93 protein-coding genes, 1 riboswitch and 2 other annotated features (2 of these 96 cut by a window edge) are annotated in these 115,343 nt (G+C 53.0%); of the genes, 52 read left to right on the top strand and 41 right to left on the bottom strand.

Going from position 1 to position 115,343, the window contains the following annotated elements; genetic code table 11:
• On the top strand, positions 1-657 hold the 3' end of the coding sequence (locus ACI1P1_RS22675; protein ID WP_416218723.1) for a glycosyl hydrolase family 28-related protein. 801 nt of this gene lie to the left of the window's left edge; only the last 657 of its 1,458 coding nucleotides appear in the window; its start codon lies off the left edge, out of view; its stop codon occupies positions 655-657.
• A 91-nt stretch (positions 658-748) separates the two neighbouring features.
• Here ACI1P1_RS22675 and ACI1P1_RS22670 read toward each other — a convergent pair whose 3' ends face one another.
• Complete coding sequence (locus tag ACI1P1_RS22670; protein ID WP_416218722.1) at positions 749-2,224, bottom strand: carboxylesterase/lipase family protein; 1,476 nt, start codon at positions 2,222-2,224, stop codon at positions 749-751.
• A 29-nt stretch (positions 2,225-2,253) separates the two neighbouring features.
• Positions 2,254-3,009, bottom strand: coding sequence for a sulfite exporter TauE/SafE family protein (locus ACI1P1_RS22665; protein WP_416218721.1), 756 nt, complete (start codon positions 3,007-3,009; stop codon positions 2,254-2,256).
• 150 nt (positions 3,010-3,159) lie between these two features.
• Between ACI1P1_RS22665 and ACI1P1_RS22660 the strand changes: the two genes are divergently transcribed.
• The 11 genes from ACI1P1_RS22660 to ACI1P1_RS22610 all read left to right on the top strand — a co-directional run bounded on the left by ACI1P1_RS22660 (position 3,160) and on the right by ACI1P1_RS22610 (position 14,210).
• Positions 3,160-4,071, top strand: a complete 912-nt coding sequence (locus ACI1P1_RS22660; protein WP_416218720.1) for a LysR family transcriptional regulator — start codon at positions 3,160-3,162, stop codon at positions 4,069-4,071.
• A gap of 645 nt (positions 4,072-4,716) precedes the next feature.
• Complete coding sequence (gene nikR / locus ACI1P1_RS22655) at positions 4,717-5,211, top strand: nickel-responsive transcriptional regulator NikR (protein ID WP_416218719.1); 495 nt, start codon at positions 4,717-4,719, stop codon at positions 5,209-5,211.
• On the top strand, positions 5,208-6,818 hold the full coding sequence (locus ACI1P1_RS22650) for an ABC transporter substrate-binding protein (protein ID WP_416218718.1): 1,611 nt from the start codon (positions 5,208-5,210) through the stop codon (positions 6,816-6,818). The genes nikR and ACI1P1_RS22650 overlap by 4 nt, the downstream gene beginning before the upstream one ends.
• A complete protein-coding gene (locus tag ACI1P1_RS22645) occupies positions 6,806-7,834 on the top strand; it encodes an ABC transporter permease (RefSeq protein WP_416218717.1) in 1,029 nt (342 codons plus the stop codon). Before ACI1P1_RS22650 ends, ACI1P1_RS22645 begins: the two co-directional genes overlap by 13 nt.
• The gene (locus ACI1P1_RS22640) at positions 7,831-8,661 is read left to right on the top strand and encodes an ABC transporter permease (RefSeq protein ID WP_416218716.1); all 831 of its coding nucleotides are present in this window, start codon (positions 7,831-7,833) and stop codon (positions 8,659-8,661) included. Before ACI1P1_RS22645 ends, ACI1P1_RS22640 begins: the two co-directional genes overlap by 4 nt.
• Positions 8,662-8,686: 25 nt before the next feature.
• Positions 8,687-9,604 carry an oligopeptide/dipeptide ABC transporter ATP-binding protein gene (locus ACI1P1_RS22635; protein WP_416218715.1) on the top strand — a complete coding sequence of 306 codons (918 nt, stop codon included), beginning with the start codon at positions 8,687-8,689 and terminating at the stop codon, positions 9,602-9,604.
• Positions 9,594-10,208, top strand: a complete 615-nt coding sequence (locus ACI1P1_RS22630; RefSeq protein WP_416218714.1) for an ABC transporter ATP-binding protein — start codon at positions 9,594-9,596, stop codon at positions 10,206-10,208. The genes ACI1P1_RS22635 and ACI1P1_RS22630 overlap by 11 nt, the downstream gene beginning before the upstream one ends.
• Positions 10,209-10,233: 25 nt before the next feature.
• On the top strand, positions 10,234-10,965 hold the full coding sequence (locus ACI1P1_RS22625) for an HAD family hydrolase (RefSeq protein ID WP_416218713.1): 732 nt from the start codon (positions 10,234-10,236) through the stop codon (positions 10,963-10,965).
• A gap of 130 nt (positions 10,966-11,095) precedes the next feature.
• A riboswitch (Lysine riboswitch) is annotated at positions 11,096-11,313 on the top strand.
• Between the two features lie 153 nt (positions 11,314-11,466).
• Positions 11,467-12,951 (top strand): amino acid permease, encoded by a 1,485-nt coding sequence (locus ACI1P1_RS22620; protein ID WP_416218712.1) that lies wholly within the window; start codon positions 11,467-11,469, stop codon positions 12,949-12,951.
• Between the two features lie 151 nt (positions 12,952-13,102).
• Positions 13,103-13,645, top strand: a complete 543-nt coding sequence (locus ACI1P1_RS22615) for a GNAT family N-acetyltransferase (RefSeq protein ID WP_416218711.1) — start codon at positions 13,103-13,105, stop codon at positions 13,643-13,645.
• A 115-nt stretch (positions 13,646-13,760) separates the two neighbouring features.
• Positions 13,761-14,210, top strand: coding sequence for a DinB family protein (locus ACI1P1_RS22610; protein WP_416218772.1), 450 nt, complete (start codon positions 13,761-13,763; stop codon positions 14,208-14,210).
• A gap of 60 nt (positions 14,211-14,270) precedes the next feature.
• On the opposite strand, the gene ACI1P1_RS22605 is transcribed toward ACI1P1_RS22610, so the two are convergent.
• A complete protein-coding gene (locus ACI1P1_RS22605; RefSeq protein ID WP_416218771.1) occupies positions 14,271-15,734 on the bottom strand; it encodes a SulP family inorganic anion transporter in 1,464 nt (487 codons plus the stop codon).
• Between the two features lie 207 nt (positions 15,735-15,941).
• On the opposite strand from ACI1P1_RS22605, the gene ACI1P1_RS22600 reads away from it, so the two are divergent.
• The 6 genes from ACI1P1_RS22600 to ACI1P1_RS22575 all read left to right on the top strand — a co-directional run bounded on the left by ACI1P1_RS22600 (position 15,942) and on the right by ACI1P1_RS22575 (position 21,800).
• A complete protein-coding gene (locus tag ACI1P1_RS22600) occupies positions 15,942-16,421 on the top strand; it encodes a recombinase family protein (protein WP_416218710.1) in 480 nt (159 codons plus the stop codon).
• 165 nt (positions 16,422-16,586) lie between these two features.
• A complete protein-coding gene (locus ACI1P1_RS22595; RefSeq protein ID WP_416218770.1) occupies positions 16,587-17,483 on the top strand; it encodes an EamA family transporter in 897 nt (298 codons plus the stop codon).
• Positions 17,484-17,657: 174 nt separating this feature from the next.
• Positions 17,658-19,664 carry a serine hydrolase gene (locus ACI1P1_RS22590; protein WP_416218709.1) on the top strand — a complete coding sequence of 669 codons (2,007 nt, stop codon included), beginning with the start codon at positions 17,658-17,660 and terminating at the stop codon, positions 19,662-19,664.
• 65 nt (positions 19,665-19,729) lie between these two features.
• Positions 19,730-20,428, top strand: a complete 699-nt coding sequence (locus ACI1P1_RS22585; protein ID WP_416218708.1) for a response regulator transcription factor — start codon at positions 19,730-19,732, stop codon at positions 20,426-20,428.
• Positions 20,415-21,527, top strand: coding sequence for a histidine kinase dimerization/phospho-acceptor domain-containing protein (locus ACI1P1_RS22580; RefSeq protein WP_416218707.1), 1,113 nt, complete (start codon positions 20,415-20,417; stop codon positions 21,525-21,527). The genes ACI1P1_RS22585 and ACI1P1_RS22580 overlap by 14 nt, the downstream gene beginning before the upstream one ends.
• A 12-nt stretch (positions 21,528-21,539) precedes the next feature.
• A complete protein-coding gene (locus tag ACI1P1_RS22575; protein ID WP_416218769.1) occupies positions 21,540-21,800 on the top strand; it encodes an ATP-binding protein in 261 nt (86 codons plus the stop codon).
• Between the two features lie 90 nt (positions 21,801-21,890).
• Here ACI1P1_RS22575 and wrbA read toward each other — a convergent pair whose 3' ends face one another.
• On the bottom strand, positions 21,891-22,511 hold the full coding sequence (wrbA, locus tag ACI1P1_RS22570; protein ID WP_416218706.1) for an NAD(P)H:quinone oxidoreductase: 621 nt from the start codon (positions 22,509-22,511) through the stop codon (positions 21,891-21,893).
• A gap of 175 nt (positions 22,512-22,686) precedes the next feature.
• On the opposite strand from wrbA, the gene ACI1P1_RS22565 reads away from it, so the two are divergent.
• Positions 22,687-23,310: a VanZ family protein gene (locus ACI1P1_RS22565; protein ID WP_416218705.1), complete on the top strand. Its 624-nt coding sequence runs from the start codon at positions 22,687-22,689 to the stop codon at positions 23,308-23,310.
• On the opposite strand, the gene ACI1P1_RS22560 is transcribed toward ACI1P1_RS22565, so the two are convergent.
• A complete protein-coding gene (locus tag ACI1P1_RS22560) occupies positions 23,292-24,281 on the bottom strand; it encodes a tyrosine-type recombinase/integrase (protein WP_416218704.1) in 990 nt (329 codons plus the stop codon). The two genes, ACI1P1_RS22565 and ACI1P1_RS22560, sit on opposite strands and share 19 nt — an antisense overlap.
• Positions 24,282-24,632: 351 nt before the next feature.
• Here ACI1P1_RS22560 and ACI1P1_RS22555 point away from each other — a divergent pair, with 351 nt between their 5' ends.
• Positions 24,633-25,610: a hypothetical protein gene (locus ACI1P1_RS22555; RefSeq protein ID WP_416218703.1), complete on the top strand. Its 978-nt coding sequence runs from the start codon at positions 24,633-24,635 to the stop codon at positions 25,608-25,610.
• Between the two features lie 52 nt (positions 25,611-25,662).
• Here ACI1P1_RS22555 and ACI1P1_RS22550 read toward each other — a convergent pair whose 3' ends face one another.
• Positions 25,663-26,148 carry a prolyl-tRNA synthetase associated domain-containing protein gene (locus ACI1P1_RS22550; RefSeq protein WP_416218768.1) on the bottom strand — a complete coding sequence of 162 codons (486 nt, stop codon included), beginning with the start codon at positions 26,146-26,148 and terminating at the stop codon, positions 25,663-25,665.
• 183 nt (positions 26,149-26,331) lie between these two features.
• Between ACI1P1_RS22550 and ACI1P1_RS22545 the strand changes: the two genes are divergently transcribed.
• The 6 genes from ACI1P1_RS22545 (at position 26,332) to ACI1P1_RS22520 (ending at position 35,663) form a co-directional block, all read left to right on the top strand.
• Entirely contained in the window at positions 26,332-27,219 is an 888-nt protein-coding gene (locus tag ACI1P1_RS22545; protein WP_416218702.1) for a fructose bisphosphate aldolase, read from the top strand.
• A gap of 62 nt (positions 27,220-27,281) precedes the next feature.
• Positions 27,282-27,521, top strand: a binding site (T-box leader).
• 49 nt (positions 27,522-27,570) lie between these two features.
• Positions 27,571-29,235, top strand: coding sequence for a glutamate--tRNA ligase (gltX, locus tag ACI1P1_RS22540; protein WP_416218701.1), 1,665 nt, complete (start codon positions 27,571-27,573; stop codon positions 29,233-29,235).
• Positions 29,236-29,320: 85 nt separating this feature from the next.
• Positions 29,321-29,758 (top strand): DUF6376 family protein, encoded by a 438-nt coding sequence (locus ACI1P1_RS22535; RefSeq protein WP_416218700.1) that lies wholly within the window; start codon positions 29,321-29,323, stop codon positions 29,756-29,758.
• Positions 29,759-30,145: 387 nt separating this feature from the next.
• Positions 30,146-31,636 carry a DHA2 family efflux MFS transporter permease subunit gene (locus ACI1P1_RS22530; RefSeq protein ID WP_416218767.1) on the top strand — a complete coding sequence of 497 codons (1,491 nt, stop codon included), beginning with the start codon at positions 30,146-30,148 and terminating at the stop codon, positions 31,634-31,636.
• A 178-nt stretch (positions 31,637-31,814) separates the two neighbouring features.
• A complete protein-coding gene (locus ACI1P1_RS22525) occupies positions 31,815-32,363 on the top strand; it encodes a hypothetical protein (protein ID WP_416218699.1) in 549 nt (182 codons plus the stop codon).
• A 225-nt stretch (positions 32,364-32,588) separates the two neighbouring features.
• Positions 32,589-35,663, top strand: a complete 3,075-nt coding sequence (locus tag ACI1P1_RS22520) for a 3-keto-alpha-glucoside-1,2-lyase-like domain-containing protein (RefSeq protein WP_416218698.1) — start codon at positions 32,589-32,591, stop codon at positions 35,661-35,663.
• Between the two features lie 64 nt (positions 35,664-35,727).
• Here the strand turns inward: ACI1P1_RS22520 and ACI1P1_RS22515 are convergent, their stop codons facing one another.
• The gene (locus tag ACI1P1_RS22515) at positions 35,728-35,895 is read right to left on the bottom strand and encodes a hypothetical protein (protein WP_416218697.1); all 168 of its coding nucleotides are present in this window, start codon (positions 35,893-35,895) and stop codon (positions 35,728-35,730) included.
• Between the two features lie 179 nt (positions 35,896-36,074).
• On the opposite strand from ACI1P1_RS22515, the gene ACI1P1_RS22510 reads away from it, so the two are divergent.
• The 12 genes from ACI1P1_RS22510 (at position 36,075) to yjfF (ending at position 50,855) form a co-directional block, all read left to right on the top strand.
• On the top strand, positions 36,075-37,541 hold the full coding sequence (locus ACI1P1_RS22510) for a peptidase G2 autoproteolytic cleavage domain-containing protein (RefSeq protein WP_416218696.1): 1,467 nt from the start codon (positions 36,075-36,077) through the stop codon (positions 37,539-37,541).
• A 102-nt stretch (positions 37,542-37,643) separates the two neighbouring features.
• Positions 37,644-38,012, top strand: a complete 369-nt coding sequence (locus tag ACI1P1_RS22505; protein WP_416218695.1) for a BlaI/MecI/CopY family transcriptional regulator — start codon at positions 37,644-37,646, stop codon at positions 38,010-38,012.
• 1 nt (position 38,013) lies between these two features.
• The gene (locus ACI1P1_RS22500; RefSeq protein ID WP_416218694.1) at positions 38,014-39,339 is read left to right on the top strand and encodes a M56 family metallopeptidase; all 1,326 of its coding nucleotides are present in this window, start codon (positions 38,014-38,016) and stop codon (positions 39,337-39,339) included.
• Positions 39,340-39,403: 64 nt separating this feature from the next.
• Positions 39,404-40,300, top strand: a complete 897-nt coding sequence (locus ACI1P1_RS22495; RefSeq protein WP_416218693.1) for an AAA family ATPase — start codon at positions 39,404-39,406, stop codon at positions 40,298-40,300.
• Between the two features lie 44 nt (positions 40,301-40,344).
• A complete protein-coding gene (locus ACI1P1_RS22490) occupies positions 40,345-41,571 on the top strand; it encodes a DUF58 domain-containing protein (protein ID WP_416218692.1) in 1,227 nt (408 codons plus the stop codon).
• Entirely contained in the window at positions 41,568-43,823 is a 2,256-nt protein-coding gene (locus ACI1P1_RS22485; RefSeq protein WP_416218691.1) for a transglutaminase TgpA family protein, read from the top strand. Before ACI1P1_RS22490 ends, ACI1P1_RS22485 begins: the two co-directional genes overlap by 4 nt.
• Before the next feature lie 582 nt (positions 43,824-44,405).
• Positions 44,406-45,026 carry a TetR/AcrR family transcriptional regulator gene (locus tag ACI1P1_RS22480; protein ID WP_416218690.1) on the top strand — a complete coding sequence of 207 codons (621 nt, stop codon included), beginning with the start codon at positions 44,406-44,408 and terminating at the stop codon, positions 45,024-45,026.
• A complete protein-coding gene (gene map, locus ACI1P1_RS22475) occupies positions 45,014-45,763 on the top strand; it encodes a type I methionyl aminopeptidase (RefSeq protein ID WP_416218689.1) in 750 nt (249 codons plus the stop codon). The genes ACI1P1_RS22480 and map overlap by 13 nt, the downstream gene beginning before the upstream one ends.
• Positions 45,764-46,239: 476 nt before the next feature.
• Entirely contained in the window at positions 46,240-47,274 is a 1,035-nt protein-coding gene (locus tag ACI1P1_RS22470; RefSeq protein WP_416218688.1) for an ABC transporter substrate-binding protein, read from the top strand.
• A gap of 87 nt (positions 47,275-47,361) precedes the next feature.
• Positions 47,362-48,882, top strand: coding sequence for a sugar ABC transporter ATP-binding protein (locus tag ACI1P1_RS22465; RefSeq protein WP_416218687.1), 1,521 nt, complete (start codon positions 47,362-47,364; stop codon positions 48,880-48,882).
• The gene (locus ACI1P1_RS22460) at positions 48,875-49,903 is read left to right on the top strand and encodes an ABC transporter permease (RefSeq protein ID WP_416218686.1); all 1,029 of its coding nucleotides are present in this window, start codon (positions 48,875-48,877) and stop codon (positions 49,901-49,903) included. The genes ACI1P1_RS22465 and ACI1P1_RS22460 overlap by 8 nt, the downstream gene beginning before the upstream one ends.
• Entirely contained in the window at positions 49,896-50,855 is a 960-nt protein-coding gene (gene yjfF, locus ACI1P1_RS22455; protein ID WP_416218685.1) for a galactofuranose ABC transporter, permease protein YjfF, read from the top strand. Before ACI1P1_RS22460 ends, yjfF begins: the two co-directional genes overlap by 8 nt.
• On the opposite strand, the gene ACI1P1_RS22450 is transcribed toward yjfF, so the two are convergent.
• From ACI1P1_RS22450 to ACI1P1_RS22435, 4 genes are read right to left on the bottom strand one after another with little or no spacing between them, the layout of a single operon-like run.
• Positions 50,852-51,829: a sugar ABC transporter substrate-binding protein gene (locus ACI1P1_RS22450; RefSeq protein ID WP_416218684.1), complete on the bottom strand. Its 978-nt coding sequence runs from the start codon at positions 51,827-51,829 to the stop codon at positions 50,852-50,854. The genes yjfF and ACI1P1_RS22450 overlap by 4 nt on opposite strands.
• Entirely contained in the window at positions 51,819-52,943 is a 1,125-nt protein-coding gene (locus tag ACI1P1_RS22445) for a helix-turn-helix transcriptional regulator (protein ID WP_416218683.1), read from the bottom strand. The genes ACI1P1_RS22450 and ACI1P1_RS22445 overlap by 11 nt, the downstream gene beginning before the upstream one ends.
• Before the next feature lie 38 nt (positions 52,944-52,981).
• Positions 52,982-53,209, bottom strand: coding sequence for a response regulator (locus ACI1P1_RS22440; protein ID WP_416218682.1), 228 nt, complete (start codon positions 53,207-53,209; stop codon positions 52,982-52,984).
• Positions 53,206-55,017 carry a cache domain-containing sensor histidine kinase gene (locus ACI1P1_RS22435; RefSeq protein ID WP_416218681.1) on the bottom strand — a complete coding sequence of 604 codons (1,812 nt, stop codon included), beginning with the start codon at positions 55,015-55,017 and terminating at the stop codon, positions 53,206-53,208. Before ACI1P1_RS22435 ends, ACI1P1_RS22440 begins: the two co-directional genes overlap by 4 nt.
• A gap of 283 nt (positions 55,018-55,300) precedes the next feature.
• Here ACI1P1_RS22435 and ACI1P1_RS22430 point away from each other — a divergent pair, with 283 nt between their 5' ends.
• From ACI1P1_RS22430 to ACI1P1_RS22420, 3 genes are all read left to right on the top strand, one after another.
• Positions 55,301-56,206, top strand: a complete 906-nt coding sequence (locus ACI1P1_RS22430; protein WP_416218680.1) for an ABC transporter substrate-binding protein — start codon at positions 55,301-55,303, stop codon at positions 56,204-56,206.
• Between the two features lie 197 nt (positions 56,207-56,403).
• The gene (locus tag ACI1P1_RS22425; RefSeq protein WP_416218679.1) at positions 56,404-57,006 is read left to right on the top strand and encodes a GNAT family N-acetyltransferase; all 603 of its coding nucleotides are present in this window, start codon (positions 56,404-56,406) and stop codon (positions 57,004-57,006) included.
• Positions 57,007-57,126: 120 nt separating this feature from the next.
• Positions 57,127-58,644 (top strand): extracellular solute-binding protein, encoded by a 1,518-nt coding sequence (locus ACI1P1_RS22420; protein ID WP_416218678.1) that lies wholly within the window; start codon positions 57,127-57,129, stop codon positions 58,642-58,644.
• A 229-nt stretch (positions 58,645-58,873) separates the two neighbouring features.
• Here ACI1P1_RS22420 and ACI1P1_RS22415 read toward each other — a convergent pair whose 3' ends face one another.
• From ACI1P1_RS22415 to ACI1P1_RS22345, 15 genes are all read right to left on the bottom strand, one after another.
• Positions 58,874-59,416, bottom strand: coding sequence for a cupin domain-containing protein (locus ACI1P1_RS22415; protein WP_416218677.1), 543 nt, complete (start codon positions 59,414-59,416; stop codon positions 58,874-58,876).
• Positions 59,417-59,489: 73 nt separating this feature from the next.
• On the bottom strand, positions 59,490-59,774 hold the full coding sequence (locus ACI1P1_RS22410) for a DUF1294 domain-containing protein (RefSeq protein ID WP_416218676.1): 285 nt from the start codon (positions 59,772-59,774) through the stop codon (positions 59,490-59,492).
• Positions 59,775-59,795: 21 nt separating this feature from the next.
• The gene (locus tag ACI1P1_RS22405; protein ID WP_416218675.1) at positions 59,796-60,008 is read right to left on the bottom strand and encodes a helix-turn-helix domain-containing protein; all 213 of its coding nucleotides are present in this window, start codon (positions 60,006-60,008) and stop codon (positions 59,796-59,798) included.
• Between the two features lie 257 nt (positions 60,009-60,265).
• Positions 60,266-61,492: an NAD(P)/FAD-dependent oxidoreductase gene (locus ACI1P1_RS22400; protein WP_416218674.1), complete on the bottom strand. Its 1,227-nt coding sequence runs from the start codon at positions 61,490-61,492 to the stop codon at positions 60,266-60,268.
• A gap of 247 nt (positions 61,493-61,739) precedes the next feature.
• The gene (locus ACI1P1_RS22395; RefSeq protein WP_416218673.1) at positions 61,740-64,481 is read right to left on the bottom strand and encodes an FAD-dependent oxidoreductase; all 2,742 of its coding nucleotides are present in this window, start codon (positions 64,479-64,481) and stop codon (positions 61,740-61,742) included.
• Positions 64,478-67,657, bottom strand: coding sequence for an alpha-mannosidase (locus ACI1P1_RS22390; protein WP_416218672.1), 3,180 nt, complete (start codon positions 67,655-67,657; stop codon positions 64,478-64,480). The genes ACI1P1_RS22395 and ACI1P1_RS22390 overlap by 4 nt, the downstream gene beginning before the upstream one ends.
• Positions 67,644-69,968, bottom strand: coding sequence for a heparinase II/III family protein (locus ACI1P1_RS22385; RefSeq protein WP_416218671.1), 2,325 nt, complete (start codon positions 69,966-69,968; stop codon positions 67,644-67,646). Before ACI1P1_RS22385 ends, ACI1P1_RS22390 begins: the two co-directional genes overlap by 14 nt.
• A 75-nt stretch (positions 69,969-70,043) precedes the next feature.
• Complete coding sequence (locus tag ACI1P1_RS22380; RefSeq protein ID WP_416218670.1) at positions 70,044-71,843, bottom strand: S-layer homology domain-containing protein; 1,800 nt, start codon at positions 71,841-71,843, stop codon at positions 70,044-70,046.
• Positions 71,844-72,069: 226 nt separating this feature from the next.
• Complete coding sequence (locus ACI1P1_RS22375; protein WP_416218669.1) at positions 72,070-72,234, bottom strand: hypothetical protein; 165 nt, start codon at positions 72,232-72,234, stop codon at positions 72,070-72,072.
• Positions 72,235-72,242: 8 nt separating this feature from the next.
• Positions 72,243-77,705, bottom strand: a complete 5,463-nt coding sequence (locus ACI1P1_RS22370; protein WP_416218668.1) for a CBM96 family carbohydrate-binding protein — start codon at positions 77,703-77,705, stop codon at positions 72,243-72,245.
• Positions 77,706-77,838: 133 nt separating this feature from the next.
• Positions 77,839-79,509 (bottom strand): extracellular solute-binding protein, encoded by a 1,671-nt coding sequence (locus ACI1P1_RS22365; RefSeq protein ID WP_416218667.1) that lies wholly within the window; start codon positions 79,507-79,509, stop codon positions 77,839-77,841.
• Positions 79,510-79,553: 44 nt separating this feature from the next.
• Complete coding sequence (locus tag ACI1P1_RS22360) at positions 79,554-80,429, bottom strand: carbohydrate ABC transporter permease (protein WP_416218666.1); 876 nt, start codon at positions 80,427-80,429, stop codon at positions 79,554-79,556.
• A gap of 14 nt (positions 80,430-80,443) precedes the next feature.
• Positions 80,444-81,394, bottom strand: coding sequence for an ABC transporter permease (locus tag ACI1P1_RS22355; protein WP_416218766.1), 951 nt, complete (start codon positions 81,392-81,394; stop codon positions 80,444-80,446).
• A 280-nt stretch (positions 81,395-81,674) separates the two neighbouring features.
• Entirely contained in the window at positions 81,675-83,930 is a 2,256-nt protein-coding gene (locus ACI1P1_RS22350) for an AraC family transcriptional regulator (protein WP_416218665.1), read from the bottom strand.
• Positions 83,931-84,093: 163 nt separating this feature from the next.
• Positions 84,094-84,315, bottom strand: a complete 222-nt coding sequence (locus tag ACI1P1_RS22345) for a hypothetical protein (protein ID WP_416218664.1) — start codon at positions 84,313-84,315, stop codon at positions 84,094-84,096.
• A gap of 238 nt (positions 84,316-84,553) precedes the next feature.
• On the opposite strand from ACI1P1_RS22345, the gene ACI1P1_RS22340 reads away from it, so the two are divergent.
• Positions 84,554-85,888: a voltage-gated chloride channel family protein gene (locus ACI1P1_RS22340; protein ID WP_416218663.1), complete on the top strand. Its 1,335-nt coding sequence runs from the start codon at positions 84,554-84,556 to the stop codon at positions 85,886-85,888.
• Between the two features lie 106 nt (positions 85,889-85,994).
• On the opposite strand, the gene ACI1P1_RS22335 is transcribed toward ACI1P1_RS22340, so the two are convergent.
• The 3 genes from ACI1P1_RS22335 to ileS form a co-directional block, all read right to left on the bottom strand.
• On the bottom strand, positions 85,995-88,667 hold the full coding sequence (locus ACI1P1_RS22335; protein ID WP_416218662.1) for a MerR family transcriptional regulator: 2,673 nt from the start codon (positions 88,665-88,667) through the stop codon (positions 85,995-85,997).
• A gap of 149 nt (positions 88,668-88,816) precedes the next feature.
• The gene (locus tag ACI1P1_RS22330; RefSeq protein ID WP_416218661.1) at positions 88,817-89,653 is read right to left on the bottom strand and encodes a GNAT family N-acetyltransferase; all 837 of its coding nucleotides are present in this window, start codon (positions 89,651-89,653) and stop codon (positions 88,817-88,819) included.
• Positions 89,654-89,738: 85 nt separating this feature from the next.
• Positions 89,739-92,819 (bottom strand): isoleucine--tRNA ligase, encoded by a 3,081-nt coding sequence (ileS, locus tag ACI1P1_RS22325; protein WP_416218660.1) that lies wholly within the window; start codon positions 92,817-92,819, stop codon positions 89,739-89,741.
• A gap of 164 nt (positions 92,820-92,983) precedes the next feature.
• Positions 92,984-93,231 (bottom strand) — a binding site (T-box leader).
• A gap of 190 nt (positions 93,232-93,421) precedes the next feature.
• Here ileS and ACI1P1_RS22320 point away from each other — a divergent pair.
• Together ACI1P1_RS22320 and ACI1P1_RS22315 are read left to right on the top strand one after the other, a co-directional pair.
• Positions 93,422-94,105 (top strand): SMI1/KNR4 family protein, encoded by a 684-nt coding sequence (locus ACI1P1_RS22320; RefSeq protein WP_416218659.1) that lies wholly within the window; start codon positions 93,422-93,424, stop codon positions 94,103-94,105.
• Positions 94,106-94,192: 87 nt separating this feature from the next.
• Positions 94,193-94,762, top strand: a complete 570-nt coding sequence (locus tag ACI1P1_RS22315) for a DMP19 family protein (RefSeq protein WP_416218658.1) — start codon at positions 94,193-94,195, stop codon at positions 94,760-94,762.
• 116 nt (positions 94,763-94,878) lie between these two features.
• Here the strand turns inward: ACI1P1_RS22315 and ACI1P1_RS22310 are convergent, their stop codons facing one another.
• A complete protein-coding gene (locus ACI1P1_RS22310; RefSeq protein ID WP_416218657.1) occupies positions 94,879-95,505 on the bottom strand; it encodes a CatB-related O-acetyltransferase in 627 nt (208 codons plus the stop codon).
• A gap of 523 nt (positions 95,506-96,028) precedes the next feature.
• Here ACI1P1_RS22310 and ACI1P1_RS22305 point away from each other — a divergent pair.
• The gene (locus ACI1P1_RS22305; RefSeq protein ID WP_416218656.1) at positions 96,029-97,297 is read left to right on the top strand and encodes an RluA family pseudouridine synthase; all 1,269 of its coding nucleotides are present in this window, start codon (positions 96,029-96,031) and stop codon (positions 97,295-97,297) included.
• A gap of 15 nt (positions 97,298-97,312) precedes the next feature.
• On the opposite strand, the gene ACI1P1_RS22300 is transcribed toward ACI1P1_RS22305, so the two are convergent.
• Positions 97,313-98,452, bottom strand: a complete 1,140-nt coding sequence (locus ACI1P1_RS22300) for a serpin family protein (protein WP_416218655.1) — start codon at positions 98,450-98,452, stop codon at positions 97,313-97,315.
• A gap of 78 nt (positions 98,453-98,530) precedes the next feature.
• Here ACI1P1_RS22300 and ACI1P1_RS22295 point away from each other — a divergent pair, with 78 nt between their 5' ends.
• Positions 98,531-98,695, top strand: a complete 165-nt coding sequence (locus ACI1P1_RS22295) for a hypothetical protein (protein WP_416218654.1) — start codon at positions 98,531-98,533, stop codon at positions 98,693-98,695.
• Positions 98,696-98,839: 144 nt separating this feature from the next.
• The gene (gene xerS / locus ACI1P1_RS22290) at positions 98,840-99,937 is read left to right on the top strand and encodes a tyrosine recombinase XerS (protein ID WP_416218653.1); all 1,098 of its coding nucleotides are present in this window, start codon (positions 98,840-98,842) and stop codon (positions 99,935-99,937) included.
• A gap of 114 nt (positions 99,938-100,051) precedes the next feature.
• Here the strand turns inward: xerS and safA are convergent, their stop codons facing one another.
• From safA to ACI1P1_RS22255, 7 genes are all read right to left on the bottom strand, one after another.
• A complete protein-coding gene (safA, locus tag ACI1P1_RS22285) occupies positions 100,052-100,696 on the bottom strand; it encodes a SafA/ExsA family spore coat assembly protein (RefSeq protein ID WP_416218652.1) in 645 nt (214 codons plus the stop codon).
• 82 nt (positions 100,697-100,778) lie between these two features.
• Positions 100,779-101,684, bottom strand: a complete 906-nt coding sequence (locus tag ACI1P1_RS22280) for a DMT family transporter (RefSeq protein ID WP_416218651.1) — start codon at positions 101,682-101,684, stop codon at positions 100,779-100,781.
• 86 nt (positions 101,685-101,770) lie between these two features.
• Positions 101,771-102,172 carry a bacteriohemerythrin gene (locus ACI1P1_RS22275; protein ID WP_416218650.1) on the bottom strand — a complete coding sequence of 134 codons (402 nt, stop codon included), beginning with the start codon at positions 102,170-102,172 and terminating at the stop codon, positions 101,771-101,773.
• A gap of 160 nt (positions 102,173-102,332) precedes the next feature.
• Positions 102,333-104,321, bottom strand: coding sequence for a type I pullulanase (gene pulA / locus ACI1P1_RS22270; RefSeq protein WP_416218649.1), 1,989 nt, complete (start codon positions 104,319-104,321; stop codon positions 102,333-102,335).
• Positions 104,322-104,441: 120 nt separating this feature from the next.
• Complete coding sequence (locus tag ACI1P1_RS22265; protein WP_416218648.1) at positions 104,442-105,737, bottom strand: DUF3900 domain-containing protein; 1,296 nt, start codon at positions 105,735-105,737, stop codon at positions 104,442-104,444.
• 46 nt (positions 105,738-105,783) lie between these two features.
• The gene (gene dapB, locus ACI1P1_RS22260) at positions 105,784-106,530 is read right to left on the bottom strand and encodes a 4-hydroxy-tetrahydrodipicolinate reductase (protein ID WP_416218647.1); all 747 of its coding nucleotides are present in this window, start codon (positions 106,528-106,530) and stop codon (positions 105,784-105,786) included.
• Between the two features lie 30 nt (positions 106,531-106,560).
• Entirely contained in the window at positions 106,561-107,466 is a 906-nt protein-coding gene (locus ACI1P1_RS22255; RefSeq protein ID WP_416218646.1) for an EFR1 family ferrodoxin, read from the bottom strand.
• Between the two features lie 215 nt (positions 107,467-107,681).
• Here ACI1P1_RS22255 and ACI1P1_RS22250 point away from each other — a divergent pair, with 215 nt between their 5' ends.
• Positions 107,682-108,791, top strand: a complete 1,110-nt coding sequence (locus ACI1P1_RS22250) for a metallophosphoesterase (RefSeq protein WP_416218645.1) — start codon at positions 107,682-107,684, stop codon at positions 108,789-108,791.
• A 382-nt stretch (positions 108,792-109,173) separates the two neighbouring features.
• Positions 109,174-109,398, top strand: a complete 225-nt coding sequence (locus tag ACI1P1_RS22245) for a hypothetical protein (protein ID WP_416218644.1) — start codon at positions 109,174-109,176, stop codon at positions 109,396-109,398.
• 15 nt (positions 109,399-109,413) lie between these two features.
• Here the strand turns inward: ACI1P1_RS22245 and ACI1P1_RS22240 are convergent, their stop codons facing one another.
• Together ACI1P1_RS22240 and ACI1P1_RS22235 are read right to left on the bottom strand one after the other, a co-directional pair.
• The gene (locus ACI1P1_RS22240) at positions 109,414-111,111 is read right to left on the bottom strand and encodes an ATP-binding cassette domain-containing protein (RefSeq protein ID WP_416218643.1); all 1,698 of its coding nucleotides are present in this window, start codon (positions 111,109-111,111) and stop codon (positions 109,414-109,416) included.
• The gene (locus ACI1P1_RS22235) at positions 111,108-111,926 is read right to left on the bottom strand and encodes an ATP-binding cassette domain-containing protein (protein ID WP_416218642.1); all 819 of its coding nucleotides are present in this window, start codon (positions 111,924-111,926) and stop codon (positions 111,108-111,110) included. The genes ACI1P1_RS22240 and ACI1P1_RS22235 overlap by 4 nt, the downstream gene beginning before the upstream one ends.
• A gap of 110 nt (positions 111,927-112,036) precedes the next feature.
• Between ACI1P1_RS22235 and ACI1P1_RS22230 the strand changes: the two genes are divergently transcribed.
• Together ACI1P1_RS22230 and ACI1P1_RS22225 are read left to right on the top strand one after the other, a co-directional pair.
• Positions 112,037-112,639 (top strand): biotin transporter BioY, encoded by a 603-nt coding sequence (locus ACI1P1_RS22230; RefSeq protein WP_416218641.1) that lies wholly within the window; start codon positions 112,037-112,039, stop codon positions 112,637-112,639.
• Positions 112,640-112,821: 182 nt separating this feature from the next.
• Positions 112,822-113,235 carry a hypothetical protein gene (locus ACI1P1_RS22225; RefSeq protein ID WP_416218640.1) on the top strand — a complete coding sequence of 138 codons (414 nt, stop codon included), beginning with the start codon at positions 112,822-112,824 and terminating at the stop codon, positions 113,233-113,235.
• Between the two features lie 471 nt (positions 113,236-113,706).
• Here ACI1P1_RS22225 and ACI1P1_RS22220 read toward each other — a convergent pair whose 3' ends face one another.
• Positions 113,707-114,477 carry an SDR family NAD(P)-dependent oxidoreductase gene (locus ACI1P1_RS22220; RefSeq protein WP_416218639.1) on the bottom strand — a complete coding sequence of 257 codons (771 nt, stop codon included), beginning with the start codon at positions 114,475-114,477 and terminating at the stop codon, positions 113,707-113,709.
• A gap of 218 nt (positions 114,478-114,695) precedes the next feature.
• On the opposite strand from ACI1P1_RS22220, the gene hflK reads away from it, so the two are divergent.
• On the top strand, positions 114,696-115,343 hold the 5' portion of the coding sequence (hflK, locus tag ACI1P1_RS22215) for an FtsH protease activity modulator HflK (RefSeq protein ID WP_416218638.1). It continues 393 nt past the right edge of the window; 648 of the gene's 1,041 nt are visible here — the first part of the coding sequence; its start codon is at positions 114,696-114,698; the stop codon falls past the right edge of the window.

The raw sequence follows: 115,343 nt of genomic DNA, 5'->3' as shown, positions 1-115,343 counted from the left end.
GTTCCTTATGCCGGACACTTCCGGGAGCTGGGGTATAACGGGGTTGCCATTACCCAGGCTTCGGATTGCTGGATTGATGGCGTTACCATCCGCAATTCGGATTGCGGTATCATTCTGAAGGGGAGCTTCTGCACGGTGCGGAATCTCGTTATGGAATCCCACCGTCAGCCTGACTTGGCCAGCGGCTGTACAGGCCATCACGGCATCTATATATACGGGGACGATAATCTGGTGGAATCCTTCGATTACCGCTGCTCTTTCATCCATGATATTTCTGTCAGCAAGTGCGCTGGCAATGTTTTTGCCGGCGGGAGAGGGGTGGACCTGTGCTTCGATCACCACAAACGGGCGCCCTATGCCAATTTGTTTACGGATATTGATGCAGGTGCCGGAACCAGACTGTGGAAAAGCGGAGGCGGGGCCGCACTGGGCAGACATTGTGCCGCGAGGGAAACCTTCTGGAACATCTACGCCAAGCAGCTTCAGCCTTACCCGGAGGGTTTTGCTCCCGCCTCCCTGAATTTGGTGGGTTATCCCACGGGGGAAGCCCCTTCATGCCTGACGGATGGACGTTGGATGGAACCGCTGCCTGCCGGCGAGTGTATCCAGCCTGTGAATCTGTATCAGGCCCAATTGCGGAGACGGATGCTCCGATAAACGGAAAAGCCGGGTCGTACCCTCCTTTCAAGGTTGGTATGGCCCGGTTTGTTTTGGAGTCTAAGCATGACGTATATATAATGTAGTCAGATTATAGAACAAGGGACTGCATGGGGAAATCCGGATCGTTCAGGACATCCTCCAAACCGGATATGCAGCAGGGATCATTAAACAGCAGGATGCGGCGGTTGGTCCGCTCGAATGGGGGCCAAGACGCTGCTGACCCGGCCGCCTCCGGCTCGCTGCCGTGGATAAAACGGATCCAGGCTTGATGCATCCGTTCCGCCAAAGCGGACCGGGCCGGCGGGAAGCCGTTATGCCAGATATACGGGCGTTCGCTGCCATGTCCGGCTCCTTGGGGGCCTCCCGCATCAAAGCGGTACAGCCAGACGGGAGCTCCGGCTGCTGCATAAGCCTCCGCTGTCCGGATGGCGGCGATCCGGTACATGTAGTCCGTCATCACGGCTTCCCAGACGGCCATGTTGGGGCTGTCGCCTTCCAGAGGCAGGTTGCTGCGCCGCTCATACGCCGCCTGTACTGCACCAGCATTCCGCCCGAAGATGTGCTCCAGCACCTCAAGGGAAGGACGCTGCATAATGTCATCGCCGGCAATAAACCCGGCGGTTTCGTTGCGGGAGGTGCCGATCAACAGAGGCGGCAGGGTGCGGCCAGGACGGGCCAGCTCCTCCAGGGGTTGTGTTTTGAGGGTGTGCCCGTCGATAACAGGGCCGAAATAATGGACGCCGCGCAGATCCTTCACCCAGTCCTGCTGCAGTGCCATCAGCTCTTCAGCAGGCATGGTGAGCAGGCGGTTTGTTGTCCGGGAGCTTAAGCTTGCATGATGAAGAAACCGCTCAGTCAGCTCTGCCGATGTGCCCTGATCGCGCACTGCCTGCACGGAGCCGCTGATGGCAATGGCCCGGTGGAACAGTCCCTCCGCCGGCGGGGCGCAAAGCAGGGCGCCGACGCATTTGGCACCGGCCGATTGGCCCATGACGGTGACCCGGTTAGGGTTGCCGCCGAAAGAGCCAATGTTTTCGCGGATCCATTGCAGGGCGGCGATGATATCCAGCAAGCCTGTATTGCCCGAGGTCCGGTATTCTCCACCCCATACGGAGGACAAATCCAGAAAACCCAGCACGCCCAGACGGTAATTCAGCGTAACGGCAACCACACCACCGTTTTCCGCGAAGGTTCTGCCGTTAAAGGAGGGATTGGAGCCCGAGCCGGAGGTGAAGCCGCCGCCATGGATATAGACCAATACCGGACGTTCTGGCTTATCCGTGTTGTCAGTCCAGATATTCAGGGTGAGGCAGTCCTCCGACTGGTTGGAGTTATAGGGCAGCGGATTGGGCTGGGGGGCTGTTGACCCGAAGGCATCGGCCTTCCGTACGCCGCTCCACGGCTGGAGTGGGAGAGGGGGCTTAAACCGGGAGTCGGCCCCTGCCGGTATCGCCGCATACGGCAGACCTAAAAAAGCGCAGACGTTTCCGTCCCGGATTCCCTGGACCCAACCATATGCGGTTTCGATGCGCAGATTCTGGTCCATCGGTTTTTCTATAGGCATGATGGCATCCTCCATCGGAAGAAATTGGTTTATAAAAGAAGCAAAAATGCGGCGGCAATAGGAGTGGCCACCATACCGGTTTTGAGTAGTGCCGCAGGAGCGCGTTTGGTAAACCGGGCGCCGATGTAAGAGCCGGTCATGGAGCCGGCCAAGACGGTGAAGAGAAGCGGCACATTCAGACTGCCCGCCTGAAAATAGCCTACGGCTCCCGCAGCTGCGACGAATAGGATGACCAGCATGGAGGTGCCTGCGGCTCTGCGCATGCTGAGTCCTAGGAGCAGCATCAACCCCAACTGGATGAAGGGGGTGGAGCCGATGCCGAAGGTGCCGGTGAGCACCCCCACCGTTAAGCCGACACAAACGGCGGTTATCCTTCTGCGGGCAGGGGAGTGGATGGGATTTTGTCCCTCTTTGTCCCGGGAAGACATGGAGAGCTTCAGCCATAATGCCAGGCCAGACAGCACCAGCATTCCCGAGGTGCACCATTTCATGGCGCTCTCCGGAATAGTGAAGGCGATGCCGGACCCCACCCAGGAGCCCAATGCCCCGGTGATTCCCACCAGAATGCCGGTGGCGATGTCCGTGTTCTGCTGGCGAAGCTGGCTGAGCATGCCGGACAAGGATGTGAACATCATGGCTGCGATGGCAGTCCCCATGGCGACATGGATGGGATAGCCGAAGCCTACGGTAAGCACAGCTATCATAAAACCGGAGCCTCCTGCTCCTACGAAGCCCAGAAGCAGGCCGACTAATAACATAACCATGATTAGAGCTACAGTTTCCAAAACAGACTTCCTCCCTGTACGTAAGCCGGCTGATTTATCGAAGCCGCGTTTACAAATACGGCCTAGTACCGATTGTAAAAGCACGGCCGGGAGAAGTCTAATGCAGGATAATCATAACATACATGCATAAAAAACATGGAGGCGGTCACGTTGGAATGGCAGCAGCTGGAGCACTTCGCCACAATAGCCAAGGTTCAGCATTTCACACGGGCGGCAGAGGCGCTCATGATGTCCCAGCCGGCACTCAGCCGGTCCATCGCCAAGCTGGAGGCGGAGCTGGGTGTGCCGCTGCTGGACCGGGACGGGCGCACGGTGCGGTTGAACCGGTACGGAGCGCAGTTCGCCCTGCGGGTAGAAAGGGTTTTAGCCGAGATTGAAGCCGGGAAGGCGGAGCTCCATCAAGCCCTGGACCCGGAAGGCGGCACCGTGTCCCTCTCTTTCCTAAAATCCCTGGGGCTGACGGCTGTACCGGATATCTTAAGCGCCTATACGGCCTTGTGGCCGCGGATCACTTTCCAGCTGTTCCAGGACTCCACCCGGATGATGCTGGATCGGCTGGAGCAGGGGGAGGTGGATATGGTCATTTCCTCCATGACCGAAACCAGAAAAGGCATCGAATGGGCGGAGCTGTGGGAGGAGCATCTGTTTGCGTATCTTCCTCACAGTCATCCCTTGGCTCAGCAAGAGGAAGTCCAGGCGAGTGAGCTGGCCCAGGCTCCGTTTATCGCCATGAAACAGGGCTACGGCTTGCGGACGATAACCGACCAGCTGTTCGGCCAGCTTCAGACAACTCCCCGGATTGTATTCGAGGGGGAGGAGGTGATGACGGCGCTGGGTCTGGTGGCCGCGGGGCTTGGGGTGTCACTGTTGCCGGATATTCGCAATCCTTACGGAGATCAGGTAGTGAAGCGTCCTATTGACGGATCGGGGTGTGTGCGGCAAATCGGTATCGCATGGAGGCGGGACGGCTGGCTGCCTCCCGCCGCCTCCCGCTTCAGAGCCTTTGTGTTGGAGCGTTACGGCAGGGGGGAACGGTGTGCGACTTTTAATAGAAGTGACTAGTTGTGACTAAAAGGGACTAGGAATAACCAGGGGAAACTCGAAGTAACTAGGGAGTAACCAGGGAGTAACCTGGGAGTAACTAGAGGTAGCTAGAGCTGCCAGAGGTAACTTGAGGTAGACAGGGGTAGCTTGAGGTAGCTTGAGGTACCTTGAGGTATATGGAAGTAAATGTGGTAAAATGCGGAAACTAAGAGTAGCGTTGGAGGCGCATCTACCGCATGTCAGCCTTATTTTGCGTTGGAGGAGCGGGGGGCCGATCTTTAGCGGAACTGAGAAGCTCTTAGCGAATCAAAATGGACAAATTTCAATTTTAACGGAACTCAGCGACCCTTAGAGTCACTTTCAGCTGGATTAAGACCTTAAAAATGCCTCTAAGAGTCGGATAGTTCCGTTAAAAAAAATCAAAGGGGATTTTTGCCGTTTAAGAGTCGCTCAGCTCCGTTAAAATTCTCGCGTTCCCCGCAGCCGACTTCCTATAGCCGCCACATGTCTATCCTGCTACTAACTCCCTACAGCTTCAAAAGTCCCGCCCCCCGCCAACATCAAGCAAATTTTGCTTCACAAGCCGCTGATTTCGTGTTACGTTTTATATGTTTTGTAACACCATACATAAATTTTACCAATATCACGACGGGGGTTGATCCAATGTCCGAAAAAGAATCTCCGCTTGTCCGGTTTGGGGTATCCATGCCGGAGGAGCTGATGGGCCGTTTCGACAAGCTCATCGGCAAACAAGGCTACGAAAACCGCTCCGAGGCCATCCGGGATTTGGTGCGCAAGGCCATACTGGATTCGGATCATGCCACGCCGGACCAGTCTGCCGCCGGTACCATCGTCATGGTCTACGACCATCACGTAAACGATCTGTCCATCACCTTAACCGGGTTGCAGCACCAGTATCATCACGACATTATCTCCACCATGCACATCCATTTGAATCACGACCAATGTCTGGAGATCATCGTGGTGCGTGGCCAGGTGAAACGGCTGCGGGAGCTGACCAACCGGATCAAGGTGCAAAAAGGAGTGTTTTATGCGGAGCTGTCCGTTACCTTTATAGATGAGTCGGCAGAGCACGGCCATCACCACCACAGCCATAGCCATTCCCATGAAGATGAAAGAAAGGGAGATGAGGAATGAGGAAGCAGCGTTTTGCTTTCATATTGATGTTAGTGGTGGTGGTTCTGGCCATCAGCGCCTGCGGGAAGGACAAACCCCAGCCTAACGCCGCCAACACAGCCCTTGGCGAAAAGAAGGAGCTGGTCCTGGCTATTGGCGGGGAACCGGAGGCCGGATTTGATCCTACTACAGGCTGGGGACGCTACGGCTCGCCGCTGTTCCAGAGCACACTGCTGAAGCGGGACAGCAAGCTGAATGTGGTGCCTGATGCAGCAGAGAGCTACACGGTCAGCGCGGACGGATTGTTGTGGACTGTAAAGCTGAAAAGCGGCGTCAAGTTCAGCGACGGCCAGCCTTTAACGGCTGCGGATGTGCAGTATACCTATGAAACTGCTGCTAAAAGCGGCTCCTCCATCGATCTGAGCAACCTCAGCAAGGTGGAAGCAGACGGTGACCTTACAGTAAAGCTAACATTGAAGGAGCCGCAGTCCACCTTCACACAGATGCTGGTGTCCACGGGCATTGTCCCCAAACACGCCCACAGCAAGGACTATGCCCTGAAGCCTGTTGGGTCCGGCCCATACAAGCTGGTGCAGTGGGATAAAGGCCAGCAGCTAATCGTGGAGGCCAACCCGGACTATTACGGCAGCAAGCCGTTTTTCCAGCGGATTACCTTCCTGTTTCTGAATGAAGATGCCGCTTTCGCCGCAGCCAAGGCGGGGACGGTGGATATGGCAGCCATTCCGGCGGCCTTCAGCAAACAAACCGTTGCCGGAATGGAGTTGGTTGCTTTACCCTCTGCAGACAACCGGGGCATCATGTTTCCTTTTGTGAAGGCGGGCAGCAAAACCGCCGAGGGCAATCCCATCGGCAATGATGTGACCGCTGATCCGGCTATCCGCAAAGCCATCAACACCGCTCTGGACCGGAAGGCGCTGGTGCAGGGAGTTCTGGAAGGCCATGGTACTCCGGCCTACACGTTAAACGACGGGCTGCCCTGGTTTAATCCCGAAGCGGTAATCAAGGATGCCGATATGGATGGTGCCAAGAAGCTGCTTGCCGATAACGGCTGGGTGGACACGGATAAGGATGGCATTTTGGAAAAGGGCGCTTTAAAGGCGCAGTTTAATCTCCTGTACCCATCCAGTGACGTGACCCGCCAATCCTTGGCGATTGCGGCTGCGGATATGCTGAAGCCCTTGGGGATCCAGGTGAAGGTAGAGGGCAAAAGCTGGGATGAAATCGGCAAGCAGATGCATTCCAATGCGGTGCTTCTGGGCTGGGGCAGCCACGATCCGCTGGAGATGTACAATGTATACAGCGCCAAGTTCGGCGGTGTGGAATATTACAATCCCGGTTTTTACAACAACCCGAAGGTGGATGGGTATATGAACCAGGCCCTGCGCGCCACCAATGAAAAGGATGCATGGGAGCTTTGGAAAAAAGCGCAATGGGACGGCAACACAGGCTTAAGCGCCAAGGGCGACGCACCTTGGGCATGGCTGGTGAATCTCGATCATCTCTACCTGGTGAAGTCGGGTCTGGATATCGGGCAGCAGAAGGTCCATCCCCACGGACATGGCTGGCCGGTTACCGACAATATTGAGGAGTGGCAATGGAAACCGTAAAGCAGCATTCTTTTGGGTCAAGGGACAGGGGGAAAGCCGTGCTCATCTTTTTGGGGCGGAAATGCATAGGGCTTATCCTGCTGCTTCTGGCTGTCAGCGGTGTGTCCTTTGCTCTGGTTCATTATTCCCCCATTGATCCCATCCAGGCGTATGTAGGCGCGGATATGATGAAGGTCAGCCCGGAGCAGCGACAGGCGATTGTGGAGTATTGGGGGCTGGATAAGCCTGCGCCTGCACAATATTGGAGCTGGCTCGGCGCATTGGCAGGCGGCGATTGGGGAACCTCCATGATTTACCGCCAGCCTGTGCTGGAGGTAATCGGGGAGCGGTTCGCCGCTTCCTTGGCTCTGATGGGCGCCGCCTGGGTGCTGTCCGGAATCATTGGTTTTTTCTGCGGGGTGACGGCGGCCATGAACCGCAATTCCTGGATGGATAGGCTGGTGCGCTGGTACTGCTACATTCTGTCCTCCACTCCGACCTTCTGGGTGGGGCTGCTGTTGATGCTGGTTTTTGCCGTATGGCTGGGCTGGCTGCCGGTGGGGCTGGCGGTCCCGGCGGGGGTAACGGCCGATCAGGTTCATCTGGTTGACCGCATCCGGCACATGCTGCTGCCCGTCCTGACTCTCAGCGTGACGGGAATTGCGGCTATTGCCCTGCATACCCGGGAAAAGCTGCTGGATGTGATGGATTCGGAATATTGGCTGTTCGCCAGAGCGAGAGGGGAGCAGGGCTGGACCATCTTCCGCCGTCATGGACTGCGCAATGTGGCGCTGCCGGCTATCACCCTTCAGTTCGCCTCCTTCAGCGAGCTGTTCGGCGGAGCCGTGCTGGCGGAGCAGGTGTTCTCCTATCCCGGCCTGGGCCAGGCAGCAGTAGAGGCGGGGCTCCGCGGTGACGTGCCGCTTTTATTGGGTGTTGTGCTGTGCAGCGCGGTATTTGTGTTTACCGGCAATACGATGGCGGATATCAGCTACCGCTTGATTGATCCCAGAGTGAAAGCGGGTGCCCGCCCATGATAAAACGGGTACATTACCGGCATCGTTTGTGGATCACCTCAATAGCGGCGATCCTCCTTCTATTAACGCTTTATTTCACTGCTTATGGCATCAATCCGTCCGGACTGGCGACTAATCTCAACCAGCGCAACCTGGGACCGTCCTGGGCCCATCCCTTCGGAACAGACTGGCTGGGCCGGGATATGCTGACACGCACCATCAAGGGGCTGGCCTTGAGCCTGCAGGTGGGTGTAGCTGCCGGAGCCTCAAGTGTGGTTATCGCAGGTATTCTGGGACTTGCCGCCGCAGCAATGGGGAATGTGGTGGACCGGGTGGTAGCCTGGATTACCGATTTGTTCCTAAGTGTTCCGCATCTCGTAACGCTGCTCCTTATCGCCTTCGTACTGGGTGGCGGAGCCAAGGGAATCATTATCGGTGTGGCTCTGACCCACTGGCCCAGCCTGTCCCGGGTCATCCGGGCGGAGGTGCTTCAGCTCCGGACGGCGCCCTATGTGGCCATGTCCCGGAACTTCGGCAAGTCCCGCTGGTGGATTGCAATCCGGCATATTACACCTCATCTGCTGCCTCAGCTGTTGGTGGGACTGATTCTGGTGGTGCCCCATGCCATTCTGCATGAGGCATCCATCACCTTCATCGGCATGGGATTATCCCCGCATGAACCGGCCATCGGCATCATTTTGTCGGAATCCATGCGTTATCTCTCCTCCGGGCTGTGGTGGCTGGCGTTGTTTCCGGGAATATGCTTATTGGTCTTGGTCCGCACGTTTGCCGTGCTTGGCGAAAATCTGAAGCAATGGGTAGATCCGCGTCACGCCCATGAGGAATGAAAAATCATCTGGAGGAGGTGAGGCGATGCTGGAGATCCAGGATCTGTCCATCCGGTTCAGCCGGTTTCAACGAGGGATGAAGCAGGTGCAGACGGAGGTGCTGCATCATCTTTCCTTGTCTATCCATGCGGAGGAAATTGTGGCTGTGGTGGGATCCAGCGGCTCTGGGAAAAGCCTGCTGGCCCATGCCATTCTGGGCATCCTGCCAGGTAATGCCCGGGTCAGCGGCCATATGGAGTTTAAGGGTGAAGCACTCACCCCAAAAAGGCAAAAACAGCTGCGCGGCAGGGAGATTGCGCTGATTCCGCAATCCGTCCAATATCTGGACCCGCTTATGTCCGTTGGGGAACAGGTTAGGCAGGCAGTCCGCCAAGGCGATCCGGTGGAAAAGCAGCGGGGGGCCTTCCGAAGATTCCATCTGGCCCAGCAGGTGGCGGATTTTTTCCCGTTCCAGCTGTCGGGGGGAATGGCACGGAAGGTTCTGGTATCCACAGCCACGGTTAGCGGAGCAAGGTTGTTTATTGCCGATGAACCTACCCCGGGTCTGGATGCCCCGGCGATGAAGGAGACACTGGGCCGCTTCCGGCTGCTGGCGGAGGAGGGTGGGGCAGTGATGCTGATCACCCATGATATTGAGGCTGCGCTTACTGTCGCCGACCGGGTGGCCGTTCTGTATGCGGGTACAGTGGTGGAAATTGCTTGCCGAAGCGACTTCGCAGATCACGGGTCCGGCTTGCGGCATCCCTATACCAAGGCGCTGTGGTCGGCATTACCCTCCCAGCACTTTACCGCCACGGCTGGTTCCCAGCCCCTTCCCGGTGAGAAGCTAGAGGGCTGTGCCTTCGCATCACGCTGTGAGGCGGCGACACAGGAGTGCCGGATTCAATTTCCCGGCCTCCGCGGAGTGAGAAACGGAAAAACGAGGTGTTTACATGCCACTTGAGGGAACCGGGCTTGGATACCGCTATACCAAAGAACACTGGGTATTCCGCAAGCTGGACATCCGGGTTAAACCGGGGGAGGTCGTCGGGCTGGTTGGCCCAAGCGGCTGCGGCAAATCCACACTGGGCAAGCTGCTGGCCGGACATCAGGCTCCCCGAGAGGGAAGTATCCTCCTAAACGGCGTCCCTGTGCAGGCAGCAAAAGGAATGCCAAATCCGGTGCAGCTGGTGCTTCAGCATCCGGAGCAGGCGGTGAATCCCAAGTGGAAGCTGGGACGCACCCTGGAGGAGGCCGGAATGCCCGACAAAATCCTGCTGCGGGAGCTTGCCGTGGAGGACGCGTGGCTCAACCGGTACCCCAATGAGCTGTCAGGAGGAGAGCTGCAGCGGATTTGCGTGGCCAGAGCTTTGGGTGCCGTACCGCGTTATTTGATTGCCGACGAAATGACAACCATGCTGGATGCCATTACCCAAGCACAGATATGGTATACTGTCCTACAATGGGCCAAGCAGCATCAGGCGGGCATTCTGGCGGTAACCCATGACGCGGCTCTGGCCGGACGGTTATGCGGCAGAATCCTGAACTGGCAGGAGCTGGCCGGATAAAGGGCAGGACAGGAAGGAGAACGGCATGTTTGCAGGTAAAAAGGTCATCATGTTTGATCTGGACGGCACGCTGGTGGATTCGGTTGGGGTGTGGAATGAAGTGGACCGGCTGGTGATCCGGAAAATCGGCGGCACAGAACCGGCGGAGACCGAGATCCAGAAGCAGCGGGACGCGGTGATGCGGCGTAATAGCAAGGCAGAGCACCCTTATCTGGAATACTGCCGGTATCTGAAGGACACGTATAACCACGCCTGGACCGCAGAGGAGGTATTAAAGCTGCGGTATGATATCGCCGACGATTACCTGGCGAATACCATTGACTACAAACCCGGGGCGGACAAGGTGCTGCACAGGCTGAAAGCACAGGGGTTTGTCATGGCGGTAGCCACCGCCACCAGACGCAAAAATCTGGAGCTTTATCTGACGGTGAACCGGAATATCATGGGCAAAGCCAGGCTGGATGAGTGTTTCTCCATTCTCTATACACGGGAGGATACCAAGGAAATCAAGCCCAATCCGGAGGTGTACCTGCGGATTATGCGGGAGCTGGGTGCAGCACCCTCGGAATGCCTGATTTTTGAGGATTCCCTGGTGGGTGTTGAAGCGGCGCATAATGCCGGTATAGAGGCAGTGGCCATGTACGATAAATATTCCGATGGCGAACGGGATGAAATCAACGCTTTGGCGGACTACCGGTTTAACAGCTACGATGAGGTGCTGGCTGCGATTGAAGCGGAGCTGCCCGTCATCCTATAGATATATTTGAACAATGGTAAAACTGACACCAACCTTCCGCAATTTGTTATTGCTTGTTCCGGTGTTTATGCATTATACTAATCCCTGTCCATGTGTTCATAATGAAATTAAGATAGCCTCATCATACTGAAGATGAGGTAGAGGTCGCGGATGTGAAGAGTACATCAGGGGAGACGTTAAAGAGCCGTCTATGATCCTGCTGGAAAGGCATATCCGCCGAAGCCCGTGCTGCTGCTCCTCCTAGCGGTGCGGACTGGGGCCGTTTCCGAAAGGGGCGGAACTGTCACTTGTAACGGACCGGAAGCCGCAGGGCTTATTGTCCGCCACTTGTGTTGCGCTATCTTGACAGGGAGTATGATGCGGCAGCCATAGGCTTACTTATGGAACCGCTGCATTCGCCGGCGGTTTTTTTGCGTTCGGACTGCGTATCCGGCAGCCAGCACTTCAGGCACTCCCATTCATGAACTCCATGACAACCACTACAAAGGGGTGTCCCTATTCATGCAAAAGCAAGTGAACCAAGCAGTAACGGCTGGCGGCAGTACCGGCGGCCAGACACTGCGCAAAAGCTTTAAAGCCCGGCATCTGACCATGATTGCCCTGGGCGGCTCCATCGGCACCGGGCTGTTCCTGGCCAGCGGCGGAGCGATTGCCTCCTCGGGCCCGGGCGGCGCGTTGCTGGCCTATCTGGCCGTTGGCATCATGGTCTACTTCCTGATGACCAGCTTGGGCGAGATGGCTACGTATATGCCCGATTCCGGTTCCTTCAGCACCTATGGCACCCGGTTCATCAGTCCGGCATTCGGCTTCGCCGTAGGCTGGAACTTCTGGTACAACTGGGCGGTTACCATTGCCGCAGAGCTTGCGGCTGCCACGGTTATCATTAAATACTGGTTCCCGGAGAGCAATTCGACAATCTGGAGCCTGCTTTTCCTGCTTCTGATGTTCGGGCTGAACATCTTGTCCTCACGGGGTTATGGGGAGTCCGAATATTGGTTCGCCATCATCAAAATTACAACGGTTATCATTTTCCTGGTTGTCGGTGTCATGATGATTTTCGGCATTTTGGGCGGCGAGGCTGTGGGCTTTAGCAACTTCGAGCTTGGCGGAAGCTCCTTCCATGGCGGCTTTTTCGCCTTCCTGGGCGTATTTATGGCTGCCGGTTTCTCCTTCCAGGGCACAGAGCTGGTAGGGGTTGCAGCCGGCGAAAGCGAGAATCCGCGGCAGAATGTTCCACGGGCGATCCGCCAGGTGTTCTGGCGGATTCTGGTGTTCTACATTTTCGCCATTCTGGTGATCGGCCTGCTGATTCCCTACACCAACCCGGATCTGCTGCGGGGCGGCATTGACGATATCGGCGTGAGCCCCTTTACCATTATCTTCGAAAAAGCCGGCTTGGCCTTCGCTGCGTCGGTCATGAATGCGGTCATTCTCAGCTCCGTGCTGTCTGCAGGTAATTCCGGCATGTATGCCGCTACCCGGGTATTGTTCTCCATGGCCAAGGATGGCATGGCCCCGCGCGCTCTTGCCAAGCTGAACAGCCGCGGAGTTCCGGTTGGCGCCTTGCTGGTAACCACTGCTGTGGGCATGCTTGCTTTCCTGGCTTCCTTTTTCGGTGACGGGATTGTTTATAACTGGCTCCTGAACGCCTCCGGCATGTGCGGCTTCATCAATTGGCTGGGCATTGCAGTCTGCCACTACCGGTTCCGCCGCGCTTTCGTCAAGCAGGGCCATTCCCTGGACGAGCTGCCATACAAGGCAAGGTGGTTTCCCTTTGGCCCGATATTCGCCTTCGTAATCTGCGTTATCGCCGTGCTTGGCCAGAATATGGGGGCTTTCTCCGGGGGATCCATCGACTGGTACGGCGTTCTGGTTTCTTATGTCAGCCTTCCGCTGTTCCTGCTGATCTGGCTGGGCTACGGATTTTTCCGGAAGAGCAAGCTTGTACCGTTGGAAGAGTGCGATTTGACCACTTCGGAAGTATAAAAGTAAAAAAACAGTGTTTCCCGTTATTGGGAGGCACTGTTTTTGTTTAGAAGGGCCAAATGAATGAATTTCTATAATCATAGTTTCCGTTGATTTTCATCTGCAAGAATGACATTAATAAAGTAATACGCCAAGAAAAGAGGATACATGCGTGATTACACATAAAGGAACACAGGAAATCCGGACAGAGCGTCTACTACTGAGGAAGATCCAACCTGAGGATGCAGGAATGGTATTCCAGTGGATGAGTGACCCGGAGGTTTGTAAATACGAACGCTGGTCTCCCCATCCAAGTGCCGGCTTCAGCAAGAGTTATATTAAAGAAGTATTCGGCGGATACCAGTCCGAGCTGACCTACCAGTGGGGGATTCAATTGGGGGATGAGCTTATCGGATCGGTGAGTATTGTAAATGTAAACGATTATGATCAAAAAGCTGTCCTTGGCTACTGTCTTGCCAGAAAATACTGGTCCAACGGGTATACAACAGAAGCTGTACGGGCAGTGGTCCGTTATATGCTTTCCGAAATCGGGCTGAACCGGATCGAAGCGTCCCATTCCGTGAACAATATGGCCTCGGGCCGGGTTTTGGAGAAATCGGGCTTTGTGCTGGAGGGACATGCGAAGGATTATTATTGCTGCAGCTTAGGGCTGCAGGACAGCAATTTGTACGGCATAACCCGGAATCAGCTGTAGAATCAGAGGGGGAAGCAATGTGCATTATGATTTATTAACCCGTTTCGATAGGAATGAGCTGTATTTGGTCAAGGACAAGGAAGGCTTCACCCGGGATATCGGGCGTCTTGTCGCTATGATGACTTGGGCTAGGGCTACCACTCTGGAAACCGTCCGCAATCTATCCATCGAGCAGTTGGACTTTCTGATGGATGACAAAAGTAATTCAATCGGGGCGCTGCTTCTGCATATTGCCGCCATAGAAACTGCCTACCAGACCGATACCTTCGAGAACAGACTGTTTAATGAAGCGGAAACCGGACAGTGGGGCGCCGCACTGGAGCTGGGGGATAAAGCCCGTCAGGAAATAAGAGGCTACAGCCTGCAGGATTATATCACGATTCTGAAGGATGTCCGGCAGAAAACCTTAAACGGCCTTCAGGAGAGACACGACGATTGGCTATACATCGTATCCGATTGGTGGGGGCATAAACCGGCCAATCATTATTTTAAGTGGGTTCATGTGATGGAGGATGAAATCAGCCACCGCGGGCAGATGCGGATCATCAAGAAATATTTTGCGTAAAAAAAAGCACCTTACCACCAGGCATGTCCCGGTAATCAAGGTGCTTTGATTTTTTGCAGATTAATGTGATTTCAACTGCGCATTCTGGTGATGATAAATTGCCAGCTTATGGATGATTTTCTCACTGGAAGCATTAACCCCCTTAACGCTCACACGGTTGGAGCCGGCACGGAACCGTAACACAGCTTTATCCAAGGCACCCACTCCAGAATCATCCCAAATGTGTGCATCAGTAAAATCAAGCACGATATCCTGATCCGCCACATTAAAATCGAAGGCATCGATAAATCCTTCAACGGAAACAAAGAACAGCTGGCCTTTTACCCTGTACACAATTTGATTGCCCTTCAACTGCTTCGTTACCGCAACTTTGGAAATCTTGGCTGCGAAGAAGATGGCGCTCAAGACGATACCCACAATTACTCCCACAGCAAGGTTATCGGTAGCCACCACCATCAGAACGGTAGCGACCATCACAACAGAATCGCTTATGGGCGCTTTTTTGAGATAAGAGAAGGAAGACCAATCGAAGGTACCAACAGAAACCATGATCATGATCCCTGCTAATACAGGCATGGGAATCTGGACAACTAGCCCACCCAGCACAAGGATGAGGAACATCAGGAACATACCTGCTACGAAGGTGGACAATCTGGTCCGACCACCTGATTTGACGTTGATGACGGACTGTCCGATCATGGCGCAGCCGGCCATTCCGCCGAAGAAGCCATTCACAATATTGGCCATGCCTTGCCCGCGGGCTTCTTTGTTTTTGTCGCTTTCGGTTTGGGTCATATCATCAACAATGGTTGATGTAAGCAGGGATTCAACCAGACCCACAACCGCCAGGGAAAGGGAATAAGGGAAAATAATCTGCAGGGTTTCCCAATTCATCGGGATGTCGGGAATCAGAAAGGTAGGCAGAGTTTGGGTAATAACTCCCAAATCACCTACTGTGCCCAAGTCCAAACCGCCCCAAATAGCAACTGCGGTAAGAAGGATAATAGCAATGAGAGGAGCAGGTACCGCTTTGAAATAACGCGGCAAAACATATACAATAAGCAGTGTCACAGCAACAAATAGATACGTCATCGCGGATATCCCGAAGAAGTGGGGGACCTGGGCCATAAAAATAAGAATGGCCAGGGCATTGACAAAACCCATCATTACGGGTCTTGGGATAAACTTCATAAGCTTGGCAATTTTGAGCACACCGAACAGCAGTTGGATGATCCCGGTTAAGATTGTTGCCGCCAGTAAATATTGGAGACCATGTTCTTTCACCAGAGGGACCATCAGAAGCGCCATTGCCCCGGTAGCAGCTGAAATCATAGCCGGCCTACCGCCGATAAACGAGATCAGCACAGCAATGCAAAAAGAGGCATAGAGGCCTACCATCGGGTCTACCCCGGCAATAATGGCGAAGGAGATCGCCTCCGGGATTAATGCCAGCGCAACAACAATACCCGACAAAATATCTCCTTTTACATTGGAAAACCATTCATTCTTTACTTTCTGCAGCATGCTTTGCTCTTCACTCCCTAATGTTTTTATCTCTCGTGTATGATCATTAGAGATCGTACCATGATTATTCCCAAAAATAAACCCTTTTTGGGAAAATGGATGAACGTGCTTTTTGGCACATACTTGACGAATCGGGGTTATATCATGCTTATTGGGTACAGCAGACCGTTTCATGATGATTTGGAATGCAGGAGCCAGCTTGAGCAATTGCAGGCGGTCCCCTGCGAAAGCTATTATGCGGAGGAGCATTCTTCTCCCAAAAAAAGAGTGGTTCTAAAGCAAGTGTTCCTTCAGCTTAAGCCCGGTGACACCTTCATTGTTTGCAGGTTATTTTCTCTTGCTGACTCCACGAGGCATCTTGCTGAGGCATTAGACCAGTTGCATGCTCAAGGAGCGTTTTTCTTATCGTTACAAGAGAACATCGACACACGGGAGCCATCAGGCAAGCTATTCCATCAGAATGTACAAGCCTTACTCCATTTCCAAAGCGACATCATCAGTGAAAATACCAGGCGGGGCATGTATGAGGCCAAAGAAAAGGGGCTGAAATTAGGCCGGCCGCGCAAGCTGGATGCCAATATTAAACGGGCGATCAGCATGTACGAAAGCAAAGCCTACAACTTAGCACAGATCCGTGAAGAAACGGGAATCAGTAAATCCACCCTTTACCGCTATTTGGAAAGTTAGTGCTGCCATTTTCGTATTTACATTTGGCCTCCCGCGGCTTATAATAAGACGGGTCAAAACAACTGAATAATGATGTACGCAATTAACCACTTTATTGTTTTTTGGATTCCAAAACAATAGGGTGGTTTTATATTTTTTTAAAGGAGGCAGCAAGAATTGATTCAGGTGTGGAAGAACTCATTGTATGTATTTTTGGGCGCATGTTCATTTGGGATATTGTCCACCATTGTAAAAACAGCATATAACGAAGGCTTTACGATTCAGCATGTGATGGGCGGCCAATACGGCTTTGGCTGGCTTTTGATGTTAGGTCTCATGCTTATTTTTTCGAGAACGAAGGTAACCCTCAAGCAATTTATCCGGTTGGCGGGAGTTGGAGCATGCACATGCCTGACGGGTGTCTTCTATTATATGTCTCTGCAGACACTGCCTGCGTCCATTGCCATTGTGCTCTTGTTTCAGTTTACCTGGATCGGTGTGGGGCTTGAAGCATTCCTGTCCCGGAAGCGGCCCTCCAAGGCTACACTGATCTCCATCCTGATCTTGTTTGCCGGTACTATTCTGGCAGGGGGAATACTCGGTGGCGGCCAGTTTGATCTGAGTGTGGCCGGTGTGCTGTACGGTTTGGGTGCGGCGCTGATGATGGCATTGTTCATCTATTGCAGCGGAAGAGTGGAGACTCAGCTGCCGATTATCGCCCGCAGCTTCTACGTCACTACCGGGAGCTTGCTGATGCTGCTGACCATTTTTACACCCAAGGTTGTCCTGATTCTTGCTGAGACTCCTGCCATATGGCCGTACGGCGTTCTGCTAGGGGCCTTCGGAGCAGTGATTCCCGTGTTGCTGTTTGGTCTAGGTGCGCCGAAGATTAACCCGGGCCTTGCCAGTATTCTGAGCGCTGGGGAGTTCCCGGTTGCTGTATTCGCATCGGTTCTGGTGCTGCATGAGCAGGTGACCTCTCTGCAATGGCTCGGGATCGTGGTGATCCTGTTGGGTATTGCTTATCCCCAATTGAAGGCAAGCTCTACCTCCGCCAAGGAACGGATTTCCAAAGCAGCGTGAGCCGAGGAATGCAGGAGATATAAATCGTCATTTAAGAAACAGCGCCAACTGTCCGGTTGGCGTTTGTTTGTGTTTAAATTTCACATTACATTAAGGTTACATAGAATCCGGATTAAGTCTGTTTGTTTATTCTTGACTATGTAAGGGAGAAACAAGCAGAGGAGTGAAGTGAGAATGACGAAGAAATCCAGGCTTCCCAGGGTGACGGCTGCCGCACTAACCTTAACGGTAGCAGCAAGCCTCTTTAACACAGCCTTCGGGGCCAAGGTGCAGCCAGCCTCCATTCCAAGCGGTCCCCAGGTGCCTATGGAGGTAGAGCAGTTTGCCGATGGTTTTTTTGGACAGCCGGAAATGAAGGAGAGCTTGGCAGGAGCCGCACTGGTTGTGGTCAAAGACGGTAAGGTATTGTTGAAGAAGGGTTATGGATATGCCGATGTGGACAAAAAGGTGCCGGTGGACCCGGACCGGACCGTATTCCGAGTAGCGTCCATTTCCAAGGTGATTACAGCAACAGCCGTTATGCAGCTGGCTGAGCAGGGAAAATTGAATTTGAACCAAGACATTGCCGCCTATACCGGAGATGTCCAGATTTCCAATCGGACAGGCGCTCCGCTTACCATGAAGCACTTGCTGACGAATGCCACCGGCTTCGATTACGGGGATACATCCGAAATGTCGACAAACGATCTGAAGAGAGAGACCCCTATTAAGCAGTACATGCTGGACAATACCCCTACCGTTGTACGCAAGCCGGGAGACTATTACCGCTACGATAATCTGGGCTTCACCCTTCAAGGTTATATTGTGGAGCAGGTGACAGACCAGCCCTTCGGCGAATATGTGCACAAGCATATCTTTGAACCGCTGGGTATGATGAACAGCAGCTTCCGTCTGACACCCGACATTATGAAAGGACTGGCTGTTCCCTACAACCAGCTGGGAGAAGCTATGCCTAATTATGCAACGGTGCCAACAGAGCTTCCAGGGGGCGGAATGCTTACTACCGGCTCCGACATGGCTCAATTCATGCTGGCTCATCTTAACGGAGGGACATTGGGAAATGAAACGATTTTGAAGCAAGAAACAGCGGCAGACATGCATAAACCCCAGCTTGCCATTCATCCTAAACTGCCGAATATGGCGTACGGCTTTGAATATGCAGCCCAGCAGGATTACAATGGATATCATGTGGTAGAAAAAGGCGGAGATATCGAAGGGTATCACAGCGGCATGTGGCTGATCCCGGATGAGAAGGTTGGCGTGTTCTTAACCGTAAACAAGGATATTGAAATCCGTCAGCCCTTTATTCAAGCCTTCATGAAGCACTATTTCCCGCAGCAAAGCATACCGGAGGCTCCTAAGAGCCAAACCCGGACAGATCTGAAGAAGCTGGAGGGCATGTATAGCGACCTGCGCAACCGGATGTGGACCAGCCGCATCCGCGCTGACGACGGTAAGCTGATTGTGAAGGACCCGCTGGGCGAGCATATCCTGCAGGAAATGGAGCCGCTTCTGTTCCAGGATGAGCAAGGCGCCAGAGCCGCGTTCAAGCTGGACAGCAGCGGAGAAATCGATGCCTTTTATTATGAGATTAAATCCGACAGCTGGGCCGAAAAAATGCCTAATCCACATCCTTATGCAGATGTTGCAGCGGATAGCGCTTATGCTCCATACATTACGCATCTGCAGCAATTGCAGGTTCTTGCCGATGGAAGCTCTGTAGATCGCTTCAAGCCTGACCAGGCGATAACCAGGGAGGAGTTTATCGGCTGGTTTATCCGGTGGGCGGGCATTGCCCCTTCCCGGCAAAAGCCGGTATTCGCCGATCTTGAAGGCAGCGCCTACACCAAGGAAATTCAGGCGGCTTATGAATTTGGACTGATTGAAGGGGCGGCAAGCGACAGCTTTCATCCGCGGGCGCTGTTGATGCGTCAGGAAGCAGCTGCTATTGTATGGCGGATGGCATTCCGCTATCTGCATGCCGAGCCTCAAGAAGCTGTCCTTTCCGGGGAAACGGATTCCTGGGCAGAGGAAGGCGTCCGTTTTGTAGTGGGTAAGCAGCTGTTCGGTCCTGAAACAATTGAAGGCGCAAACGGCTCTTACAATTATGACTCCAAGAAGCCGATGACGAAGGAAGAAGCGGCTGCACTGTTATCATTGTTTGCTGACCGTCTATTTTAATCGTTCAATCTCCCTCTTGCTTGGCATTTCAAGGCGGGAGGGGGTTGTTTTGACGTAGAGGAGGAATGAAGCTGAAGACCATTCTCATCATTGACGATGAACCTGAAATTCAAGAGCTATTGACCATCTATCTGAATAATAACGGCTATCAGACCCTAACGGCCAGCAATGGGCATGAGGGGCTGGAAGCACTTCAGAAAGAAAGCATTGATCTGGTGATTGCCGATATTATGATGCCGGGAATGGACGGTTTGGAGCTGTTGAAGCGAATACGTCCTCATTCGCCTATCCCGTTTCTATTTATATCCGCCAAATCGGACGATATGGACAAAATTTTCGGCCTGCAGCTTGGGGCAGACGATTATATCGGAAAACCCTTTAATCCGCTGGAGGTTATAAGCCGGGTTCAAGCCATATTCAGACGTTTGGAGGCTTTTTCCAGGATCGAAAAGCAGGATCAAGAGGTAATTGAAATCGGCGATATCAAGCTGGATGTAAAGAGCTGCAAGCTGTATAAATCGGGAATGATCAAGGAACTGACGTCCTTTGAATTCAAAATCCTTGCGCTGCTCATGGGACAGCCGGGACGGGTTTTCACCAAAGCCCATATTTACGAGCAGGTCTGGGGAGAGGAATACCTGGGGGATGAGAACATCATCATGGTCTATATCAGCAAGCTGCGGGAAAAAATCGAGGATAATCCCAGAAAGCCAGTGTTTCTGATAACCATAAGGGGGTTGGGCTACCGGTTTGAAAAAGGGTAGAGGACTGCCGCACAGGCGGCCGCTAAAAAAACTGTTCTTTCACAACTATATGGTCATAAGCGGCCTGCTGTTTTTGACGATGATTCTGTCACTGTTCGGTGCTGATTTCGTGATGGACCGTTATATTGATCCGCTGGACTTTAGAACAGTGGACGGCTCGGATATTTACCGATATCCATTCGAAAATATCAGCGGTGAGCTGCTGGACAAGTATGGTGGATGGCTCGAAATTGTGAATGCGCAAGGAGAAGTGATCTTCGTAAAAGGCAATAAGAAGGATCAGATTATGCAATATGCGGCGGGACAAATCTATGCGAAAATGGATCTGGAACGAAATGATGATTCCATCAGCTATCATGCCTATCCGGTGGAAGAACCTAATGGCGAGCCCTATACACTTCTATGGAAAATTCCAGAGCCGTTGGGCAAAATCTCCGCGGCGCTGGGGATTTTCTTTGCTTTGTTTGCTCTGCTTCTTTTTATAGCTAATTATATTTATTCCCGTTATTCGGTCCGTCAGGTCAAGAAGCCTCTCCGGCAAATTCTGGACGGCATTAAAGAGATGGAGCAGTTTAACTATACCAAACGCCTGGACTACTCGGCGGAGAAAGAATTCGCTGAAATTCAAGAAGCCTTTAACGGGATGGCGGAGCGCCTGCAGCGCACCTCTATGGAGAAGGAAGCTATGGAAGATAATAAGAAGAGCCTGCTTCTGCATTTATCCCATGACCTGAAAACACCCATTACCTCCATCTACGGCTATTCACAGCTTCTGCTGGACAACCAGATTCAAGACGAAACCCAACAACGCAAATACATCCAATACATCTATGATAAATCCGCATACATGGCCCATTTAATTAAGGATTTGTTCGAGCTTGCGAAGCTGGATGACCGATTGCTTGCTCTTCATAAAGAGAAGGTCAATATCACCAAGTGGTTCCAGCAGCAGATTGTGGAATTCTATCCGGAAATAGAAGAGAAGGGATTCCAGTTGGAGGTTCAGGTTCCAGAGGAGCCGTTATTTGTGCTCATGGACCAGCTCCATATGACCCGCGTGATAACCAACTTGATCACCAACAGTCTGAAACACAACTAGCCAGGGACGTCGCTGTACGTATCCTGTGAAAAAGCCGAAGGGCAAGCTATTCTCTGGGTCGGGGACGACGGTGCCGGTGTAAAGGCTGACATTCAAGAGCATATCTTCGAGGAATTTGTGCATAGTGGAGGATCCGGAAAGGACAGCTCCGGTCTGGGGTTGGCGATTTGTAAGAAAATTATGGAACTGCATGGAGGCACCATCAAGCTGGATAAGGATACCCGGTATTCAACCCTGTTCCGGATCAGCCTTCCCTGTGATCATCCGTATTAGCCTTGGCCGTTGGTTGGCTTAAGGCTTTTTTTGTTGATTCTTAAACAATAAAAATGACCGGGTTCATGTCCCATGACCCGGTCATTTTTTTTATTGATTTCCCTTTTTGATCCATTCGGCTATGGTGAGGACACGTTTGGTTTGATGGGCAACAGCCGTTTGATATGCCGCGGTGTCTCCTACAATCTTGTTATTTTGGTCAACCGCCACGCTTGTCCCATACGGATTGCCGCCGGCGCCGTATACCGCGGCGTCTGTATATCCAGGCGTTACTACAATGGCTCCCCAATGGTACATGGTTGTATAGAGCTGCAGAATGGTTTGCTCCTGGCCCCCGTGGGCATTTTGGGCGGAGGTCATGGCGCTCACCGCTTTATTGACGGTTTTACCCTGGAACCAGATGCCGCCGGTGGTGTCCAGGAACTGCTTCATTTGCGATGCCACATTCCCGAAGCGGGTGGGGGTGCTGAAGATAATCGCATCGGCCCAAACGATATCGTCCGGGGTAGCAACAGGAATATCCTTGGTCGCTTCCACATGTGCTTTCCATGCAGGATTGCCCTCGATAACGGATTGCGGGGCAAGCTCCTGAACCTTCAGAACCTTTACCTCCGCGCCAGCTTGTTTGCCGGCTTCAGCTGCCCACTGGGCTAGCTGATAGTTGGTTCCGGTGGTGCTGTAATAAATCACCGCTAATTTGACTGTTGACATTTTACCCGGCTCCTTTTCAATGAAATGAAAACCTTAAGTAAATATATCCCATTCTCATTTAATTATACAGGAGCTCTCCGGAACAACAACCTTAATAGTTTGTTAATGGTTTATTTAGAGGAAAGCAATGCTTATGCGCTAGACTAAATAAACCAGAACAGAAGGAGGGAGTATAATGGACCTCAACAGCATTATTACGACGATCTTGCCTTATGCTTCCCTTGCGGGATGTGCAGGGGTTATAACAGTCGGTATTCTATTATTAGGGTATTATTTCTATCGCAAAAAAGGTGGCCTTTACACCATAACCAACGTGCAGGGTATAACAGTTTTCCTGCTGGCAGCCTGGTTGACACTGGTAGTTGGCTTAACATTGCTTGACCGCGGCGCCCATTACGGAGGGCGGATCAATTATTGGCTGTTCAGCGGGTATGTGGCTGCATGGAACAACCGCTCTTTCGGTGAGTTCCAGCAGATCGTATTTAATCTGATCATGTTTATGCCGTTAGGGTTTTTGTTGCCTTTGCTGGGAAAACAGTTTCAACGGGCAGTTCCGGTTGTGATGGTTTCGTTTCTCATATCCCTTGGTGTGGAAACGGCACAGCTCCTGACCGCCAGAGGAATTTTTGATTTAGATGACCTTCTGCATAACACGCTGGGAGGTTTGGCCGGGTTCAGTCTGCTTGATGCAGTTCTAACCAGCGCTAAGCAAAAAAAGCTTTCTATAGAATTGGCTTACCGGCAGCAGAAAATGCGAAACGGTCCAGTCCGCCAGGCTATCTATGATAAGTCCACATAATCGCTGACATCCCGCTCTTTTTTCAGTTGGCGGCTGAGGTAGTTGTCCTTCGTGATTTTGGTGGAGGAGTGGCCCACAGTCTCCGAAATCCAATCCAGCGGAGCACCGTTGGCATAGGAGGTTTGGGCAAAATAATGCCTCATGAAGTGGGGAGTGACCCGATTCCCATGTACCGTGGTAAGCCCGGCGGCAGCCATTTGCTCCGACAAGTAGGTGGACAAACTGGTCAGGTTGTACCGTTTGCCGTGACGGTTGGGATAAAAGGGGGATTCATCCCCGCTGCTCAACACCACCGGTAACCCGACCCGCCGCCGGTATTCCATCAGAACCTCCAAGGCGTAGTCTTTGATATGGACATGCCTGAGCTTGTCCCCTTTGGTCCGCGTGATCAGATAATGCCGCTTCCGGCTCCGATCGTAGTACAAATCCCCCCAACGGGGCAGGATCACCTCGTTTAGCCGCATACCACTGGTGGCCAAAATGAGGAGGAGGGACTGCACCTTGGGGTTTTCCTTATGAAATTCAATGGCTAACCGGAGATCCGCTTCCTCTATATCCCGTTCGGGAATCTCCTCCTTGATTTTTGCCACCTGCCGCAGGCCCCGTGCAATATTCTTCTGAAGGTAACCCTCCTCATAACACCAGGTCAGGAAAGAGTGAATAATGACGATCTTCTTCGCCTGAGTGTTGGATTTCGGGTAACGCTGCTCCAATCGTGCCTGAAACATCTCCATATCAAAACGGGACAGCTCCCGGATATCCCCTTTACCCGATTCAGACATATCCACCAGGAAAGTGGTCAGGGTGCGCACATAATCCTCTTTTGTTTTGTCCTTCCTCTTTTTCTCCCGGTTATGGACATACAGATAGACCATCCCTAGGTTCGAAATCCCGGAGTAATCGTAATTCCCATCTTCATCCTCATACGCAGATATGCTTTCACGAAGGTGAAGGTAATAATGGCTGTTCATCAAAGTTGCAACCAGGTCAACAGCCGCTTCACCAGATATCATATGATCTGAGGAAAAAAATGCTGGTTTACCTCGTATAGTTAATTCATTCAAAATCCATCACCGCCTGAACATAAAATAACTTTTCTATTATACCAAACCTTATCTTCAAAAGGGAAACTCATGTATAAAAAGTGACTTCTATAGCCCAATCGAAAATAACGGTACATTCTTTTAGTTTGTACATAAAGTATGCATTCATAATTAAAATGTTACTAAAATTAAAAGGTTATGTTCAATTGAAACAGTCAATTGAAAAATTTCTCGTAATTGTTTATAGTAATATAAAACAAAATCATGCGAGGAACGATAATGGAAACATACATAAGCTTGACAGAAGCAGCGAAATTTCTTGGTATCACCACCACCTCTCTTTACAAGATCATCAATCATGAGCAGACGGAGAAACGGCTGGAGCCCGTGAACCGAACTACCCATCGTGGAGATGGAGGTTACCGGTTCCGGGCAACAGATGTCGAGACATTCAAGAGAAACTACGTAAAACAGGATCTGACCTCAGTGGAGGCAGGACGCCGTCTGGGTAGATCCCCTACCTTCATCCATAAGCTGATCCGTGATGGTTTGATTGGTTATTATGAGGAGGAATACAGGGGCAAACGGACTTTCTTCATTAAAGAGGAGGAACTGGAGCGTTACCAAAACGAACATCCGGACTCCGGGAAGTCGGATGCCATTTACGATAAAAAAAGCGGGGTCTTCCTGTACCAGCCCTTCGGCAAGGATGGCGCTGTGGCCAGGGTGATGGAGTTAAAGCGGCTGAACAATAAGAAAATCGAAGCCAAGCTGAGAACAGGGGACGGGGAAACCCTCAGCTACGAAGAAGCGCGCCGCCAAGGCTGGAAGCCCTTAATCGAAATCACCGAACGCAAGGCCGTTAACGGATACGGCTATGCCCAATTCGAATTTCCGAAACCCCAGTCACAGGACTCCATTATTTACACTATTATAGAGGAGTTTTTCAAGCAAACCGGCCCTGCCAATATGAAGCTGTCACTGAATAACGGACATATTCTCCTTGAAGTAAGAAAATCTGTCCTGTTGGGGATAATGCCTGCCACACACCCGGATCTCATCGATAAGCTGAAGCTGTTCATCAAATCGGGTGAGGTTATATCCAAGTATGACGGTACGCTTATCGATACCGGGCTGGTTCCCGTTACCTTTTTTGTCTCGGAGCAAGAGAGGAAGGAACTGCTGATGAGAGCGGAACAGGAGGGCCTGTCCCTGCAGGATTGGTTAACGGGGCGTTTGAACCCAAGCGCCGAATAGAAGAAAAACAGCCGTGTCCAAACAGATTTTTCTGTTGGCGCGGCTGTTTTATTTATACGTGTACGGTCCGGACCAGTTTCCCCCTGGATTCCATGATCGTCACTAAGTCTTCCGGAGGAAGCCATACGGTAGCCGTATTTTCATTGGGGTGTACACCGATTCGGGGGAGCATCAGTAAATCCTGATCCAGCACAAAGCAGGTCTTCTGCTCCACATCATTCAGCAGTCCAAATGGAGTAACGGCACCTTTCTTTAGACCCAAATAGGCAGAAAGCTCCTCTTCCGAAGCGAAGCTTAGGGGTCTGGTGCCAAGCAAGCTCCGCAGCGTCTTGAGATTTACCGTTTTATCCTTTTGGATGGACACCAAATAGTAGTGCTGCTTTTTATCGTCGCGGAGAAACAGGTTTTTGGCAATTTGATGCGTATCAGGCAGAGCAAGGTCATCCATTTCTTCAACCGTATAGGCCGCGGGATGGTCTATTATTTGATGGGATATTTTCAAATCGGCCAGCATTTCCAAAACTTCCAGACGGGTCATATGAATCACCAGTTTCCATTCCTTGTTTTCCCATATTGTACTCGGTTGTCCCTGAAGAGGAAAGGGAACGATTCATTATATATAATTTCGATGTATTCTACTGCTTCATTCCGTCGATTCCGGTTTAAATACAGTATGGCGATGGACAACATAAAACCAAACCACCAGGGAGGAACGTCTAATATGAATCAAACGCAAATGGAACGGATCCGTACAGGTAAAGGATTCATCGCAGCACTGGATCAAAGCGGGGGAAGTACGCCCAAGGCTCTTCAGTTCTATGGCATCGGGTCGGAGCGTTATTCCGGTGATGAGGAGATGTTTGCGCTGGTTCATGAAATGAGGACACGCATCATCAAAAGCCCGGCTTTCGACGCGGCATACATATTGGGCGCCATCCTCTTCGAAAATACTATGGACCGCAAGATTGACGGATTGTACACAGCCGATTATCTTTGGGAAAAAAGAGGCATCGTGCCTTTTCTGAAGGTGGATAAGGGATTGGCGGAGACAAGCAATGGGGTTCAGTTGTTGAAGCCAATTCCCGGCTTTGATGATCTGCTCCGTCGTGCGGTGGAGCGGCATATTTTCGGAACGAAAATGCGCTCCGTTATTCACGAGGCGAATGAAGAGGGCATTGGCCAGGTGGTGGAACAGCAATTTGCTCTGGGGCAGCAGATCTGGTCGGCCGGACTTGTTCCGATTATCGAACCGGAGGTTGATATCAACAGCCCGGAAAAACAGGAAGCGGAACGGATCCTAAAGCGGGAGATCCAGAAGCAGCTGTCTGCCCTTGCTCCGGATGTAACCGTCATGCTGAAGCTGTCTATTCCCACAGAGGATAATTTCTACCGGGATCTGATTGCCGATCCGCATGTGGCCCGAATCGTGGCACTGTCCGGCGGTTACAGCCGCGAGGAAGCCAATGAGCTGTTGGCCCGCAATCACGGCCTGATCGCCAGCTTCTCCCGCGCCTTGGCAGAAGGCTTGTCCGATCCGCAAACGGATGAACAATTTAATGACACCTTGACCCGTTCCATTCAGTCCATCTATCAGGCGTCGATTACTTGAGGAATGTGTATTGACATACAGGGAATTTATGGATTATAGTATCTTATAACATCCACATATTGTTAAATGCAGGGAAAAGGAAGAGTAATTAATCCTCCGGATCGCAGAGAGCCCATAACGGTGAAAGTGGGTATCCGGCATTAATGAATGAAGCCTTGGAGCAGCGGACTGAAAGCAGGAGTAAGTCTGCCGGGAGTTTCCCGTTAAAGATTGCAGCAGCCATTGTACTTCGTGCTGCGTACAAAGCGGGTTTTTAAACCAATTTAGGTGGTAACGCGGAAGCATAGCCTTTCGTCCTTCAACAGAAGGATGAAGGGCTTTTTTGATTTTAACCGGGAGGAGAAAGTTGAGATGTCACACCAACAGATGGCAGAATTGTTGTTTCCGGATGTTGCTCAGGTACCGGAGGATATATTTTCATTGTATCCCGCAAGGGAATTGCCTCCAGAAGCAAGGGTTACACGTTTCGCCCCAAGCCCAACAGGCGCATTGAATATAGGCGGACTTTACGCGACATTAATTTCGGAAAGACTGGCTCATCAAAGCAACGGTGTTTTCTATTTGAGAATCGAGGATACGGACAAAAAGCGCGAAGTACCTGGGGGTGTGGAAAATATCCTTCAATCCTTGGTTTATTTTGGAGTCCAATGGGATGAAGGACCGTTCTTATCGGGCGAAGATGTTGGTAGCTACGGACCTTATAAACAAAGTTTACGTGATGGAATTTACCGTGTATTTCTGAAGCACTTGATCAGGGAAGGTTTGGCTTATCCCTGCTTCTGTAATGACGAGGATTTAAACCAGATCAGGCAAAGCCAACAGAATTCGAAGGCGACACCGGGTTATTACGGCGAGTGGGCTAAACACCGAGGCATAACATTCGAACAAACACAGGAAGAAATTGCTCTAGGCAAGCCTTTTGTGATCAGACTGAGATCTTCCGGCAGTCCCAACAAAAAAGTCATTCATTATGACCTGGTGAAGGGCAGGATTGCGTTCCCCGAGAATGACCAGGACATTGTGATCATGAAAACAAATGGCCTGCCGACATATCATTTTGCCCATGCCATCGATGACCGGTTAATGGGAACCACCCACGTGATTAGAGCAGATGAATGGCTTTCTTCATTGCCCATCCATATTCAACTGTTTGAACTCCTTGGTTTTCCGTTGCCGAAGTACGGGCATATCGCCCCAATTATGAAGCTGGAGGGAACCTCTAAGCGCAAATTCAGCAAAAGGAAGGATCTTGATGGAACTGCGGAATATTACAAAACACAGGGTTATCCTGGTTTTGCTTTAGGTGAATATTTCATGAATCTGATCAATTCCGGATTCGAAGAGTGGAGAACAGTGAATCCGCAAAAGGCTTACCATGAATATTTGATTTCGACAGATAAAATGAACTCCAGCGGTGCTTTGTTGGACATGAATAAATTGAATGATACCAGCAAGGAGGTCATCTCAAGGCTCACATGCGAAGATGTTTATGAATTATTGTACAAGTGGTCTAAGGAGTTTGATTCTGAATTATTCGAAACCCTTCAAAAGGACAAAGAATACACCTTGAAGATTTTAAGTATAGGGAGAAATAGCGCCAAACCAAGGAAGGATTATGCTAAATGGTCCGAGATCAAACCCATGATTGCTTACTTTTATGATGGGTGGTTTGAGGAGGATGCATCAAGCGGCTATTTACATCTGGATTCCATACGTATGGATCAAGCGCAAACAATTATCCAAAGATACAGCGATTTGTTCTCATTGGAGTGCGGTAGGGAGGTTTGGTTCAGCGAAATACAAAGTCTTGCCGCGGACTTGGGCTATGCCAAGGATATGAAGCAATATAAAGCTAACCCTGAGCAATATAAGGGTCATGTAGGGGACATCGCCATGGTAATCAGAGTTGCGCTGACGAACAGGAACCAAACGCCTGATCTTTATGACCTCATGAAAGTAATGGGTAACCAGCGGATTGTGGAGCGTATGCGGCGGTTTATGGCCCAAAATAGCTGAATTAGCTTTTAAATGAAACCAATTCTCAATTGTGGCGTATTAGTGAACAAACACCAACATAGAACAGAAGGGAAGAGATAATGGTATGAAAAAACCACCGATACTCTTATTGATCCTTTCCACTATGCTGTTAGGAGCATGCTCGGTAATTGAAGGTGCCAACCAATCTGTCCAATACGTGGAGCAGACTCAAGCCTACATGAATTCCTTGGCCCAATTTGCCGAGCAGGCGCCACAGATGATGAAGGAGGCCGCTACCAATCCGGAAACCTTTCAGAAGCTGGAGGATCGGGTAATCAAGGTGAAGGAAGATATTCTTCAATTTAATGCAGCCAACGCTCCGGCTATTGCCAAGGATCTGCACCAGCAGCTCACCGACAAAAACAAGCTGTTGTTGGACGAAGTGAATCAAGCTTTGGAGAATGGCCACCTTGCTCTGGATAAGCTTCAGAACTCCGAAATCGTAAACACCATCCAGGATGTAACCGGCTTAGTGAACCGTATTGAGAATTTAGGGCTGTAAAGCTCATCTTAGTAGGGGCTGTGCGAAAGCTAACTGGAAGTAGCTCTAACGAATCTGTGCAACGCTATTTGATCACATGAGGGCATTTCAAGAATCTAACGAATCCTAGCCACGCTATTTGTCCGAATTTGTGCGGAAACCCTTCCAAACGGGCGAATAGCGTGTTACAGGTTCGTTAGATTTTTATTATGTCCGATATTGGCAAAGTAGCGTGTGTGAGATTCGTTAGCGGACGGAGACGACGGCCTCTTCCCGCGCTTTTAAGTTCCTCATTTTGTCACACGATTGACAAAAATTCGCGATGTTGCTTTAATTAGATAGACCCTTGAGGTTGAACATACAAAGAGAGAGACAAGATACGGGAGGATGGGAATCGTGGAGGCTTCCATGAAGGCTGGAACAGCCGTGAAAGAAAGAGATACAGAGCAAGAAGCACAGCAGTATAAAGTATTCCCGATTTTGTTCGCCATGCTGCTCAGCGGTTTTATCGGCCTGTTTGGAGAAACGGCATTAAACGTAGCATTAACTCCGTTAATGGGCTTGCTCCAGGTTGGGCCCACCACCATTCAATGGTTAACCACCGGTTATCTGCTGGTGCTAGGCGTTCTAGTGCCTGTTTCGGGTTTGCTGCTGCAGTGGTTTACTACCAGACAGTTGTTTACAGCATCGCTGATTTTCTCCATTGCCGGCACTTTGGTGGCGGCCATGGCTCCCAGCTTCGAAATTCTGCTGGTAGCCAGAGTATTGCAGGCCGTGGGTACTGCCTTGCTGCTGCCGCTGATGTTTAATACAATCCTCGTGATTTTCCCTATTGAAAAACGCGGCGCCGCCATGGGGCTGATCGGCCTTGTGATTATGTTTGCTCCCGCAAGCGGACCCAGCATTGCAGGGCTTATTCTGGCCAATTTCAGCTGGCATTGGATTTTCTGGATCTCGCTGCCGTTTTTCCTGATTTCCTTGGTCAGCGGATTGATGTTCCTCCCGAATATCTCCAAGCTGACGAAGCCTAAAATTGATGTGTTGTCCATTATTTTATCCACCTTGGGCTTCGGCGGTATCGTATACGGCTTCAGCAGTGCAGGAGGCCATGGAGAAAGCGGGGGCGGCTGGTCGAGTCCGGTGGTCATCGCTACATTGGTAGTAGGCGCAGTGTCCTTATTGCTATTCAGCATCAGACAGCTGCGGATGAAAGAGGCGATGATGGATCTGCGTGCCTTCCGCTACCCCATGTTCACCATTGGACTGATCCTGATCTTCATAGCAATGATGATGCTGCTGTCATCTATGCTGATTCTCCCCATGTACATGCAGCAAGGGATGGCCGTCAGCGCCTTGACAGCAGGGCTGGTATTACTGCCCGGAAGCTTGCTCAACGGCTTTCTGTCTCCGGTGATGGGACGTCTGTTTGACAAATTTGGCCCCAAATGGCTTGTGATTATAGGACTGGTTATCGTCGCGGCAGCTCTCTATATGTATACAGGTATCAATCCGGGGACATCCCTGGGAATGATTATTACCCTGCATATTGTCATGATGATCGGTATCTCCATGATTATGATGCCGGCCCAAACCAATGGACTGAACCAGCTGCCGCCTGAATATTATCCGCATGGTACAGCGATTATGAACACTCTGCAGCAGGTCTCCGGCGCCATCGGCACGGCAGTAGCCGTCAGCATCCTGGCCGCAGGACAATCCAGCTATCTCAAGGGTGTGACCAACCCGGATAGCCCGGAGCAAAAGCTGGCAGGTTTTACCTCCGGCGTACAGAATGCGTTTATGTTTGCTATGGTGCTATGTCTGCTTGGCCTTGCGATCTCCTTCTTCGTGAAGCGGGTGAAGGTAGGCAAACACGCTACAAAGCACGTGGGGCATTGATAGAAGAATAGAATCATACATTCGCCCGTCCCTATGGACGGGTTTTTTTATATTCAAGCCTGGGCATGGACATTGGCATTTTTCGGTCAAAAAAAACAATTTATGGGTCAATCCATAGAACCCTTCTATTCTTCCATTCATATAATTAAGCGAATAGATTAATAGGAGGGATAAACCATTGGAAAAGAAAATGGCCATTAAAAAAGCAAAGCCCAAAAATGTTTCCCGGCGAACTGTATTTCGTACAGCGGTCAGCTTCAGCTATGATGCCTCTGCTACGAGAAATCCCAATTGGAGAAGCAGGTGCGGCTGTGACCAGACCAGTACCTGCAATACTCTCCAATGGGGCCAGTCTTATATCAGGTTTAATAACCAAAGCGGCAGATACAAGATAAGAGTTTATCTTCGTTCTTATGGAAAACAGACATGGTGGAATCCGAATCGAACCTTTGCAGAAAATTGGAATTTATTTGTAGCCGCACCCAGCACTTATATCCGGTTCACCTCCGGCATTATTGAACCCCGTGCAAGTGCAGCCGGATATTTTCGTAACGGCAACAACGATACAAGTGGCGGCGGGCAAGCCGGTACAATCGGAATTGAGATATTTGATACTAATGGAGTCCGTGTCAATCGGATATTTTTCTGGCCACCCAATTGGGATCCGTGGGGAATGTTATGGATGAGATGCGGACATGACTACAACTTCAATTTCTTCGAAAAATGATAGGTTAAGAGCAGTACAATAGTTTCCCTTGAGAGTGGGCTTACCCCACTCCTTTTATTTGGAAACGGAATTACAATATATGGGTGGTTCTCTTAAAAACAAGGAGGTGAATTTAGGAAGTGGCGTGATTAGGATGGCCTGCTTATTGTGCGCATTACTGTCAACGCTTACATAAGACAATAAGCAGAAATAGGACGGACAAATAAATGATTCTGGGAGGCATTTATGAGGAAAAGAAGTTTATTGATTGTCTTATTGCTTACCGTTATGCTCACAGGTTTAATCCCGCAGATGGCCGCTGCGGAAGAAACGTTTGAGCAATTCATTACCACTTCTGCAGGCGCCGAAGCTCCGCTTCAGAATATGGACGCCTCCGAGCCTTCATTGGAAGCAGCTGCGGCAGGACCTACCGTGCTGCAGAACTATCCCATGCCCTCCATTTACACCGCCTCCAGTGTATTTTCCTTACAAGTTAACGGCAGCAATGTGCCGGTAATCAGCTATGTGGGGGATTATGACTATGCGCAATTTTCTTTTTCCGGAAGCATCAATCTTGAGGTTACGGCAAGTGAAAATATCTCCTCCTTTTCCATCAGCCCCATGTCCAAGAACATCAAAGGGACCGTCAGCGGCAAAAAGCTGAGCTTTACCTTGACCTCCTCCACCTATGTCATCGTTAAAATTAACAATCTCAAGAAAATCGTCATTGCCGCGGATCCGTTGGAAACGGATATTCCCGCTTCTTCGGGCCCGGGCATCTACAATGTAACCAGTTCTCCCTATAATGCCAACAGTACGGGTTCTGCAATGGCAACTACTGCTATCCAGAAGGCCATTGACGATGCCAATCAGGCAGGCGGAGGCACAGTATTCATTCCGGCCGGCGTCTATAAATGCGCCAATCTTACGTTAAAAAGCAATGTAACCTTCTACTTGGCGGGAGGCGCCGTTATTGTCGGCACCGGCAGGGGTGAGGACTACCGGAATGACTTTCGGAAGGATTCCCGCAATGCGGACGGCACCTATTTTATCCGGACCGCTGTGGACTCCAGCAATATTACGGTACGGGGACGCGGAACCATTGACGGCAAAGGAATTGAAATGCGGGAGCGTATAATGACGGCTCCGCCGGCAACCCATAAGCAGGGGGAAGGGTTCCTGAATAATCTGCTGGTTCCCATTCAAACCAGCAATTTTACCTTTGACGGTTTAATCCTGCGGGACGCCGGGTTCTGGATGTTCATGGTGGTCCGTTCCGATAACGTGACCATTACCAATTACAAGGGTTTCCAGGATTTGTACAAAATCGAGAATGACGCCCTGGACATTAACGAAAGCCAGAACGTATTGGTCAAGCATGCCATTGCTATATCGGATGACGACACCTATTCCACTAAAACCTGGCCGCAAAAAGGCATGTCCAAGGACTGGCCGGGCGCCATCGAGCATCTGGAAAATGTGGTGTTTGAGGATTGCTTCGCGTGGACCCGGTGCGTAGCCTTCAAGATCGGCATGGGCATCTGCACACCACAGATAGGCGTCACCGTCCGGAATTCGTATGTGTATCAGAGCGCAAGAGCGCTGCTGGTGGATCACGGGTATACCAGCAACACTTTACCTGAAGAAGGCTGGGCAAGGGGGATCACCTTTGAGAATATCGATATCGAGCGTGTCGGCATTAATCAATTCGGGAATTATTGGCTGGGCTTGTCCACCAGCACCTCCGGCAATGTGAGCAGCGTGCTGGTCAGAAATGTCAACGTCCGGGAAACGGGAAGCCAAAATTCCAGACTTTCGGGGAATGTCACAAACGGCGGGATCATTGATGGAGTCACGTTCACGGATGTGTATGTCGGAGGCAAGCTTGCCACAAGCATAGATGACCTGAATATTAACATCGCCAACGAAAATGTGAAAAACGTGATCATTGCTAACTCCAAATCCCCATTGTTCAGCGACGATTTCGAAGACGGAAATGCCAACGGATGGACGGCCGCCGGCGGCACCTGGAATGTGGTTACGGATGACACCAAGGTGTTAACCCAGAAGGCTCTGACGACAGCGCTTATTACGGCAGGCAGCGCCTGGACGGATTATACCTTTGAAGCCAAGGTTCAGGTGCCTTACACCAATGCCAATGTGGGTATTGCCTTCCGGGTGAAGGATGCCAATAACTACTATATGTACCGCATCAATTCAACGGCCAAAACTCTGGAGCTGTACAAAAGCATTAATGGAACCTTGACCATGGTGTCCAGCACCGATTTTATAGCTGTGCCGAAGCAGTGGTATACCCTTAAGGCAGTTGCAGAAGGGAATACAATCAAAGCCTATGTGGACGGAGCCCTAAAAACCGATTGGACCAATCCGGTTACCGAATTGACATCTGGGAAGGTGGGCTTCCGGACAACCTCTGTGGACGTGCTATATGATGATGCTGTTGTGATGGCCATTAACCATTCGCCTGTAAACATCGTCTTGTCCAATAGCCGCGTACCCGAAAACACCACGGCAGGAGGAATGGTAGGCATATTCTCCAGCACCGATCCGGACTCTGGCGAAAGCTTTATCTATACGCTGGTGGCAGGCAACGGGGACAAAGACAACGGCAGTTTTACTATATCTGAGGGATCTCTGATCCTGGGGATTAAGCCGGATTACGAGGCCAAAAACAGCTACAGCATCCGGGTGAGAAGCCTGGATTCCGGCGGACTCTTTGTTGAGAAAAGCTTCACGGTCCAAATCACGGATGTAAATGAGCCTGTGCCCAATCCCGGATTTACGGTTAGCTTGTTCAGCGACAATTTCGAGGATGGCAATACAGCAGGATGGACTCCCTCCGGAGGAACATGGAGCGTGGAAACAGACGGCAGCAAGGTGCTGGCCCAAAAGGCATCGGCAGCAGCTCTGATCACCGCGGGCAGCGTATGGACGGATTATGTGTTCGAAGCCAAGGTGAAGCTTCCCATTTCCAATGCGAATGCGGGGATTGTTTTCCGGGTCAAGGATGCCAACAATTATTATATGTACCGGGTCAATTCCTCCGCGAGCACCTTAGAGCTCTTTAAATGTGTGGATGGAACCTTGACCGCTGTATCCAGCACTCCCTTCACAGCTACTCCAAAACAGTGGTATTCCATTAAAGCAGCCGTTCAAGGCAATAATATCAAGGCCTATGTGGATGGAGCGCTGAAAATGGAATGGACCAATCCGGTTACCGAATTAACAACAGGCAAGGTAGGCCTCCGGACAACCTCTGTAGATGTGGTTTTTGATGATGCTTTGGTAAGAGGCCAATAAACCGAATAAACCGCAAGGGACCTGCCGGGAAAGATAAGGCGGGTCCCTTGTTTATACGCGAGGTTCAGTTATTGATACCGCCTGTCTTTTGCTCATGGTCATTACCATTGGCGGTGTAGGCAATCAGCACAATGTTTTGATGGGCCTTGCTGCTGAGTTCGGTTTCAAAGCTTTTGAGAGCTGCGACAGCGGTGTCGTCCAGCTCGGCAGGGCTAAAATCCCGGTATGTCACGTTCATGCCTCCGTCTCGTATAGAATCCTTCGGCTTCAGTATAACCAATGGCAAAGAAAGGGATTCGCGGGTTTGGCGGCGGTTAATACATTTGTCGCAAATATTGTAGATTAGCCGTTCCTCTTCACCGGCAAACCAATAGAATAGCAGAAATAGAATTTATGAAAGAGGGGATGGTTATGGCAGATCCATGCAACCGGACGGCCTCCGGTACCTGTTCGACGGCATTTGGGTTTCAAACCCGCGCCACCGGGCCCGCCTCGCTGGCAGAGGGGTCCAATACACTTGCCCAAGGGAGCTCCACACATGCGGAGGGGTTCCAGACCTTTGCAAGCGGGGATGCTTCCCATACGGAGGGCTCCAATACGGTAGCCTCCAATACTGCAGCACATGCGGAGGGTTATCTGTCCGTAGCCGCCGGGGCAGCAGCCCATGCGGAAGGGCTGATGTCCAATGCGGCCGGGGCCGGGGCGCATAGCGAGGGAATTGGAGCGAAGGCGCTGTTTAATGCTTCCCACGCCGAAGGCTCCAACACGTTCGCTATGAACCTGTTTGCCCATGCGGAGGGTAATCAGACAATAGCCTCCGGGATTGCTTCCCATGCAGAAGGAGAAAACTCGTCTGCCTCCGGAACCACTGCCCACGCAGAGGGGCAGGGGACTTCCGCCACCGGGCAATCCTCCCATTCCCAAGGAGAGGGCACTCAGGCATCGGGCCGTGCGTCACATGCGGAGGGTTTCCAAACCTCAGCCAGCGGTATCTATGCCCATGCGGAGGGCCAACTGAGCATAGCATCAGGGGACCTGTCCCATACGGAAGGGAATCAGACGGTGGCCTCCGGCCAGAATGCCCATGCGGAAGGGGCGCTTAATACTGCCAGCGGATTTACGTCCCACGCCGAAGGAGTTAACACGGTAGCATCCGGTTTTTTTTCCCATACAGAAGGGCAGTCCACCAATGCCAACCTGCTGGAGGGTGTGCACGTGATGGGTCAATTCGGATCCGCCAATGAGCTCTCCTATTCCTGGTATCTGGCCAATGGAACAGATGCAGGGACACCCGGCTTGGCCGCAAAAATCTTAAGCGACGGAAATGTAAAAATTGACGGTACCGTCAGCAGCCCTGCAGCCGATTATGCAGAGATGTTCGAAACGGCGACCGGACAGCCCATCAGCCCCGGGTATTTTGTGACGCTGGAAGAGGATAAGGTACGCACCGCACATGACGGGGACGATTATATCCTCGGAGTGACCAGCGCCAAGCCGGCTTTCCTGTCAGACAGCGGGGAGCTGCGCTGGAAGGATAAGTTTGTGACTGACGAGTGGGGAGTAACGCTGTACGAAACGGTAATTATACCGCCCGTATTCGATGCCCGTGGTTTGATCGCCGTACCTGAACGGTCGGTTCGGCGCCCTGTTCTGAACCAGGCCTGGGATTCGGCATTGGAATACATGCCGCGCAGCCGGAGGGAGGAATGGGTTGCCGTGGGCATGCTGGGCAAGCTCCTGGTGCGCGACAACGGGGCATGTTTACCCAACAGGTACTGCCGTCCGGACAGCCGGGGTATGGCTATGCCTTCGGACAACATCGGGTACCGCGTACTGCGGCGCACCGGTCCCAACCAGATTCTGATTTTGTTCCGGTAACAGGGGATGAATGGCAGGCACGGTTAAGTTGACAACAAAGTAAGACAAATGTAGAATACCAATACAGACAGTTGTAGAAAATGGAGGTTCTGTGTTGAGGTCATGAAAAAGCTTCCGGATACTGAGTTTGAAGTGATGAAGGTGGTATGGGCGAATGAACCCCCGATTACCACAAGTGTAATTATGGAGCAGTTGGGCAAGGAAAAGGCATGGAAGGCCCAAACGGTGATTACGCTTATGGTAAGGCTGGTGCAGCGGGGGTTTGTCCGTACCGAAAAAAACGGTAAGGAACGCACCTATTTCCCGATTATCGGCAGAGAAGATTATTTGAAGTTCGAGTCCGGGGATTTTATGGACAGGTTTCATGGGAATTCGTTCAGAAGTCTGGTGGCGATGCTGTATAACGACAAGAAGATTGATGACCATGATCTGGATGATTTGATGCTATGGCTGAAGGAAAAGAGGGACTGATATGCCGGCTTTCCTGGCAACCTTATTGGGCAGTTCTGCTGTCATGTCGGTTTTATCCATAGGCTACCTGGCGTCTGCACCTTATCTTTCCAAACGGTACTCGGCCAAATGGCTGTATTATATCTGGCTCATCGTCATCTTGGGTTGGATTTTGCCGTTCTGGCCCAAGCTTCAGCATCAGCTTCTCCCTGTTTCCATACCGGAACTGCCCGTTATTCCGGTTATGGAGGAAGCCAATCTGGCGGCAGGCGTGATTCAACACGCGGCATCTATTCCGCTGTGGTGGATTATCGGAGGGGTTTGGGGGATTGGCGCAGCGGTGATTTTGGCGTACAATGTTTGGCGCCATCAGCGGTTTCTGCGCTTGGTCAACCGTTGGGGAGAGGACGTGACCGATCCGAAAGCCTTATTGCTCTTGGAGTCCTTACAGGAGGACATGAATATCCGCAAGCAGGTCCGGCTGTTGTCTTGTTCCTTCATTACCAGTCCCATGATGGTCGGTTTTTTCCGCCCGATGATCTTAATGCCCTCTCTTCCCATGGATGCGGACGAGCTGGCCTTTGTATTCAGGCATGAACTGATCCATTATAAGCAGCATGATCTATGGTATAAATCACTGGTTTTGGTTACGACCGCCGTCCATTGGTTTAATCCTATTGTATATGTGATGGCCAAGTCTATCGAAGTGCAATGTGAGCTCTCCTGTGATGAGAGACTTGTCCGGGAAACCAGCCTGGAGCAGCGCCAACGGTACAGTGAAACCATCATCAGTCTGATCAAACGGGGAACCAAACTTCAAACCTCCTTATCCACTCATTTTTACAGGGAGGGCAACAGTGTCCGGACCCGGATCTTCCGCATTATGGACAATACGCCCAAAAAAACAGGCATTTCCCTGCTGTGTTTCGCGCTTGTGGTGATTATGGGGGCAAGAATGGTATTTGCCTTTAGCCCGGCAAACCAAGAGATAGTGGCAGGAACAGCTAAGCAGGAATCCTTATATAAGCAAAAGAAGAAACAGATCATTGATGTGGATGTACAACGTTTGGAAGGCAGGGCGATGGTACCGATGGCTGGAACCTACAGTCTGCAGGCCGGAGATAAGGTCCGTTATGACATCCGTACGGAATCAGGCAGTCAAGATTTTGTGATCAAGCTTGTCCTTCAGGATAACACCGGCTCGGAGCACAAGGAAACCTGGCTTGCCATGCCCAAACAGGGATTGGAAATAACAGAGGAACAGGCGGGAAGCTACTGCGTGTTCGTCTACAATAAGCAGGAAACGCCGCTTCACGGAATCCAAGGTTTCATCAAAATCATTCGGTAAATCCGAGCAGCCCCGGGCGGCTGCTTTTGTTTTAAAGAAAAGTCCACCAAGAGGAGCTGGAGCGATGGAAACAAAGTTTGCCAAGGATATGCTGACGATGATGCAATTGAAGGCCAATTTGGAAGCTTGTATTCTCGGCAAAGCCGCTGAAATCGAATTGCTTCTGACAGCTGTGCTGGCGGGGGGACATGTCCTGCTGGAGGATGTGCCCGGAACGGGGAAAACCGTTCTTATTAAAGCACTGGCCAGATCCGTAAAAGGAGAGTTCCGGAGAATTCAATGCAACCCGGACTTACTGCCGACGGATATTACCGGAGTATCGATTTATCATCCAAAGCTGGAGGCCTTTGTGTTCCGGCAGGGACCGGTGTTTACGCATATTCTCTTGGTGGACGAGATTAACCGTGCGTCTACGAAGACACAATCCGCCTTGTTCGAAGCCATGGAGGAGCATCATGTGACCGTAGATGGAGAATCCCATGAGCTGCCGGAGGCGCAGCTCGACCGTTTTATGCTGAAGCTTAGTCTGGGTTACCCCGACCGGGAAGCGGAAAAAATGATTCTGTCCACCCATACCACGAACCATCCCGTCAGCCGGCTTGAACCGGTCCTGGATATGGAGGGTTTGCAGGATATTCAAAAACGGGTGAGTCAGATTTATGTGGATGAGGCCATTGCCGATTACGTGGTTGACTTGTCCCGGGAAACCAGGGAGCATACAGCGGTATTCTTAGGAGCCAGTCCCCGGGCGACCATCGCCCTGCTGCAGGCCGCCAAAGCACTGGCTTATTTGCGCAGCCGCACCTATGTAACGCCAGATGATGTGAAATATCTGGTTCCTTATGTATTCGGCCACCGGTTAATTCTCCAGCCCGAGGCAAGGATGGACGGCGGCGCTTTGGATGCTTTGTTTCAATCCATATTCCAGCGGGTGCCGGTTCCGGTCCGGGTGGAACGTTGATGGCAAGGCTGCAGCCGTCAAAGCATGCAGGGAGAATATCCGTGTTGGGAAAAAGGATTCCTGTTTCAGGCCGCTTATTCGGAGTTATTCTGATATTTATCTCCAGTTTATTCTTTATGCTGATACAGGGCGGCGAGCTTGCTGCCATGATTTTCATTATCGTTGCCGCAGTGTGTCTCTATCTGATATTCAGCTGCTGGAGCGGCATCTCACGGGCGGGGATCGTCCGGACCTTCCCGGACGCCGGCCATAACACTCTTATGGAAGCGGGGACACCTCTTAGCGTAAGCCTCCTGATGCAGCTTCCGGGGTATTGGCCCCTCCCTTACCTTCATGTGAAGGAACGGCTGGTCCGCCGGGACGGGGGAGAAGAAGCGGTGGAAACCTTACTTGTTCCCGGCTGGAAGCGGAGAACGGAGGTTACCTACCGTACATCGCCGCTTGCGAGAGGGTTCTACAGCTTCGCAGATACGGAATGTACAACCGGAGATATCTTCGGCTTGTTCCAGCAGCACAGCCGTTTCGAGTTGACGGATACCATTGCAGTGCTGCCGCAAAAGGTGCATATCCGGGAATGGAAGCAATTAACCCGGATGTTCCAAGGCGGCCGCCATTCTTCCGCAATGGCCCGTTATACCCGGGAAACCATGCAGCCTAATGGAGTGCGCGAGTTTGTCTCGGGAGACAGATTATCCCGCATTCACTGGAATGCCACCGCCAAAACCGGCGCCTGGAAAACAAGAGAATTCGAGCGGGAGGCTGTCCCCCGGGTGATGATCATCCTGGACAGGGATAAACAAGCCTATCCCAGCCGGGAACATGTGGAGCTGGCTGTTTCCACGGCCATTTCCCTTGCGGATTATACCATCGGGCAGGGCCTGGCAGTGGGACTTCTGTCCGCAGGGAAAAGCTCCACCTATATTGAGCCGAAGCCGGGCACTGCCCACTTAAAAGGAATCGCGAACCATCTGATTGATGTGGAACCGGACAGCGGGCTGCCTCTGATGGAGGTGCTCCGGGAATGGGCAAGAGTCCTTGTCCCCGGTATATTCCTGATTATTGTCTCCCCGCAGTCGGGCATAGCTATGAACCGGTCCTTGGCCTGGATCAAACAGCGTGGGATAAACGGCTGCCACATGTGGATTGCCCCCGGTGTGGCTCAGTCCGGCCGGGAGCAGTGGAGCGGGCCCTTGCGGGCAGCAGGGGCATGGGGGTATGCCATACCATCGCTGGATGAGCTTGCTCTTGAATTGGAGGACCGGATGAAATGAAACAGCAGCGATGGAAGAACAGTTTATGGCGGAATTGGCCGGAAGGGCTTTCGATTGTATTAACGGGTCTGTTTCTCCTGCAGTATGTCCTATGGATGCAGAAGGAAGAGGGAGTTTGGCTGCCGGAAACCGTGACGGTTGTTAAGCTGACGCTCCTCTTCACCGTGTTGACCGAGCTGCTGGTTTTTTTGCCTTGGCTGCTCCGGCAGGTGCTGCAGCTAACGTTCCTTTTCACGATTACCGGCTATATGACCGGCTATGCTCCTGTCTGGCGGAAGCCGGTGGAGCTTACGGACACCGTTCTGCTGATTCAAGAGAATTTTATTCCGTTGGAGCCCTTCATCTGGTTTGCTTTATCCGCATGGCTGATCACCTTGTTTGCGCTCACCATGATGAAGACAAAGAAGCTGGTTATCAGTGCGTTGGTTGTCACTGTTTTTATTTTTGCGGTCCGTGATTCTGTCGGCACTCTTGATCTCCGGGGAGAGGCAGGGGCGGTGATATTCTCCGGCCTGCTGCTTACCATCCTCTGTTTTGCTGCCGAATTGAAAAAAAACAATCCGGAAGGCGGACCGCAGGTTTCCCGTTATGTCCCTTTTATTACGCTGCCTGCGGCCATTCTTCTAATCCTTGTGGTATTTCTCGGTATGCAGGCTCCCAATGTCCGGCCAATGTTAACCGATCCCTATACCCTCTGGAATAACCTGCAAGCTAACCGCTCCTTCTTATCCGCCGGCGGAAATTCCTCAATCTTTACTCTCGGCGGAGGTGCCGTCTCGGGGTATGGCCGGGATGATTCATCCCTGGGCGGACAGCTGACCTTGAATCAAACGCCGGTGATGTCGGTGGTTTCACCCCAACGCAACTATTGGCGCGGAGAAACCCGTTCCCGTTATACCGGGGAAGGGTGGATCACCAGTGAGGTGGAGCGTGAAGCGTTGTTGTCCCCTGTCTCTGCCAGGCTGCCAGTGGCCTCAGGGCGGGAGTCGGATTCCTCCCGCCTCCAAACGGTGGAGGTGACCCAAACGGTTACCATGGCTGAAGTAGGAAAGGAATATCCGGTGCTTTTCGGCGCGTATGCCATTGACAGGGTGCGGAGCATCACAACCGATGGCCCGGGCGCAGACTTATCTCCGCTGCAATGGTCACCGCGGTTATCCGAGCTGAGATGGACAGGGAGCAGCCAGCGGATTTACCCGGTTTCCTATACCCTGACCTCGAAGATCCCGGTGGTAAGGGAAGAGGAGCTGCGCAAGCTTCCGGCGGCTCTCCTAGCCACTGCCGGGCTGGAGGAATATCTGGCGCTTCCTGAGTCACTCCCGGCCCGGGTAAGAGAGTTGGCCTTGCAGGTAACAGCCCCTGGGCAGAACCTCTACGACAAGGTAAAGCGGCTGGAGCAATATCTGGCAACTGCGTATCCCTATACAACTGCGCCTAACTTGAATGCTGGCCAAAGCAAGGACTTTGTGGACCGGTTTCTGTTCGAAATCAAGGAAGGCTACTGTGATTATTTCTCCACCGCTATGGCGGTGATGCTCCGCTCCATCGGCATTCCCTCCCGCTGGGTCAAAGGATTTGCGCCGGGAGAAGCTGTTGTGGAGGGAGAATATCTGGTCCGCAATTCCGACGCCCATTCGTGGGTAGAGGCCTATTTTCCCGGGTACGGCTGGCTTCCGTTCGAGCCGACATCAGGCTTCTCTCTGCCAGTTAATGGTTTGGAAGCGGATGTGGCCGCGGAGCCGGTGCCGGAGGTTTCGACAGAGCCGGAAGCGTCCAGCGCACCGGAGCTGCCTGATTCCGCTGAACCGGCTTCAGCTGCTGCTGACCATAATAGCCGGGGCAGCTTCCTTGGATGGGGAGCAGCAGGTGCGGCTGCAGCAGCCTTTCTTCTGAGCCTCAGTTGGATTTTCCGGCGGCACATCCCATTTTTGCGGAGCATCCGGCCCCCCACCGGCCATTTGAATACAAACCGGCGGGTTTTGCTGGAAGTGGAGCGTTTCCTGCGCGATGCCAGACGCAGAGGCTATTCCCGCAAGGAGCATGAGACCGTAAGGGAAGCCGTTCAGCGTTGGGGCAATGAAGGGAATGGGGCAGAGCCGGACGATGTTGAAGCACTTCTGCTGCTGTTTGAGAAAGCCAAGTACAGTGATTTGCCGGTTACGGAAGAGGAGCTTACCGCACTGACCATGAGGATGCAGGAAATCAGGGAGCGGTGGAAAAAAGGAGGAGTTCAGACCGATGTTAAAGCATGATAACAGGAAATGGATGCTGGCGGCCTTTTGGACAGGGATTCTGATGATCGCCCTGCTATTATTCTATAATCTGTAAATGGATGGGCCCGCGTATAGCGGGCTTTTTTATTGGCGGGCAGCAGCGGATCAGCAGCACAAGCAGTGCCTTCCGGAAGAGCAGCTCCTCAAACCACACGGACTTCAAGCTCCACCAGCCGGCCTTCAAAAAATCAGACCACCGGTAACCGGAGTTTAGTTCCCAACCTGCGGAGGTGATGGTGGACTCTGTCCATTGGACAACCACATAAACGGCGACTCCAAGGAATAAAGCAAATGCAAATTGCTGTAAGCACGCCAACAGGTTTGTAACCCAGTACGGACAAGGGCTGCTTGACCGTAAATCGGAGCAACACCCATGATAACAGTAGAATATCGATAATGCCGATCATAAAAAACGCTCCTTCAGTTATAAAGTATGGGCTTTATACGCAGGGTGGAGGAACGGGTTTCCACTTCATCCGTACACGGTACTTGATCCTCACCTTTAAATGAGGTATATTGTTTTTACATTGACATTACCGCAGGTCTAAAAAAGGAGGAGCTATGTCACCTCGTACCAAGGAACAGAATGATGCCATCCGGGAAATGCGGATGAGCCAAATTATGCAAGCGGCGGCAGACATCTATTTGGAGAAGGGCATTCATCTGGAGATCCGGGATGTTGCCATGAAGGCGGAGCTGGGTTACGGAACGGTGTATCATTATTATAAGAATAAGCACATGCTTCTTGAGGATTTGCTGTGGGATGCCCTGGCTCGAACGGAGGAGGCCGTTGCCCCCGTCTTGACGGGCGAGGGGAATTCGTTGAAGCGCGCAGCGTCCTTCTCCAGACTGCTCCTGAAGGCATGTATTCAGGATCCTTCCGTATTTATTCTGCTCAAAACCGTTGCGGACAATTTCCATCACTTCCCGGGGAACCGGTTCATCAAGCTGTTTGAGAATTTCCAGGAACGGATTTACCTGCCGTTTGCGGGAATGATCCTGGAGGGAACCGGGTCTGATGCGTCGCCGGAGAAAACTGCGAATCAGATATTTGGCTCATTAGTTGGGTGCGCCGCCTTGAACATCCATCACAATATGCGCCATGAGATGGATGTGGACGGCATCGTCAGTATGATTTTTTCAGGCATACAGCAGAAGGGGAGTTTTGAATGGTTATCCTGAAATCAAAAGCAGAGATTGAGGATATGAAAAAAGCGGGCGGCATCGTTGCAGCGTTCCATCAGGCGATTGCCGGGATGATCCGACCTGGGATTACGACCCACGAGATCGAGTCATTTGCAGTGCGGTTCCTGAAGGAACATAACGCCCGGGCGTATACCGTTGGTTATAACGGCTATCCGTTTGCCACCTGCGCATCAGTCAACGATGTGATTGCCCACGGGTTTCCCAACCGGAAGCCTCTGCAGGAGGGTGATATTGTCAAAATTGACATCGTCGCGGAGGCGGACGGGTGGATCGGCGATTCGGCATGGTGTTATGCGGTAGGTGAAATATCGGAGGAAGCCCGTAAGCTGATGCGGGTGACCAAGGAATGTTTGTATCGGGGTATCGAAAAAGCGGTTCCCGGAAACCGGATCGGCGATGTGATGCACGCGGTTCAATCCCATGCCGAGCAAAACGGCTTCTCCGTGGTGCGCGATCTGCTTGGCCATGGAGTCGGAAGGGCGATGCATGAGGAGCCGAGTTATCCCCATGTGGGGTACCCGGGCAAAGGCTTCCGGCTGAAGGAAGGCATGGTGTTCACCATCGAGCCCATGCTGAATGCGGGGAAAGCAGCCATGAAGGTGGATGCCGACGGATGGACCGCCCGAACCGTAGACGGTTCGTTATCCGCACAGTACGAGCATACCATCGCGGTAACGGCAGAGGGCCCGATTATTTTAACGGAGCAAAAGTAAACAAGCACCACACACAAATTACAGTCCGCATGGCCGCAGAAATGCGGCTTTTTTGCGTTTGCGGGGGCAAACACAGCCCCTAGTGATACTGAGATGCGTAGGCTGTAGTCCTAACGGAAGTGAGAGCCGCTATTTGCCCCAAATCGGGGGCCTGCAAAATCTAACGGAAGCAGGAGACGCTATTGGGCTCAAAAAGGCCTCCCGGAGGAACATTTTACCGAAATAGCGGCTGTGGCCGCCGTTAGATTTTGGGAAGGGCTGTTTTCTCGAAAATAGAGGCTTATACGTCCGTTAGAAGCTCTCACAAGAAAATCCAACTTTCCAACAAAAAAACCACACTTCTTGGAAGCGGCTGCATCATCTCCATCAAGAATTTGCAAAAAAACGGATATGAAACTCCGTATACATGCCTATGAAAGCGGTTTATTATGAAGCTACACCAGATATGGTGATCCAAAAGGGAGGTAATCCTCACTATGAAACCCATCAAGGCAGCAGGGCTTATTATGGCTTCGGTGCTTATGTTATTATCGGCGGCATGCGGCAGCTCAGACAGCAAACCGGCTAACGCTGGCGAGTCCTCAGCTGCACCGACACAAGCTGCAGCAGCGACCAAAGCGCCGGCGGCAGGCAAGAAAATTACACTGGGCTTTTCCCAGGTAGGAGCAGAAAGCGGCTGGAGAACGGCGAACTCCAAGTCGGTTCAGGATGCGGCCAAGGATGCCGGCTTTGACCTGAAATTCTCCGACGCCCAGCAAAAACAGGAAAACCAGATCAAAGCGATCCGCAACTACATCCAACAGAAGGTGGATGTGATTGCCTTCTCTCCGGTTGTGGAATCCGGCTGGGACACGGTACTGAAGGAAGCCAAGGATGCCGGCATTCCCGTCATTCTGACTGACCGGGCGGTGGATTCCAAGGACACCTCTCTGTACAAAACCTTCATCGGCTCCGACTTTGTAGAGGAGGGCCGCCGTGCAGGCAAGTGGCTGGTGGACACCTATAAGGATGCCAAGGAGCAGGTTAACATTGTGGAGCTGCAGGGCACAACCGGCTCGGCGCCGGCCAATGACCGCAAGGCCGGGTTTGAGGAGATCATCAAATCCAATCCCAATTTGAAGATCATCGCCTCCCAAACCGGGGACTTCACCCGGGCCAAGGGCAAGGAAGTCATGCAGGCGTTCCTGAAGGCCCAAAAGAAAATTGATGTGCTCTATGCCCACAATGACGACATGGCATTGGGCGCTATCCAGGCCATTGAAGCAGCAGGCTTGAAGCCGGGCAAGGATATTATCATTATCTCGGTTGACGGCGTGAAGGATGGTTTTGTCGCAGCCGGTGAAGGGAAGATCAACTTCATTGTGGAGTGCAACCCGCTTCTGGGACCGCAGCTGATGCAGGCTGTGAAGGATGTGGTGGACGGCAAGGAAGTGACCAAGCGCATTGTGACCAAGGAAGGTGTATTTACCTCCGAGGATGCCAAACGCGAGCTGCCTAACCGCCAGTATTAAGTGGTGCTAAACCAATATCGGGCCGTTCTGTACAATTGGGCAAGCGTATAGGCGGCCTGATTTTTTTGGGAGGAGGAACAGAGGGACATGAAGGAGCAGCAGCCATTGCTGAGCATGAAAGGGATTCATAAGGAATTTCCCGGTGTTAAGGCGCTTACCGGTGTGGACTTCCGGCTGTTTGCCGGAGAGGTTCATGCGCTGATGGGAGAGAATGGCGCAGGTAAGTCCACGTTAATCAAGGTGCTGACAGGGGTATATTCCATTGATCAGGGTACAGTGGAGCTGGACTCCACGCCCATCCGAATCGCCAGTCCGCATGATGCACAGGAGGCGGGGATCAGTACGGTGTATCAGGAGATTAACCTGTGCCCCAATTTGTCCGTTGCGGAGAATATCTATATCGGGCGTGAACCGCGCCGCTGGGGCCGCATTCTATGGAAGGACATGAACCGCAATGCGGAGCAGCTGCTGAAGAAACGGTTAAATCTGGAGATCGATGTTACCCAGCCGCTGGAGCATTATTCTGTGGCCGTGCAGCAGCTGATTGCCATTGCCAGAGCCGTCAGTATCTCCGCCAAGGTGCTCATTCTGGATGAACCTACCTCCAGTCTCGACCGGGGGGAGGTCGTGCAGCTTTTTTCTGTTATGACTCGCCTGAAGAATGAAGGGCTGGCGATTCTGTTCGTGACCCACTTTTTGGACCAGGTATACGAAATTTCGGATCGGATAACCATTCTTCGGAACGGAGAATTAATAGGGGAGCACCTGGCCAAGGAGCTGCCCCGGATAGATCTGGTGTCGAAGATGATCGGGAAGGATATGAAGCTGCTGGAGGAGCTGCCCAAGGCTCCGGAGTCGGGTCAAAGCCGGACTGAGGTTTTACTGCACGCGGTGAATCTGGGCAGGAAGGGCGCTATCGAACCGGTGGAGCTTACGATTCATCAGGGAGAGGTGGTAGGCCTTGCAGGCCTGTTGGGGTCGGGAAGAACAGAGCTGGCCAGACTCCTCTTCGCAGCGGACAAGGCAGATTCCGGGGAGATACAGATTAAGGGAGCAAAAACAGTGCTGAATACACCCAGACAAGCCATCGACCATTCCATCGCCTTTTGTCCGGAAAACCGGAAAGCGGAAGGGATTATTGATGAGCTTACCATTCGGGAGAACATCATCCTGGCACTCCAGGCATCCCAAGGCTGGTTCAAGAAAATCAATCGGATACGGCAGGTTGAGATCGCAGATGAATATATTCAGGCTCTGAACATTAATCCCCCCAATCCCGAGCAGCTGATCAAGAATCTGAGCGGCGGCAACCAGCAAAAGGTGCTGCTGGCCCGGTGGCTGCTGACCCGGCCCGGTCTTTTGATCCTGGATGAACCCACCCGAGGCATTGATATTGGAGCCAAGGCGGAGATACAGAAGCTGGTTATCACCCTTGCCCAGAATGGGATGTCCGTCCTGTTTATCTCCTCCGAATTAGAGGAGGTCCTCCGGGTAAGTGAGAAAATCATCGTACTGCGTGACCGTCACATGGTCAAAGAGATTACGGGCTCCGAGATGAGCCAGCACAATGTGATGAAGGCCATAGCGGGAGGGAACCAGAATGCATAAGCATCATTTGTTTTGGCCATTCGTGGTATTAGGGACGCTTCTGCTATTTAATCTGATTTATTCCCCTGACTTTTTCTCCATTCAAATGAAAGAAGGGCATCTATACGGCAGTCTAATTGATATTCTCAATTTTGGCTCCCCGCTGATTATTGTTTCCATCGGAATGACTCTGGTCATCGCCACCTCCGGTATTGATTTGTCTGTGGGCTCCATCGTGGCCATCTCTGGGGCTATCGCCTGTCTGTCCATCAGCAACGGGGGAGAGAGAAGCCCGTTCAGCCTTATGCTGGCGGCGGTTGTTCTGGCCTTGGTCCTGGCTGTTGTGCTGGGTTTATGGAACGGATTTTTGGTTGCGGCGGTAGGCATGCAGCCAATTATCGCCACTCTGATTCTGATGGTGGCCGGACGCGGCATCGCCCAGCTGATTACCAGCGGACAGATTATTACCATCTCCAACAATCCCTACAAGTATATCGGTGCGGGCTCATTGGCGACGCTGCCGTTTTCCATCTTTATTGTTGTGACTGTATTCCTGGCGGCTTCAATGTTCACCCGCAGAACAGCCCTTGGTTTGTTCATCGAGTCGGTGGGATGTAAGCCCGTGGCCAGCCGGCTCGCGGGTATCCGTTCCAGAACCGTGCTGCTGGCCGTCTACATGTTCTGCGGCTTATGTGCTGGCATTGCCGGCTTAATTCTCAGCTCCAACGTTTCCAGCGCAGACGGCAATAACGCGGGTCTGTGGTATGAGCTGGATGCGATTCTGGCGGTAGTGATCGGCGGCACCTCTCTGAACGGGGGACGCTTCTATTTGGCTGGAACCTTGGTCGGTGCGCTGATTATCCAAACCTTAACCACGACGATTTACATGATCGGGGTTCCTCCTGAGATTACGCTGGTTGTCAAAGCTTTGGTTGTCCTCATTGTTTGTCTCATCCAATCGGAAACCTTCCGGCTAACCCTCGTTGCCCGCTGGAGGTCAAGGCATTATCCGGCTGAACGGGAGGTGAAGCAGCATGGTTAAAAAGAAGTATCTTCCAATAGTGGTAACGATAGGTTTATTTTCACTTATATTCGCTGTCGGTTCATTCCGGTACACCGGGTTTTTCAGCATCCAGGTGCTAATGAATCTATTGATTGACAATGCCTTTCTTCTCATCACAGCAGTGGGCATGACCTTTGTGATTATTACGGGCGGAATCGACCTCTCTGTCGGCTCTATGATTGCATTAACCACTATGATTTCCGCTGTGCTGGTCAATCACGGCTGGCCCCCTATGGTGGTGATTCCTCTGGTGCTGGCAACAGGCGCATTGTTTGGCTGGGGGATGGGGGCAGTGATTCATTACTTCAAAATCCAGCCCTTCATTGTCACCTTAGCCGGCATGTTTCTGGCCAGAGGGCTGTGTTATATCATCAGCATTAATACGATTACCATCGATCACGCCTTCTACCGGACGGCAGCCCAAACCAAGCTCCGTCTGCCGGGAGGGAATTTCATCTCCATCAGTGTGCTGATTGCTCTTGCGGTAGTTGCGGTTGGCATCTACCTGGCCCATTATACGCGCTTCGGGCGCAACGCTTATGCCCTGGGGGGCAGTGAGCAATCCGCATTGCTCATGGGGTTGCCCGTTGGCCGCACCAAGCTTAGGGTGTACATGTTCAGCGGCTTCTGCTCCGCGCTGGCCGGGGTGGTGTTTACCTTCTACATGCTGTCCGGCTACGGGTTACATGCCATGGGCATGGAGCTGGATGCCATCGCGGCGGTTGTCATTGGGGGGACGCTTCTCACCGGCGGTGTCGGGTATATTGCGGGAACCTTCTTCGGAGTGATGATTCAAGGTGTCATCCAAACGATTATCAGCTTCGAGGGGACGCTCAGCTCCTGGTGGACCAAAATTGTCATCGGGATTCTGCTGTTTTTGTTCATTCTGCTTCAGAAGGTGCTGAGCGAGCGCAAATGGGCGGAGCATTAGGTTGAACCGTCCAGGTCCTGCCCGGTGACCTCCTGAAAACGGGAATTGATCCAGTCCGGAATGGCAGTTCCCGCAGCGGCCTGCAAAAGAGTGCCGATGATCCGTTCCCCAAGCTGCTCCTCATTCTCCGATATCACCGCATGAATTTGCCCGTTAATCAGGGCTTCCTTTACCTCAGGCGTCAAGCCGTAGGAGAAGGCGAAACGCTTCAGACCCTGGGCCTTCCATACCAGGATGGATGTAGAGCTGGAGATAATGTCCAAGGTAACCAGCGCATCAAAGTGGGGGTGGTCATCGATCATAGTCTCCAGCTCCGCCAGGGCAAGCTCGCTTTGCCCGTTATGGTAACGAACCTCCAGAATTTGAACCCTGGTGTTTGCCTTGAGAAAGGCCAGCATCCCATCCAGCCGGGTTTGCTCCCGGACGGAATGCTCCAGGCCACCCTGGATCATGATCATTCCCTTGCCTTTCAGCTGCCTGTTGATCATTTCGCCCATCAGCCGGCCCTCCTGGTAAGCATCCGAACCGATATAGCTTGCCCGCTTGCTTAAGGGGACGTCGGCTTCGAAGCAAATCACCGGAATTCCCTGCTGGACAGCCTTATCGATGACGGGAGCAAGCTGCTCCGAGTCGATAGGGCTAATGGCGATGGCATCCACCTTTTGCCGGATCATATTCTCCATCATCAGAAGCTGCTGCTCCAGATTCAGCTCCGCAGGCGCCTTGACGATCAACCGGACCCGGTGCTGTCTGGCGCTTTCCTCCATATGTGTGGTAATCATCTCGTAGTAGGGATGTGCCATCGGATAGAGGATGCCCAAGGTAAGCGAACCGGCATTCCCGTCGTCCTCTGGCACGGGAATGGCTGATGCTCCGGAGGACGTCACAGGGGAAGGAGAGGAAGCCTGGCATCCCGGCAATAGAAGCTGGGCCAATAATAACAGCGATAGCAGGATTGCATACTTACCGTTCACGCAGCTTTTCTCCTTTCAGATTCAACCGAAACTCATCCTGAATATCGCTTTTTCTGAACTCTCGTGTGGTTTGCCCGGTGATTCGTTTGAACAAATTGGAGAAATAATGGGCATCGCTGTACCCAACCTGATGGGCAATTTCGTAAGAACGCCATGAGGTGGCTTTAAGCAGCTCCTTGGCTTTCCCAATCCGGATCTGGGTCAGATATTCAATGAAGGTTTGCCCGGTTTCCTGGCTGAACACCTTGCTCAGATGGCTGGGGCTGACCTTGACATAATCAGCGGCATCCTGCAGGGAAATGCTGTCTTGATCATAATGGCCCCCGATAAAATCCTTCACCTTGATCAGCATGTCGCTGTATTTATCCATCCGGCTCCGCCAGGACCAGAACAGCTCAGTCAGCCGGATCAGATATGCGCAGCAATCCTGCCATGTGCGGACGGAGCCAATCTCCTGCTGCAGCTGCGTCAGTACGTTGTCCGGTTCGGACACATGGTGGTACATGTCCTTGGCGGAGCGGAAGGCCTCAATGGTCAGATCGTTGAGAATGTAACAGCCGATGGAGGAGGTTTGCCAATTGATGGTTTTCAGGGCAACCGTATACTCCTCGATGAAGGCGGACAATTGTGCGGGCGTGCCCATCTTCAGGAAATTCACGAACCAGCCTCGTTCCAGAAAAAGCGCCGGCTCCAGCTGCCCCCTGGAATCCTCCCACATGGCATGGCGGTTTTGTCTGGAGAGTCTGCGCCAATGCATATCCTCCGCAGCATCCAGAAACGTAAGATGCACATGCTGGAGGCGGTCCTGGACAGAGCCGATGCCAATAGACATGGACAGGGAGGAGCTGTCGGGAATGGATGCTTGCAGCTCCTTGAAGGGCAATAGCTCCGACTGGAGCTGCTCCAGCGTGTCCCCTTTGAGAATCCAGACGGCTTCCGTTTTTGTTCTCTGGAATTGCAAAAGAAGGCTGTTTTCCTTCAAGCTGCTTATCTGATCCAATAGCTGCTGCTCCTGTTCCTCCAGAGGGGAGGGGGAGGTGCGCCCGGCATCGATAATGACTGCGTTATAATAGGCGGCGATAAGACTGACATCCAGGGTGGCGCTCAGGTGCATCGCTTCTACGGTTGTGATGAAGCCGCTGCACAGATCATTCAGCAGCTTATGGCGGGAAGCCTGGGCCTGGCCGGATTCCTTGCGCTCCCATTGCCGGATTCTGGCCTGCTCAGAATATCCGGCAGCAGCTGCTCAATTAAAGGGAGCGCCACTTCACCGTCGGGGGCATCGCCGCAATACATAAACCCTTCTGTGCGCCAATCAATGCTGTCACGGATCGTCTCCCGGAACACAATCTCATCATCCACCAGCAGAATCTTCTTCAACAATCTCCCTCCAGCCTGATCGGGACCGTAACGGTCACCTTTGTTCCTTGGGTCGGCCTGCTCTCCAATAGGACGCCGTATGCTTCCCCATAATACAAACAAATTCTCTGGTGCACATTATGCAGCCCGAATCCTCCCGATACCTCATTTTCCGTCTTCTCCGGGATCTGAAGCTGTCTCAGCTCGCCGCGCAGCTCCTCAAGCTTCGATTCGGGCATTCCCTTGCCGTTGTCTTCGACCACCAGCCGGATTTCCCGGTTTGCGGTGATGTGCCCGCTTACCCGGATTTGGCCCTTGCCCCGCTTATTCTTCAGGCCATGGTACAGAGCATTCTCCACCAGGGGCTGCAGAATCATCTTGAGAATGGGCAAATGGCGGATGTTGTCGTCCACATCAATTTCATAATCCAGGATGTCCCGGTAGCGGATCTGTTGAATAATCAGATAGTTTTCCAGATGCTCCAGCTCCTTGTCAACCGTGATCCAATCCTTGCCCTTGCTTAAGCCGATCCGGAAAAATCTGGATAGGGCCAGCACAACCTGAATCACCTGCTCCTTGCGTCCGGCCTCGGCAAGCCAGAGGATGGAATCCAGCGTATTGTACAAAAAGTGGGGGTGAATTTGGGCCTGCAGGGCGCGCAGATCCGCCTTCTTCAGCTCACGCTGCTCCCGGATGCTCTGGTCTAACAAGGTCCGGATTTTATCGATCATGGAATTGAAGCTTTTGCCCAGGTCGCTGATCTCATCCTTGCCCGTTGGGGTTACCTTGGCTTCCAGAAAGCCGGAGGCGGCCAGCTGCATCTTCTTTTTGAGAATATGGAGGGGCAGGGTGAGGCGTTTGGTCAGAAAATAATGAAGGGTAATGGCAAAAATAATGCTCAGCACCACACTGACAATAATCAGCTTCCGAATGGAATTGGCGTCATAGACAATTTCCTGCAGCGGAACGCTTCCTACGATGCTCCAGCCCGTAACCGGAGAGCGGTTGGCGAACACAAACCGGGGTTTGCCTGCCGTTGTATCAATGCTGTGCTTTTCCGTCCCTTGGATGAGAGGAGCTAAGACCTCCGCTTGGGGAAATAACCCGTTATCAGCCAATGCGGCAGGTTTAAAAATCGGCCGGCCGGCTTCATCCACAATATATAGAAAGCCGCTTTTTCCGATGGTGACTTGGTCGCAAAATTGCTGCACCGTCCGGTCGTCGAGATCAATGATCATGTAGCCGATCACCTCATGCGTCACCCGCTGCTTAATGGTGGATACGATGGAGATGTAATGATCCTTGTACCGGGAGCCGTCCAAGGGTCTCAGCGCAGATGCTCCCGACGAAGGAAGATTCAATACCGTATCGGTTTGCTTCAGGAGCGATTGAAAGGGGGGGCCGGAAATGGAAGTGAGGTTGACCTGGAACACGCCTTTTCTCTCGCTGATGCCCCGGCCGTAGGTATTAATCATAGTGACATTCAGCACATTGTCATTCTGGTAGGTTTGCCGGTAGGAGCCCATGGTTTTGAGAATATCCTTGGCGTTCCGGTAGGTATCATTCTGGGAGAAAAGGAACTGCAGCACACTGGGGTTCTTCTCCAGCTCCAGCAGCTTTCTTGTCTCCATGAACAGATTATCCATGTCCCGGATCACCTGGTCGGACAGCAGCAGAGTAGCGGACTTGCTGTTCTGCAGGAGCGTGTTGTACGATTTCTGGTAAGAGATGAGCCCTACGCTAATCAAGGGCAGGCAGGTTAAGCAAATAAACATTAGGAGCAGCTTGCCGCGCAGGCTGGAGGTTATCCGGCAAAAGATGGTGAGCATATGAAACCCCACTTAAGGTAAATATTAGTAGACTACTCTAGTAAATTATGAACGATTCCATTTTAAAACGCAATCATAGGAATTAAACGTATAATTATGCTATAATTGTTTCGGTTTTACATTTATATGGTGGTTGTGATTCAAAGGGGGGAACCGGTTGTACAAAACTCTCATTCTAGTTATTCTCGCCGTTGGCATAGCTGCGGCTCTTATAGGCTGTTCAGAGGACAAGGCTCATGTTTCCGATCAGACTCGGGCCACGGCTGGGGCGGGAGAGCAGCCTTTGGCTATATTGACGCCGGAGGGACGTATCATTACTTTGGGTTTTTCCCAGTTGGGCTCGGAGAGCGATTGGAGAAGGGCCAATACTCGCTCCATCCAGCAGGCGGCGGACGAAGCGGGCATCCGGCTGGATTTGAACAACGCGGAGCAGTCTCAGGAGAAGCAGTTTGAAGCCATCCGTTCCTTCATTCAGAAGAAGGTGGATGTAATAGCCATTGCTCCTGTTGTGAAGCAGGGCTGGGAGCCTATTCTTCTGGAGGTGAAGCAGGCCGGTATTCCCGTAATCATCATTGACCGGTTAATGGATGTGGAGGATCCTGGCTTGTATCTGACCTTCATCGGCTCGGATTTTTATCAGGAGGGACAACGGGCGGGCAAATATGTGCTGGATAAGCTGGCTGGTCACAAAGGGCCTGTAGGCATTGCAGAATTGAAGGGCACTGAAGGTTCCGCACCGTCCATTGACAGAGGAAGGGGCTTTCGGGAGGTCATCGGGAAAAGACCGGATATGGAGATTGTGGAAAGTGCCTTTGGCGACTTTACCTTCGATCAGGGAAAAAAGATCATGAGGGAAATTTTGCAGCGGCAGGGCAATCAGATCCAGGTGTTGTTTGCCCATAATGACGATATGGCATTAGGGGCATTGGAGGCGATGGAGGAATACGGGCTCAGGCCCGGTAAGGATATCATCATCGTTTCGGTGGACGGGACCAAAAGAGCCTTGGAGGAGCTGGTCCGGGGACGGATCAACAGCGTGGTGGAGTGTAATCCCATGCTGGGACCTGGGCTGATGCAGGCCATTCGGGAGCTGTATGATGGCCGCACCTTGCCTAAGCGCCTTTTGACGCCCGAGGGGATCTTTACAGAGGTTACCGCGGAGGGGGAAGTTCATCAACGGCTTTATTAACGGATGGAGGGTGGTTCACATGTACTTATATCACTATTTTGATCAAACGGTGGGTCCCTTCGTCAACTTGTCCGACCTGCCGGTGGAAGAGGCACAATCCGTTTTGAATACGATATAAGCGACAAAACCCAACTCCCAAAGTGCCCAACGGCATGAACAATACGTGGAGTACCGGCATAATTGCGAGGGGATCATCCATGAAACCATACATAAGTACACCAAATAAGCAGCTTAAGCGGAAAGAAAGGCAGACTACACATATGGTAATGGAAACGGAACGGCTTGTGATTCGACCCTTTTCGGAAAATGACTGGAGCGATCTGCACGATTACTTATCCCAGGAGCAGGTGCTGAAATATGAACCCGGTGAGGTAAGCAATGAAGAGGATTGCAGGAAGATCGCCAGGGAACGCGCACAGGGAGACCGTTTCGGGGCTGTTTGCCTGAAGGAAACCAATAAAATGATCGGGCATGTTTATTTTGAGCAAAAAGAACCTGCACAGTTTAAGACCTGGATGCTGGGTTACATCTTTAATCCGGCTTTTTACGGAAACGGCTACGCCACGGAGGCTTGTCAACGGCTCTTGAAATATGGATTCGAAGAATTGGGTGCGCACCGGGTAATGGCCTTGTGTAATCCTGAAAATGCAGCCTCATGGAGATTATTGGAGCGTCTGCAGATGCGTCGTGAAGGGCATTTCAAGAAAGCGGCTTTTTTCAGAACGACAGAAAACGGACAACCGATATGGCATGATGCGTATCAATACGCCATATTGAAGGATGAATGGATGATTAAATAAGAAGTTAGGCCAAGCCAAGAAATGAGCAATTTTTGACCACATATGGGCAAGAAATTACTTTTTGGAGCCCATAAATGGAACTATAATGTCCATAGATATCAAAAGAAAGGAATGACATCTATGAAGAATCAAAAACGGGCAAAAGCATGGGGGACCGTCCTGTTGGCTTCCGCTATACTTGCAACAGGATGCGCGCAATCAAAAGATTCCGGAGAAGGAAAGGAAGCGGTTACTTCATCAAATACGGACAAGCCGGCACAAGAGGGAACCACCAAAATCAATATCATGACGGTTTTGAATACCCCGGAAATCCCATCTGACAAATTGGAGAAAATCCTTGAAGAAAAGACCAACACGGATTTGACCTTCACTTTCGTACCGGACGGTTCGTACGGAGAAAAGCTTCAGGCTTCTCTGGCAACAGGTTCGTTGCCGCACATGTTATATGTCGGGAATAATAACTCCTTTACCAGTATAAGGGCGTCAATCAACGGCAATCTATTCTGGGAAATTGGCCCTTACCTGAAGGATTATCCGAATCTGAGCAAATTAAATCCCGATATAATGAACAATATCAAGATCAACGGAAAGATCTATTCGCTGTATCAGGAGACACCGCTTACACGGCAGGGGATTATCTACCGTAAGGATTGGGCAGATAAGCTTGGATTGTCCAGCCCGAAGTCTGTTGATGACATCTATAATATGTTGAAGAAGTTCAAAGAGTCGGGGTTGTCGACGATTCCGTTAGCAGACCGCAACGATCTGGTCTATGGTTCATTCAAGACGTTGAGCTCATACTTCGGAACGCCTAATAACTGGGGGGTCATCGACGGTAAATTGGTACCTGAGTTTATGACGCAGGGTTACGTTGATACCATGAAGTTCGTCAAGAAGCTGCGGGACGAAGGGTTAATCAATCAGGATTTTCCGGTAACGAGCAAAACGGATCAGCAAAACCTGATGTACACAGGGAAATCCGGTATGTACATTGGCTCGATGCCGGACGTAAATTCCATAGAGGAAAAAACACAGACTAATGTGAAAGAAGCCAAGTTTGATGTGGAGAATAAGATTGTTGGTGTGAACGGAAAACCGGGTATTTGGTCAGCCAATAGCTATGGTTCGCTTTTATTCCCGAAATCGACTATAAAAACCGAAGCAGAGCTCAAGAAGATTCTTGCCTTCTGCGATAAATTGTTTGATCCCGAAATTGCGAACCTGTTCGTGTACGGCATAGAAGGGACCCACTATACACTAAAGGACGGAAAGGTACTGCCGGTCACTGATACGAAGCTTCTGGAAAAAGAAGTCACCAGCTATTATGGGTTTACGTTGAATCGAACCACCAATATGAAACCCAAATATTTTGCAAGACAGGTAGCGGAAAAAGCGGATCAATTGACCAATGAGGCCATTCAATTCGCCATTACCGATCCAACCAATCCCTTGGATTCGAAAACCAATACAGAATCGGGTGCCCGGATTAGAGATATCATTAAGGATGCGACATTCCAGTTTATACTCGGCAAAATAGATGAAAAAGGATTCCAGGACGCTGTGAAAAAATGGCAGGATCAAGGCGGCAGCAAAATTATCGAAGAATTTACGGCTTCGTATAAAGCTTCTAATGGTTAATAGGATTAAAGATATTGAAGGATTTCCCGTATGCTTTTGGGCGGGAGATCCTTTAGTAATTTCCCGCTATATGGACTATTGTATAAAATACGAATTTTGTGTAAAAGTATATAAGCCGGATAGCGATAATGGCCACCGGCTTGTTTATTTAGCTGTTTGTTTTCAGGTTAACCTATTTACCCTGTAATGATCCTACTTCACGACTTCATGTTCAATTGTCCGCAATACATTACGAATTAGCTGCCATTGCCGCCGCTTTGGTCGGATGAACCGTACCAAACGGATGATGAGGCGGTGCATAAATCACATACAGCTTAAGCGGCTTTGCACCGTTATTAGTTAAATTATGCCATTTTCCTGCAGGAATTATAATGGCGTAGCCTTCGTGCGCTTGGGATTGAAAATCCAGATCTTCCTTGGAATCTCCCATTTGAACCAACCCTTGACCTTCTTCAACCCGGATAAACTGGTCGGTATCCGGATGAACCTCCAAGCCAATATCACTGCCGGCCGGAATACTCATCAAGGTGACCTGAAAATGCTGTCCAGTCCACAAAGTAGTCCGATAGTTGGTATTTTGTTCTGCCGCTTGTTCGATGTTGATGACCAAAGGCTCCTTGCCATAATCCTGCAGTGTAATCGGATGCTCCGGCATACTCGATCGATTCATATAATGATTGTAATAATTATAATGTGAATTTTTGTACGGATAATAAACGGTTTCGTACGGATAAAATGTGTAACCATATGATGGTTGGGAAAAACCCTGCATCTTGCTTCATTCCCTTCTTCACAGATACTCCATCATATGCCTACGATTTGCTCCGGTACCTTGCCCATTTTTATTATGCGGTTTCCACCAATAGCTTCCCCAGCATGTATCCCAGTAAAATCACCTGGATGATAAGTATGGCGGGAATCCCAATGTAGAAGGACGCATGTTTGGTTTTGTGGCGAAGCACATGCATGCCCGTATATATTCCCACCGATCCGCCCAATATGGCGGTCATAAACAGCTGCCGCTCCGGAATGCGGTACTTTTTGTTCCGGGCCCGGGATTTATCTGAACGCATAAACCCATAACCGGCTATATTGATCACCAACAAATAGACACAGACAACAATCCACATGCTGCTCCCTCCCTCCTGCTATCAGCTTCCATATCCCGCTAATTGGATTAATTCTTCCGGATGCTCGTAATGCAAGGCTCTGGCCAACGAATGCACCGCCTCTTGGGTAGGCACCCGCTCATCCTTGATCATGGATTGAATCAGTGAATAGCTGATTCCGCTTTTTTCCGCCAGCTTGCGCAGTGTCATATTCTCCTGCTTGCGCAGCAGCTCGATTTTTTGCCCGAAGGTCATTCTTGTCTCCTCTTTCTATCCGCTATTTTGATCTGCAGGATATAGTCCTGGTTATTTTCCTGGCTTCCCGGAGTAAATATATTGATTTTTAATGTACTACGATCTTTCCCTTCCCACAACACATTTTTTTCCTGTGTGGAATTCTCCTACCCAGGGTCGAGGACATCAATAAACAGAAAATCCAAACCGGGAAAAGTTCCATGTTTCTTGAAAAAATAAAAAAACAGCCTTGCGACAGGCTGTTTTACCCACTAATCTTACGCCTGAACAAGCAAAGGCCGGTCCTGCAGGTATAACTCCAGGTCGGGACTGTGGCCCTCCACGATTTCCTGAACGATTTTTTTGGCCAACAGCTGGCTGTAGACGGTGCCGTTATCCCCGTACGCCAGCAGAAAATAGCTGCCCGGCACCTCTGGATATTTGCCGATGATAGGCAGCCCGTCAGTAATTCCTCCATAAAAAGCGGCGCAGTAATAAGCCGGCTCTACCTGGATGGTGGGGAACAGCTTGTTGAATTCCACAATCAGCTGGTCTTTTTTGTGCATCAGCTTGCTGTCCCGATCTTCCGGATAGTAGGTATTGTCATCCAGGCCGCCGATGATAACACGGTTGTCCACCGTGGTCCGGATATAGATGTAAGGCCGGGCGGTTTCCCAGAGCAGCGTCCGGTTATACCAGGTGGAGAAATCCGCTACAGGCTGGGTGGTGACGGTATAGGTGCTGACAAAGGAGGCCTGTTTTTCCTTCCGGATATCCATATTTTCATAACCCGCGGCAAATATAACATATCGGGCGCTGACGTGATACCCCGTTTTTGTCGATATGACGGTCCGCTTCAGCTTTTCGTCAACATGATGCCCGTTCATTCCAGAAAATTCATAAATCTGAACACCATGCTTAACCGCATATTGAAATAACGCATGGGTGTACTTGTAAGGATTCAGCTCCCCGTCATTATGGGAATAGATAGCGGCTTCACGGCTGAAGGGGTAATGGGCCTCCACCTGGCTTTTGCTCCAGAAATCGATTTGGATCCCGTGGCTTTTAATATAGGTATATTCGGCATGCAAACGTTCCACATCCTCCGGACAGCTGGCGGCATACAGGGTATCCCTGCGGCGGAACTCCACATCCATCTCCAGTTTACTGGAGGCGGCTTCGATATCGTCAATCGCTTCCTTCAGCAGCATGAGATGCCGCCCGGTATAGGCCTCCCCGAAGGTGTGGGCCAAAGAGGTAAACATCTTCTCCCCGGAATATTGGATCAGAGCAGTGTTGGTGCTGGTGCTCCCGCTTCCTACTCTTCCTTTTTCCAGAACAAGGGTGGACAAACCCTTCCCCGCCAGATAATACGCACATTGCGCCGCGGAGCTTCCCCCTCCGATAATGGCCACATCACATTCGGCATCCCTCTCCAAAACAGGATACGACGGGGCATCAGGGTAGGTGGTTGGCCAATAATAAATGCCGGATTGCATATTCATAATACATTCCTCCCGGAAATGACAAGGTTGGTTTATTGTCCCCCGGCTGGAGCGTTATATCCATGCCGTGCCGGATAAAGCAGGAAGCCGAACCCCGCCAAAACCAGAATCACAACCTCCATAGTTCCGGCATTAAGGGATATGCCTGATGCTATCCCCCCTATAGGCAGTGAGGCTCTTCTGTCCGCTTATGGGGAGAAACAATAAGGAGTCTCCCGTCAATGGAAGACTCCCTGCTTGAGTAAAATTAATTCGGCAGACCTAATATTCGATCCGCCATATCCTCCCCCGTTTGCAAAAGGGATTGCAATGAAAACAAATGTTCCGCTCCTCGATTATTCCCCACTTTTGGCTCCTGCCAGGGGATATCAGCGATATACGCCAATGAAGCCTCCTCCGGAATTCGGCCCAGCTTGCGAAGCTCTTTCACCGCCTCTACAACGAAAGCCATAGCGGCTCCCTCCGATGAAAGTCCTTCCCCATACCAGCTCAGTTCCATAATAGCTTCCTCCGGATAAAAGCCCTGGCGCAGCTGCACCGTCACATTTCCTTGTACAGCAGGCAATTCACAGGTGAAGGGCTGTTGATCGACCATCCCGACAAGAACTGCAGACAGGGTAAAACAGGACGCTGACGGCTTGGGAGCCTCTATTGGGCTTCCGTGGAAAACGGCGTGCCGGACCCGTAAAGTCCCTGTACCGTTTTTTAAAGCCAAATAAATTAGCGTATGTCCCGGTTCCTGCGGGTCAGGAACCGCTTTTTGATATAACGCCTCGAACAGAACAAGTGTTCCGGAGCTCTGGATGTAACGGTCTGCCGCCAGCTGGACCAGAACCGGCTCCAGTTCCCCATTTCGGTATGCACCAGCCTTCAGCAAAGCCTGCAATAGCTGGCCGGAAGTGGAATCCGGCGAGGCTTGAGCCGTGATGGACCATTGTGTCCGCCTGGCTCGGGTGATTTCGGTGAGCAGGCTTCCGCTGCTCTCCACCAGCACCACGCGCAATCCCCGGCCGGCCAGCTTGGCGGCGCACACGACTCCGGCCACACTGCCCCCGATTACAGCGGCATCGTATTCCCCCAGGTTTATCTCTTGTGAAGCGTGAACACGGCTGGCTAATGCCGGGTTCAGCAGATATTCGGCTGCCCGGCCCACATACCGCCGGGGATCAGCTTCTGCTTCCCGCCATACATCCGGTACCGGGGCTTCGCGGCCCAACCTTTTCAGGAGAATGGCTCCCCGCAGCTCCAAGCTCCAGTGAAGGGATTCCGGCCGCTCGCCATGCATCAGGTAGTCCGCCCCCAGTTCAGTGCGCTGCAGGTATCGGAATAGCACTGAGGCCGTCCGGTTTTGTTCATCCTGGGACATATCCGGTAGCAGCACCGAGAGATAATCCAGCAGAAAGGTATGAATGACGGAGGATTCTGTTTCCTCCAGAGCCTTCAAAGCTTGCTGTAATGCCGCTCTGCTCTTCAAGAGCCGCAGCAATACAAATCCTGCCACCCAAAAGGGAACACACTTGGGATGATCGCTAAGCTTCGTCTTTTCCTTGCAGCGGATGAGCTCCAGGAGGAACGGAACGGCTTCATGACTGCCCATCAGGCACAGTGTAATGGCGGCCATCATCCTTTCTTCAATCGGAATGTCCTCCTGGAGCTTCCTGGTGAGCGCCCGGATCACGGACGCACGGGGACCGGCTTTATGGGCCAGCAGCCAAACCGCCTTCCAGCCCTCTCCTGTTCCCAAAGCTTGGACCAGATCACGCAATATACTCTCCGGGGCTGCCTTGATTTCCTCTAGGTCAATATGGGCAAGCGGCCCTTGAGTAAAACGCAGATTGCGCCCCTGCTTCCGTTCCAGATCCGTCTGCTCCAATACCCCGCGCTCCAAGAGCCGCCGCTGCAGCGCCCTCCGGTCAAGCTCCCGCGGACTTACGCGGGACTGGATGCTTATGGCAGCGGCAACACCTGCCGCTTCGCCCACCTTGTGCATGTCCTTTTGCATCCGGACACCCATGGAGACATCCCGGTCCACAGATAATGCGCGGCCGCCAACCAGGATTCCCTCCAAGCCGCGGGGCAGCAGACTGCCGTAGGGGATATCGCACCACAGCCCTTTGGTGAACAGGCCCAATACGGAGATCCACAGCTGGCTGAACCCGCTTTCGTTGCCGGTATCAAAGCCGTGATTATCCAGATGGGAGTAGCTCCGGGTGATGACCTCCGGCGAGGGAGTATCCTCGATATAATCCGCCAGACGGATGGTTGTGTCCCCTTCGATCCGTCCCCCTTCACGAAGGCCAAGCATCGCAGACAATCCGAAGTAACGGCTGCCCTGCTGGCAGGCCTCCGCCACCCATTCACGGCCGCGGAAGAAAGCCCGGGTCACATCCCACGGATCATACGGATCCACCCAGCCGGCGTCCAGATTGTCATACCCCAGGACACCGTTCTGCAGGCCCCGGGGGATATAGGAATAGTTATGGTAAATGCCGTCCAGCTCCCGTCCGTAGCGGAGTGTGCCTCCGGCCATACGGACAACACTGCCGTTTCCCGTACAATCCACAGTAACCTTGGCCGTAATCCGGAGCTGCCCCCACGGGGATGCGGCTCTGACACCGGACACGGTTGTACCGGACATCGCAACACCATTGACCACCGTATTTAAAAATACCTGTACGCCCCGCTCCGCACACAAGGCGCTCAGTGCTGCCCGTTTGGCCTCCGGATGGAAACCCTTGGTTTTGCCTCCGAACACCCGGGCAATCTCCTCCGTCCGGCGGTCCACCAGCTCCTGAAGCCCGCCCGGCGAACCGTAATAATACCGGTGAATGCCGCCTCTGGTGGCGACACCGCCCAATGCACTGTCACTTTCAACCAACACCACCCGGGCGCCTTCTTCAGCTGCAGCCAAAGCGGCCAGACAGCCGGAGGTGCCTCCACCGGCTATCAGAACATCTGTTTCTATGCATTCCAGTTGGTTAGGCTTCATGCCCCTCCCCCCTTCAAACGGAGTAAGAAGGTTTTGATCTCATAGGGTTTTATATGAAACTGAATGAGGCCTGTTTGCATCTCCCCCTCCGGACGCTCCATCAGATCCGTCTCCTGCCAGAAGGCCAATTCGCATGCAGTGTGCACAGCAACCTGTCCCCGGCGTCCTGCAAACTCATGCAGGCGGAGAATAATTCCGGTTCCGTCCTCGGCGGCTTTGACCGCATCGATCCAAACATGGTCAGCGGACAAGGAGATGAAGGAGCCTGCCTCTCCCTCCGGCAATCCGGCCGCCCCAACCATGGGGCAATTCAGGTCCCAGGCCTCCCGGGCTGTATCTCCACTAAGCCAATCCCCCTGATGGGGCAAAAGGGAATACGTAAACTGATGCTCTCCTTGATCCGCCTGCGGATCGGGATAGGTGGCGGATTTAATCAGACTGATGCGCAGCACGTTTTCCTTTACATCGTAGCCGTATTTGCAATCGTTCAGCAGGCTGACGCCGTAGCCGCGCTCCGACAGATCCACCCACTGGTGGCCTACATTTTCGAACCGGGCATAATCCCAGCTGGTGTTCCAGTGGGTCGGGCGCTTCACATTGCCGAACTGGACGTCATACGTAGCTTCCGTTGTACGGATATCCACGGGAAAGGCCGCCTTCAGCAGCTGGTGCTGCTCCCTCCAATCTACTGCCGTCCGGAAATCCATCCGGCGGCTGCCGGCATACACAATCAGCTCCTGGCGGATCACGGAATCCATATACCCCCATTCGAAGGCAACCACCGCCCGCAGGGGACCGGCCTCCTGAAGACGGACAGACCGCAGCTCCGTAACCGTGCGGGATTTCTCCTGGTAGAACAGGTCAATATTCCAGGCATCGAACTGCATGGGTTTGTCCTCAAACACCTGCAGCAGGTTGCCACAAGCACCGGGAGACAGCACCTCTCTGCCTAGTTGACGATCATAGATACGGGTAAATTGTCCAGCCTCGTTCCACTCCAGTTCATAGAACGGCGTTTCCAGACTTATCTCATTAAAGGTAAAGGGAATGTGGCCCGTCTCCACTGACGTACCCTCCGGCTCATACCAAACGGTCGTGAACCCGCAAGAAGGCGCATCCGCCACCTCCACCAGCCATCCCTCGGGCGTCCACTGGGCCTGCAGCGTGGAGTGGTCGGGCCGCCTCCAGCAGCCGGTGTTTTGCCCGTCATCCGCCGCAAGGGTTACCAGCCCCGACCGATGCCAGGAAGCGCTGTTCCACACGGTGAAGCCCCTGGCTGTATCCCGGCCGCTATCGGCAGCAACAGATGCTGTACCGCCGCCGCTTAGCAAGGCTGCCTCTGTTTCCCGCTTCACCTGCTCCAGCAGCTGTGCCGCTTCCGCATACTCCTCTCGGGCGTCCTCGTATACCTCCGCAATAGAGGAGCCGGGAATAATATCATGAAACTGGTTGCGAAGGACGATTTTCCAAACCCGGTTCAACTGCTCCTGGGTTTGATTAAGAGATACCCCTGAGTTTAATACTCCCGCCCAAACCGACCACAGCTCCGTTTCCCGCAGGGACAGCTCAAAGCGCCGGTTGGCCTTTTTAATAAAGGCCTGGCTGGTGTAGGTGCCCCGGTGATTCTCCAGATACAGCTCCCCGTCCCAAACATGCACGTATTGATCGGTTCCCGCCGCTTTTTCCTCCAGCTCCTGGAAGAAGGTGTCCGCCCGACCCGTTACAGCCTTGGGCAATCCCGGCATCCGGTCCAGCCTGCGGCGCATCTCCAGCATATCCCGGTTGACACCGCCGCCCCCGTCCCCGAAGCCGTAGCAGAGCAGCAGCTCCTCGTTCCAGGCTTTGTCCCGGTAATTCCGCCAGATGCCGGTCAGCGTCTCGGGCACCACATAACCGTTATAGGTGTAGTAGGTTTCGTGGGGAAACTCAATTTCAGGCGTCGTTATAAAATGGGTCAGCACCTCCGAGCCGTCCATCCCCTTCCAGACGAAGGTGTCATGGGGCATCCGGTTGTACTGGCTCCAGCTGATTTTCGTGGTCATAAAAGAAGTGATGCCCGATTTGCGGAGAATCTGCGGCAGGGCCCAGCTGTACCCGAATACATCGGGCAGCCAGAGATACTTGCACTCTGTGCCGAATTCCTCCCGGAAGAAACGGGTACCGAACAAGATCTGCCGCACCAGGGATTCCCCGGAGGTCAGGTTGCAATCCGCCTCCAGCCACATGGCCCCGCCTGCCTCCCAGCGTCCCTCCCGGATGCGCTCACCGATTTGCGCGTACAGCTCCGGGTAATCTGTTTTGATATATTCATACAATTGGGGCTGGGTTTGCAAAAAGATATATTCCGGATACTCCTCCATCAGGCGCAGCACCGTGGAAAAGGAGCGGGCTGCTTTTTCCCGGGTATGGCGCAGCCGCCACAGCCAGGCCACATCGATATGGGTATGCCCGATACAGCGAACAGTGACAGGATGGTTGGCGGGAAGAAGCTCCAGCTCCTCCCGGAGCGTCGCTGCCGCTTCCGCGACAGAGCCGTAATAGGCATCGGAGCCGGGTTTGGACCAATCCACCCGGTTTAGGGAACGGTTCAACAGAGCCAGCAGCGTTTGTCTGTCGGGAGTGGTGTCCGGCAGTACGGATACGGTTTCCCGGACGGCCCGCGCGGTATAATACAGATCGTCCGAAGCCTTATGAAGGAAGCAAAGCTCTGCCTGTTTGATCTCATGAATCTGAAGCTGGGGCACACCTCCGCCCTCCAGGCCGGACCACAGCCGGAAGATCAGCTGCACCGGTTGTCCCGCCAGCTCATCCAGGAATACCTCCTGGTGATTGCTGTCTACGCCTTGCAGCGGACGGCCATTCAGGAACAGCAAGGATTCGAAGCCCTGGCTGTTGCCGTGATGGGTCCGGCCAAAATCAAACCGCCCCACCAGCCGGTGCTCCGCCAACTGCTCAGGCAGCAGCGCCTCCACCTTGAGCCAGACATAGCGGTCCCTCCCGCTCCACCGCTCCCCCAGCTGCAGGGTTTCCCAGGTATCTTGGCTGGGAGGTTCGGCAGCTATTTCCCCGAGTTCATCCGTCAGCATCTCCAACACTTCAAAACGGGTGATGGTCCGGTAGCGCAGCTCCCCGATTTCAGCGATACGCTGCTTCAATTTCTCTTCAGTCCAAAACATGGCCGACCTCCTCTGCCGGGTTAGGCGTGTGATTTTGTGGCGATTCCAACCGGACATACGACTGGCCTTGCTTCATCTGGCGTTTCCAGAGTCCGGACATGGGGTCCTTCAGAAATCCATTGGCTGACAAAGCGGACTCTCCTTCATTCCTGCAGTCGAAATAACACCAAGCATCCCCCGTCAGACTGGTTTGGATGGCAAGACCGTCCCGGTAATCGATATAAGCATCCGTCTTTAATAACGAGCTGAACCGGCAATTTCCGCCGCTTTTCCAATAGCTGCCGTTGTGCAGGGTGATTCGCTCCAGTTCCCCTTCCGGACTGTAGAGCGCCGTACTTAAGAACGCATCCGTTTCGATTCCGGCGAAGCTTCCATGGGCATTATCATGCATCACCCGGCCATCGGCATGGAGATTGCAAAGCACCATCAGCACTCGTCCTTCGGGATAAATCAACCGGATGGTTTGAAACTGGTCATCGGCTTGTTTTTCCACCGTCACGGCGGGAGCTTGGGGCAGGGTGAACAGCGTCATAAACTTGATTCGGCGGTTCTCCCCTTCAGCGCAGACCTTCATATATTCCGCCTCCGGAAAAATATCCTCCAGTCCCGTCCCCCGATGGGCAGCAGTGGAGTAACCCTTCTCCCGGATGTATTGTTTGGTCTCCGGGTATAGATGGCGTACCGACAGCTTATCGCTTTCACTGGATGGTGTGCCGTCCGGAGAGATATGAAGAGTTTCCCCGTCCAATTCGGCCATGCCTTTGTAGTGAAGCAGCCATTGGAAGCTTCCCTCCCGGTTGGCAAACAGATCGTCCACCATAATCAGATATCCGTCCAGCAGAAGGAAATGCCGGTAAAAGCGGTGGAACAGGTTCATGTATGGTCCCGTGCAGTCTGCCAGCAAGTAGCGGTAATCCGGGGCTTCCAGATAAGCAGGCAGCCATCCTTCAAATTTGGTACCGAATTCGATCATGTCCGGAGGCTGGCCTTCCCCGTCCAGCAGCACCACGTTATGCGCGACAGACTGGCGGTAATAAGCGTTGTACAGCGGTTTGGAGTAGACGCAGTAGCCTGAATCCATAATCCATTCCCTGCCGCCGCTGACGAGTACGAAGCTGCCCGCATCCAGATGGTTATGGTTCCAGCTTTCCCCGGTTTTGACCGCCAGAAGGGTGCCGCCGTCCTCCGTCGCTTTCCCGTCCCGGATCATGCCATAGCCGCTGTGGGTCAATATGGAGACCCCAGGCCGGTGCTCCGAAAATTTAGGCTCCATGTGTTCAGGATAATAAAACAGCTCCAGCGGTCCCGCCGGGAAATCCAGATTCGCCAGGAAAAAAGCCAGCATGTCCCCTCTGCCGCATTCCTCCGCCAGCCGCAGCCATACATGCCCATTGCCGTTGCGGGCTCCCGAATCACCGAAGGTAAAGCTGTGCAGCTTCCCGTCGAGATGGAATACCGTCTCCAGATACGCGTCGGGAATACAGCTAAGAAGCGGCTGGATAAACAGACTGGTTTCTCCTGTCGTACGCCGGTACAAATCCTCAAACACCATAAAGCTGCCCAGAGCATAATCCAGATAGCTCATGGTTTCGATATAATCGCCGTTAGGACCGAAGTTGGCTTTTTTGTTCTGAAGCACATTGCCGGGGTAGGCAAACCACTCCTTCAGCCCCTCCGTAATGGTATGCAGGTAAGCTGCGTATCCCTCCGTCTGATCCCCCAGGGTCAATAAAACCATTCCGGCTCCGGACACACAGACAATCCACCAGTTATGGCCCATGGTATCCAGGGCATGGATTTTGCGGGTGGGGTCCAGCCAGTCTGTATACAATGGCAGAAAAGCCTTGGTGTACAGCTGCTCCTCGATGGTGCGCTTCTCTTCATGGGTTAACGTATCCCGGATGCAGTCGTAAGCCAGGGAAAGATGAAGCCCGATATCCGCCGTCCACAGATCGGAGGCCCTTCCCGAGCCGGTCTGGTACAGCCAGGCTTCTTCCTTACCGATCAGGAGAATCAGCTCCTTGATCCCCCGGGCCAGCTCCGTCCCCCCGTTCATCCTGTACAAAAAAGCCAGATGATGGGCCCGTTTGGCCTGCTCACGGATATAATTGCCCAAGGTAAAGCGTTTGTTGCCGCCAAACTGCCGCACCCTGTTCTGCATGTCCTTCTGGGTACGCGCCACCTCCTGCACGTCTGCACTGCCAAAACCTGCTGATTCGGCCTCCAGTAAGAGCCAGCCCTTTTCAATTATAGGGTTGGTCTTAATCTGGCGGCGGATGGCTTCCAATCTCTGATCCTCATAAAACACCATGGTTTCTCTCCCTCCTGCAAACGGATTGGGCCGGGAGGGGGCGGCAACTTACCGCTTCCTCCGGCCTGTCCTTGTCTATAATTCCGGCTGTAGCCGGGTTAGGAGCCGATGAATCAAAGCAGCTGCCTCCGCCCGGGTTGTGGGCCGAAGCGGCTCCAACTGCCCGCCGGTTCCTTGCACCACACCCAGCTCCGTAAGACGGCCAATGCTTTCTTGGGCATAAGGCGCCACCTGCGTATGGTCGGAGAAGCTGTTCAGCGGTGTTGACGAAGATGCCGGACGGATTCCGGCTGCGCGGATAACACGGTCCGTCAGCACCATCATATCCTGCCGGGTGACGGCTGCTTCCGGATGGAAATTTTGGCCGTCGCTTCCTGCAATGCCCAGGCTTTGGGCTGTAGCCACCGCTTCGTAATAGTACGATTCGGCGGGGACATCCCGAAAGGTTTTGTCCGGTTGTTCTCCCGCTGCCGGCTCGAAGGCCCTCATCAAGAGAAGCACATAATCCGCGCGGGTAACGGGTTGGTCCGGTGCAAACTCCCGCTCCGATACTCCTTGTATGACTCCGCGGGCAGCCAAGGCCGCAACCGGACTTTTAGCCCAATGTGCGTTCTCCATATCCGCGTAGAATCGCAGTGTGTACGCGGCTGCAAAAGTGCCAAAGCTTGAGGTGCGGAAGATGATGGAGCCGGTTTGGGGAACATATCTGCTGTCAATAACCGGCTTTACCATGTCCTTCTCCTGCATCAAGGACCAGACAACCAGAGCTTCCGGATGGGTACGCTCTGCCTGGGTGGGGCTATAGGGCAGCTCTACAGTTATTCCGTTTCTGGCTGAGATAGCGTGCACAGGCTGACCATCGCGCTTCAGTAAAATGTCCACGATGGGTTTGTCCCGTATCACCTCCAGCTGGTTTGGGGTTATCATGGCTCCGGTTGCTGTGGAATGGCGGTTTACTGACAACGAAATTTTGCTCAAGGAAGTTTTGCTGCTGATTTCTTCAGGAGTGCTGCCTGTCAGCTCACCGGCGGGAATCCTTACCTTGGCAAAGGTGGTATGGAGCTCCACGCGTGTATCCGCCGGCCAACTGGCCAACTCCTGTGCGGGCATAAGAGCTTCAAACCCTGTAGCCCCCTCCGGCATAATTGGTTCCAGGCGAATGGAACGGGCCTTGAGGGCTTTAGCTTGCTCCAGTATAGCCGCAGAAATCACCGCTTGAGCCAGTCCGCTTGCGTCCGGCTTCTCCGGCTTAAAGCTCAACACGGCTGTGCCGTCCGGAAGCTGATGGAGTGAAGCTGTTGGAGCAGGTTCCCCGGTTTCAGACGCTGGTGCCGGTTCCTCCGGCTCCTCGCCTTCCTGCTCTTCCTGGCCGACGGATCGCTCTACCACCTGGAACACCAATTCCGCGCGGTGCGTGCCGGAGCCAGCCAGGATGGTATAGGTGCCATAAGGCGCATCGGCCGGAAGTGTCAGGGGAACCCCAGCAGCAAAACGGTCTTGCGGGATTACATCCGTCCAGAGGATCGTTTGGTTGGGACGGAGAATTTGAACCACAATCCGGGATAGGCTTGTGTTGCCCCGGATGGTTACCGTCTCACCCGTGTACCGGGAGCCCGGCGATTCCAGGGTGACCGCTTGGGCTGCCGCTGCTTCCGGGATGTCCGTTGAGAGTAGTGGAGTGGAAGCCGCATCTGTTACGTTTGAGAGATCAAGTGGAGCTGAAACCGTAGTTGGGATGCTTGAAACATCCAGTTGAGCCAAAGTCGTATCCGGGAAGTATAAAGCCTGCATATAGGCAGAACCCGTTGCAGAAACGGGGACGGCTGAAGTCAACACGGCTGCAAATGCCACAGCCCCGATAAGAAATCCGCGCACTTTTTCCCCTCCCCTCTAGTGTGGTGTTAGCAAAGTCCAGATCCGCTAACGGAACTTACAAGCGCTTAGAGGCCCGAAATACACCAATCAGATTTCTTACGGAATTGAGAAGCCCTTAGCGCACCAAAAGTCGGCATTCAAGAGCAAATTTGTGTTTTAAGAGCTTCTCAGTTCCGTTACACATCACAACGGGTCGATTTCAGCGTCTAAGCGTCGTATAGTTCCGTTACAGCTCTGCATCAATGTCTACATCACCTGTTCCGTCATTATTCTCCCCGCAAATTTCCGCATACTGTTCCGTTACAGCTTCCCACCACTTCCTCATACTCCTTCTTGCCTTCATGGCGCTGAAATGTACAGAAGTATGCTCCAGTCTCACCAGTACCTCCACCCATTCGCCTACTCCAGCACCACCTTGGGAGATAACGGTACAGGCATACCCGTGCCGCCGCCACTGTTCAGCCGGTCCAGCATCAATATATGGACCGTGTACGCGCTGTTGCCTGGATCAGCTACATCGAAGTGGCCTGTTAGCTCTTCGCCCCCGGCAAACACCTGGCTGGAGGCTACGTAGCTGACCGGCGTTGTGCCCCTCATCAGCTGGAACAGCACCACCGCGTGGCCTGCTGGAGCGGGTACTCCGTCTTCACGGTGGATACGCACCGTTGCCGACAGCCCGGAGGCCCGCTGGAGTCCGCCCACCGCTTCCAGACGGAAGGGATGCGGCGCTTCCACCACCCGGACGGTCCGGACAACCGTAACCGCTTGGTTGCCGGCTTGATCCCGGACATTATACTGCAGCACATATTCCCCAACGACAGCCGCGTTTACACTGCCGGTGACCACCACAGAAGCAGTCAGATCACCGTCGGTTTCGTCAACGGCGCTAAATCCGGGCTCCGCAAAAGCATTCCCCTGCACCAGCTCCATTTCCGCTGCGCCCAACAGGGTAATCACCGGCGGAACACGGTCTCCCGGGGACTGCCCGCCAGCTGGAGAAAGCACCATCTCACCGAACTGGGCGGGATTCTTACCCGAGCCGATGCCGCTCATATATTCCAGCCAGCCATGCCGCCCTGGCCCGTCGTCATCATTAACCAGGAAGGAGAAACCAACCAGTGTTTCCGGTATGGCAACCCCCGCAGGCAGGAGCTCCGACCAGGGCACCGCTACCTCATAAACCGTTGTCCGCTCCGCTTCATTGCGAACAATGGAGGCCTGGGCTGCCGCCAGGGCACCAACCGGCTTGCCGGCAACTCCCGACCACCGCCACTTCACCGTATCCCCGGCATCCGAACGGGCGAACAACAGCTCCGTGTACCCGGCGCTGCCCGGTCCAGCCAGCCGGCCGTGGTCGATCATAAACTGGATGCTGTCCCCCATCCAGGCAGCACCGTCGGAGCTGGCCTGGCGGTGGACATTGTCCTTCACTACAGCAGCCAGGTAAAGATTATCCTGGTCCCATTGGGTGTACCCCACGGCGCTCAGATCATCTGCGCCGCCCCAAGGCACCGAGCCGCCGCTGACATTCTTGTATTGGGCAGCCTCCGCCAGCCGGAAGGGCATAGCTCCCGCCCATTCCCCGCCAACCACACCATCCGGCACGATCAATGACGCCGCACGTTTCGCCGCCAGGAAATTCACGGGCTGGACCACAGATTGCCGGACCCCGGTATCCAGGTTCACCACCACCTCCAGCTCTACCCGGCGGGTATCCGGGGGTAGGGGCACAGGCAGCAGCAGCTTCGCCGCCGCCCCCGGTGCCAGACTGGCCAATGGAACCGTCGCTCCCGGCTGGGGCCACTCGGCCGTTGGCCCCAAACCCACCGTCCCGCTGATGGGGACGGTGCTCCGGTTCTCCAGCTCCACCTCCACCGCCCAGTGCTGCCAGTCTCCCGGCTGCACAAGCTTCGGAACAAGGGATTTGATATTAGCCAGCTTATCCAGATCCACTTGCGTGGAGATGGTGGTGTTTAATTGCCGCACCGGCTCCTTGCCCAGCGATCGGAAGATATTTTGCCCCAGCTCCAGGCGGGTCAGCGTGCTTTGATCCAAAGCGATCCCGAAATATGGAGTCGTATCGATGGTATTGCCGGAAATCACCAGATCGCCCTTCATACTGCGCAGCACCGTAATGGCGCCATAGTGGTAGGTGGAGCTGCCCTGATTGGTCCGGGTCAGCGTATTGTTCTGAATCCGCACCTTCTCCGCATGGAAGGCTTCGCTGGTATAGTACACGGCGATACCTGCCAGATGGGTGTCCGTAATAGTATTCCCTGTTACCTCAATCTGGTTGCCGCTGGCAATACTGACGCCGGACTGGTCACGAGAGCCAGCCAACTGATTACCGGCAATCCGGATATATTGGGGCTCCCGGCCGATGGTCCCCAGCTTGTTGACCAGCACCGCCGAATCCCGGGAGTTCTGCACCGTATTATTCTCCACGAACACCTGACGGCTGGCCAGAATCTCCACACCACCAGTCCCCGCATTGGTCACCGTGCTGTTCTTGACCGACACTCGGGTGGAGGTGTCCACCAGAATACCGGGACCGCCGGAATTGACCGCGGTGACATGATCTACAGCCACACCCGTGCTGCCGGTCAGATCCAGGAGTGCCCGGTTATGACGCTGGTACGGCTGCTCCGCCAGCTCCAGCTTCAAGCCCTGTACAGAAGCGCCAGTTACTCCGGCAAGCCGCAAGCCCTGATGCTCGGCAGAAGTAAAACGCAGCACACTGCCGTCCCCGTCTCCGCGGATCCGCAGATTGCTCTTCCCTTTTACAGCCAGATGATGTCCGATGGCCGTAAAGGCCAGCTTATCCTGACCCGTCTGCGGGCTCAGCTTGTAAACCCCGGCAGGCACATACAGGCTGCCGCCCTGTGCTGGCACCGCATCCAACGCGGCCTGGAAGGCGTGAGTATCATCCGAAGCCCCGTCACCCTTGGCGCCAAAGGTCCTCACATTAATCTCTTGGCTGCTTCCTGCCGGCAATACGGCCGGAGCTTCCGCCCATCCGGTTTCACTGGCGGCGCTGCCAAGAGCCTGATAAAGATCCACATATTCCGGCGGATCCGTCACCACGTCAAAGCCGGTCCGCACTGGCACCGTAGGCTGAGAAACCCGGTTGCCCGAATAGGTGAGTGTTCCCTTCAACGTTCCACCGAAGAGAACGCTATTGGCGTTCCCGAGGAAGGAATTGCCCGTCATTTCCAACCCGTCGATCACTGCATTGCCATTAATTTTCACGGCACTCTCCAGAGAGCCTTCAATCCGGTTATTACGGACAGCCAGCGTTTTTCCCTGCAGAGCCGAGCTCCACGCACTGAAAAAGATACCGTTCCCCGGATTGCCGTAAATCTTGTTATTTTCAATGTTCACCCGTGTGGCGTTGTTGTTGAGCACCACAGAGCCCTTATAGACACCGCTGTTGCGGTTGTTGTTATCGGCTCGGTTGTTCTGGTCGGAGCGGAGGATGGTATTCCCCTTGATGGAGACATCCTGCACCGGAATCCCGGATTCCCCGGCCTGCCCTAAGGAATTGGTGAAAATACCGGACAGGAGCGAGCTTTCGATCCAGTTGTTCTCCAGCTTGTGCCCGATGCCACCGGCGCTGATGCCCCGGCCCCAGGGTGTTTTGATAATGGTATTGTACAAGGCGTAGTTGTTCTGAGAGACCGGCCAATTGTTGGTCCCGGGTGCGTCGGACACAAATCCCACCGCGTCGTCATTACTGTTCTCCACCCAGTTGTAGGCGGCCACCACATCCACCGTATTGGCAAAATGGATGCTGTCGGCTCCCGTATTGCGAACAACGTTACCTACAGCCCAAACGTTCCGCGTATTCTGCCAAAACACCATGCCGATGCCGCCTTGGTCCACATTCAGGTTCACGGCTTGGATATTTTGTCCGGACAGGCCCAGATTGTACGGTCCGTTGATGGAGCGCATATCCATACGCGGCGTCCAAGAGGTGCTGAAGCCCCGCAGGGAGTAGTTGGTGCCGTCCAGCCGCCAGCCGTAGGGGCGTCCGCTCATATAAGCCCCGCCGGAGTTGCTATAGGTTTGCCCGTTGGGTACGGATGAGATGCCGGGATTCCGGAAAACGATAACTGTTGATTCCCCGTCTCCGACAAAATGGATATTGTTCAAGGCTCTTGCCCCGGTTCTGTCCCAGAAGCGGCGGCTTTCCGGCGTGGTGCCGTTGGTGGGTGTAGGAGCGAAGAAGTATTTGCCTGCAGGCATATAAACCACGCCCCCGCCCTGGCCATTCAAGGCGTCGATAGCCAGATCAAAAGCGGCTTTATCGTCAGTGACCCCATCCCCTGTGGCACCGTAATCCCGGACATTGGCCACCTTCATGGAGGCGTAATCAATGCGGGGCATGGCTTCCAGACCGGGACGGTTATAGAAGCTGTCCGGCAGATTGGTGACACCGCTGGGCACCTGAGGCAGCATCGTATACGTGAAGGAGGCAGCCTGACTTGGAGTCCAGCCCTGCTTTTTAGCATAGGCTCGTATAGTAGCACCGCTGTTCAACCCAAAAGGGCCACTATACAAGGTCCCTCCAAGCACCGGATCGCTTCCGTCCAAGGTGTAGTAGATTTCGGCTCCAACGGTTTGCGTCGATAACTGAATCTGTGTACCGGCAGCCACTGCGCCGGAGGGCGGCTGGGCTGTAACCGGAGAAACTACCGGCTGCTGTCCTGTTTTCACCACCAGCTCAGGTCTGTTACCCGCAGCACGTGTGGAGAAGAACTTGGCATTCAGGTCCACAGCGCTGTTATCTGTCATCCGGAACGAAACAGAGCCTTCGCCAGCTGTCAGCCGATTGTTTACAAATGACGTCACATCATACTCATACCAGCCAATGCTGCGGACAGTTTGTGTGCCCAGCGGGGTTCCCGCATCCGCCGGGGCGTTATTCCACGTAAGGGTGTTCTCCTGCCAGGCTGACCCCAACAGCCCGCTGACCGTTACCGGCACATCCTTGGTCAGCTCCTCCTTCCCATATACCCGCAGGGTGACACTGTTCAACGAAGCTCCGGCGAAGGCAGACAAATCAAACTTTAGATATCCGTGCCGGGTGTTCACCAGATCAGGAGAACCGTTCAGAATCCGGGCTTTGACCCAAAATTCCGTTCCGGCGGCCGGATCGGGGCTGGCAGCAGGAACCTTCATCATTTGGTTGGTAGCCGCATGATTCACTCCACCGCTGCTGCCTCCCCGGGTGTTGACGGACTCCGTAGCGGCAAGCGTAATCTCCTGCTCCACCACAACAGGCTGGGGCGTAAACTGCACCGTCGGATTCCAGAAGGTGTGATCGTTATTCAAATTGCCGTTTCGGTTGATTTCGAATGTGATGGTGTCCCCAGCCTCTACAGCAATGCCGCTGACCCCGCTAGGTACCAACGGTGTGCTTCCCGGAACTAAAGAGCTCCATAAGGCCGTACCATTCCGTTTAATGGAAGCGTTTACACCGTCTCCGTTATTATCCCCCTTCCGGACCTCTCCGGTGATTTCTACGGTTCCTTTGGCTGGAGAGGTCCAGGTGCGGACAGCATCGCCATTGTTGGCGGGATGCATCTCTCCTCCCTTCACCCAAGGATAGATGGGGGATGCCCCGGACTGCTGCCATCGTTTGTTGGCAGTATCATAGTGGGGCAGATCATTATACACCCCTCCGGCCAACCGCTGGTAGCTCCATTGGCTCTGCCCCTGCACCTCGCTGAAGCCCGCCGAAGCGGAATAGACCGTACTGGCGGAAGCCGGCTCCTCAGCCAAAGCCGCCGCAGGCAGAATGGCTGTCAGAATCAGACAGCCGGCTAACATCAAGCTTAATCTCCGTTTCAAATCGGTCATGTTCCACTCTCCCTATTCATATTGAAAGGTTCTGAGTCATGCCATGGTGTGATTTGATGCCGCAAGCGAGCCGGCTTTTGCGGTATATGCGCAATAAGCCGGCAGCTTGTAATGCGGGAACGGATGGGAAACGTCAGTCGAATTTCATTTTGTACAGCTCATCCATAAAGATCCAGCTGCTCTTGTTTTCCTTGTACCAGTTTTTGTACCAGTCCTCCAGCTTTTTGCCGCCTGCCTTATCCCAGGCATCCTTTACATCCTTCACACCTTGATCTACCGTGTAGGAATTGCCGCTGACCACGGATTTGGCCATAATATCGTTCATGTTGTTCCAGCCGTCGTTGAAGATAGTGTTCAAGTCCTTGTCCAGGGAAGGACGGAACTTGGAATGAGTGAAGCCGGGATGCGGACGGGCAGGATCAAGATACAGTTTATCCATCTCCTTGGCAATCTTGATCCATTCCTGATCCACAGCGTTCGTGGATTGCGGCGATCTTCCGCCAATGGTGCATTGCTGCAGGTTATAGGTCGGCATGAACATCTTATAGTCGTTGATGTAGCCCATTTCGGTTTTGTTCTTGGCGGCATCGATAGGCTGCGGGCAGCCGGTGGCGTCCTTCTTATAGTTCACATTCTCAATGCCGTTGGTGAACACCTCCACCGTCGAGGGTTTTACCATAAAGTCCACATACTGCATAACGGCCTGCGGGTCCTTGGCTTTGGCATTCACAGAGGCGGTCAGAGCCAGCGGCGGGTTAAAATCAGGTCCGAATTGCCCGTATTGGGATTTCGGGAAGGCCATGGGCACGATCACTGCATCGGGGGTGCTTTTCTTCAGGGTATCGAAGTTTTTGCTGACAACGCTGGTATACGCCAGGTAAATCCCCAGCTTGCCGTTGGCAAAGTCCTGCTCCGCCTTCTGCCCGTTTTTGTCGGACAGGAAGTCCTTATCCACGATGCCGTTATCGAAGAGCTTCTTCTTAAATTCGTAGGCCGGCTTAATCCGGTCAAACTGACGGATCAGCTCCCCGTTCTCCACGATGAACATTTCGTTTTGGAACATGGCGTCCACATAATACGAAGCAAACTGGCTCAGGTTGATGCCGAAGGTATCCTTTTTGCCGTTGCCGTCCGGGTCCTTATTGGCGAAGGCATCCGCCACCTGGTACAGCTCCTCCACGGTTTCCGGGATCTTCAGGTTCAGCTTATCCAGCCAATCCTTACGGATGACCATGGTGCCCAGCACCTCGGGTTTGGTCACCTTGGCGAATTCATACATCTTTCCGTCGGGTTTGGTGGCCAGCTTTTTGATCGCCGGGAATTTCTCCAGAATTTTCTTGTACTCCGTGCTGTGTTTATCGATCAGGTCATTGATGGGCAGCAGCTGCTTCTGGGACCACAGGGTATTGATGAAGGCGTTGTCGAACTCCAGCACCAGATCAGGCGCTTCGCCGGAGGCAAACAGAATGCTGTACTTCTGCTGGGATTCGTTCCGAGGGATGGTGACGAACTTGACATCCGCAGGTCCGTTCTGGTTGATCCACTTGGTCCAGCGGTTATCCGTGTAGCTGCCCTCTTCCTTCGGCACCTGGCCCCGGTCATAGATAGCCACGGAGATGCTGCCGCGTTTGGCCGGAGCTGTGGAAGCCTGGGTGGTAGCAGCGGCTGTCCCGGAGGCAGCCGGTTTATCGGTTTCCTTGGCTGTTTCCTCTTTGGCACTGGAGCAGGCAGCCAGCACTGTAACCAGTGACAAGGCGGCCGTTACGGAAAGTACAGTTCCTTTTTTCATACGCCGTTTGGACATTGCAACCCCTCCATAATGTGTGTTTTTATAGTACCCTTGCGGGTTTAACCCTTGATGGAGCCGATCAGCACACCTTTCACAAAATACTTCTGCAGGAACGGATAGATAATGAGCATAGGCAGCACCATGACGATAATGCCTGCCGACTTGATCGCCTCCGGCGTCAGGTTCCGGAAGGCGTCCGGGTCCAGCTGGGCCAGCTCCGACATCAGGGACTGGCTGCGGATCATATTTTGCACCAGCACGGACAGGTTAAACTTGGAGGAATCGTTAATGTAGATCAGGACATTGAAGAAGGCATTCCAATGGCCCACTCCATAAAACAGCGCAATGGTGGCGATCACCGGCAGGGACAAAGGCAGTACCATCTGGATGATCAGCCGCCATTCCCCGCAGCCGTCGATCCGGGCCGCATCCTCCAGCTCCTCGGGAATATTCTCGAAGAAGGTCCGGACAATGAGCAGATTATAGGCACTGATCAGTCCGGGCAGCCACAAGGACCCGTAGGTGTTCACCAGCCCCAATGATTTGATCAGCAGGTAGTTGGGAATCAGCCCCGCTGTAAACAGCATGGTAAACACAATCGCCAGGGTGAAAAACCGTCTTGCATAAAAATATTGCTTGGACAAAGGGTATGCTGTCAAGACAGTAAACACCATATTTAGCGCGGTGCCCACCAGCGTGATCAGCACACTGTTGCGGAAGGCGCCCAGCACATCGGTGCCGGAGACCAGCTTGCGGTACGCTTCTGCCGTAAATTCTACCGGCCACAGCCCCACCTGGCCCATCGTAATGGACTCGGCGCTGCTCAGGGACAGCGATATGATGTGGAGAATGGGCAGGATGCAGCTTAGGGAAGCCAGCGACAGAATTACATAGTTAATAGCATAAAATATTTTTTCTCCAGCGGAAATTCTCATCCCTCTTCTCCCTCCTACCACAGTCCCCGGTCATAACGCCGGGCGATCGTATTAACCACCAGCACTAGTGTGAGACCGATTAAGGATTCAAACAGTCCCATGGCAGTGGCGTGGCTGAATTGGCCGGAGCCCAAACCAACCTTGTAGTTCCAAGTGCTGATGACCTCCGCTACACCGATGACCACGGAATTCTGCAGCACATAAACCTGGTCGAAGCCCACATCCATTACATTGCCGATGTTCAGAATAAACATCAGAACAATGGTCGGCTGCAGCGCAGGAAGGGTAATATGACGGATTTGCTGCCATTTGTTGGCCCCGTCCAGATTGGCCGCTTCATACAGGCTGGGATCAATGGAGGTTAAGGCCGCCAGATAGATGATGGCCGACCAGCCAGCCGTTTTCCAAATCCCGGAGCCAACGAAGATGGCAATCCAGGAGCCTTCCTTAAAGAGAAAGGGATACGCCTCTCCCGTCAGCCTGCTCACCCAATGGTTCACAATGCCGGTCTCCAGGGAGAAGACCATGACCACCAGACCGCCCACGATAACCCAGTTGAGAAAATGGGGCAGGTACAGAAGCGTCTGCGTCCATTTTTTGAACCAGGATTTCCGCACCTCATTCAGCAGGATCGCCAGAATGATGGGAAACGGGAAGCCCACGAATACGGTGAGGGAGCTTAACACCAGGGTATTGCGGATGATGGTCAGTGTTTTCGGGTTATTAAACAGATACTCATAATTCCCCAATCCCACCCAAGGGCTGTGCAGGATGCCGTCGGCGAAATTGTAATCCTTGAAGGCGATTACAATCCCCAGCATGGGAACGTACTTGAACAGAACGAAAAAGATTACTGCCGGCAAAAACATGACGATGAGGGGCTTGTTCAGCATCCACCGCCTCCGCCCGGACAAGGTGTGTTTTGGCGCCGTTCCGCGGCCTGTGCTTGTCTGTGCGATTTCCATATCGTTCATCGTACTCACCTCCGTCTTGTTACCGATTGCCGGCCAAACAGGCTGCCCGGTCCGGGAAGCCGATCCGGCTAGCCGCAATCACAATGTAACCCGAACCGGGGGCTTCGGACAATTGACAGCTTTTGAGGAGGCTATCACTTTTTGAATCAGCTGAAAGCCCGTGCTGCTGCTGGCTTTTGTGCAAGAACCTTTCACATTTTGCACCCCTATCATTTCTTGAATGCCAATAAAAAAGGACGGGACGCTTCCGCAATCCCATCCTTGTATGCTGTTACGCACCTTCTTGGCTCCGGTATTCCCCCGGCGTGGTGGAGGTTACCTTCTTGAAGGCCCGGTTGAAGGAAATATAGTTGGTGTAGCCCACCCGGCTGGCAACCTCATGGATGGTCTCCCGGGTTTCCTTCAGCAGCTGCTGGGCATGGCCGATCCTCACCTGGGCCAGGTAATCCACAAAATTTTCGCCGAACTCATCCTTGAACAATCTGCTCAGGTAGCTGGTGCTGATCTGGAACTGCTCACCGATCAGGGATAAGGACATGTTCGGGTCCGAATAATGCTCCTCGATGTACCGCTTAACCTCCTGAATAACACTGTGATTGCTCTTGCTTTGGCGGAGCATTCGGAGCTTCCTCGCATTGTCCTCCAACAGCTTCTTGAAGTCGGCATGAAGCTCCTCCATGGTTTCGAAACGCTCCAGCGCATCATTCAAGCCCGGAGCCGCCTCCTGGCGCCATATCTCCTGCATCTCCTGGGGCAGCTCCATCATTTCGCGGAACAGGTGGTACACCAGATAATTCATGATGTTCATTAATTCATCCCTGGAGAGCAGTCCGGTTTTCAGGTCACCGAATAACGCCTCGAACTGCTCCTCCCACTGGGGGTCCCCCAGCCTGTATGTCTGGGCCAAGGATCGGATGGTCTGCAGCCCTTTGTAGAGCTCCGCATCGGATTTGACGCCAATGTCCTTCTGCCCGATGAACCGTCCACGCCCCAGTACCGACTTATATTTCATGGCCTCCATGGCATCATCATAGGACCGGTAAATGTCGGATACCTCAGCAACGAAGCCGCCGGAGGACATGGTTACCGTAAAGGTCAGATTGGCCTCCACCCAAACGATGAGTTCTTGGCCTACCTCCATAATGGTTTTATCCAAATCCGGGCCTTGGGTAGTATCCGTGATGAGAAACAGCATCCCCATTTGTCCATTGGACAGCCAATCCGGCCACACGGCCAGGCTGCGTTTGTGGCACAGCTCGCCCAGAGCATTCACCAATGCATACCGCAGCAGCTCTTGGCTTTTATGGGTATAGGCCTGGCTGAAATCGGTAAACCGGTCAATCTCCAGAAGCCCCACGGCAAGCTGGCGGAAATCCGGCTCCAATCCGTATTTCGGCAGCTCCAGCCTCCACTCGTCCCGTGTTACTGTTCTGCTCCCCTCCAGCAGCTCATGGAAAAAGTGGCGCCGTTTGTAGATGATATCCTCCTTCTGCTGCTTCCGGTACTCGTCCGAAGCCTGGATAATTTCACTCAGGGTGGATTCGATATAGGAAAATTCATCATTGCCCGTCTTCTGCGCCGGGGAGGGCAGCAGCTTGCCGGTCATGCTGCTGATCCGCTGCATCATGGTGGCTACCGGCTTATAATTGCGGCGGGAAACCAGCACCAGCCAGCCCAGTCCTACAGTGATGATGAGGATGACCATGATGATCCAGATAAACGAAATTTTCAACAGGATCTGCAGGAAGGAACCGCCTACCATGCCGCTGCGGATCTGCCAGCCCGTATAGGTGGACACCACCCGGGACAGCTCCTGCTTCTGGTTGGGAGGGATGAGCGTAGCCCCTTCCTCCGCCTGCAGCCCGTTTTCGGTGCCCAGCAGGAAACGGCCGTTGGCATCGTACAGATGGATGAAGCTGATTTCATTGCCGATCATGTCCCTCAGGAGATTCCGCAGGGCATCCGCGGACACGTTCACCACCATGAGCCCCTTCTCACCAGTAATGAGGGGGATACTGCGGGTGAGGCTCACCACCATATGGGAGACCTCCGGCGACGGCCCGGCGTTTCTGGGCTCGGACCACCCGGTAGGCACCGGGCCGTTAACAGCCCGATCAATAACGCCCCTGTCGGAGAATTGCTCCAGGGGACTGATGGATTGATGGCTCAGCACTACCTTATCGGATAAACGGTACAAATAGAGGGAGTCGATCAGCGGATTGGACAGCTTCAGCTGGATCAACCGGGTGGAGGCGTTGTGGGCGGCGATATAGGGATTGCCCGTATCGGAGAAAAAAGGCTCGAATTCATTGGAGATGATCTCCCGGTTCATCATTTCGCTGATGGCACGAAAGGAATAGTCCAGGGATTGCACCGCCTGCCGGGAAAACACTTCGTTGGCCTTGGCCGTCTCCTTCTGGGACAGCTCGGCGGAACCAAAATAGAAAATAACCAGCAGCAGGCTGGGGACGATAATAAAAATCGGCATATATGAGATGAGCAAGCGGTTATACCAGCTGTGGTTCAATGGGCTCCCTCCTGACTATCTCCACGTTGCCACAATGTTCATGAAAAATCAATCCCATTTTGCAAGCCGTTACCTTTCCTGCCCATAAACACAAACAACCAATCCAGCCAGGCCATATCGCCTGCTCCGGATTGGTTGTTCAGAAGCCGTTGAACCGGACGGATTATTTCAGGACAAGCACCAGCACTACGGCCAGCACAAGCACGATCACAACGGGAAGCCACAGCTTCACGGCCAAGCTCTTTTTCTTGACTTCGTCTGCTATTGCGGCCGGCGGTGATGCTCCTCCGACTTTAGTCACAACTGTTCCGCAATACCGGCAAGACAATGATCCTTCCGGTATCCTTTCCTTGCATTGCGAACAAATGATCTCCATGGCGCGCATCACTCACATTCCTTTAAATTGGGAAGGCATAGGTAATGTATGCGCTTGCGGAGGACATCCATTAATACCAACATGATATTGGACAAACAATGTCCCATCTATTTAAGCCCACAAGTGCAAAACATGAAGCAATTCCTTTCTTTAACCGGCTCCCCTCTTTTGTTATACTGGATAAATATTCATTACCAGATCAGTCCCAATACTCAAGTGTTACCTTTGGAAGGAACCGTGAACGGAAATGATACAGTTGTTTCAGAACGCACAATCGCAAAAATTAAAACCCGCCGCCATGCTGAGCTCCTGGTGGCGGTGGCTGCTTCTTGGCAGTGGAGTTGGTCTCTTGTCAGGTACTGCTTCCGCTTTTTTTCTGACAGCCTTAAGTTATGTAACCGATATGCGGCTCCGTCATGGGTGGCTGCTTTTCCTGCTGCCCTTGGGCGGGGCGTTGGTCAGCTATCTCTACCTGAAGATGGGAAAAACCAGCGGCAAAGGCAATAATCTCATTCTGGAGCAAATTCACAACGGCCAGGAGGCTGTTCCGCTGCGGATGGCGCCTCTGGTACTGGCCGGTACGCTCATTACCCACCTCTTCGGAGGATCTGCCGGACGGGAGGGTACCGCTGTGCAGATGGGCGGCAGCTTGGCCGACGGTTTCGGACGGCTCCTGCGGGTATCTCCAGCTACCCGGAGGATTCTTCTGATCTGCGGCATCAGCGGCGGCTTCGGCTCCGTTTTTGGCACACCGTTGGCCGGAACGGTCTTCAGCCTGGAGGTGCTGGCAATCGGCCTCATCTCCCATGAGGCGCTGCTTCCCGCCTTTGTGGCCAGCCTGGTGGGCCATCTGACCACCACAGCTCTCTGGGGGGTGCCCCATCTGCATTACAGCATGGGAGCGGTTCCGGAGCTTACCTTGGCGGTAGCAGGTAAGGTTGTTGCCGCGGCGGTCATATTCGGTCTGGTGAGCCTGATATTCAGTGAACTCACCCACTTCCTCAAAAGATGGTCCGCCCGCCTTCTCACCAATCCCATGCTGAAAAGCTTCGTCGGCGGTACCGCCGTCATTATTCTGGTATATGCAGTTGGCACCCGGGATTACCTCGGACTGGGCATCCCGCTGATTCAAGACGCCTTCAGCGGCGGTGCAGCGCTCTTCGCCTTTGCCTGGAAGCTGCTTTTTACCGCTATCACTCTGGGGACAGGCTTCCAAGGTGGCGAAGTGACACCGCTGTTCGCCATTGGGGCCACCTTGGGCCAAAGCTTGTCCGGGCTCCTGCAGCTGCCTGCTCCGTTTTTAGCAGGACTGGGCTTTATCGCCGTATTCTGCGGAGCCGCCAATACGCCCATCGCTTGCTTTATTATGGGCATCGAACTGTTCGGCTCACAGGGCGCCTTGTATATGTTCATGGCCTGCCTGATCAGTTATCTGGTGTCGGGTCACACGGGAATTTACACCTCCCAGCGTATCGGCAGCGCCAAGTTTCCCTTGGAGCTGATACCCGGCGCTACCTTGGGCCAGCTGAACGGGATGCTTTCTGCCGGAAAACGGGACAAAAATAATAAACGGGAACAGTGACCCTCCCACAACCGATATCAAAACTAAAAAAGAAGCAAGTCTCCGTTGTGGGGGATTTGCTTCTTTTATGTAGGAATTGTACGTACCAAACAATTGCACGATATGCTCAAGGATTAAAATAACTTCTGTGTTCGTTCAGAATCTCGGTCACACGGGACATACAGCCGGCACACTCCCGGATCTTGTTCGCGATTGCTTTGCGTTTTTCAATGTGAGTCAAAGCTTCCAGCGTCACATTAAAGCCGCCGCCAAGGGATTCCAAACAATCGCCTTGGTGGCGGGTCTGGCCATCGCTTCCGTTCCATAACACAGCCAGCTGCTTGTATTGTTGGATGATCTCTGCAATAAAGGTCATATCCGGGTTTTTCTCCAAGGCCCTTTCAAGAAACCTGCGGCAGCTGCCATTGGTTGCAAGATTGCATACATAAATTTTGTACATGGCCCAATCATCAAATGCTTCGGGTTTCATCCCTTCAAACCGGCCATTCTCAATTTCGTCTGCCCAAGAACGGAATGCTTCGGCACCGAAGCAGAATTCCTTGGTTTGGATGGTCAAAAGCCGAGGCATATCCATGATGACATTCCGGTAAATAATTCCAAGATCTGGTTCATTCTTCTTTTCGCCTACAAAACACCATCCAAACCCAAGCAGGTCTGTCCACTCATTGGATTCCGCTCCAAAACGCTCTGGGGAGGCAAAAACCTTATCAAAGGGAATACGCTCAGGCTCAGGCTTATCTGCCATCAGATAAAGCAGGGTTTTGCCATAATCCTCGTAGCCGACAAAAACGCCCCATTCATAAAAATACCGGATCACAGGTTTGCCCTTGTCAATATACGCCATCAGCGTTTGCAGATACATGTCCGGATTCGACCTTACATCCTTCTGTGGGACGAATGTGCTGGCATAGCCGCATGCAGCAAAAACCCCCTCGATGAACCTCCCTTTTTCCCCGCTGCCCACCTGATAATCCGTTGCGCCATCCCCCCGGAAACGGTCGCGAGCATAAACCTGAGCCAAACTATCCCCCGTCAGCCCGGAAAAAAACCAATAATCGTAATCGGGCTCTCCGAGACATTCCATCACATACCTCGCACAACCGTTAAACCAATAGTTCTCCCCGTAATGCATGGTGATCAGCGGATGGATGTTGGGCAAAAGATTGTTGCTTTGTTTTGTAAACATGGCAAGCTCTCCTCCTTTTATTTTTGGTTTAAAGGCATGCTTCAGCTGAGATACCCGGACCTTGCGGAAATACCGTTTCCCGTTGCCGTTTGAGCCGAGGATAACAGGATAAGCCGGCTGTATCCGCAGATCCGTTGTCATGTAGGGAAAATCCACACCACAATACCTTGTTTCGCCGTTGATTATCACAGCAAGATGTTTTTCACCGATAATCCATGTCACACAATTGTATTCATCCGGATGGATGCGGCCCAGCTGTGGAAATACAAAATAATCCCCAAAAACCGGCTGGTTGAAGCTTATGGCTTGTTTGGATAACCCGCTTTCCGAATTGTTCTCCATATTGATGCCGTATGTATGGTTACCGTGAAGAAAGCGGATGCTCCCTTCATCACTTCCGTGAGCAAACCGGCTGCTCGCTTCATCTACACGGAATTCGATATCGACACGGAAGGGAATTCTGACCTCAACCCCCGTGGATAAGAGGCGTTTATCAATAAAGGCGATGTACTCCGCTTCTCCCCATTCGGTAAGACGGTAATGGGGGTTAAGAATCGGGAGCAATTGGTCCATCGGAATGTCCCGTCCCCACAAAACAGGGTTTGCCTCTTCAATCTCAGTTGGTGAAATATCTTCCACCCGACGGTTCGGGACGTAGAGGGCAGCGTTTGGTACCCGGCTTTTGACGGGCAGGAACAATTCGACCTTCTCCCTTTGGGCATCCGGTGAAATAATTGATTCAACAAGGGGCTCGTGACGCAGTCTCCCATCGTGCATATAATCCACTTCATAATAGGCATTGCCGTCAAAATAGCGGATCATTCCCCGGAAGGCCGTATTCATATCATCATCCAGGTATACGCTTCCAACTGCAAAAAGCCCCCCGTGAAATATGTCGTCCATATAAGGGCCATCATTGACGAAGCTTTCGGGAATTGTCCGGATCACAATGGTTTGGTACGTATCGTCCTGATATTCAAAGAGCATATGCTGTCCGGGTTTGACGGCGGGAATGCCCTTTTGGATCAGCCAATCCCAGAAGCCTTCAACCTCGGAAATCCCCGATTCTTTGTGCAGGGAGGATAAAACCCGCATAGGCTTCAATTCAACAATCCGCACATCAACCGGCTTTTCGAGTCTTTCACTGACATCGGACAATTGCTCATAGGTTACGGGATTACTTTTTTCTACGTTTTTCAGCTGTTTATCCATTTCCTCATACAACAGCGGCAGGACAGATATTTGCTTAATCCCATTTCGTATCATGGTCTGTAAGAATTCGTTGACAATCCGTTTCAGTTCGGAAAGTGCAATCACTTCCTCTTCAATCGCTTTGATCCGGTTCACAAACGTCTCCACAATAACACCCATGTCCTGACTTTGGTATATGCTCAAAATGTCCTTAATGGGTATCTGCAGTTTGCGCAGGATTATAATCTGCTTGAGACGCTCCACTGCTTCCGGCGCGTAGAACCTGTATTTCTCGTTTTCCGGTCGCACACTTTCGATTAGACCGGCCTGCTCGTAATAACGCAGTGTGCGGGACGAAAGCCCCAGCTCTTGCGACAACTGGGTGATCTTGACCAGCTCCATATTTTTTCCACCTCCTCATTATTCAAAATACTACCACTTGACGCTGCGTCAAAGTCAATGGAATTCTCCGCATACAAAGACAGACAGCAATATCTGCTGCCTGCCTAATCCCATGATCTGTTTTGTTGAATGTCCCAATGGATCTACACTTAAATTGGCAGCCGGTAATACGGAAGTGTCAAAGTAGGTACAAAACCCAGCTTCTGGGCCAGACGGTATGAGGCATCGTTCTCCAGGCGGCAGGACCAGACGGGCTCCAGGCCGTTCTCCAGACAATAATCGATCAGCGCCGAGCATACCGCAAAGGCATAACCCTTGCCGCGGAAACCCTCCGAGGCTTCAATGCCGATCTCCAGCCTTGTCTCGTTGCGGAAGGCGGAGAAGGCCGTTGCCGCCGGCTCACCTCCGTTCAGTGCCGTGAAGCCAACTCCCTCGTTAACGAATTGCTCCTCATTCCTGAAATAAAAGCGGGGCACAACCGCCCCAGGCTGCCGGTGGAACAGCTCTCCTGTGGTCCGCACAATGTTGTGCTCCCGTTGCAGGTGGGTTTGTTTGGCCACTTCATACTTGGCGGGATCAAAACGGAAGTTAACCCGGGTATTCTTCCAGATGGCCCGATCCCCATCCTCCGGCAGTCCGGCTTCCGCCAACAACGCATGATGGGCCTGCATCACCGAACCCATCACAATGTCCCACCCCGCCTCCGGCTCCGTCTGAAGCCATTCCGGCTTAGACCGGCTTCCATCCGCATTGGTCAGGCGTTTGGCCAGCTCCTCCTCAAATTCGCTGCTGCCCGACTTTCCGAACAACAGTGCCATTCCGTATGGATGCGCCACATAAAAAGCCTCCGGCTCCGTTTCCCGGTCCGCGTATACCTCTCCGTCCACACATTCCCGAAGCACGCTCTGCGCGAACATTGTATTAATGGGCAGACGGCGGAGCGCCTCCTCCGCCTTCCCATAATCCTTGTTTGCCAACCTGATCACCGACAACAACCTCCCGCCACCGATTCTATCTAAGAATTCTATGAATAAACCTTCCCGCTATTTTACAGCTTCCCAAAATGGAAGTCTACTCCAATTTTAGCCGCAGCATATCCGCTCCTACGGCAAACTCCTCCATCCCATCCTCCCGGGCATACCGTATGCCGGACAACAGGACACTCTCCCGCAGCACCCCCTCGAAATGCTCCAAAGCCAAAGCCAGCGACCGGCCTGCATCCATCACCAAAAGCACTCTTTTGTCAATGGGAAGCTCCAGCTTCTTGCGGTAATCCTGGATAATCCGCACCACCTCCCGGACAAGGCCCTCTTCGATCAGCTCAGCGGTTAGCGCTGTATCCAGCGCCGCGGTAATGCCATAGCCGGATGCGGAGGCTAAGCCGTCCTTAGCCTTCTTTTCTACGAGAAGCTCCTCCATGGATAACCGGACCGTCCTCGCCTCCACCACCACCTCAACAAAACCATCCTTCAACGTTTGGCGAGCCGTATCTCCTGCCAACAACTTCAAGGCCTGCTGGATTGGTCCCACCAAGGGTCCATAGGTTCTGCCTGCCAGCTTGAGATTGAGCTTGAAGGACAGATCCACCATTTCGGCATCCTCCTCCAAAACCTGAATCTTCTTGACGTTGATCTCTTCTTGGATGATGGCGCCGAATCTATCCACGGACAAAGGCTGTTCCATTACGAGAAGCAGGCGGGACAAGGGCTGCCGGGTTTTGAGTCCCGTTTCATTGCGAATATTGCGGGCCAGCTCCACCACCTGACGGACGGTTTCCATTTGCTCTTCCAGCCCGGAATCCGACAGGGCAGCGTCACCGCGGGGATAATCCGCCAGATGAACGCTTCCCTCCCCACCCAGATTTCCGTACAGCTCCTCGGCCAAAAATGGCATATAGGGAGCCGTCATCCGGGCCAGAGTCAGCAGCACCTGCCGCAGGGTCTGATAGGCCTCCAGCTTATCCTCTGGAAGGCCGTCCGCCCAGAAACGCTCCCGGGAGCGGCGCAGATACCAGTTGCTCAGCTCATCCACGAAGGCTTCGATCAGCCGGGCGGGATTAAGGAAATCATTGGCCTCCAGTCCTTTTTCCACCTGAAGCAGCAGGGTATTCAGCCGGGAGAGGATCCACCGGTCCAAATCATGCTTCGGCTGCTTTACCAGATGAGCCTCCGGACGGTAGCCGTCGATGGAAGCGTACAGGGCATAGAAGGCATGGACATTCTGGATGGTATCCACCACCTTGGATTTAGCGTCTGCCACAATCTGGCGGGAGAAGCGTTTGCTGCTCCACGGTGCGCTGTCCGACAGGAACGCCCAGCGGAAGGCATCGGCCCCGTATTCCTCGATGATTTCCCACGGATCGATGACATTGCCCTTGCTTTTGGACATCTTCAATCCGTTCTCATCTAACACATGGCCGGTGGAAATTACCGCTTTGTACGGCGCCTGGCCGTTATACAGGGTGGAGATGGCCAGCAGGCTGAAGAACCAGCCCCGGGTTTGGTCAATCCCCTCACAGATCATGTCGGCGGGATATTGCTCCCGGAAGGTTTCTCCATCGCCGAACGGATAATGATACTGGGCAAAAGGCATGGACCCGCTGTCAAACCAGACATCAATCACCTCGGAGGTCCGTTCCATCAGCCCGCCGCAGGAGCAGCGCAGCTTAATTCCGTCCACATAAGGCTTGTGCAGCTCCAACTCCTCCGGCACAGGCCCCGCAGCCCATTCCCGGAGCTCCCGGCGGCTGCCCGGCGCGGATTCCTTGCCGCAGTCCGGGCACACCCACACATTCAGCGGCGTTCCCCAATACCGGTTGCGGCTGATATTCCAATCCACCAGCTCCTCCAGGAAACGCCCGAAGCGCCCCTCCTTCAAGTGGCCGGGATACCATTCGATGCGGCTGTTATTCTCGATCAATTGCTCCTTCACCGCCGTGGTCCGGATGAACCAGCTTTCAGTGGCGTAGTAGAGCAAGGGAGATTTGCAGCGCCAGCAGAAGGGGTAGCTGTGCTCGTAGCGCTCCTTGGCGTACAGCAGTCCCTTTTCGGCCAGATAACGCACCACATCCACATCGCAATCCTTTACAAAACGCCCCTGGAATTCCTCCACCTGAGCTGTATACCGACCGGCCGTATCCACCACATTATGAAAGTCCAGCCCATGCCTCTGGACGGTTCTGTAATCCTCTTCGCCGTGGGCCGGGGCGGTGTGCACAATTCCGGTGCCGCTGGTGTCGCTGACATAATCCGCATCCACCACAAGGAAGCCGTTTGCGCCTTTGATGCTGTCAAAAGGAGGCTCGTAGGCCATGCCTACCAGTTCCGCACCCTTCTTCACGGATAGAATCTCATAATCTGTCTTCAGCACCTTTTCCACCAGATTCAAGGCGACCACGTAGGTTTCTCCCTGCTGGCGGGCAAGAGCATAATCCATGTCCTTGTTCACCGCTAGAGCAATATTGCCGGGCAGCGTCCACGGGGTGGTGGTCCAGGCCAGGAATACCAGCCCGTTCTCCTTGCTGGGAAACTTCACGGTAGCGCTCAAATCCTTAACGTCCTCATACCCCTGGGCAACCTCGTGGGAGCTGAGTGTCGTCTGGCAGCAGGGGCAATATGGGCTCACCCGGTGACCCTTATACAGCAAACCCTTCTTGTGGATGGTGGACAGAAGATGCCAGACGCTTTCGATGTAATCGTTATCCAGGGTGACGTAGGGATGATCCAAATCCGTCCAATAGGCGATGGCCTCTGTCAGCTCCCGCCACTGGCGCTCGTATTCGAAGACACTGGCTTTGCAATCCTCCACAAATCGGGCGACGCCGTACGTCTCAATCTCCTGCTTGCCGGAGATGCCCAGCTGCTTCTGGACTCCAAGCTCCACCGGCAGCCCATGAGTGTCCCAGCCTGCCTTGCGGATGACCTGGTAACCGGACATGGTTTTGTACCGGCCGATAAAATCCTTGATTACACGTCCCAGCACATGCCCGATATGGGGCTTGCCGTTAGCGGTAGGCGGTCCTTCGTAGAACACGAACCGGGGGCTGCCCTGCCGGTTGGTGATGGACCTGCGGAAGGTATCCTCCTTCTGCCATTGCGCCAGCACCCGCAATTCCCGTTGCCGGGCCTTTTCCTTCACATCGACGGTTTTCATCTGTTTGCTCATCCTTTCAGCTTAGCTTTTCTTTTCTGCCGGAAAACAAAATATTCCCCCAAAAGTGACGTGATGCTTCGAGGTGAAATCCGATTACTTTTGGGGGAGCCCCGAATAATAATGCAATGGACAAGAGTATTTTTTGCATAAAAAAATCCCGTCCCCTAAGGGACGAGATTGCTCTCGCGCTACCACCCTCGTTCCGCTGGCATCAAAAGCCCGTGCGGCGCTGTTCCGGCGTACGTGTTCATACGCGGCCCTTGTAACGGCGGGGATTCCGGGTCGGCTTACTTTCGTTCAGCCTTCCTTCTCGGAGAGGATATTCGGCTGTTTCCTGAACGTTGGCTTTCAGCACGGGGCCAACTCTCTGGGGATCGGGCAACAGCTTATTTGTTCTCGTCAGCGAATTTGAAAGTTATATCAGTTTAAAAATATTGATTATTGCCAGTTATACCGCAAAGCCATCAGAATGTCAACCGTTGTTTCGCCAGGTTGTTTCCATTTGGACGTTATCAGATTTTTGGCTTAAAGGAAACGTATCTATCAAAGCTGCACAGATAATCGTATACTGGACATATGTTAATAATTGGAGGACATTGATAATGACGGAGCTTCTTGTAACGGAAATGATTGAACGATTGGCAAAACTGGGATTTACCCAAAGCGAGGAAAAGATTGATGAAAAAAGGCTTAAAAAGCTGGAAAAACACTATAAACTGTCTATTCCGGAGCTGTACAGGCACTTCCTTTTGCTGTATGAGAATGGTTCGCCTGAATACGATATTCAATATCGGGCGATAGAATCCGTACCGCGGGCGGACAAGGACAATATGCTTTCATTCGGTTCATTCTTGGTTGCTGTCGATGGATCTGATAGCCTGGAACAACATATGAAGGATTATTACGAAAGAATGCCGTCATCCCTTTTACCCATTGCTGCGGATCTTACAGGGAATCTGATTTGTATGGGATTAAGCGGAGCAGCGGAAGGAAGAATCTACTATTGGGATCATGAAAATGAGCTGGCTGCAAAAATCATGCTGCAAATGGATTTGAAGGGTATCACCTCGATAGATGATTATTGGGAAAACCTCTACGTTGTAGCGGATTCTTTTATGGATTTTATCAGGAGTCTGCGAATGGAAGAGGCAGCGGAAATAAAAAAGGTTAGTGCCGTCATTGTAAGAGAAAGCATGCGGGAGGGTTTTATTGAAAGCATGAAATTAGCCCGGGAGAAATTAGAAGCCGAGGAGAAAAAGAAAAAAGAGAAGCGCAAAAGCAAATAATGTTTCATGCCGAATTTTGAAAGCATACCACCCGGTCCTGGGTCAAAGCCGCTCACTATCTTAAATAACTCTTGGGAGGGCAATAGAATGACTTTTAAAGAACAAATACTTAGATTATTACCTAATAGCGGAGATCTTTCTAATACCTCAGCAGACGAGTTGATTAATTATGTGTATTTAAATCTGTATAATGATGAAAACAATGATTTTAGAGATGAAGCGGTCTTTCCCAAACTACCGAGACTTTTACTGGACATCATACTGCTTATAGAACTCGATACGGAGTTAAATATGAACGGAGTTTTAGGGTTTTTAGAGAATTCGAGTGGCCAATACATAAAAGAGACGATAGAAGTATTAGAACGGATTAATGCTTATAAAGATGCTGATGCATTAAAAACTATCAAAAAAATACTTAAAAACAATAGCCTTAATACAAGGCTACTGAATGATGATTTGCAATGCCTGAATCAATATGAGATTAGTAATTTTATGCAAACACATAGAATAACCGATATTGAAATCATTGACCAAATTGAAAAAGCATCTGAGAATTTTTATTTGTATCAACAAGAAGAGAATGTATTTGACAAGCTAATTAATTATATTGAAACCAATAAACAAGAATTGATTCAAGAATTAAATACATATTTGTAAGCTGAGGGATAGACGTACCCCCGGTACGCCTTCACAAAAGTGCCTTGCCTGGAACGAACATTCGCCAAAATCTGCTCCCCTCGGAGTTTGAAGACACACCCTAGGGGGCAGAATTTTTACGTAAGGCTGCGTAGTCTATTGGCTAACTCTTCGATCTTGTTGGACGTAAGCAATGGAATCAGCGGCTTTACCGTTTCGATGTCTCTCTCCCACCACTTGGTTTCCTGGAGAAGCCGGATCTCTTCGTCACTGAAGCGCTGCCGGATCACCTTGGCCGGATTGCCGCCCACTACGGCAAACGGCGGAACATCCTTGGTGACCACAGCACGCGAGGCGATGACCGCCCCGTCCCCAATGGTGATTCCGGGCATAATCATGGCCTCGGTGCCGATCCACACATCATTGCCAATGACCGTATCACCTTTGGCCAAATAGCCGTTTTCCGCCCCCTCATACAGATCCGGCGTGTAGTAGAACGGATAGGTGGTGACCCAATCCATCCGGTGCCCCTGATTGCCGCACATGATAAATACAGCGCCGGACCCGATGGAGCAATATCTGCCGATGACAAGCCGGTCCACATCATCCCGGTCAGGCGACAGATAACGGACGCAATAATCCTCAAAATGCTGCTGGTGGTAAAACCCGGAGTAATAGGAGTAATCCCCTGCAATGATATTTTTGTTGGTGATATGATCCTTCAGCACATAGCTTTTGGTCCAGTGCTCGAACACATTGGCCATTTTATGAACCCCCGTTTTGGATGGTTAGTAGTATTCCGTTTTCAGCTTACCCTCTTTTGGCCTCCGGAGCTATCCTTTCCCCGCGGTAAAAATCGTTTTAGCTGTTTTTTCCGGGGTAGGTCGATCGATACCGGGAAGTGTAACGGAACCCAGCGACCTTTAGACGGGTAAAATGGGCGGTTTTTAATTTTAACGGAACTCAGTGACTCTTAAAGGCTGCAGAACGCTCCAATTGACGAAATTGTGCCTGTAACAGCGCCTCAGTTCCGTTAGAGCGCCAACAAAGGGAAATTAGGCGTTTAAGAGCCGCATAGTTCCGTTACAGCGGGCACCTCCATAAACTGCTGGGCACCTCCATAAACCGACCAGACTCCTCTGCAAACGCACATGCTCTACCTGCAATACCCAGATAGAGGCCGACCATGTGTATGGGAACCGAAGCCAAACCTTGTATGCAGACGCGGATTATGTCATGATACAGGTAGCTTTTAATAGCTTATCACACTAGAACAGGTGGTTTCACATGGCAAACAAACGGAATTCGGAGAACGGCCGCAGGTCCGGCTCCTCTTCCCATAAACAACAATCCGATAAGAACCGCCCGGCCCGCCGCGGAGCCGAACGGCACCAGCAAGAAGGGCGGGGCAAGAGACAACGGCAAGCAGCCCCGGGCAGCGCCTACGGGAGCACCGATTACCGCGGCGGCAGTCAAGCACCGGCTGGAGCCGCTCAAGGACGGTCCGCCCCTGAGTCCGAAGGGCAGCGCGACCCAAGAGTTGGCAGGCGTGATGGCCGCCGCGGCCCTTCCGCAGCAGGAGCCGGCTATGACCGGCGGCGCGGCCCATCACCTGCATCTGCCGGACAAGGCTCTCCCCGACGCCCGGAAGCAGGCGAGAATACCGGAGCCTTGTCCCTCTCCGGCCGCCGCAAGGGCGAGTGGTATGAGATCCGACTGCCGGATCAATACGGCACTGCCCCGGCATCGGCGATGCTGCGTTTTCTTCCCTTGCCTCCCAAGATGGCAAGCAAGTTCCTTCAGGATAACGCCATCCAGAAAAGCGGCAATCTGCTGAAGCTGCGCCTGTTCCCTAAGGAACGCCTGGGAATGGAGCCGGATTGGCATGATCTGAACATCCTGTTTGAGGATGATTTCCTGCTTATCGTGAACAAGCCTATGGGTATGGAGGTCCATCCAAGCGCCCACGGCCAAAAAGGCACCCTGGCTAATGCAGTGGCCGCTTATTATGAAATGACCGGCAAAACCTGCAAGGTCCGTCCTGTGCACCGGCTGGACAAGGATACCACCGGCCCGGTGATTTTTGCCAAGAATGAGCTGGCCAGCGTCATTCTGGAGAAATCCCTCAAGGATAAGAAGATCGAACGTCTCTATGTCGCCGTGGCGGAAGGGCGTATAATCCAGCAAAAGGGCACCATTGACGCTCCTATCGGCCAGGACCGGCTCCACTCCACCCGCCGCCGGGTCAGCGAAACGGGAGAGCCTGCCGTCACTCATTACGACGTGGTGGAACGGCTCAAGGGCCATACCTTGGTCCGCCTGCGGCTAGGCACAGGACGGACGCACCAGATTAGAGTCCATCTATCCCATATCGGCCATCCCATCGCAGGAGACGGCATGTACGGCGGCAAACGCACCCATATTGACCGTCAGGCACTGCATGGGGAGAAGCTGATTTGTTACCACCCGTGGACAGGGAACAAAATCCATGTGACGGCCCCGATGCCGGAGGACATGGCTCAAGCAGTGTCAGGACTGCGGAACCGGAAAAGCTAAAACCAACTTTCAAATTCAAGAACCGGACTCCCAGGAATCCGGTTCTTTGTTATGTCTGGCCGGTGCCTCACGGCGATTGACAGATGCCGGTAAACAGGACAGTGCCGTTAGCAGCGGTGATGCTGTACAGGAACGGCCGGTCCAAAACTCAGCAGCTTCACCTTTGGGCAACCCACTGCCCGCCATCAATATTTCTGTAAAAGCGGCTGCTTCCACCCCTTTTTCGTCAACGGCTATGTGGGTATTCTGGGTAATTTGGCTGATAAAAACCGAAGTATCGCTCATCACGCTGAAATTCGCCTGGTCTGTAAACGGGGCGTTCATACCCATAGCCTTTAGGGCCTGCACCAGCTCCAGCTTAGAGCTGTAATCGAATTTGGGCACCTTCAGATCCAGCTTATATGTGGTTTTTCCCGATGCCGGAAGCAGTGCCCTGGTTTTCTCGGGTGTGGTCACCAACTCCTTGACGGAAACCCCCTTATCCGGCAATACGAAGGTCATGGCGCCTCCGTTTTTCAAGCGGAGGGTTGCGGAGGCAAACCGGTCTTCCTTGATGTAATCCGCCGTATAATAATTCCTGCTCATAAAAGCCGCGGTCAGCTGCCCCCCTTCCTCCGGATAAAACATTCCCTGGACGGTTTGGCTTTCGTTAAAGGCATCCAACCATTCATCCTTAAAATCCAACGTATTCAAAAGTGCCATAACCTGCTGGGGGTCAGGCTGGATCGTAGGCGTAATTTGCCCCCCTGTATGCTCGCGCACCCACTCTCCCATTTTTTCAGCTGTCTCCTTTTGGGCAAAATCCGCTGTATGCAGAGAGGCATAAAAGCTCGCGGACGCCAGCTTCTCGTACTCCTTCTTAAAGCTGTGCCCTTGCTGGATCCACATGGAGTTGGCTGTTTTGAGCCTGCCGATTTCATTGTCCGTATGGAGCAGGCGGATGAGCTTGCCCGTGTCCGCAGCCAGCCTGCTAATGTTCCCAGGACTGTTGCCTCCAAGCAAGGAGAGCATCTCCTTTTGGGTCGCGCCCTCCGCTCCGGAGGCGGCAAGGGCTAACGCAACGTACAAGCTGTATGGTGAATAGAGAGTATTGCCCTGCCCCTCACTCAAAATACGGGAGGCCGTATGCATCGAAAATTGCTCCAGAGCGTCCATTGGGACACACGGTTATCCTCCTGAATGCTTCGTTTGGCCTCCACATCCCCAAAAGCAGGGGCAACAAGAGGAGCCGGTTTGGATGAAGGAGCGGAACCGCAGGAAACAGCGGTTGCAAGCAGAGGAGCCAGCAGAAGGCATTTGGTGGAGCTTCGCCAAATAGAAGTTGTCATTTTGATCATCACCGTCCAATTTATTCGTTTCTTACTTGACGATACAGTATCCACATTTGTTGCCAATTGAAGCGAGAATTAAATTTAACGTCATTAAGTTTACATAATATTATTTATGTATACATCCTCTCGGACAAGGATAGAAACTTTTCCCTTCCCTTGTTATACTTGAACTCAAGCAGGTTATCCGTTTAACCCACACGGGGGTGCAATTATGAATATCATTAAAGCCAAGGACCGCAAGGAGCTGGACAGCCGGCTTCCCGCCATGCCCTGGTACATCGAAAAATTCATCAACTATAAGCTTCCCGACCTCTCCCCCTCTTCGCTGTTGGAGTATGTGCGGGATTATGAGATTTTCCTGAACTGGCTGATGGCCGAAGGTTTGACAGAAGCCTCCGATATCCGGGAGGTTCCCTTGTCTGATCTGGAGAAGCTGCGAATGGATGCCATCGACAACTTCCGCATGTCCCTGGCCACCGGTGTGGGCGGGCATACCAACAGCAAAACCACCATTGTCCGGAAGCTCTCCTCCCTCCGGTCCTTGTTCCACTACCTCAGCCAGATTGCCGAGGACGAGGAGTTTTATCCCCTGCTGAAGCGCAACATTATGGCCAAGGTGGAGATCAAACGGACTCATAAGCCCAAGGATACTGCGGCCAAGCTGGAGGGCAAGCTGCTGCAGGAGTATGAAATTGCCGAGTTTATTGAATATGTGGCTCATGGTTACGGGGAGGCTGTTGCCGCCAACAAACAGGCCTCTTATTTCCACCAATTGAACAAGGAACGGGATGTGTGCATCATCAGCCTGATTCTCCATTCCGGTCTGCGGGTATCCGAGGTGGTAAACCTGAATGCCGACGACCTGGATCTGAAGAAGAAGCTGGCTTATGTCTACCGTAAGGGTAAAAATGACGAAACCTTCAAAACCCCAGTCTATTTCCGCCAGCTGGCGGTTCAGCATCTGGAGACTTATCTGGAGCTGCGGCCTGCCCGGTACAAGGCGCCGCGGAAGGAAAAAGCCCTGTTCCTGGCCATTGCCAACGGCAAAAAGGAAGGCGAACGGATGACCAAACGGGCCATCCAGGAGATGGTCATCAAATACGCCAAACGCTTCGGCAAGCCCTACTTGTCCGTCCACAAGCTGCGGCATTCCTTTGCAACAGATTATTATGTCCGCAACGATCTGTACAAAACCCAGGAGCAGTTGGGGCATGCATCTCCCGACACCACACAGATTTATGCCCACCTTACGGATAAAACCATGGCGGAAGCTATTGACCGCCCCAATGCTGATCCAACAGGAACGTAACAACCAGCACGACAAAAAGACAAAAAGAAGCTTTGCCGGACAGCAGATTCCACTCTTCGGCAAGCTTCTTTATTTTTCGTCATTTATATTTAATGTTCTAAATATTTATGTTCATTAAGGATTGATAAACATCTGGGTCCAATAGTACCGGTAGCTGCCGCCGGTGCAGTAGCCGACCCCGATTTCGGAGAAATTCGGGCTCAGAATATTCTGCCTGTGTCCGGGGCTGTTCATCCAGCTGTCCATCACCGCTTGGGCCGTTGTTTGGCCAGCCGCAATATTTTCCCCGGCTGCGGAGTAGCTGATGTTGAAGCTTTTCATCATATCGAAGGGGCTGCCGTAGGTAGGTGACGTATGGGAAAAATACCCTTTATCACGCATATCCACGGACTTGTAGCGCGCCACCCGGGCCAGCTGCCAATTGGCGGTTAAGGGCTTCAGACCGTTCTTGGCCCGCTCCACATTCACCAGGCGGACCACCTCTTCCTCCACCGATTTGGTGGCACTGAAAAGCGGCACAGTTACCTTGTCGCCCGGGTAAATCAAGTTGGGGTTAGCGAATTGCGGGTTGGCCGAGATAATTTCGGACAGCCCCACCTGGTACTTGACCGATATTTTCCATAAGCTGTCGCCGGGCTGGACCGTGTACACATCCGTATCCGCCGGAGCAGCTTCGGCAGGCCGCGGCGCCAGCAGGGTTGCGGGAAGAACCAGCACAATGGCCAGCAGCAAAACAAGAAGTTTGTTTTTATTGGGCATGGGAATTCTCCTTTGACAAAAATGGAATCCTCCCTAATATGCGCCACGCTTCCTGTTCTTACACGAAGACTCTCTGATGTTCTTATAAAGGCTCTTCTTTCCTGTCCCCTGCTGTCCCCTTCAGCTCGGCTAGCAATATCCCGCCTAAAATCAAAGCCCCGCCCACGAGTGTTTGCCGGCTCAGGCTTTCTCCCCCGATGGCAACTGCTGCAGCCGCGGCAAAAACAGGCTCCGATGCAAAAATAATGGCCGTATGTGTAGCTGAAGTGAAACGCTGAAAGTGGGTTTGCGCCCAAAAAGCAAAGGCCGTTGCAAATACAGCACCAATCAGAAGCGCCCGCAGCACCCGGATATCCGTCCAAACCGCAGGGGACAATGCTTCTCCGATATTCTCAAAGCAAGCCGCAGCCACAAAATCCAATAGCGCCGCCACAGTGATTTGGATGCTTGCCAGCAAAAAAGGCTGATGCAGCACGGAATATTTGGCGGTGATCAGAATGTGAAGCGCAAAGGCGAAGGAGCCGAACAGTACAATGAGGTCCCCGATTTGCATAGGTTCGTGAATCCGAAGCGACATAACCGCCAACCCAGCCAGGGCAATGCAAACCCCTGTTCCCACCGCCACAGAAAGCTTCATCCGGTAAAAAACCGCACCCAAAACTGGCACCAGCACCACACATAATCCGGTGATGAACCCGGTATTGGACGCTGAAGTGAACTGGGTGCCTACCGATTGGAACATAAACGCCAAAAACAACAGTGCACCCATCACAGCTCCGCGGCGCCAAACCGCCCATGTCATCGGCTCCTTGTTTTTCATACAGGCATAGCCAATCCACAGAATGCTTGCCGCTAACAGAAACCGGACCGCCAAATGGGTCATAACCGGCATAACGGCAACCGCTTCCTTCAAAAACACAAACATGATTCCCCACACAAAGGTGACGGAAAGCAGCACGGCATCTGCCAAAACTGCAGTTTTCCTCATGATGCGGTCCCCCTATTTCCGTAAAAAAACTCCGGCTCCCTTGAGGAAGCCCGGAGTTGGTGTGTGCTTAATTGCGGCAGTTCCGGTTAGGGATGCTGTTTGATATATTCGCCAACCTTGCCGTCATTCTTCTGAATATGGTTGATCAGCCAGTCTACCAGCGTCCGGTTCAGCTTGATGGTGGTAAGAATGGAGGTCCCCTGAGAGTTCACCTGCTGGAGCAATTCATCGATAACATGCACAAATTCGTCATGCTCCTTCTTATGTACAGCCAGCTCCGGGTATTGGACGCTCTGCATCAGCTTCTCCTCGTCCCGGAAGTGTTCCACTGTGTATGCCTTGAGAAACTCCAGGGTCTCCTGGATTTTTTCCTTGCCCTTCTGGTTGGTGCAGGCCTCCATAAAATCATTCAGCCGGTGCACCAGCTCCTGATGCTGGTCATCAATCTGTCTGACGCCTACATTATACGTATCCCGCCATGTGATCATTGTGCTGGAATCTCCTCTCCGAATGGAACTGTGTTCTGTACCGGAAATCAACAAAATTCCGTATATACAGACATTATTTCACATCTTTCCATTCGGATGCCGTAACATTTCTCACCGGAAGGGAAATTTTTCTTCCATTCATGTGGGATAAGATATGGGATTAGGCGGGATAAAACCCGGGCTCAAGAGCGATAACACCCAGCACAACGGAGCTTAAACCGTGAACCTCCAGCTTTCCTCCCCGGAGCCTGTCGAAGGGGCCATGGTTTCCCAGGCCGAACAGCACCGACCAGACGCCGGGCAGCGGAATTTCGACTGTAACCGTATAGGGATTGGCGTTGTGCACCACGTAGATATCCCGGCAAGGGTCATGATTGGCATGATTCCGCAGCGTAAAAGCAATACAGCCTTCTACCGCCTGCTCGAACACCAGGGATTCGCGAATTTCATCGGCTGTGCGCATCCGGAAGGCGGGATGCTCCCGGCGCAGCCGAATTAGCTGGCGTATTTCGCTGACTGCAGCCTGCTCCCTGGCACAGCGTTCCCAGTCCAGCCAGTTGACGGGATCGGGGGCTATGTAGCTGTTGTGATCGCCGCCTTTGGTCCGGAAAAACTCCTGCCCGGCGTGAAGGAACGCCATCCCCTGTGAAGTCATCACCACCGCAGAGGCCAGCAGGTGGCGTCTCTTCCGCCTGTTTACATCCTCATGTCCGTTGGTAAGGGCGAGCTTATCCCAGAGAGTGTGATTGTCATGGGCCTCCACATAGGCCACAGACTGCACCGGCTCCAGGGCGAATCCTTTGATCCTGTCGTTATAAGCGATGGCCCCGGCAATCCCCCGCCGGACATCCTGCTCGAAGCCGGACTGTCCCCCGGCGAAGCCGGCCTCCTTCTCTGCAAAGGTGCTTCCCTTCAGCGCATCCCGGAGGTTGTCATTAAACTGGCCGATACCGGGCAGCTTCACCGCATTGGCCTGGTCCGCCCGGCGTTCGGGAGCCAGCTCCGTCGGCATGATCCAGCCCTCTCCCAGCAGCACGAAGGACGGATCCATTTCATGCAGACGCCTGCGGACCTCGTTCATGGTATCCAGATCAAGCAGACCCATCAAATCGAAGCGGAACCCGTCCATCCGGTATTCCCTGGCCCAATACAGCACCGAATCCACAATCAGCTTGCGCATCATCGGACGTTCCGGAGCAGTGTCGTTGCCGCAGCCGGAGCCGTTGGAGAGACTTCCGTCGGGTTTATGACGCATATAATAGCCCGGCACCAGCTTGGCCAGATTGGCCCTGTAGCCGTCATACACATGATTAAAGACCACATCCATAATCACCCGCAGCCCGCGGTCATGGCAGGTTTGAATAAGGGTTTTCAGCTCCCGGATGCGGGTGGCGGGATCATACGGGTTCAGGGAATAGGAACCCTCCGGCACATTATAGTTTTTGGGGTCGTACCCCCAATTGTAGCGTTCCAGAGGCGAGCGTTCATCCACACTCTCGGTGGCATAATCGTAAACCGGCAGCAATTGGACATGGGTCACGCCCAGTCCCGCGATGTGGTCAAGACCCGTGCGGATACCAGCAGGTCCTTCCATTCCGGTTTCGCAGGCGCCCACATAGGTGCCTTTATGCTGTACGCCGGAGGAGGGATGGATGGTCAAGTCCCGGATGTGGACCTCATAAATCACCGCATCCAGCGGGTGGACAAAAGGCGGTTTATTCTCCGTCCAGCGGTCAGGCTGGGTGCCGGCCAGGTCCAGTACCGCTCCTCGGTCGCCATTCACCGACACCGCCCGGGTGTAAGGATCAACCGCTTCATTCCATTGGGTGCCGATCCGCACTCTGTAGGTATACAGCTTGCCTGCCAGGTCACCAGGCAGGGACAGACGCCATACCCCCCGGTCCTCCCGGGCCATGGCGTGGCTTTCCCCTTGAGCTGAATCCCAGGCTTCATAGAGCATCACCTGAGCCTCTGCAGCCGTTGGCGCCCACAGCACAAATTCCGTGCTTTCCGGTGTATAACGCATGCCTAAATCATTGCCGTCATAAGCATAAACCTCATCGAATTCCTCCGAAAAAACAGAGAGGCCGCCTGTAATCTCCGGGTCGCCGTATTCAATTGCATAATCCAGTTCCTTTTGAACCGCCATGCCTCCGCCTGCCTTTCCGCTTGAGCATTCACCCGTCCGTTAACCGGGTCTCGTGTCCTCATTATAGGATGATTTGGAAAACCCGGCAATGGAACCGCGGAATTGGCTTGGTCCTCCGGCTTATTCCTCCGGCTTCGCCTTCAGCCTGTCCACCACCTGGTCCAGCTCCTCCGGCTGGAGCAGCTCTACAGGGGAAAAGTCCTTGTCAAACTTGAAGTCCTCCCCCTCCAGCAGCACCACATACCGGTTGCCCAGGCGGGCAAAATGAACCTTGCTGCCATAATCGGACAGTTTGGTTTTGACGAAGGTGTCGCCGATATGGAATTTCAGATCCAGCTCCGGCTGGAACTCCACGATCCGCTGCGCCGCTTCCACTACCATTTCGTGGTCCCAGCGCTCCTGCAGCCTGCGTTTGTCGCTGTTGGCCCACAGCTCATAAGCCTGTGCCTCCTGGAGCATGTCAGGGCTGGCATTGGCCGTTGACACCTCCGGTGCTGCCGGGTAGGGCGTATCATCGAGGAAGGGAATACCGCTTAAAGTCGGCTCCGGGGCCGGTCCGGCCGCCATATACGGGAGGTTCTCTCCTTCTCCATCTCCGTCTGCATCCATGGGCACACTTATAGGCACACCAGCAGCCTCCGCCATACGAATCGCTCGTTCATCGGCAATTTTCACCGGTGCCGACGCTTTAGGCGCCGGGGGGAGCTGATATTTCTGCTCCATATATTCCTGAACCAGCCCCAGCACCTGGCTTTGCACCAGCTCCGGCACGGACTGCTCGTAGGATACGTAAGCCAGGAATTCCTCGAAGTAGCGGGCATGGGAGGCTTGATGGATTTTCAGCTCCCCATACTCCAGCATCCCTTCCTCCGGCATATGCGGGTACTGGATGGACTTAATGCTTTTGGCGCTGATGGCCATATCCACCTGCCCCACCAGACTGTGCTCATCGGTAATCCGGGCAATTTTGGGCTCGAAGTCGCATTTCAGGATAAAGAGGAACGGCTCGTCAAAATATTTGGGCAGAACCGCCCGCGCTACAATAAACGCCCCGCCGCGCACGGAGCTGGTGCCGATATAGGCCCGCAGAAGATCATCGCAGCCGTTATGGTACTGCTCCCGGTCACTGGCCTCCCGGCAGCGGGCGATCATGTTGTAGTTGGGATTGCTGCCCAGCTCGTAGCCGGGCTCCACCACGAAGGTGCCTATTTTGGTAGGGCAGCCCTCCGTGGGCGCGTGCTTTTCCGCCTTACGCTTGACAATCCGCGCAAATTCCCCGTCCAGGAAACGCTTGATCTCGCTTCTTTCGTATTCCTCCCCGTCCAGGGTCTTAAAATGCCGGTAACGCTTGTTTTGCTCGGATGAGCCCTCCGAATGAATGACGAAAAACGACAAAAACTCCACTGAAAAATCCATCTGTCTGATGCTCCTCTATGTTCGAAATCTGCCTTGTACGTTAGCTTTACCCGAAAATATCCTCCAGCCCGTACAGCCCTGCCGGACGCTGGCTGATCCATTGAATGACCGTAAACACACCCTGGGCGAAGCCCTCCCGGGAGTAAACCTTGTGCGAAAGCTCGATCCGTTCATTTTCCGGGGTGGTAAATAAGACGCTGTGCTCCCCGATGACCTGCCCGGCCCGGATGCTGTGCATATGAACCGGCGACTCCACACCTGTCTGCAGAATGGTTTCCCTGATTTTTTTGGCCGTTCCGCTGGGTTGGTCCTTCTTGAATTTATGGTGGATTTCCGAAATATCAATATCCGCATGTTTGCCGAATTCCTCGGCGGCCAGCCGGATCAGCTTCAGGAACTTGTATACGCCCATGCTGAAATTGGGACAAATCGCCACCGGCATGGACTGGGAGAGTCCCGCAAGCCGATCCAGATCCTCCGGGCCAAACCCGGTTGTCGCCACAATCACCGGCTTGTGCAGCAGGGCGTAAGCGGGGTAATTATCCTCCATCAGCGCCTTGGCATGGGTGCAGTCGATATAGAGATCACAATCATCCTTGGTGGCCAAAAGGTCGCTGGTAATCCGCAGCCCGGTATCGCCACTGCCGGTGACCGCACCCAGATCCTGGCCGATCCACGGGCTGCCGCTGCGCCCGATGACTGCTCCCGCAACCATGTCCTCCCGCTGTGTCAACAGTCCGGCAATATCCCGGCCCAGCTTACCGGTCGCCCCTACGATACCCACTCTGATCATTTTACGTCAAAACCGCCTTTCATTCATTGGTTATAACCGGTCCCGGTCCGTCAAGTAGGTCTTGACCCCGGACCACAGCACTCCCTTGCAGCATTCCTCTACAGGGAGCAGTGGGGTGTCTTTCATTCTTCTTTGGAGCCCAGAGAGGCTGAAGCCCTGCTTCAGCACCATGATATTGTTAGATTGTAACGCACGGACGGGACAATTGTATACACACTTGAAGCACATCAGGCATTCATCGGCAAACTCGGGACGCCCGTTGTGCATCCTGATATTGCCGGTGGGGCAGTCGCGGGCGCACCTGGCGCAGCCGTTGCAAGCCTCGTCCACATGGAGCTTCCGGGCGAAGCCCCGGGAGCCGGATTGCTCATACTTAGCCAATTGGCGCACCAGAAAACCCTTGCGGTGAGCGGTGCGGCGAATGCTTCCGGACAGAATCCGGCCGAGGATCAGCTCTGTTTTCCGCGGCAAAGCGGCCAGAAGGTGCATGGCCACATGGTCATGGGTAGGCATCAGCCAGTTGCAGGGCATACACAGCATCGCTTCATAGATCACCCGGAGGCCCTTCTCTTCCAGCTGCCGGCAGCATTCCGCCCTGCAGCCCGTATTGGGCCAGACCTCGCCCCCTCCCGAGACCGAAAAAACCGCAATCCGTTGTCCGGCTACAGGGGACCAGCTGCGGATCCATTCATATACAGGAGCGGGAGCGTCGGTGGCATAAACCGGGAACAGCAGCAGCAGGCAGTCCCATCCCGCAGGTGTTTCCGACAGTGTTTTGCGGCCGGTGGCTCCTGCTTTCCTGCCCAATTCCTCCAGTTCGACAGCCAGCCCCTTCGCCTGTGCCTGCTCCGCAAAGCTGTGTGCCGCCGCCTCCGTCCCCCCGGTGCCGCTGAAATAAACAATTCCGATGCGGTGTATCCCTACGGATTCACTCATTCCTTTCCGCTCCCTCCTCCAACTTTCCAACCAGCCGGTGCCTCATAAAAAAAGATATGCCGGAAAATGCTTGTCATTGGGATTTCGCTTTTGTTTTTCATATTCCTGCCTGAATCTGCCATGACTTGATGAGCCAGTTGACCATTTGACCGGCAAGTCCGGGGAACGTATGATGAAGGATAGGGGAAAAAAGGCGTACATAAGGAGCGTCGTACATGTTTATTGTGATTGGATTGGTTATGCTCGCGGTATACGGACTTTTGGTATTCTACATCGGAGCCAGCGGCTGGCGCTGGATGAGGCCTGCTGTGCCAGGCTGGTTTAAATGGGTGTATGCAGTGGTGCTCGGATTTTTGGCCATTTCCTTTATACTGGGACGTTTCGTCCCCCATGCCGATGTGCTGGGTGTGATCGGTTCCTATTGGCTGGCTGTATTCTCCCTTCTGCTCATGATTCTGCCGGTTGTGCATCTGACTCTGTTAGTGCTCCGGCTGACGGCTTTGCCCCGCAGAATGGCCCAGAAATGGGCAGGCATCCTGACCCTGGCGGTTTTGGTGGGAATTATGGCGTACGGGTCGTACAACGCTTATAATCCCGTGGTACGGCAGTATGACATCCGCATCCCCAAAAAGTCGGCTGGACTGGAGCAGCTGAATGTAGTGATGGCCTCCGATATGCACTTCGGCTTGCTCTCCGGAACAGCCCACGCAGAGCGGATGGTGAAGGAAATCAACGCGCTTCAGCCGGATTTGGTGCTGTATCCCGGGGATATTATCGACGATGATCTGGACGCCTTTGTCAGACGGGGATTCGGCGGAATTCTCAAGCAGGTGGAGGCCAAATACGGGGTCTACGCCACCTTGGGCAACCATGATACCAACCCGGGGGCTATGGACGAGCTGATCCGTGCGCTGGAGGACAGCGGCATGCGTGTGCTCTATGATGAGTCCGTTACGGTGGCCGATCAGCTTACCCTAGTGGGCCGTAAGGACAAAACGGACAAGGATCGGGCTGCTCTGGAGGAGCTGCTTCGCGGCACGGCTAAGAATTTTCCACTGATCCTGCTGGACCATCAGCCTTACGAGCTGGATGCTGCCAAGGACAATGGGATCGATCTCATGTTGTCCGGCCATACGCACCGTGGACAGATTGCCCCCGCTCAATTCATCACCCGGCGGATTTACGAGAATGACTGGGGTCACCTGATCAAAGGGGAATTCGATTCCGTTGTGTCCTCCGGATACGGCTTCTGGGGTCCGCCTATCCGGACGGGCAGCCGTTCGGAGATTGTGCAATTGCATATCACTTTTGCCGGAGAGCTGTAAGAATCAAGCATAGTATTAAGAAGCTGTTAAGAATATACAGACAATAATTGAAACCGCAGAAGAGTGCCGGCTACCGGACATTCTCCTGCGGTTTTGTCTCGTTCAGGGACCTTAGAACTAGTTTTTCTTTAACCTAATTGCGAATATTACGTTGTAATCGTTATCATTGCGTCCGCAGTCACAGATTAGCCTCATTTGTATATTCGACATCCTTACACTTATCCCGAAATTTAGACAAATTCCGTTAAAAATATGTTAAGAAAAATAATCCCTCTTTGATAACTCTCTGAAAACCGTTTAACTTTTTTCATTTATGATAGTTTCATAGAACAACGAGAGCCTACATACATTTACAATTTGAACTATTGGAAAGAGGTAATGTATGATGAAACCTTCCGTATTAAAATTCAAGCAGCACACCATTCCCGTCTCCTTCTTCAATCAAGAGGCCGCTCCTCTTTCATCCTTGGAAAAGCTGTTCGAATCCATGGAATATCATCTGGACTTCCGCCGGAAGCTGAAGAAAATCGCGTCTATTGAAATGGTCGGCGAGGTGGCAGTGTTCAAGTATTTCGACGGCACCAAGCTGTATATGGAAGTCTGCTGACCTTTTCCTCTCTCTTCAAAAAAACAGCCGCAGCACGTTCATTCCCGCAATGCATAACATACCGGCCAGACACGCCGCCCCATCACTCCGCTGCCAACGGAGAGGGGCGGCTTGTGTGCGTTTTGCACCCTTGCGCCCATAGCCCCGCGCTGCCAAAGCAAAGGATAGCTCCTCGGCATGGTGCAGCATGGACAAAAGGAGCGGAATGAAGAAGGCCGGAAGCTGGCGCAGCTTTAGCTTGCCGGGGTTGCCGCTTCCGGGCCTGCCGCGGATGGAAGCCAAAAGTGCCATCCGCCCGAGCTCGCCGGGCAGGAAGCGGATAAACCGGAACAGCAGGGCTACCGCCAGTCCAATGGTATCTCCGGCACGCCGGATGACCGGAATCCGCCGTAGCAGCTCCTCCATACCCTTCTGAATGGATAGAGGAGGGGTTAGAATATTGAATAGCACACCGCCGGCCAGAACAGGCAGCAAAGGGGTCAACCGCTTCAACGTAATCTGCCCTTGCCCCCAGGAAAATCCAACATGTATAAGGGGGCTCTGGCCACCGGCAAAGGATAGCTCCACGCCCGAGATTACAAACGCAGCCAGAATAAAACTGCCAAAGGCAAAAACCGGCCTGAGCCAGCGTTTGGCCGGAATATTGGCAGCCAAACCCAGCCCCGCCACAGCCATACCTCCCAACGCGGTTACTCCCCAGTGGGGGGAGACAAGCAGGCTTAGGCTGAACAGGGCGTAAAGCAGCCACTTGGCCCGGGGATCCAACCCGGATAACCGGGAGAAGCGGGTTTCCTGGTTTGGCTGGCTTCGTACTGTCCATCGGATGGCAGGCTGCTGCCCCGTTTGGGTGGCCCCTGCCGCATACGGCTGCGCTCCTATTGCAGAAGAGCCTGCCGCAAGCTTCTCCGCTAAGGAGCGGGCAATGGCTTCGGCAGCTAAAGAATCCGAGCCCGCCAGTGCAGCCAGCCGGATGCAATCCGGCACCCCGAGCCCCGCTTCGGTCAATGGCGAAGGGTCTTTCAGCAGCTCCTGCGGGCTCCATTGACCGGCAACTGAGCCATCCTTCAGCAGTACCACCCGGTCGGCCAAGGGCAGAAACAGATCCAGCTCATGGGAGGCGATGACGATCCCGCCGCCTGCTCTGCCCTGCTCACGCTTCCATTCCGCCAACTCGCCAGCTAGGGACGCTGCCATAACCGGATCGAGCCCTGCCGTCGGTTCGTCCAGAAGAAGCCAAGGCTGGCGGATGGCTGCCGCTGCAGCCAAGGCAGTCCGCCGTTTTTCACCGCCAGATAAGGTGAAGGCCGACCGCTCCCACAGCTCTTCTCCTAGTCCGCACCAGGCGGAGGCCCATACCAGCCGTTCCTGCCGCTCCTGCGGGGGGAGTCTCCGTTGTTTGAGGCTGTAGAGGATTTCCTCCCGGACTGTCGGCAAGAAAAACATCTGCTCCGGATTCTGGTACACATAGCTGGAGGTGGCCAGCAGCTCTCTGCGCTCCAGGGTACGCTGTTCCTCCCCCCTCCGCTCTCCGATATTGCCGGACCCTGCCGGACGCAGACCAGCCAATAGCTGGAGCAGCGTAGACTTCCCGGAGCCGGTGCAGCCGGCCACCAGTGTCAGCTCCTCTGTGGCGAAGGAGCAATGAAACAAACCTGCCCGGCTGAGTCCGCTGTCCATCGGAATAGCAACTTCATGCATGTACCGCCCGTTCATGCCAACACCGCCCTCTCCAATGCCACAGGCGTCAACGGAAAGCGGTCCGTAAGCAGTCCCCGCAATTTTAGCTGTTCCGTTATGGCGACGGTTAAGGGCGGAAGCAGACCCGCCGCCCGGCAGGGGGACTCGCACTCACCGGTTGCAATGGCCATCCGGCTATAGAAAAAATCCTCCGGAGTGCCGTCAAACACCAGCTTCCCTTCATCCAATGCCCAGATTCTGCCGGCATATGCCGCCTCCTCCAGCAGTTGGGTAATGTGAATCACCGTCATTCCCCGCTTTTGAAGGGACTGCAGGACAGACAGCAGCCGGTGTCGGGCCTCCGGGTCCAGCATGGAGGTGGCTTCATCGGCGATCAGCACGGACGGACGCACCGCCAACGCGCCGGCCAAAGCCAGCAGCTGCTTCTGCCCGCCGGATAAGCTGCCCGCCGGACATGCCTCCCACCCCGTCAGCCCTGTAGCTGCCAGCGCTTCCTGTTGGCGGAGCTCCATCTCCTCCGGTGGAAGCCCCGCACATTCCATCCCGAAGCGGAGATCCTCCCCTACTGTTTCTCCTATAAGCTGCGCCTCCGGATTTTGCATGACCAGCCGGACGGAAGCCCCTTGGGCGGAGCGCCCGATTTCTCCCGAATAACGCCCGTCCAGCCCCGCCAACAGACGCCCAAGGACACTTTTTCCGCTGCCGTTCCGGCCGGCAACCGTCAGCCACTCGCCCTCGCGGATGACACCGGATATCTGGTGCAGCACCGCCTCTTCCTTCCCCGGCAGGTAAACACTGACCTCCCGAAGCTCAATCAGGGATTTTCCCAAATTTTTCACCGCCCGTCTATTCAAACGCCAATGGGCATGTTACAATGCCATCAGCGAATTGTTAACCTCACATCGCAAAAATAGGTTAACAAATCAGAGGAGGTTTGGCAATGCCCTTTTCGTTTTCTACCAAAGGACTTGTATTTATGACCGCATTCAGCGCACTTTTTGTATTATCCAGCTATTTGAATCTGCACTTGGGTTTTTCTCCTGTTCCCATCTCCATGGAGAATTTTGTGGTGATGCTGGCGGGTGCGATCCTCGGTCCGGTTTACGGCTTCGGCAGCATCGCCTTGGTGATTGCCCTGTCCGTGCTGGGTTTGCCAATTCTGGACGGACGCGGCGGGTTGGCCCTGCTCACCGGCCCTACCGGCGGTTTCGTATGGATGTTTCCCGTTGCCGCTTTCCTGATTGGCCTGGTCTCCCGGTATGTCCGTGGAAGCCGACTGTGGACCACGGTAGCCCTGATCGCCGCAGCGGAGCTGTTCGGCTCCCTCCTGCTGTACGTGACCGGCGTGCCATGGCTGGCCCATGCGGCCAACTATACCTTCGCCAAGGCGATGGCAGCAGGCTGTTACCCCTACCTGACGGGTGACGCCGTCAAGGCCGTTCTGGCCGGTTTGATCGCCGCAACTGTGCGCCAGGTATTCCCTCTTGCGCGGATCACCGGACAAGCCGGTTATTCCGGGGTGGAGACTACCATTTCCAAGTAGCCGCCTTTTCGCCCCATGCTGCGTTACTTTTGCGACGTACCCCTGGTGAACTAGCGCAAAAGTGCCTTGCCTGGAACGAAAATTTCAGGATAATCTGCTCCCCTCGAAGTTTTCAAACACACCCTAGGCGCCTATCCCACATATCCTGTAGCATCAGCGGATCACAACAGGAGGTGTGCGTGATGTGGGAGGATTGGGAAAAGCTGTTCAAACAAGTTGCCAAAACCTCGCAGCAGGTCAAAAAAGCATTGGATGATTTCCGTGGTCCGGAGCCTCATGTGAGAATTTATGAGACGGACCGCTACGTGAAGGTTGTCGTCAGCCCTATGCCGGAGCAAAAGGTGCGGCGCTGGTCGGTGAAGGTAATGGGTGACCGGGTGTTCATCCGGGGTAAATACGAGGTGGAATCGTTGTCGAAGGACGACCTGGGCTACGAAATGGCGGAATTGCGGGCGGATGAATTCGTGAAGGCAGTACGGCTGCCCGTGCCGGTTGAATCGAAGCCCTACAATTCCCGCAAAGAAGGAGAGGTGCTGATCGCCACCTTCCTGAAGCGGAAGGAGCTGCCGGCGGGTGGTTGGTTTGATCTACCCTGAAACAACAAGGTCCGAGCCGCAGGCTGGATGTGTTAGGGAAGCCTCGAAACCGGCGAAGCCGATTTGAGGACATCCTCCAGCATTACATTGGTCTACGGTGCGGAGGAATCCGCAGCAAAAGTGACTATTAGTGCCCGCAGGTGCACTATTCCTAACGGCGGTGAGAGCCGCTATTTGTTCCAAAACCGGGGGGCTGCAGCATCTAACGGAAGCAGGAGACGCTATTGGGTTAAAAAGAGGCTTGCAGCAGAATAATTTGCCCAAATAGAGGCTGTGGCCGCCGTTAGATTTTTTGAAGAGGGGTTTTTGACGAAATAAAGGCTTTCCCCGCCGTTAGATCCTGCATGACCTGTTTCTCATTGCAGCAGCAGTGTCAAGAAAGGAGTGCCTTGGTGGTTCCGTCGGACAGACTCCTCAACATACAAGACCGTCGTTAGCCCCAGGGCTTGGACGGTCTTGTTCTATCATCTTCTAAAATCCGTAAATGGTCATGCCCCCGTCCACAAACAGGGTTTGACCGGTTATGTACCCCGATGCTTCGGAGGAGAGGAACACTACAGGGCCCACCAGATCGCGCAGCTCACCGATCCGCTTCAAGGGAGTCCGGGACAGCACCTCGGCTACAAACTCCTCATTTTGCAGAAGCTTCTCGGTTAGCGGGGTTTTGAAGTACCAGGGTCCGATAGCATTCACGAGAATATTGTGTTTGCCCCATTCCAGCGCCAGGATTTTGGTCATCTGGATCATAGCGGCCTTGGTGGAGCCATATACCACACCGGTCCGGAGGGCAGTATGGCCGGCAACCGAGGCCACATTCACGATTCTGCCCCCACCCGCTTCCTTCATATAACGTCCGGCGCACTGGGACATCATAAAAGCGGATTTCAGATTGGTCTGCACAATGGTTTCCCATTCCTCATCGGTCACTTCAAGGGCAGGCGTCCGGATATTCATCCCGGCGTTATTCACCAGAATGTCCAGCTTACCCGCTTCCCCAACCGCCTTCGCAACAGCGGCCTCCACCTGCTCCCGACTGGTCACATCCGCCCTGCAGATATAAGCCTTACGGCCTGTCCGGCATATCTCCGCTGCCGTTTCCTCCAGATCAGACTCTGTCCGTGCGGTCAGAGCCACATCCGCTCCAGCCTCGGCCAAGCCTACGGCAAGAGCCCGGCCGATTCCTTTGCCCGCGCCGGTTACCAGCGCTGTCTTTCCTTCCAAACCGAATGAAGGCAATAGCATGATACCCATCCTCCTGGCGTATATTGGTATTCAAAAATGCAGCGTGCAATCATAATTGATAATGCTGGTAGAGGTGGAGGATACTATGTTTTAACGGTCCGTCCGAGACCCCTGTGCATTTTTTGTGACAAATGTGTATCTTTTTTGAAACGTCAACGGGGGTTTTCACGTAGTACGTTTCAGCAACCAAAGAACAGCATGGAAAGGGAGTGGCATTTTTGGAGGTATACCAAGGCGATAAAGACGGAAAAACCGTAAAGCTTCCCCAGGTTCCCAAAAATACGGTAAAGAAAATTGCCTTTGGCGCTGCCGTTGTGGTCATTGCCGGTCTGGCCTGGAGCAGCATCTACACTGTGCAGGAGGAAGAACAGGCCGCAATTATGACCTTCGGGAAATACACGACAACACAAGAAAGCTCTGGACTTCATTTTAAGCTTCCGTACCCCATTCAGCAAGTCGTGATTGTACCGGCCAAGCTGACCCAGAAGATTCATATCGGCTATCGGGAGGTCAACGGCAAGGTGAACCCTGTTGACGAGGAAGCACTGATGATCACCGGTGACGAAAACATCGTTTCCGCAGACGCTGTGGTGGAATGGCGGGTCTCCGATCTTCACAAGTATTTGTATAACATTGAGAACCCCGAGCACTTCCTGCGCAATTCCGCAATCGCCTCCATCCGTTCGGTCATCGGCTCCACCAAGCTGGACTATGCCATTACCGAAGGGAAAACCGTGATCCAAACCGATGTAAAATCCAAGCTTGAGGAACTGATGAACCAGTACAATACGGGGATTCACATTATCGACTTGAAGTTCCAGGATATCGAACCGCCGGAGGGCCAGGTGCAGACAGCGTTTAAATCC

It is taken from the genome of Paenibacillus mesotrionivorans (assembly GCF_046098205.1).
GTDB lineage: Bacteria > Bacillota > Bacilli > Paenibacillales > NBRC-103111 > Paenibacillus_AR > Paenibacillus_AR mesotrionivorans.
Note: the sequence above shows the minus strand (reverse complement) of the source record. Positions and strands in the feature narration are given on the sequence as shown.

What these genes read in the sequence shown, in the direction of transcription:
- ACI1P1_RS22670 (WP_416218722.1), bottom strand. Translation starts at nt 2,224, where the DNA reads ATGCCTATAGAAAAACCGATGGACCAGAATCTGCGCATCGAAACCGCA.
- nikR (WP_416218719.1), top strand. Translation starts at nt 4,717, where the DNA reads ATGTCCGAAAAAGAATCTCCGCTTGTCCGGTTTGGGGTATCCATGCCG.
- ACI1P1_RS22650 (WP_416218718.1), top strand. Translation starts at nt 5,208, where the DNA reads ATGAGGAAGCAGCGTTTTGCTTTCATATTGATGTTAGTGGTGGTGGTT.
- ACI1P1_RS22645 (WP_416218717.1), top strand. Translation starts at nt 6,806, where the DNA reads ATGGAAACCGTAAAGCAGCATTCTTTTGGGTCAAGGGACAGGGGGAAA.
- ACI1P1_RS22640 (WP_416218716.1), top strand. Translation starts at nt 7,831, where the DNA reads ATGATAAAACGGGTACATTACCGGCATCGTTTGTGGATCACCTCAATA.
- ACI1P1_RS22635 (WP_416218715.1), top strand. Translation starts at nt 8,687, where the DNA reads ATGCTGGAGATCCAGGATCTGTCCATCCGGTTCAGCCGGTTTCAACGA.
- ACI1P1_RS22630 (WP_416218714.1), top strand. Translation starts at nt 9,594, where the DNA reads ATGCCACTTGAGGGAACCGGGCTTGGATACCGCTATACCAAAGAACAC.
- ACI1P1_RS22625 (WP_416218713.1), top strand. Translation starts at nt 10,234, where the DNA reads ATGTTTGCAGGTAAAAAGGTCATCATGTTTGATCTGGACGGCACGCTG.
- ACI1P1_RS22620 (WP_416218712.1), top strand. Translation starts at nt 11,467, where the DNA reads ATGCAAAAGCAAGTGAACCAAGCAGTAACGGCTGGCGGCAGTACCGGC.
- ACI1P1_RS22610 (WP_416218772.1), top strand. Translation starts at nt 13,761, where the DNA reads ATGATGACTTGGGCTAGGGCTACCACTCTGGAAACCGTCCGCAATCTA.
- ACI1P1_RS22605 (WP_416218771.1), bottom strand. Translation starts at nt 15,734, where the DNA reads ATGCTGCAGAAAGTAAAGAATGAATGGTTTTCCAATGTAAAAGGAGAT.
- ACI1P1_RS22590 (WP_416218709.1), top strand. Translation starts at nt 17,658, where the DNA reads ATGACGAAGAAATCCAGGCTTCCCAGGGTGACGGCTGCCGCACTAACC.
- ACI1P1_RS22585 (WP_416218708.1), top strand. Translation starts at nt 19,730, where the DNA reads ATGAAGCTGAAGACCATTCTCATCATTGACGATGAACCTGAAATTCAA.
- wrbA (WP_416218706.1), bottom strand. Translation starts at nt 22,511, where the DNA reads ATGTCAACAGTCAAATTAGCGGTGATTTATTACAGCACCACCGGAACC.
- ACI1P1_RS22565 (WP_416218705.1), top strand. Translation starts at nt 22,687, where the DNA reads ATGGACCTCAACAGCATTATTACGACGATCTTGCCTTATGCTTCCCTT.
- ACI1P1_RS22560 (WP_416218704.1), bottom strand. Translation starts at nt 24,281, where the DNA reads ATGAACAGCCATTATTACCTTCACCTTCGTGAAAGCATATCTGCGTAT.
- ACI1P1_RS22555 (WP_416218703.1), top strand. Translation starts at nt 24,633, where the DNA reads ATGGAAACATACATAAGCTTGACAGAAGCAGCGAAATTTCTTGGTATC.
- ACI1P1_RS22550 (WP_416218768.1), bottom strand. Translation starts at nt 26,148, where the DNA reads ATGACCCGTCTGGAAGTTTTGGAAATGCTGGCCGATTTGAAAATATCC.
- ACI1P1_RS22545 (WP_416218702.1), top strand. Translation starts at nt 26,332, where the DNA reads ATGAATCAAACGCAAATGGAACGGATCCGTACAGGTAAAGGATTCATC.
- gltX (WP_416218701.1), top strand. Translation starts at nt 27,571, where the DNA reads ATGTCACACCAACAGATGGCAGAATTGTTGTTTCCGGATGTTGCTCAG.
- ACI1P1_RS22535 (WP_416218700.1), top strand. Translation starts at nt 29,321, where the DNA reads ATGAAAAAACCACCGATACTCTTATTGATCCTTTCCACTATGCTGTTA.
- ACI1P1_RS22530 (WP_416218767.1), top strand. Translation starts at nt 30,146, where the DNA reads ATGAAGGCTGGAACAGCCGTGAAAGAAAGAGATACAGAGCAAGAAGCA.
- ACI1P1_RS22520 (WP_416218698.1), top strand. Translation starts at nt 32,589, where the DNA reads ATGAGGAAAAGAAGTTTATTGATTGTCTTATTGCTTACCGTTATGCTC.
- ACI1P1_RS22510 (WP_416218696.1), top strand. Translation starts at nt 36,075, where the DNA reads ATGGCAGATCCATGCAACCGGACGGCCTCCGGTACCTGTTCGACGGCA.
- ACI1P1_RS22505 (WP_416218695.1), top strand. Translation starts at nt 37,644, where the DNA reads ATGAAAAAGCTTCCGGATACTGAGTTTGAAGTGATGAAGGTGGTATGG.
- ACI1P1_RS22500 (WP_416218694.1), top strand. Translation starts at nt 38,014, where the DNA reads ATGCCGGCTTTCCTGGCAACCTTATTGGGCAGTTCTGCTGTCATGTCG.
- ACI1P1_RS22495 (WP_416218693.1), top strand. Translation starts at nt 39,404, where the DNA reads ATGGAAACAAAGTTTGCCAAGGATATGCTGACGATGATGCAATTGAAG.
- ACI1P1_RS22485 (WP_416218691.1), top strand. Translation starts at nt 41,568, where the DNA reads ATGAAACAGCAGCGATGGAAGAACAGTTTATGGCGGAATTGGCCGGAA.
- ACI1P1_RS22480 (WP_416218690.1), top strand. Translation starts at nt 44,406, where the DNA reads ATGTCACCTCGTACCAAGGAACAGAATGATGCCATCCGGGAAATGCGG.
- map (WP_416218689.1), top strand. Translation starts at nt 45,014, where the DNA reads ATGGTTATCCTGAAATCAAAAGCAGAGATTGAGGATATGAAAAAAGCG.
- ACI1P1_RS22470 (WP_416218688.1), top strand. Translation starts at nt 46,240, where the DNA reads ATGAAACCCATCAAGGCAGCAGGGCTTATTATGGCTTCGGTGCTTATG.
- ACI1P1_RS22465 (WP_416218687.1), top strand. Translation starts at nt 47,362, where the DNA reads ATGAAGGAGCAGCAGCCATTGCTGAGCATGAAAGGGATTCATAAGGAA.
- ACI1P1_RS22460 (WP_416218686.1), top strand. Translation starts at nt 48,875, where the DNA reads ATGCATAAGCATCATTTGTTTTGGCCATTCGTGGTATTAGGGACGCTT.
- yjfF (WP_416218685.1), top strand. Translation starts at nt 49,896, where the DNA reads ATGGTTAAAAAGAAGTATCTTCCAATAGTGGTAACGATAGGTTTATTT.
- ACI1P1_RS22445 (WP_416218683.1), bottom strand. Translation starts at nt 52,943, where the DNA reads ATGCACCTGAGCGCCACCCTGGATGTCAGTCTTATCGCCGCCTATTAT.
- ACI1P1_RS22435 (WP_416218681.1), bottom strand. Translation starts at nt 55,017, where the DNA reads ATGCTCACCATCTTTTGCCGGATAACCTCCAGCCTGCGCGGCAAGCTG.
- ACI1P1_RS22425 (WP_416218679.1), top strand. Translation starts at nt 56,404, where the DNA reads ATGAAACCATACATAAGTACACCAAATAAGCAGCTTAAGCGGAAAGAA.
- ACI1P1_RS22420 (WP_416218678.1), top strand. Translation starts at nt 57,127, where the DNA reads ATGAAGAATCAAAAACGGGCAAAAGCATGGGGGACCGTCCTGTTGGCT.
- ACI1P1_RS22415 (WP_416218677.1), bottom strand. Translation starts at nt 59,416, where the DNA reads ATGCAGGGTTTTTCCCAACCATCATATGGTTACACATTTTATCCGTAC.
- ACI1P1_RS22410 (WP_416218676.1), bottom strand. Translation starts at nt 59,774, where the DNA reads ATGTGGATTGTTGTCTGTGTCTATTTGTTGGTGATCAATATAGCCGGT.
- ACI1P1_RS22405 (WP_416218675.1), bottom strand. Translation starts at nt 60,008, where the DNA reads ATGACCTTCGGGCAAAAAATCGAGCTGCTGCGCAAGCAGGAGAATATG.
- ACI1P1_RS22400 (WP_416218674.1), bottom strand. Translation starts at nt 61,492, where the DNA reads ATGAATATGCAATCCGGCATTTATTATTGGCCAACCACCTACCCTGAT.
- ACI1P1_RS22395 (WP_416218673.1), bottom strand. Translation starts at nt 64,481, where the DNA reads ATGAAGCCTAACCAACTGGAATGCATAGAAACAGATGTTCTGATAGCC.
- ACI1P1_RS22390 (WP_416218672.1), bottom strand. Translation starts at nt 67,657, where the DNA reads ATGTTTTGGACTGAAGAGAAATTGAAGCAGCGTATCGCTGAAATCGGG.
- ACI1P1_RS22385 (WP_416218671.1), bottom strand. Translation starts at nt 69,968, where the DNA reads ATGGTGTTTTATGAGGATCAGAGATTGGAAGCCATCCGCCGCCAGATT.
- ACI1P1_RS22370 (WP_416218668.1), bottom strand. Translation starts at nt 77,705, where the DNA reads ATGACCGATTTGAAACGGAGATTAAGCTTGATGTTAGCCGGCTGTCTG.
- ACI1P1_RS22365 (WP_416218667.1), bottom strand. Translation starts at nt 79,509, where the DNA reads ATGTCCAAACGGCGTATGAAAAAAGGAACTGTACTTTCCGTAACGGCC.
- ACI1P1_RS22360 (WP_416218666.1), bottom strand. Translation starts at nt 80,429, where the DNA reads ATGAGAATTTCCGCTGGAGAAAAAATATTTTATGCTATTAACTATGTA.
- ACI1P1_RS22355 (WP_416218766.1), bottom strand. Translation starts at nt 81,394, where the DNA reads ATGGAAATCGCACAGACAAGCACAGGCCGCGGAACGGCGCCAAAACAC.
- ACI1P1_RS22345 (WP_416218664.1), bottom strand. Translation starts at nt 84,315, where the DNA reads ATGCGCGCCATGGAGATCATTTGTTCGCAATGCAAGGAAAGGATACCG.
- ACI1P1_RS22340 (WP_416218663.1), top strand. Translation starts at nt 84,554, where the DNA reads ATGATACAGTTGTTTCAGAACGCACAATCGCAAAAATTAAAACCCGCC.
- ACI1P1_RS22335 (WP_416218662.1), bottom strand. Translation starts at nt 88,667, where the DNA reads ATGGAGCTGGTCAAGATCACCCAGTTGTCGCAAGAGCTGGGGCTTTCG.
- ileS (WP_416218660.1), bottom strand. Translation starts at nt 92,819, where the DNA reads ATGAAAACCGTCGATGTGAAGGAAAAGGCCCGGCAACGGGAATTGCGG.
- ACI1P1_RS22320 (WP_416218659.1), top strand. Translation starts at nt 93,422, where the DNA reads ATGACGGAGCTTCTTGTAACGGAAATGATTGAACGATTGGCAAAACTG.
- ACI1P1_RS22315 (WP_416218658.1), top strand. Translation starts at nt 94,193, where the DNA reads ATGACTTTTAAAGAACAAATACTTAGATTATTACCTAATAGCGGAGAT.
- ACI1P1_RS22310 (WP_416218657.1), bottom strand. Translation starts at nt 95,505, where the DNA reads ATGGCCAATGTGTTCGAGCACTGGACCAAAAGCTATGTGCTGAAGGAT.
- ACI1P1_RS22305 (WP_416218656.1), top strand. Translation starts at nt 96,029, where the DNA reads ATGGCAAACAAACGGAATTCGGAGAACGGCCGCAGGTCCGGCTCCTCT.
- ACI1P1_RS22300 (WP_416218655.1), bottom strand. Translation starts at nt 98,452, where the DNA reads ATGGACGCTCTGGAGCAATTTTCGATGCATACGGCCTCCCGTATTTTG.
- xerS (WP_416218653.1), top strand. Translation starts at nt 98,840, where the DNA reads ATGAATATCATTAAAGCCAAGGACCGCAAGGAGCTGGACAGCCGGCTT.
- safA (WP_416218652.1), bottom strand. Translation starts at nt 100,696, where the DNA reads ATGCCCAATAAAAACAAACTTCTTGTTTTGCTGCTGGCCATTGTGCTG.
- ACI1P1_RS22280 (WP_416218651.1), bottom strand. Translation starts at nt 101,684, where the DNA reads ATGAGGAAAACTGCAGTTTTGGCAGATGCCGTGCTGCTTTCCGTCACC.
- ACI1P1_RS22275 (WP_416218650.1), bottom strand. Translation starts at nt 102,172, where the DNA reads ATGATCACATGGCGGGATACGTATAATGTAGGCGTCAGACAGATTGAT.
- pulA (WP_416218649.1), bottom strand. Translation starts at nt 104,321, where the DNA reads ATGGCGGTTCAAAAGGAACTGGATTATGCAATTGAATACGGCGACCCG.
- ACI1P1_RS22265 (WP_416218648.1), bottom strand. Translation starts at nt 105,737, where the DNA reads ATGGATTTTTCAGTGGAGTTTTTGTCGTTTTTCGTCATTCATTCGGAG.
- dapB (WP_416218647.1), bottom strand. Translation starts at nt 106,530, where the DNA reads ATGATCAGAGTGGGTATCGTAGGGGCGACCGGTAAGCTGGGCCGGGAT.
- ACI1P1_RS22255 (WP_416218646.1), bottom strand. Translation starts at nt 107,466, where the DNA reads ATGAGTGAATCCGTAGGGATACACCGCATCGGAATTGTTTATTTCAGC.
- ACI1P1_RS22250 (WP_416218645.1), top strand. Translation starts at nt 107,682, where the DNA reads ATGTTTATTGTGATTGGATTGGTTATGCTCGCGGTATACGGACTTTTG.
- ACI1P1_RS22245 (WP_416218644.1), top strand. Translation starts at nt 109,174, where the DNA reads ATGATGAAACCTTCCGTATTAAAATTCAAGCAGCACACCATTCCCGTC.
- ACI1P1_RS22240 (WP_416218643.1), bottom strand. Translation starts at nt 111,111, where the DNA reads ATGAACGGGCGGTACATGCATGAAGTTGCTATTCCGATGGACAGCGGA.
- ACI1P1_RS22230 (WP_416218641.1), top strand. Translation starts at nt 112,037, where the DNA reads ATGCCCTTTTCGTTTTCTACCAAAGGACTTGTATTTATGACCGCATTC.
- ACI1P1_RS22225 (WP_416218640.1), top strand. Translation starts at nt 112,822, where the DNA reads ATGTGGGAGGATTGGGAAAAGCTGTTCAAACAAGTTGCCAAAACCTCG.
- ACI1P1_RS22220 (WP_416218639.1), bottom strand. Translation starts at nt 114,477, where the DNA reads ATGCTATTGCCTTCATTCGGTTTGGAAGGAAAGACAGCGCTGGTAACC.